The sequence below is a fragment of the Streptosporangium sp. NPDC020145 genome, assembly GCF_040631275.1.
Classification (GTDB): domain Bacteria; phylum Actinomycetota; class Actinomycetes; order Streptosporangiales; family Streptosporangiaceae; genus Streptosporangium.
On sequence record NZ_JBEXZT010000020.1, the window covers coordinates 1 to 112,652 of the forward strand.

Annotated in this window: 118 protein-coding genes and 2 riboswitches (1 of these 120 running past the window's edge); of the genes, 76 read left to right on the top strand and 42 right to left on the bottom strand. The window is 69.2% G+C overall.

Going from position 1 to position 112,652, the window contains the following annotated elements; genetic code table 11:
- Positions 1-36: 36 nt before the first annotated feature.
- On the bottom strand, positions 37-2,091 hold the full coding sequence (locus ABZ463_RS28845) for an NB-ARC domain-containing protein (RefSeq protein ID WP_362780846.1): 2,055 nt from the start codon (positions 2,089-2,091) through the stop codon (positions 37-39).
- 630 nt (positions 2,092-2,721) lie between these two features.
- Between ABZ463_RS28845 and ABZ463_RS28850 the strand changes: the two genes are divergently transcribed.
- Together ABZ463_RS28850 and ABZ463_RS28855 are read left to right on the top strand one after the other, a co-directional pair.
- Entirely contained in the window at positions 2,722-3,327 is a 606-nt protein-coding gene (locus ABZ463_RS28850; protein ID WP_362780848.1) for a hypothetical protein, read from the top strand.
- A 103-nt stretch (positions 3,328-3,430) separates the two neighbouring features.
- Positions 3,431-3,832: an ester cyclase gene (locus ABZ463_RS28855; protein WP_352014818.1), complete on the top strand. Its 402-nt coding sequence runs from the start codon at positions 3,431-3,433 to the stop codon at positions 3,830-3,832.
- Positions 3,833-3,850: 18 nt separating this feature from the next.
- Here ABZ463_RS28855 and ABZ463_RS28860 read toward each other — a convergent pair whose 3' ends face one another.
- The 3 genes from ABZ463_RS28860 to ABZ463_RS28870 form a co-directional block, all read right to left on the bottom strand.
- The gene (locus tag ABZ463_RS28860; RefSeq protein ID WP_362780852.1) at positions 3,851-5,197 is read right to left on the bottom strand and encodes an EamA family transporter; all 1,347 of its coding nucleotides are present in this window, start codon (positions 5,195-5,197) and stop codon (positions 3,851-3,853) included.
- Between the two features lie 414 nt (positions 5,198-5,611).
- Positions 5,612-6,187: a hypothetical protein gene (locus ABZ463_RS28865; RefSeq protein WP_352014816.1), complete on the bottom strand. Its 576-nt coding sequence runs from the start codon at positions 6,185-6,187 to the stop codon at positions 5,612-5,614.
- Positions 6,184-6,735, bottom strand: a complete 552-nt coding sequence (locus tag ABZ463_RS28870; RefSeq protein ID WP_352014815.1) for a sigma-70 family RNA polymerase sigma factor — start codon at positions 6,733-6,735, stop codon at positions 6,184-6,186. Before ABZ463_RS28870 ends, ABZ463_RS28865 begins: the two co-directional genes overlap by 4 nt.
- 124 nt (positions 6,736-6,859) lie before the next feature.
- Between ABZ463_RS28870 and ABZ463_RS28875 the strand changes: the two genes are divergently transcribed.
- The 4 genes from ABZ463_RS28875 (at position 6,860) to ABZ463_RS28890 (ending at position 12,458) form a co-directional block, all read left to right on the top strand.
- Positions 6,860-9,043: an NACHT domain-containing protein gene (locus ABZ463_RS28875; RefSeq protein WP_362780855.1), complete on the top strand. Its 2,184-nt coding sequence runs from the start codon at positions 6,860-6,862 to the stop codon at positions 9,041-9,043.
- A gap of 27 nt (positions 9,044-9,070) precedes the next feature.
- Positions 9,071-10,513: a hypothetical protein gene (locus ABZ463_RS28880; RefSeq protein WP_362780858.1), complete on the top strand. Its 1,443-nt coding sequence runs from the start codon at positions 9,071-9,073 to the stop codon at positions 10,511-10,513.
- Positions 10,514-10,820: 307 nt separating this feature from the next.
- Positions 10,821-11,309, top strand: a complete 489-nt coding sequence (locus ABZ463_RS28885) for a hypothetical protein (RefSeq protein WP_362780860.1) — start codon at positions 10,821-10,823, stop codon at positions 11,307-11,309.
- 153 nt (positions 11,310-11,462) lie between these two features.
- Positions 11,463-12,458, top strand: a complete 996-nt coding sequence (locus ABZ463_RS28890) for a helix-turn-helix domain-containing protein (RefSeq protein WP_362780862.1) — start codon at positions 11,463-11,465, stop codon at positions 12,456-12,458.
- A gap of 438 nt (positions 12,459-12,896) precedes the next feature.
- Here the strand turns inward: ABZ463_RS28890 and ABZ463_RS28895 are convergent, their stop codons facing one another.
- Positions 12,897-14,273 (bottom strand): MFS transporter, encoded by a 1,377-nt coding sequence (locus tag ABZ463_RS28895; protein WP_362780864.1) that lies wholly within the window; start codon positions 14,271-14,273, stop codon positions 12,897-12,899.
- 91 nt (positions 14,274-14,364) lie between these two features.
- On the opposite strand from ABZ463_RS28895, the gene ABZ463_RS28900 reads away from it, so the two are divergent.
- The 3 genes from ABZ463_RS28900 (at position 14,365) to ABZ463_RS28910 (ending at position 17,274) form a co-directional block, all read left to right on the top strand.
- Positions 14,365-15,321 carry an Lrp/AsnC family transcriptional regulator gene (locus ABZ463_RS28900; RefSeq protein WP_362780867.1) on the top strand — a complete coding sequence of 319 codons (957 nt, stop codon included), beginning with the start codon at positions 14,365-14,367 and terminating at the stop codon, positions 15,319-15,321.
- A gap of 588 nt (positions 15,322-15,909) precedes the next feature.
- Entirely contained in the window at positions 15,910-16,284 is a 375-nt protein-coding gene (locus ABZ463_RS28905) for an RDD family protein (RefSeq protein WP_362780869.1), read from the top strand.
- 48 nt (positions 16,285-16,332) lie between these two features.
- Positions 16,333-17,274: an NAD(P)/FAD-dependent oxidoreductase gene (locus tag ABZ463_RS28910; RefSeq protein ID WP_352014806.1), complete on the top strand. Its 942-nt coding sequence runs from the start codon at positions 16,333-16,335 to the stop codon at positions 17,272-17,274.
- Between the two features lie 118 nt (positions 17,275-17,392).
- On the opposite strand, the gene ABZ463_RS28915 is transcribed toward ABZ463_RS28910, so the two are convergent.
- Together ABZ463_RS28915 and ABZ463_RS28920 are read right to left on the bottom strand one after the other, a co-directional pair.
- Positions 17,393-17,767 carry a DUF1801 domain-containing protein gene (locus ABZ463_RS28915; RefSeq protein WP_362780872.1) on the bottom strand — a complete coding sequence of 125 codons (375 nt, stop codon included), beginning with the start codon at positions 17,765-17,767 and terminating at the stop codon, positions 17,393-17,395.
- Between the two features lie 32 nt (positions 17,768-17,799).
- Positions 17,800-18,183, bottom strand: coding sequence for a DUF1761 domain-containing protein (locus tag ABZ463_RS28920; RefSeq protein WP_362780875.1), 384 nt, complete (start codon positions 18,181-18,183; stop codon positions 17,800-17,802).
- 95 nt (positions 18,184-18,278) lie between these two features.
- On the opposite strand from ABZ463_RS28920, the gene ABZ463_RS28925 reads away from it, so the two are divergent.
- Positions 18,279-18,914 carry a TetR/AcrR family transcriptional regulator gene (locus ABZ463_RS28925; protein ID WP_362780877.1) on the top strand — a complete coding sequence of 212 codons (636 nt, stop codon included), beginning with the start codon at positions 18,279-18,281 and terminating at the stop codon, positions 18,912-18,914.
- Between the two features lie 74 nt (positions 18,915-18,988).
- Here ABZ463_RS28925 and ABZ463_RS28930 read toward each other — a convergent pair whose 3' ends face one another.
- The 3 genes from ABZ463_RS28930 to ABZ463_RS28940 form a co-directional block, all read right to left on the bottom strand.
- Positions 18,989-19,483: a GNAT family N-acetyltransferase gene (locus ABZ463_RS28930; RefSeq protein WP_362780880.1), complete on the bottom strand. Its 495-nt coding sequence runs from the start codon at positions 19,481-19,483 to the stop codon at positions 18,989-18,991.
- A 43-nt stretch (positions 19,484-19,526) separates the two neighbouring features.
- Entirely contained in the window at positions 19,527-20,657 is a 1,131-nt protein-coding gene (locus ABZ463_RS28935; RefSeq protein WP_362780882.1) for a serine hydrolase domain-containing protein, read from the bottom strand.
- Positions 20,658-20,720: 63 nt separating this feature from the next.
- Entirely contained in the window at positions 20,721-21,392 is a 672-nt protein-coding gene (locus ABZ463_RS28940; protein WP_362780885.1) for a DUF4097 family beta strand repeat-containing protein, read from the bottom strand.
- A gap of 221 nt (positions 21,393-21,613) precedes the next feature.
- On the opposite strand from ABZ463_RS28940, the gene ABZ463_RS28945 reads away from it, so the two are divergent.
- Complete coding sequence (locus ABZ463_RS28945; protein WP_362781095.1) at positions 21,614-22,345, top strand: helix-turn-helix domain-containing protein; 732 nt, start codon at positions 21,614-21,616, stop codon at positions 22,343-22,345.
- A gap of 113 nt (positions 22,346-22,458) precedes the next feature.
- Here ABZ463_RS28945 and ABZ463_RS28950 read toward each other — a convergent pair whose 3' ends face one another.
- Entirely contained in the window at positions 22,459-22,881 is a 423-nt protein-coding gene (locus ABZ463_RS28950) for a hypothetical protein (protein ID WP_362780887.1), read from the bottom strand.
- A 142-nt stretch (positions 22,882-23,023) separates the two neighbouring features.
- Here ABZ463_RS28950 and ABZ463_RS28955 point away from each other — a divergent pair, with 142 nt between their 5' ends.
- Positions 23,024-23,305: a hypothetical protein gene (locus ABZ463_RS28955; RefSeq protein WP_362780889.1), complete on the top strand. Its 282-nt coding sequence runs from the start codon at positions 23,024-23,026 to the stop codon at positions 23,303-23,305.
- A 154-nt stretch (positions 23,306-23,459) separates the two neighbouring features.
- Here ABZ463_RS28955 and ABZ463_RS28960 read toward each other — a convergent pair whose 3' ends face one another.
- The 3 genes from ABZ463_RS28960 to ABZ463_RS28970 form a co-directional block, all read right to left on the bottom strand.
- Entirely contained in the window at positions 23,460-23,684 is a 225-nt protein-coding gene (locus ABZ463_RS28960; protein WP_352014798.1) for a BldC family transcriptional regulator, read from the bottom strand.
- 19 nt (positions 23,685-23,703) lie between these two features.
- Entirely contained in the window at positions 23,704-23,937 is a 234-nt protein-coding gene (locus ABZ463_RS28965; protein WP_352014797.1) for a hypothetical protein, read from the bottom strand.
- 483 nt (positions 23,938-24,420) lie between these two features.
- Positions 24,421-25,524: an MFS transporter gene (locus ABZ463_RS28970; protein WP_362780893.1), complete on the bottom strand. Its 1,104-nt coding sequence runs from the start codon at positions 25,522-25,524 to the stop codon at positions 24,421-24,423.
- Positions 25,525-25,971: 447 nt separating this feature from the next.
- Between ABZ463_RS28970 and ABZ463_RS28975 the strand changes: the two genes are divergently transcribed.
- On the top strand, positions 25,972-26,715 hold the full coding sequence (locus ABZ463_RS28975) for a hypothetical protein (RefSeq protein WP_362780895.1): 744 nt from the start codon (positions 25,972-25,974) through the stop codon (positions 26,713-26,715).
- A 75-nt stretch (positions 26,716-26,790) separates the two neighbouring features.
- Here the strand turns inward: ABZ463_RS28975 and ABZ463_RS28980 are convergent, their stop codons facing one another.
- From ABZ463_RS28980 to ABZ463_RS28990, 3 genes are all read right to left on the bottom strand, one after another.
- Positions 26,791-27,480 (bottom strand): rhomboid family intramembrane serine protease, encoded by a 690-nt coding sequence (locus tag ABZ463_RS28980; RefSeq protein ID WP_362780897.1) that lies wholly within the window; start codon positions 27,478-27,480, stop codon positions 26,791-26,793.
- 90 nt (positions 27,481-27,570) lie between these two features.
- On the bottom strand, positions 27,571-28,083 hold the full coding sequence (locus ABZ463_RS28985; protein ID WP_362780899.1) for an NUDIX domain-containing protein: 513 nt from the start codon (positions 28,081-28,083) through the stop codon (positions 27,571-27,573).
- Positions 28,084-28,093: 10 nt separating this feature from the next.
- Positions 28,094-28,663: a CGNR zinc finger domain-containing protein gene (locus tag ABZ463_RS28990; protein WP_362780902.1), complete on the bottom strand. Its 570-nt coding sequence runs from the start codon at positions 28,661-28,663 to the stop codon at positions 28,094-28,096.
- Positions 28,664-28,746: 83 nt separating this feature from the next.
- Here ABZ463_RS28990 and ABZ463_RS28995 point away from each other — a divergent pair, with 83 nt between their 5' ends.
- The 5 genes from ABZ463_RS28995 to ABZ463_RS29015 all read left to right on the top strand — a co-directional run bounded on the left by ABZ463_RS28995 (position 28,747) and on the right by ABZ463_RS29015 (position 34,334).
- Positions 28,747-29,598, top strand: coding sequence for an alpha/beta hydrolase (locus tag ABZ463_RS28995; protein ID WP_362780904.1), 852 nt, complete (start codon positions 28,747-28,749; stop codon positions 29,596-29,598).
- On the top strand, positions 29,595-30,197 hold the full coding sequence (locus tag ABZ463_RS29000) for an NAD(P)H-binding protein (protein WP_352014790.1): 603 nt from the start codon (positions 29,595-29,597) through the stop codon (positions 30,195-30,197). Before ABZ463_RS28995 ends, ABZ463_RS29000 begins: the two co-directional genes overlap by 4 nt.
- A 166-nt stretch (positions 30,198-30,363) precedes the next feature.
- Entirely contained in the window at positions 30,364-31,974 is a 1,611-nt protein-coding gene (locus ABZ463_RS29005; protein WP_362780908.1) for an ATP-binding cassette domain-containing protein, read from the top strand.
- 117 nt (positions 31,975-32,091) lie between these two features.
- Positions 32,092-32,895, top strand: coding sequence for a hypothetical protein (locus tag ABZ463_RS29010; RefSeq protein ID WP_352014788.1), 804 nt, complete (start codon positions 32,092-32,094; stop codon positions 32,893-32,895).
- A 398-nt stretch (positions 32,896-33,293) separates the two neighbouring features.
- Positions 33,294-34,334 carry a C40 family peptidase gene (locus ABZ463_RS29015; protein ID WP_362780910.1) on the top strand — a complete coding sequence of 347 codons (1,041 nt, stop codon included), beginning with the start codon at positions 33,294-33,296 and terminating at the stop codon, positions 34,332-34,334.
- 34 nt (positions 34,335-34,368) lie between these two features.
- Here ABZ463_RS29015 and ABZ463_RS29020 read toward each other — a convergent pair whose 3' ends face one another.
- Entirely contained in the window at positions 34,369-34,863 is a 495-nt protein-coding gene (locus tag ABZ463_RS29020) for an inorganic diphosphatase (protein ID WP_352014786.1), read from the bottom strand.
- A 107-nt stretch (positions 34,864-34,970) separates the two neighbouring features.
- On the opposite strand from ABZ463_RS29020, the gene dacB reads away from it, so the two are divergent.
- From dacB to ABZ463_RS29055, 7 genes are all read left to right on the top strand, one after another.
- A complete protein-coding gene (gene dacB, locus ABZ463_RS29025; protein ID WP_352014785.1) occupies positions 34,971-36,335 on the top strand; it encodes a D-alanyl-D-alanine carboxypeptidase/D-alanyl-D-alanine-endopeptidase in 1,365 nt (454 codons plus the stop codon).
- A 51-nt stretch (positions 36,336-36,386) separates the two neighbouring features.
- A complete protein-coding gene (locus ABZ463_RS29030) occupies positions 36,387-37,505 on the top strand; it encodes a zinc-dependent metalloprotease (RefSeq protein WP_352014784.1) in 1,119 nt (372 codons plus the stop codon).
- A 116-nt stretch (positions 37,506-37,621) separates the two neighbouring features.
- On the top strand, positions 37,622-38,656 hold the full coding sequence (gene tilS, locus ABZ463_RS29035; RefSeq protein ID WP_362780914.1) for a tRNA lysidine(34) synthetase TilS: 1,035 nt from the start codon (positions 37,622-37,624) through the stop codon (positions 38,654-38,656).
- A 13-nt stretch (positions 38,657-38,669) separates the two neighbouring features.
- Positions 38,670-39,227, top strand: a complete 558-nt coding sequence (gene hpt, locus ABZ463_RS29040; protein ID WP_352014782.1) for a hypoxanthine phosphoribosyltransferase — start codon at positions 38,670-38,672, stop codon at positions 39,225-39,227.
- Between the two features lie 285 nt (positions 39,228-39,512).
- Positions 39,513-41,486 carry an ATP-dependent zinc metalloprotease FtsH gene (ftsH, locus tag ABZ463_RS29045; RefSeq protein WP_352014781.1) on the top strand — a complete coding sequence of 658 codons (1,974 nt, stop codon included), beginning with the start codon at positions 39,513-39,515 and terminating at the stop codon, positions 41,484-41,486.
- 2 nt (positions 41,487-41,488) lie between these two features.
- Positions 41,489-42,070 (top strand): GTP cyclohydrolase I FolE, encoded by a 582-nt coding sequence (gene folE / locus ABZ463_RS29050; protein WP_352014780.1) that lies wholly within the window; start codon positions 41,489-41,491, stop codon positions 42,068-42,070.
- A gap of 366 nt (positions 42,071-42,436) precedes the next feature.
- Positions 42,437-43,213 (top strand): SDR family oxidoreductase, encoded by a 777-nt coding sequence (locus tag ABZ463_RS29055; RefSeq protein ID WP_352014779.1) that lies wholly within the window; start codon positions 42,437-42,439, stop codon positions 43,211-43,213.
- A 144-nt stretch (positions 43,214-43,357) separates the two neighbouring features.
- On the opposite strand, the gene ABZ463_RS29060 is transcribed toward ABZ463_RS29055, so the two are convergent.
- Both ABZ463_RS29060 and ABZ463_RS29065 read right to left on the bottom strand, forming a co-directional pair.
- Entirely contained in the window at positions 43,358-43,993 is a 636-nt protein-coding gene (locus ABZ463_RS29060) for a class I SAM-dependent methyltransferase (RefSeq protein WP_352014922.1), read from the bottom strand.
- 3 nt (positions 43,994-43,996) lie between these two features.
- Complete coding sequence (locus ABZ463_RS29065) at positions 43,997-44,974, bottom strand: WYL domain-containing protein (RefSeq protein ID WP_362780918.1); 978 nt, start codon at positions 44,972-44,974, stop codon at positions 43,997-43,999.
- 95 nt (positions 44,975-45,069) lie between these two features.
- On the opposite strand from ABZ463_RS29065, the gene ABZ463_RS29070 reads away from it, so the two are divergent.
- Complete coding sequence (locus ABZ463_RS29070; RefSeq protein WP_362780920.1) at positions 45,070-45,678, top strand: TIGR03086 family metal-binding protein; 609 nt, start codon at positions 45,070-45,072, stop codon at positions 45,676-45,678.
- A 45-nt stretch (positions 45,679-45,723) separates the two neighbouring features.
- The gene (locus tag ABZ463_RS29075; RefSeq protein ID WP_362780922.1) at positions 45,724-46,836 is read left to right on the top strand and encodes a winged helix DNA-binding domain-containing protein; all 1,113 of its coding nucleotides are present in this window, start codon (positions 45,724-45,726) and stop codon (positions 46,834-46,836) included.
- A 7-nt stretch (positions 46,837-46,843) separates the two neighbouring features.
- Here ABZ463_RS29075 and ABZ463_RS29080 read toward each other — a convergent pair whose 3' ends face one another.
- Positions 46,844-47,227 carry a peptidase inhibitor family I36 protein gene (locus ABZ463_RS29080; protein ID WP_352014775.1) on the bottom strand — a complete coding sequence of 128 codons (384 nt, stop codon included), beginning with the start codon at positions 47,225-47,227 and terminating at the stop codon, positions 46,844-46,846.
- 124 nt (positions 47,228-47,351) lie between these two features.
- Entirely contained in the window at positions 47,352-48,122 is a 771-nt protein-coding gene (locus ABZ463_RS29085) for an aminoglycoside adenylyltransferase family protein (protein ID WP_362780925.1), read from the bottom strand.
- A 76-nt stretch (positions 48,123-48,198) separates the two neighbouring features.
- Here ABZ463_RS29085 and ABZ463_RS29090 point away from each other — a divergent pair, with 76 nt between their 5' ends.
- Positions 48,199-48,726 (top strand): RNA polymerase sigma factor, encoded by a 528-nt coding sequence (locus ABZ463_RS29090; protein WP_362780927.1) that lies wholly within the window; start codon positions 48,199-48,201, stop codon positions 48,724-48,726.
- A 38-nt stretch (positions 48,727-48,764) separates the two neighbouring features.
- Complete coding sequence (locus ABZ463_RS29095; protein WP_362780930.1) at positions 48,765-49,226, top strand: peroxiredoxin family protein; 462 nt, start codon at positions 48,765-48,767, stop codon at positions 49,224-49,226.
- Between the two features lie 94 nt (positions 49,227-49,320).
- Here ABZ463_RS29095 and ABZ463_RS29100 read toward each other — a convergent pair whose 3' ends face one another.
- The gene (locus ABZ463_RS29100) at positions 49,321-49,908 is read right to left on the bottom strand and encodes a DUF3995 domain-containing protein (RefSeq protein ID WP_362780932.1); all 588 of its coding nucleotides are present in this window, start codon (positions 49,906-49,908) and stop codon (positions 49,321-49,323) included.
- Positions 49,905-50,906 carry a WYL domain-containing protein gene (locus ABZ463_RS29105; protein WP_362780934.1) on the bottom strand — a complete coding sequence of 334 codons (1,002 nt, stop codon included), beginning with the start codon at positions 50,904-50,906 and terminating at the stop codon, positions 49,905-49,907. The genes ABZ463_RS29100 and ABZ463_RS29105 overlap by 4 nt, the downstream gene beginning before the upstream one ends.
- A gap of 52 nt (positions 50,907-50,958) precedes the next feature.
- Between ABZ463_RS29105 and ABZ463_RS29110 the strand changes: the two genes are divergently transcribed.
- From ABZ463_RS29110 to ABZ463_RS29120, 3 genes are all read left to right on the top strand, one after another.
- The gene (locus ABZ463_RS29110) at positions 50,959-52,104 is read left to right on the top strand and encodes an epoxide hydrolase family protein (RefSeq protein ID WP_362780936.1); all 1,146 of its coding nucleotides are present in this window, start codon (positions 50,959-50,961) and stop codon (positions 52,102-52,104) included.
- A 349-nt stretch (positions 52,105-52,453) separates the two neighbouring features.
- Positions 52,454-52,630, top strand: coding sequence for a hypothetical protein (locus tag ABZ463_RS29115; RefSeq protein WP_362780938.1), 177 nt, complete (start codon positions 52,454-52,456; stop codon positions 52,628-52,630).
- A 6-nt stretch (positions 52,631-52,636) separates the two neighbouring features.
- Positions 52,637-53,686 (top strand): hypothetical protein, encoded by a 1,050-nt coding sequence (locus ABZ463_RS29120; protein ID WP_362780940.1) that lies wholly within the window; start codon positions 52,637-52,639, stop codon positions 53,684-53,686.
- Here ABZ463_RS29120 and ABZ463_RS29125 read toward each other — a convergent pair.
- The 3 genes from ABZ463_RS29125 to ABZ463_RS29135 all read right to left on the bottom strand — a co-directional run bounded on the left by ABZ463_RS29125 (position 53,598) and on the right by ABZ463_RS29135 (position 55,507).
- Entirely contained in the window at positions 53,598-53,969 is a 372-nt protein-coding gene (locus tag ABZ463_RS29125; protein WP_352014766.1) for a hypothetical protein, read from the bottom strand. The two genes, ABZ463_RS29120 and ABZ463_RS29125, sit on opposite strands and share 89 nt — an antisense overlap.
- Positions 53,966-54,370, bottom strand: coding sequence for a YbaB/EbfC family DNA-binding protein (locus ABZ463_RS29130; protein ID WP_362780942.1), 405 nt, complete (start codon positions 54,368-54,370; stop codon positions 53,966-53,968). Before ABZ463_RS29130 ends, ABZ463_RS29125 begins: the two co-directional genes overlap by 4 nt.
- Before the next feature lie 159 nt (positions 54,371-54,529).
- On the bottom strand, positions 54,530-55,507 hold the full coding sequence (locus ABZ463_RS29135; RefSeq protein ID WP_352014764.1) for a helix-turn-helix domain-containing protein: 978 nt from the start codon (positions 55,505-55,507) through the stop codon (positions 54,530-54,532).
- 72 nt (positions 55,508-55,579) lie between these two features.
- Between ABZ463_RS29135 and ABZ463_RS29140 the strand changes: the two genes are divergently transcribed.
- The gene (locus ABZ463_RS29140) at positions 55,580-56,785 is read left to right on the top strand and encodes an MFS transporter (RefSeq protein ID WP_362780944.1); all 1,206 of its coding nucleotides are present in this window, start codon (positions 55,580-55,582) and stop codon (positions 56,783-56,785) included.
- 165 nt (positions 56,786-56,950) lie between these two features.
- Here ABZ463_RS29140 and ABZ463_RS29145 read toward each other — a convergent pair whose 3' ends face one another.
- Positions 56,951-57,154 (bottom strand): DUF397 domain-containing protein, encoded by a 204-nt coding sequence (locus tag ABZ463_RS29145; protein ID WP_352014762.1) that lies wholly within the window; start codon positions 57,152-57,154, stop codon positions 56,951-56,953.
- 223 nt (positions 57,155-57,377) lie between these two features.
- Between ABZ463_RS29145 and dnaE the strand changes: the two genes are divergently transcribed.
- On the top strand, positions 57,378-60,971 hold the full coding sequence (dnaE, locus tag ABZ463_RS29150; RefSeq protein WP_352014761.1) for a DNA polymerase III subunit alpha: 3,594 nt from the start codon (positions 57,378-57,380) through the stop codon (positions 60,969-60,971).
- 100 nt (positions 60,972-61,071) lie between these two features.
- Here dnaE and ABZ463_RS29155 read toward each other — a convergent pair whose 3' ends face one another.
- Positions 61,072-61,839: a TetR/AcrR family transcriptional regulator gene (locus tag ABZ463_RS29155; RefSeq protein WP_362780948.1), complete on the bottom strand. Its 768-nt coding sequence runs from the start codon at positions 61,837-61,839 to the stop codon at positions 61,072-61,074.
- Positions 61,840-61,948: 109 nt separating this feature from the next.
- Here ABZ463_RS29155 and ABZ463_RS29160 point away from each other — a divergent pair, with 109 nt between their 5' ends.
- Positions 61,949-62,623, top strand: coding sequence for a hypothetical protein (locus ABZ463_RS29160; RefSeq protein ID WP_362780950.1), 675 nt, complete (start codon positions 61,949-61,951; stop codon positions 62,621-62,623).
- A gap of 101 nt (positions 62,624-62,724) precedes the next feature.
- Positions 62,725-63,012, top strand: a complete 288-nt coding sequence (locus ABZ463_RS29165) for a DUF6461 domain-containing protein (protein ID WP_362780953.1) — start codon at positions 62,725-62,727, stop codon at positions 63,010-63,012.
- Positions 63,013-63,204: 192 nt separating this feature from the next.
- On the opposite strand, the gene ABZ463_RS29170 is transcribed toward ABZ463_RS29165, so the two are convergent.
- Positions 63,205-64,014, bottom strand: a complete 810-nt coding sequence (locus ABZ463_RS29170) for a UTRA domain-containing protein (protein ID WP_362780955.1) — start codon at positions 64,012-64,014, stop codon at positions 63,205-63,207.
- Between the two features lie 1,144 nt (positions 64,015-65,158).
- Here ABZ463_RS29170 and ABZ463_RS29175 point away from each other — a divergent pair.
- The 20 genes from ABZ463_RS29175 to ABZ463_RS29270 all read left to right on the top strand — a co-directional run bounded on the left by ABZ463_RS29175 (position 65,159) and on the right by ABZ463_RS29270 (position 76,318).
- Positions 65,159-65,347: a hypothetical protein gene (locus ABZ463_RS29175; protein WP_362780957.1), complete on the top strand. Its 189-nt coding sequence runs from the start codon at positions 65,159-65,161 to the stop codon at positions 65,345-65,347.
- 4 nt (positions 65,348-65,351) lie between these two features.
- Complete coding sequence (locus ABZ463_RS29180; RefSeq protein WP_362780959.1) at positions 65,352-65,729, top strand: hypothetical protein; 378 nt, start codon at positions 65,352-65,354, stop codon at positions 65,727-65,729.
- A complete protein-coding gene (locus ABZ463_RS29185; protein WP_362780961.1) occupies positions 65,726-66,079 on the top strand; it encodes a hypothetical protein in 354 nt (117 codons plus the stop codon). Before ABZ463_RS29180 ends, ABZ463_RS29185 begins: the two co-directional genes overlap by 4 nt.
- A 284-nt stretch (positions 66,080-66,363) precedes the next feature.
- A complete protein-coding gene (locus tag ABZ463_RS29190) occupies positions 66,364-66,627 on the top strand; it encodes a BldC family transcriptional regulator (protein WP_362780964.1) in 264 nt (87 codons plus the stop codon).
- Between the two features lie 275 nt (positions 66,628-66,902).
- Positions 66,903-67,511, top strand: a complete 609-nt coding sequence (locus tag ABZ463_RS29195) for a hypothetical protein (protein ID WP_362780966.1) — start codon at positions 66,903-66,905, stop codon at positions 67,509-67,511.
- Positions 67,508-68,656 (top strand): SRPBCC family protein, encoded by a 1,149-nt coding sequence (locus ABZ463_RS29200; RefSeq protein ID WP_362780969.1) that lies wholly within the window; start codon positions 67,508-67,510, stop codon positions 68,654-68,656. The genes ABZ463_RS29195 and ABZ463_RS29200 overlap by 4 nt, the downstream gene beginning before the upstream one ends.
- A 44-nt stretch (positions 68,657-68,700) precedes the next feature.
- Positions 68,701-69,114 (top strand): gas vesicle protein GvpJ, encoded by a 414-nt coding sequence (gene gvpJ, locus ABZ463_RS29205; protein ID WP_362780971.1) that lies wholly within the window; start codon positions 68,701-68,703, stop codon positions 69,112-69,114.
- Between the two features lies 1 nt (position 69,115).
- Positions 69,116-69,931 (top strand): GvpL/GvpF family gas vesicle protein, encoded by an 816-nt coding sequence (locus tag ABZ463_RS29210; protein WP_352014142.1) that lies wholly within the window; start codon positions 69,116-69,118, stop codon positions 69,929-69,931.
- A gap of 3 nt (positions 69,932-69,934) precedes the next feature.
- Complete coding sequence (locus ABZ463_RS29215; protein WP_352014141.1) at positions 69,935-70,204, top strand: gas vesicle protein G; 270 nt, start codon at positions 69,935-69,937, stop codon at positions 70,202-70,204.
- Between the two features lie 4 nt (positions 70,205-70,208).
- Positions 70,209-70,586, top strand: a complete 378-nt coding sequence (gene gvpO, locus ABZ463_RS29220; protein ID WP_362780974.1) for a gas vesicle protein GvpO — start codon at positions 70,209-70,211, stop codon at positions 70,584-70,586.
- A gap of 1 nt (position 70,587) precedes the next feature.
- Positions 70,588-71,004 (top strand): gas vesicle protein, encoded by a 417-nt coding sequence (locus ABZ463_RS29225; protein WP_362780977.1) that lies wholly within the window; start codon positions 70,588-70,590, stop codon positions 71,002-71,004.
- Positions 70,997-71,785, top strand: a complete 789-nt coding sequence (locus ABZ463_RS29230) for a GvpL/GvpF family gas vesicle protein (RefSeq protein ID WP_362780980.1) — start codon at positions 70,997-70,999, stop codon at positions 71,783-71,785. The genes ABZ463_RS29225 and ABZ463_RS29230 overlap by 8 nt, the downstream gene beginning before the upstream one ends.
- Positions 71,775-72,017, top strand: coding sequence for a gas vesicle protein (locus ABZ463_RS29235; protein WP_362780983.1), 243 nt, complete (start codon positions 71,775-71,777; stop codon positions 72,015-72,017). The genes ABZ463_RS29230 and ABZ463_RS29235 overlap by 11 nt, the downstream gene beginning before the upstream one ends.
- Positions 72,018-72,024: 7 nt before the next feature.
- A complete protein-coding gene (locus tag ABZ463_RS29240) occupies positions 72,025-72,438 on the top strand; it encodes a gas vesicle protein K (protein ID WP_362780985.1) in 414 nt (137 codons plus the stop codon).
- A gap of 300 nt (positions 72,439-72,738) precedes the next feature.
- Complete coding sequence (folP, locus tag ABZ463_RS29245) at positions 72,739-73,590, top strand: dihydropteroate synthase (RefSeq protein ID WP_352014135.1); 852 nt, start codon at positions 72,739-72,741, stop codon at positions 73,588-73,590.
- Positions 73,587-74,024, top strand: coding sequence for a nuclear transport factor 2 family protein (locus ABZ463_RS29250; protein ID WP_352014134.1), 438 nt, complete (start codon positions 73,587-73,589; stop codon positions 74,022-74,024). The genes folP and ABZ463_RS29250 overlap by 4 nt, the downstream gene beginning before the upstream one ends.
- Complete coding sequence (gene folB / locus ABZ463_RS29255) at positions 74,021-74,383, top strand: dihydroneopterin aldolase (RefSeq protein WP_362780988.1); 363 nt, start codon at positions 74,021-74,023, stop codon at positions 74,381-74,383. The genes ABZ463_RS29250 and folB overlap by 4 nt, the downstream gene beginning before the upstream one ends.
- Positions 74,380-74,877, top strand: coding sequence for a 2-amino-4-hydroxy-6-hydroxymethyldihydropteridine diphosphokinase (folK, locus tag ABZ463_RS29260; protein ID WP_362780990.1), 498 nt, complete (start codon positions 74,380-74,382; stop codon positions 74,875-74,877). Before folB ends, folK begins: the two co-directional genes overlap by 4 nt.
- On the top strand, positions 74,874-75,323 hold the full coding sequence (locus tag ABZ463_RS29265; RefSeq protein ID WP_352014131.1) for a DUF3180 domain-containing protein: 450 nt from the start codon (positions 74,874-74,876) through the stop codon (positions 75,321-75,323). Before folK ends, ABZ463_RS29265 begins: the two co-directional genes overlap by 4 nt.
- Positions 75,324-75,688: 365 nt before the next feature.
- Positions 75,689-76,318 (top strand): hypothetical protein, encoded by a 630-nt coding sequence (locus ABZ463_RS29270; protein ID WP_362780994.1) that lies wholly within the window; start codon positions 75,689-75,691, stop codon positions 76,316-76,318.
- Between the two features lie 73 nt (positions 76,319-76,391).
- Here ABZ463_RS29270 and ABZ463_RS29275 read toward each other — a convergent pair whose 3' ends face one another.
- The gene (locus ABZ463_RS29275; RefSeq protein WP_362780997.1) at positions 76,392-77,177 is read right to left on the bottom strand and encodes a hypothetical protein; all 786 of its coding nucleotides are present in this window, start codon (positions 77,175-77,177) and stop codon (positions 76,392-76,394) included.
- 391 nt (positions 77,178-77,568) lie between these two features.
- On the opposite strand from ABZ463_RS29275, the gene ABZ463_RS29280 reads away from it, so the two are divergent.
- Positions 77,569-78,003 (top strand): NUDIX domain-containing protein, encoded by a 435-nt coding sequence (locus ABZ463_RS29280; RefSeq protein WP_362781001.1) that lies wholly within the window; start codon positions 77,569-77,571, stop codon positions 78,001-78,003.
- Here ABZ463_RS29280 and ABZ463_RS29285 read toward each other — a convergent pair whose 3' ends face one another.
- From ABZ463_RS29285 to ABZ463_RS29300, 4 genes are all read right to left on the bottom strand, one after another.
- A complete protein-coding gene (locus ABZ463_RS29285; RefSeq protein WP_362781003.1) occupies positions 78,004-78,477 on the bottom strand; it encodes a diadenosine tetraphosphate hydrolase in 474 nt (157 codons plus the stop codon).
- A 152-nt stretch (positions 78,478-78,629) separates the two neighbouring features.
- Entirely contained in the window at positions 78,630-78,920 is a 291-nt protein-coding gene (locus ABZ463_RS29290) for an antibiotic biosynthesis monooxygenase (protein WP_362781006.1), read from the bottom strand.
- 148 nt (positions 78,921-79,068) lie between these two features.
- The gene (locus tag ABZ463_RS29295; protein WP_362781008.1) at positions 79,069-80,265 is read right to left on the bottom strand and encodes an MFS transporter; all 1,197 of its coding nucleotides are present in this window, start codon (positions 80,263-80,265) and stop codon (positions 79,069-79,071) included.
- Positions 80,266-80,915: 650 nt separating this feature from the next.
- Positions 80,916-81,500, bottom strand: a complete 585-nt coding sequence (locus ABZ463_RS29300; protein ID WP_352014124.1) for a TetR family transcriptional regulator — start codon at positions 81,498-81,500, stop codon at positions 80,916-80,918.
- A gap of 135 nt (positions 81,501-81,635) precedes the next feature.
- Between ABZ463_RS29300 and ABZ463_RS29305 the strand changes: the two genes are divergently transcribed.
- Together ABZ463_RS29305 and ABZ463_RS29310 are read left to right on the top strand one after the other, a co-directional pair.
- A complete protein-coding gene (locus tag ABZ463_RS29305; protein WP_362781011.1) occupies positions 81,636-83,177 on the top strand; it encodes an MDR family MFS transporter in 1,542 nt (513 codons plus the stop codon).
- 330 nt (positions 83,178-83,507) lie between these two features.
- On the top strand, positions 83,508-83,918 hold the full coding sequence (locus tag ABZ463_RS29310) for a DUF3592 domain-containing protein (protein WP_362781014.1): 411 nt from the start codon (positions 83,508-83,510) through the stop codon (positions 83,916-83,918).
- 4 nt (positions 83,919-83,922) lie between these two features.
- Here ABZ463_RS29310 and ABZ463_RS29315 read toward each other — a convergent pair whose 3' ends face one another.
- From ABZ463_RS29315 to ABZ463_RS29325, 3 genes are read right to left on the bottom strand one after another with little or no spacing between them, the layout of a single operon-like run.
- Positions 83,923-85,041 carry an acyltransferase gene (locus ABZ463_RS29315; RefSeq protein ID WP_352014121.1) on the bottom strand — a complete coding sequence of 373 codons (1,119 nt, stop codon included), beginning with the start codon at positions 85,039-85,041 and terminating at the stop codon, positions 83,923-83,925.
- A 22-nt stretch (positions 85,042-85,063) separates the two neighbouring features.
- Positions 85,064-86,248, bottom strand: a complete 1,185-nt coding sequence (locus tag ABZ463_RS29320) for an NADH-quinone oxidoreductase subunit D (protein ID WP_352014120.1) — start codon at positions 86,246-86,248, stop codon at positions 85,064-85,066.
- Positions 86,249-86,266: 18 nt separating this feature from the next.
- On the bottom strand, positions 86,267-87,523 hold the full coding sequence (locus ABZ463_RS29325; protein WP_362781098.1) for an aminotransferase class V-fold PLP-dependent enzyme: 1,257 nt from the start codon (positions 87,521-87,523) through the stop codon (positions 86,267-86,269).
- Positions 87,524-87,616: 93 nt separating this feature from the next.
- A riboswitch (SAM riboswitch) is annotated at positions 87,617-87,732 on the bottom strand.
- A gap of 194 nt (positions 87,733-87,926) precedes the next feature.
- On the opposite strand from ABZ463_RS29325, the gene ABZ463_RS29330 reads away from it, so the two are divergent.
- Complete coding sequence (locus tag ABZ463_RS29330) at positions 87,927-88,661, top strand: TerC family protein (RefSeq protein ID WP_352014155.1); 735 nt, start codon at positions 87,927-87,929, stop codon at positions 88,659-88,661.
- A gap of 9 nt (positions 88,662-88,670) precedes the next feature.
- The gene (locus tag ABZ463_RS29335) at positions 88,671-89,867 is read left to right on the top strand and encodes a cytochrome P450 (protein WP_352014119.1); all 1,197 of its coding nucleotides are present in this window, start codon (positions 88,671-88,673) and stop codon (positions 89,865-89,867) included.
- Positions 89,868-89,871: 4 nt separating this feature from the next.
- Here ABZ463_RS29335 and ABZ463_RS29340 read toward each other — a convergent pair whose 3' ends face one another.
- The 3 genes from ABZ463_RS29340 to ABZ463_RS29350 form a co-directional block, all read right to left on the bottom strand.
- Positions 89,872-90,951: an acyltransferase gene (locus tag ABZ463_RS29340; RefSeq protein WP_362781018.1), complete on the bottom strand. Its 1,080-nt coding sequence runs from the start codon at positions 90,949-90,951 to the stop codon at positions 89,872-89,874.
- Between the two features lie 277 nt (positions 90,952-91,228).
- On the bottom strand, positions 91,229-92,236 hold the full coding sequence (locus ABZ463_RS29345; protein ID WP_362781021.1) for an NAD-dependent epimerase/dehydratase family protein: 1,008 nt from the start codon (positions 92,234-92,236) through the stop codon (positions 91,229-91,231).
- 65 nt (positions 92,237-92,301) lie between these two features.
- Complete coding sequence (locus ABZ463_RS29350) at positions 92,302-93,282, bottom strand: SAM-dependent methyltransferase (RefSeq protein ID WP_352014117.1); 981 nt, start codon at positions 93,280-93,282, stop codon at positions 92,302-92,304.
- Between the two features lie 197 nt (positions 93,283-93,479).
- Between ABZ463_RS29350 and ABZ463_RS29355 the strand changes: the two genes are divergently transcribed.
- From ABZ463_RS29355 to ABZ463_RS29410, 12 genes are all read left to right on the top strand, one after another.
- The gene (locus ABZ463_RS29355; RefSeq protein WP_352014116.1) at positions 93,480-94,370 is read left to right on the top strand and encodes a DUF2520 domain-containing protein; all 891 of its coding nucleotides are present in this window, start codon (positions 93,480-93,482) and stop codon (positions 94,368-94,370) included.
- The gene (gene panC / locus ABZ463_RS29360) at positions 94,361-95,206 is read left to right on the top strand and encodes a pantoate--beta-alanine ligase (RefSeq protein ID WP_362781025.1); all 846 of its coding nucleotides are present in this window, start codon (positions 94,361-94,363) and stop codon (positions 95,204-95,206) included. The genes ABZ463_RS29355 and panC overlap by 10 nt, the downstream gene beginning before the upstream one ends.
- A 100-nt stretch (positions 95,207-95,306) precedes the next feature.
- The gene (gene panD / locus ABZ463_RS29365; protein ID WP_352014114.1) at positions 95,307-95,732 is read left to right on the top strand and encodes an aspartate 1-decarboxylase; all 426 of its coding nucleotides are present in this window, start codon (positions 95,307-95,309) and stop codon (positions 95,730-95,732) included.
- A 101-nt stretch (positions 95,733-95,833) separates the two neighbouring features.
- Positions 95,834-96,571: an ABC transporter ATP-binding protein gene (locus ABZ463_RS29370; protein WP_352014113.1), complete on the top strand. Its 738-nt coding sequence runs from the start codon at positions 95,834-95,836 to the stop codon at positions 96,569-96,571.
- The gene (locus ABZ463_RS29375; RefSeq protein ID WP_362781029.1) at positions 96,565-99,024 is read left to right on the top strand and encodes an FtsX-like permease family protein; all 2,460 of its coding nucleotides are present in this window, start codon (positions 96,565-96,567) and stop codon (positions 99,022-99,024) included. The genes ABZ463_RS29370 and ABZ463_RS29375 overlap by 7 nt, the downstream gene beginning before the upstream one ends.
- A 167-nt stretch (positions 99,025-99,191) precedes the next feature.
- Positions 99,192-99,995: an SRPBCC domain-containing protein gene (locus tag ABZ463_RS29380; protein WP_362781032.1), complete on the top strand. Its 804-nt coding sequence runs from the start codon at positions 99,192-99,194 to the stop codon at positions 99,993-99,995.
- Between the two features lie 34 nt (positions 99,996-100,029).
- On the top strand, positions 100,030-100,551 hold the full coding sequence (locus ABZ463_RS29385; protein ID WP_362781035.1) for a hypothetical protein: 522 nt from the start codon (positions 100,030-100,032) through the stop codon (positions 100,549-100,551).
- Positions 100,552-100,659: 108 nt separating this feature from the next.
- Entirely contained in the window at positions 100,660-101,451 is a 792-nt protein-coding gene (locus ABZ463_RS29390; protein ID WP_362781037.1) for an SDR family NAD(P)-dependent oxidoreductase, read from the top strand.
- A gap of 110 nt (positions 101,452-101,561) precedes the next feature.
- Positions 101,562-104,102 (top strand): L-aspartate oxidase, encoded by a 2,541-nt coding sequence (locus ABZ463_RS29395; protein WP_352014108.1) that lies wholly within the window; start codon positions 101,562-101,564, stop codon positions 104,100-104,102.
- Complete coding sequence (locus ABZ463_RS29400; protein WP_352014107.1) at positions 104,102-104,884, top strand: type III pantothenate kinase; 783 nt, start codon at positions 104,102-104,104, stop codon at positions 104,882-104,884. Before ABZ463_RS29395 ends, ABZ463_RS29400 begins: the two co-directional genes overlap by 1 nt.
- A 66-nt stretch (positions 104,885-104,950) precedes the next feature.
- Entirely contained in the window at positions 104,951-106,453 is a 1,503-nt protein-coding gene (gene lysX, locus ABZ463_RS29405; RefSeq protein ID WP_352014106.1) for a bifunctional lysylphosphatidylglycerol synthetase/lysine--tRNA ligase LysX, read from the top strand.
- Positions 106,454-107,123: 670 nt separating this feature from the next.
- Positions 107,124-107,324: a LuxR C-terminal-related transcriptional regulator gene (locus ABZ463_RS29410; RefSeq protein WP_352014153.1), complete on the top strand. Its 201-nt coding sequence runs from the start codon at positions 107,124-107,126 to the stop codon at positions 107,322-107,324.
- Between the two features lie 170 nt (positions 107,325-107,494).
- Here ABZ463_RS29410 and ABZ463_RS29415 read toward each other — a convergent pair whose 3' ends face one another.
- On the bottom strand, positions 107,495-108,544 hold the full coding sequence (locus ABZ463_RS29415; protein WP_362781041.1) for an NlpC/P60 family protein: 1,050 nt from the start codon (positions 108,542-108,544) through the stop codon (positions 107,495-107,497).
- A gap of 5 nt (positions 108,545-108,549) precedes the next feature.
- Positions 108,550-108,701: riboswitch (cyclic di-AMP (ydaO/yuaA leader) on the bottom strand.
- Between the two features lie 334 nt (positions 108,702-109,035).
- On the opposite strand from ABZ463_RS29415, the gene ABZ463_RS29420 reads away from it, so the two are divergent.
- The 3 genes from ABZ463_RS29420 to ABZ463_RS29430 all read left to right on the top strand — a co-directional run.
- Complete coding sequence (locus ABZ463_RS29420; RefSeq protein ID WP_362781044.1) at positions 109,036-109,671, top strand: amino-acid N-acetyltransferase; 636 nt, start codon at positions 109,036-109,038, stop codon at positions 109,669-109,671.
- Positions 109,672-109,917: 246 nt separating this feature from the next.
- Complete coding sequence (locus ABZ463_RS29425; RefSeq protein WP_362781046.1) at positions 109,918-111,096, top strand: RDD family protein; 1,179 nt, start codon at positions 109,918-109,920, stop codon at positions 111,094-111,096.
- Positions 111,097-112,458: 1,362 nt separating this feature from the next.
- A protein-coding gene (locus ABZ463_RS29430; RefSeq protein ID WP_184724583.1) for an Lsr2 family protein crosses the window boundary here: on the top strand, positions 112,459-112,652 show its 5' portion. Its footprint extends 139 nt past the window's final position; the window shows 194 of its 333 coding nt (coding positions 1-194); the start codon lies at positions 112,459-112,461; its stop codon lies beyond the right edge, outside the window.

Sequence of the window (112,652 nt, forward strand, 5' to 3'; positions counted from 1 at the left end):
CGCAATCACGAAGGATCACGCGATGGCCGTCCTCATTCACGGCGCCACGCCATCTAGCTGGGGAAACTCATACACCACGTCCGTGGACGCAACCCCGGTGAGGGTGGTTCGTGGGGTGCCGTCGGCTTCCCAGGTTCGTACGGTTCCGTCGTGGGAGGCGCTGGCCAGCCAGGAGCCGTCAGAGGAGATCGCCACCGCGTTCACTCCACCGATGTGGCCGGTCAGGGTGGCTCGCCAATGACCGTCGACTCCCCAGGTTCGCACCGCTCCGTCCTGGGAGGCGCTGGCCAGCCAGGAGCCGTCAGAGGAGATCGCCACCGCGTTCACTCCGCCGATGCGGCCGGTCAGATTCCGGCTCGGGACAGAGTCGCCATTTTCCAGCATGGGCGGCAGCGGAAAAAGCACAGGATCGGTAAGAGAATATCGATGCCTGATCTGGTCCCGTAGATGGGGAAGAACGCTGAGGTGGGCCAGCCGATTGCTCCTGCTCAGTTTCGGCGATTCGAATGTGCCCAGCAGATGCCCAACCCGAGCGATCAGACGATGTGTGTCCGCCGCCTCGGCCGATTCGCAGCGGGTCAGATCGGTTTCCAGAGCCAACGGGCCTGCCTGGTCGAGTCTGGCCAGAATCCACCGGACGTCACTCACCAGAAGACCCAACTCCGCCTTACACCGTCCCTCACCAAGGTGGTAGGCCAGGTGATCCCACAGGAAGTGTTCCGCCGGGAGCCGCCACCACGCCCAGCCCCCGTTGTTCTCTTCGCCGTCGGCACCATTGCGGATCAGTGAGCGTGCCTCGCCGATCAACAACTGGTTCGTCGCCATCTGACGATGAGGGCCCAGGCCATGTTCGGAGTGGGCAAATGCCCTCACAACGTCGTGCAGTGCTATGACCCGTTTGTTTCCGCCAACCCAGCGTAATGACAGCAGGGATAATCCGACCAGATCCTCACAGAGCCGATGTGACTGTTCGACGTTCAACCCCGCCGTCGCCTGCCACAACAGCGTCACCATCTCCAGGGGGATGTCGATGTCCTCGGCGAAGATCCCCAGCTCCAGGAACCGTTCCCGCTGATCGTTGTCCAGGGCCTCCAGGCTGTAGTCGATCGTGGCCTTGACCGCGGTCTCCCGCTGGCCGCTGTCGGTGATGTCCAGTGCCGCCGGACCGGCTCGGCGCAATCTGTCAACGACCTGCTCAGCGGCCACGTTCACCGCGGCGCCTCGCTCCACGTCCTCCAGCAGACGGGCGTTGACCAAGGTCAGCAGCAGCGGCCATCCGCCCGCCACCTCCAGCAGTCGCCACCGCAGTTTCGGATGCATGGCCGGCAGGTCGCGGCCCAGCAACTGCGCCGCCACGGCGGGCGTCATCGCGTTCACTTCGATCTTGACCGAGCCAGGCGGCAGCGTCCGCGGCCGGTGGGTGGTGACCAGCAACCGTGACTGTCCCGCCACCGACAGGAACGGCTCAAGCTGGGCGCGGGTCCAGACATCGTCGACCACCAGCAACGTCCGCCCCTGCTCGGCCAACAGATCCGCCAGGTGATGGGACAGCTGTCTGACATCGGTGATCTGCGGGCGTTTTCCGGACACCGTTTCGCAGATACTGCCGACCAGTTCGGCGCCCTCGGCGCCGGTGCAGTCCTGTCCGAGGGTCACCCACACGATTCCACCGGTGAAGTGCCTGCGCACCCGACGGTCGTGGCAGGCCGCCACCGCCAATGACGTCTTGCCGAACCCGCCGGCTCCCCACAGAGCGGTCGTCCCTCCCGCCGCACCGGTCAGCTCCCGTACCACCACGTCCAGTTCGTCGCGAGACACCCACCCAGGCGGCTTGGGCTGAACCTGGAACGGCGTCCCGTTGACACGCCGGTCGGCCAGCCGAGGAACCAGCCAGGTCAACAACACCGCCACGAAACTCGCCACGACCAGGCTGATGATCCAGATCGTATGGTGGTCGGTCACCATCGAGGGCAGGTAGTCACTGACCACATTGACCGGCAGGCCTACCGCGATAGTGAGAACGACAAGTGTCCCCGTGGCCGCCTCCGCGGCATGCTTGTTACGACTCTCACGACTGTTGCGACGAGCCATACTCCACCTCGACGATGGCGGCCCCCGTCCGGCCAGGCATCTGATTTCGGCTCCCAACATATCCAGCCGGAAGCTTCTGGAGGGAGCGATTCGCGAGAGCCGCAAAACAATGTCGACTGTTATCCATGAATCTGGAGCATGGCCGGAAGCTTTTCCGGCGTGGGTTTTCCAGCGGTGACGTGGCGCGGCCGCCTAACTGTGGCAGGCGATCGACGGACCGGGATTCCAGAGGTATTCAGAGCCGTTCCACTCTGTCCGATATTAGGCCGTCTGTGCCTTTAATCCCCAGGATCGCGAGAAGGTCGATCCCCGGCCTGGTAGTACCATTCCAAGAGATTCTTCGACCAGGCGAGACCGTTCGGAGTTCGAATTCCGCGTTTCGCGGCGATCCCTTTCCCGTACCGGTGTGGAACCGCGCTCAGATCGACGTACGGCCTGCGGACCCGGAGCGCCCCGCGGGAACTCTCACGTCCGATCACCCGACGCGCATTGACCCCCGCTGTCCCAACAGCCGAGTAATAGCATCCGGGCATGGACACGTCGTCTGATCTCGACCGCGCGTTGGAGAATCTCTACGCGGCCTTCTCCCCGTATCCGCTTCCAGCCAAGATCGACGTGTGCTACCACTGTGTGTCCGAGGAGCAGGTTCGCGCCACGCGCGAGGCACCCCTGCGGACGCTCACCGCGTCCGTGTTGGGACCGTACGCCAACAACGCCATGTCCACCTGGGGTGAGGAAGGCGAGTTCAAGCACTTTCTTCCTCGGCTCCTTGAGCTGCTCATCATGGAAGAACTCAACGGCTTCCTGTACGCGGACATCACGATGATGAGAATCGGCAACGCGTGGAAAAGCTGGAGGCGGCCGGAGCGGGAGGCGATCGTCGCCGTCTGCGACGCATGGTGGCGTCACACTCTGAACCACTATCCGCGCGGCGTCGACGTCATGATGATGATCGAGGCCCTCGCCGATGATCTGGGATTGGACCTGGCTCCGTACCTGGCCGAGTGGGAGTCGAACAGCACCGAGGCCGCGGCCCGCCACATGGCGTGGCTCATGAACGACTTCACCAGCAGCGTCGCCCACGACATCGAGTGGTACGCGCTCCTGACCGACTGGATCACCGGGCCGACACCTGCGACGATCATGGAACGCGCGTTCTTCGCCACCGGCTCGCCGAAAGTGCTCCAGGAACTCTTCGACGGACTCGAAAACCACCGCCTCTGGCGCGAGCACTGAGGCAGGCGCCTCGGACACGGATGCGAGCCACGATCGGGCATCGTCCACCCCTTGTCACGGACTGACCACCAAGGCCTGTTGGCCAGGAAGAAAGAGAGCACCTTTGAACGGCGACGTCACCATGCGGGCCCGGCGGGCCGTGAGCCGATACTTCGAGATGTGGAACACGGGTGACTCCTCGACGGCCGCCGAGATCCTGAGCCCCGACTGGATCGACCACGCCCATCCGGAGGTGGTCGGCGTCCAGGGAGTGCGCGAGGCGATCGAGCGGATCCGCACGGCACAGCCCGACCTGAGGTTCCAGATCGACGCCGTTCTCGGCGAGGGCGACCTCGTCGCCGCCGTTGGAGGCGTCGACGGGGCCGCACCCGGGCTGATCTGGCTTGTCCGGACGCACGACGGCAAGCTCGTCGAGATGTGGACCTACCGCGACAGCGGTGACCGCGGAAGGGCCGGAAATCCTGAACCTCTCGAAGAAGATTCGGCGTCCCGGCCCTCGCCGTGAGCCGGTTTCCGCCGGCGGTCAGCCGGAGGACGAACCGTTCGGCGCTTGACGGAAACGCCTCAGGTCCCGGCGGCTGTGGCGGTAGCGCAGGGTCGCCCGGTCGCCGTCAAGGATCAACGTCACATGCCTGATCAACGGGCCGCCGTGGCTGGGACGCAGGCGCAGGCGCAGTGTCTTCATGCGAAGGATCGGCCAGATCGGCCCGTTGTTCACGACCGCCTCCCACGCGGCCACCAGAACCGGCCGTATCTCCTCGAAACCTGGCAGGGGCCGTACCTCGCAATACGTGTGAGGAAAGTCGTCACCGGTCACCTCCAACTCCGCGACCGGCCTGCGTCCTCGTAACAGCACGAAAACCGTCATCGGGAATCCTCCAGACTCAAGCTCTCCCGCACGAGCGACGACCACCCGCCGGGGTCCTGCCTCGTCGGGACGATCGTGTCTCGTGACGGCCAGGACGACCACCGTCGAGAGCAGTACGGCCCCGCCGAGCAGGGCCAGGGCCGTGAGGCGCTCGCCGAGGAGGCACACCGCGATGACGGCCGCCGCCAGCGGCTCCACAAGCGTGACGATCGAGGCCGTGGTCGCGGGCACCGTCCGCAGCCCCGTGAAGAACAACCCGTACGCCAGGGCGCTGGGGAACAGCCCCAGGTAGGCCAGGAGGGCGCCGACCGTCATGGGGGCGCCCCGCTCGGGCAGGATCCCCAGGGCCAGCGCGAAGGGCAGCAGGCACACCGACCCGATGGCGAATCCGACCAGCGCGTTCCCGACAGGGTCGTCGCCGCCCTCCTCGGATCCGATCACCTGGCTGAGCAGTGTGGTGCCCGCGTATCCGACGGCGGACAGCAGTGCCAGCCCCACGCCGAGGAGAGGGGCGCGGGCCGCCGAGCCGGTGGCCGGGTCTCCTCCGAACACCAGCGCCGTCAGGCCGGCCAGCGCCACGACGATGACCAGGACCTTTCGGCCGCCGAGGCGCTCGGCCAGCCACAGCCGGGCGCCCAGGGCGACGAGAACCGGTCCGAATCCCAGGGTCACCACGGTGGCGACGGCGACACCGGCGAAGTTCACGGAGGCGAAGTAGGCCGTCTGGTAGACGGCCATTCCGGCGCCGGTCACGGTGAACCGCCACAGGCCTGACCTCAACCGGCCGACGAGGGAGGGGACACCCGGGGGGCGCGTCAGCGGCCAGGCCAAGGCGAGCGCGGCGGTGCCGCCGAAGAAGCGCCAGAACGACACCGTCAGCGGGTCGAGCCCGCTGGTCGAGTGGAGCACGGCGGCGACGACGCCGCCCGTTCCCCACGCGACGGCCGCCACGGCGATGTAGAACACGGCTCTGCCGATCGGCAGAGGACCTGAGTGAAGCACGATCATCTCCAGGGATCGCTGTCTCGACGGAATCCTCGGTCGCGGACAGCGAAGAGACACCCGGGTGTGATCAGCCGGGTGTGGAGACGCCGCCCGCTAGTGGGCGGGCGGCGGGGAGACGATCAAGTACATGACGGTGACTCTAACGCCTGCCGGTCAGCGGGCCGACGGGGTGGTCCGCATCCGATGACCACGGGCCGCCGACGCCGCACGGCTGACTGCTCGCGTCGTGGTGGGCCGGTGGTTCGTATTCGATGACCACGTGGCGCCGGGGTGGGTCAACGGTGGTCCGTACCCGAAGAACACGGATCGGATACGGACCACCGCGAAGCGTGAACCGGTCAGGGCATGGGACAGCCTCACGACCCGCCTCGCCGTACGAGGATCCGCGACGGCCTGACGATCGCGGGTGCGTCAGTTCGCGACGCGACCCTTCCAGGTGGGGTCGTCGACCGGGACGCACGGTCCGACCTGGCCGGTGATCAGGGACGCGGTCAGGCGCCACAGCATCTCGTACTTCTTCGTCTCGGCCGTCTCCTCCTGGTCGCCGGTGAACTCCAGCACCAGGGTCTGGTCCTGGCCGATGAGCAGGGGGTTGATGTCCAGGCCGCCCTTGACGATGCGGGCGGCCGCGTCGGCATCCGGCCCCATGGCCTTACCGTCGACCTTGCCCCTGCCCTTCTCGCACTGCTTGCCCGGGGGCAGGTAGCTGACGTCGGCCCGGACACCGGCCTCGTTCAGGTCCCGCTCCAGCTGGTCGACGTCCTTGAACTCGTGGATCTGCACGTTGACCGTGCCGTCGGCCTTCTTGTTCACGGCGTAGGCGGGTGTTCCCGTCCCGGTCAGCACGGGAATCGCGACCGCCGCCGCTCCGGCGACGAGAACCGCCGCGCCACCGGCGAACAACCGGCGGGTGAGGCGGCGGCGCCGTTCGGCGCGGTCCATGATCTCGGCCTTGAGGTCCATAAGCAGCTGCTCCTCGTATCTCATCCTGATGCTCCACTCATGACGAAGGGCAGGTTCCGCAGTGTCCGGCGGGCTCGGTGCAGGCGCACCTTGGCGGTGCTCTGCCGGATGCCGAGGGCGAGCGCGGCCTCCGTGACCGTGAGCTGGTCGACGACGACCAGTTCCAGTACCGCGCGCTCCCCCTTCGGCAACTCGGCCATGGCCGTGAACATCCGCCTGGCCTCCCGCTCGGCGTCTATGCGCTCCTCCAACGCGGCGACGTCGTCGGTGTCCAGATGACGACGTCCGCCGACCCGGTCCGTCAGCTGGTGCTGCCTGTACGCCCGGCGTCGTTCGGCTGAGATCGTCTTGCGGGCCACCCCGTACAGCCAGGCGATCTCGGAACCCAGGTCGGCCCGGTAGGTGTGGGCCGAGTCGAGGACGGCCACGAACACCTCGGCCACGAGATCGGCCACGGTGTGCGGGTCGTCGACGCGACGGGCGAGGAAGCGGGTGACCGCATCGACATGTCGCCGATAGAAGGCGTCGAACGCCACAGGATCTGTGGCGATCTTCGCCTGTTTGCGAAGCACCGGTCATGCTCCCTTCGTCGATTCGTCCCTGCTTGGTGAGAATCGAGAAGAAGGGTTACATCCGCAGGTCACAGACTCGCCGAACTTCCTCTCGTCGATCCTGCCGGGGCATGACGATGAGGGCATGCGGAGACGCGTCCTCACCCAGGCGGGCCTCGCCCTGTTCGTCGGCGCCATGGCGGGCATGCTCCTCTACTTCTGGCGGACCGACCTGGAGACGGCCGACCAGCGGGCCAGCGTGCTCGGTCTGTTCGTCGCCGTGGCCGGTCTCGCCCTGACGGTCCACGGAACGCTCCGCGACCGCCGTACCCCGGCGTCCTCGCTGGTCACCGGGGAGACCGTCCGGGCGGCCAGGGAGGCGCTCGGGCTGCTGGTCGCCGAGCAGTGGCGCGAGGAGTCACGGGTCCGCTCGCTGAGCGACCCGCACCCGATCCCCGTCCGCTGGCGGCTGACCGACGACGCCGGGTTGATGGACCATCCGCACCTGGTCGGGCCGGAGCCGCTGAGGTTCACCGTCTCCAGCGGTCAGGGGGCCGATCTGGCCCAGGCCTTCAGGAAACTGCACCGGCGGCGGCTGGTCATCACCGGCGGGCCGGGCAGTGGCAAGACCACCCTGGCCGTGCGGCTGCTGCTGGAGTTGCTCGACTCCGCCGCTCCCGGGGAGCCGGTGCCGGTGCTGGTGACCCTCACCGGCTGGGACCCCGCCGAGCGTCCCCGGCTGCATGACTGGCTCGCCGTACGGCTGGCACGGGACTACCCCGCGCTGACCTCGGCGTTCGGCGGCGGCGTCACCGGGGCGCTGGCCGGACAGGGACACGTGCTGCCCGTCCTGGACGGTCTGGACGAGCTGACCGGGGAGCACCGGGGCGCGGTGATCAGGGCGTTGAACGCCTCACTGGCCGACCGGGACGGGTTCGTGCTGACCAGCCGGGCCGACGAGCTGGCCGAGGCCGTGGCGGAGGCCGGGGACGTGCTCACCGCCGCGGCCGTCATCGCTCCCCTGCCGCTCTCCCCCTCCGTTGTCGCCGGGTACCTACGCGCCTGTCTGCCGCCGCGTCCCCGGCACAGCTGGTCCCCGGTCTTCACCGCGCTGGCCGAGGGCACGGCGCCGGGCCTGACGGAGGTCGCCTCGACCGCGCTCGGCCTGTGGCTGGTCCGCGCGGGCTACGTCGCCCCCGCCGCCGACCCCGCTCCGCTCACCGGCGCCCTCGCCCAGGACCCCGACCGCCTGCGGGCGCACCTGCTGGACCGGCTGATCCCCGCCGCCGTCGCCTCCCGGCTGACCAGCCGCGACCCGGCCGAGCACTTCCGTCCCCGCAGGGCCTGGGAAGCCGAACGGATGCGCGCCCACCTGGCCTACCTGGCCCGGTTGATGACCGCCGCCGACACCCGTGACCTGGCCTGGTGGCAGCTCGCCCGGCACACCGGCGCCGGACGGCTCCGTACGGGTTTCCTGGCCGGGGTCGTGACCTCGACGGTCGCCTGGGTGGTGATCGGGTTCCTCGGCCGGTTGGTGTACGGCGTCGCGTCCGGGGAGCCGAACTGGCTGACCTACAACGGCCGGGGGTGGTTCCTGTCCGGCGTCTGGTTCGGGCTGTTGTTCGGGATCGTGTGCGCGTTCAAGATCAAAAAATGGTGTCGGGAGACACCGGGCTCCCTGTCCGGCGGGACCCGGCCTCGCGGCGGGCGCCGCAGGGGCGGAACGTTCAGAGGAGCCGCGGTCGGATTCGTGCTCGGGGTGGCCGTCGGGCTCGGATACGGCTCCGCCTCCGGTGCCCCGATCCTGGCCACGGCGCTGTTCGGGCTCGTCATCGGCCTTCTGTTCGGCCTCACGTCCGGACTGGTGTACGGGCTCTCGTCCGCGATCGCCGTACGGCTTGAGGCGCCGACGGCCGGTACGGCGGGCACTCCGTTGTCGAGTCTGCGGGACGACCGCGCTCTCAATCTCGTCCGCCTCGTCGTGCTCGACGTCGTGTTCACCGTGCTGTTCGGGCTCGCCTACGGGCTCCTGCCCGGGGCCGTCCCCGTGGCGGAGCACAGGGTCGTGGTCGGGGTCGTGAGCACGGTGGGGGTGGCGCTCATGTTCGGGCCGCTGTTCGCGGCCTCGGTGGGGGAGCACCACGGGTGGCCGGCCTATCTGGTCGCCACCCACCGGCTCGCCCGCCGTCGTCTACTGCCCCGCGACCTGATGTCCTTCCTCGACGACGCGCACCGGCTCGGTCTGCTACGCACGGTGGGCCCGATCTACCAGTTCCGTCACGCGGCCCTCCAGGACCACCTCGCTTTATCGGCTGATAATCGGAAATAATGTTTTTGTCGCCATTACCATTTTCTGGTGCTTGAGCTGATCCTGGTGATGCTGATGGCGTTGGCGCTCGGCTCTGTGAGATTCGCCGTACGGTCCACTTCGAACGGCCGTCACACCCGTGTGTCCCGTTTTTACCTGCTCCGGGGTCTGGCTCTGTCGGCTTGCGCCTTCACGGTGCTGATGTACACCGTGTGGTCGACTCACGAGGACCAGCACTACGACGACTTCGGGTCGGCGATGATGGCGCTGCTGGCCGCGACGAGCGCCGCGGTGTTCTTCGCGGGTCTCGGCCCGCTCATCCCATGGCTGCTGGGATCCCTGGTACGGCACACGGTACGGCTGCCATCGCTGATGCGTCTGGCGGTCCGTGACCTGGCCGACAACCGGGTCAGGTCGGCCTCCGTCGTCACGATGACGATGGTGCTGACGGCCACCGCGGCCATCTTCATGACCGTCGCGGCTGCGGAGACGGCGCAGGAAAGGGTGAGGTATTTCCCGCAGGGGCGCCCCGGTGCCCTCCTGGTCGAGGTTTCCTCCGCGGAGGATGTGGCCGCCGTGCACGCGGCCGTCCAGCGGGAACTGCCCGGGGTGCCCATGGTGCGGAGCTTCCGCGCGGGCGCCTGGCACTTCATCCCGGACGTCGAGGATCTGGAACTGCCGGACTTCGAAGCCGTCACCCCGGTCGGCGTCTTCGGGGAGGGGGAACTGCTCCACTATCTGACCGGTGACCCGGCGACGCCGTACGACGAGAACACGGCCGTGGTGGTCACGTCCGACGACGTGAAGGCCGACACGGTGACGATCTCCTACGGTCCCCTTGAGGGGGCCGATGCGCTCTCGTCCAGGAACGTGCCCGCGATCGTCGTCAGGCCGACCGACCCCGAGGTGAAGGAGTTGTTCGTCCCGGCGAAGGTCATCAGGGATCTCGGCCATCAGCCGCAGCTGGACAGGCTGATCATCGACCCCTCCGCTCACCGTACTTCGCGGGCCGAGCAGGAGCGGATCGACCGTCGTCTGGGTGACACCGCGACCACCTACGTCGAGCGTGGGTTCGAGCCCTCCACCGGCTGGCGTCCCATCGTCGCGGTGGCGGTCGTCCTCGCCCTCGGCGCCGCGTTGTTCGTGGGCAGGGGCGGCCCTCGGACGACGCGGGTGTTGTCCCGGCTCGGCGGTGGTTCCCCACGGCTGTTCGCCACCTGCAGGGTGGGGATCGGTACGGCGTGCGGCACGGCGGTCGGCACGGTCACCGGATGCGTGGTCGGCCTGCTCCTGGCCTGGCCGTTCACCGCCCCGATCGAATGGGAGCCGGTACCGCGGGTCTCCTTCGAGACGCCATGGTTGTTGATCGCCGCCCTGCCCCTGGTCCTGTCCCTCCTGGCCGCGCTCATCGCCGCTCTCGCGCCGGTTCCTTCGAAGGAAGGGCCGTCTGGACGTCGCCTTTTCGGAAACCGGAACGTCACGGCTGGTTAGAAAAATAGCGTTTTTATGGCGAGTGAGATGTATTATCCGCTATATGGATTTCAGCCAGAGTAAATCCATCTATGTGCGTCACAATGGGAAAATTCGTATTGGTGGTGCCCTGGTTGACTACTGCGCCCAGCTCGTTAAGACGGATGCCGCCGCCAGGGCGCGAGCCCTCCGAGAGTCCATGGCGGCCATGGTCTCCGAGGTGCCGCAGATCGAAGGACCCCGTGACCCACGGGGGCGGGCGCCGAGAACGGGTCCGCTTTCTCGGGCCGTTCGGTTTCTTCCTCCCGGCGCTCGTGGGGCGGCCGAGGTGTCGGAGCTGTTGGAGCAGGACGACTGGGAGGCCGCTCTGCTCCTTCTTGAGGAGTCGGCCGAGGTGTCTCCCCAGCCGTCCGAGTTCTGGGACCTGCTGGCGGACGCGGCGCGCCTGCTGTGGCTTCACGACGATGCCCGGTGGTACGGCTGGCGGAGCGTCGAGGCCCGTGGCGGAGTCGTTCTCGCCGAGCTCCGTCTCGGGCCCAGGAGATCCCCCGTGCCTTCTTGCGGGCTGCTCCGTCCCATGTGGGATGTCGGTCGGACCACGCCCGACGGCGATCCCCTGCTCGGCATCGCGGGCCTCTGGATCGACGGGGTGAGGTTCCTGGAGCCGGGTGGCCGCGGGGCGGCGAGGCTGATTCCCCTGACCTTCGGGTTCTGGAGACATCTCAGGCCGGGTGATGTCGTCACCATGCACGAGACCCGGGACCCCGTCGGAGTGGCGAGGGTGACCGAGATTCGCCTGCCCGTGAATCCCGGCTGAGGGTGGCCGTTTATTGAAGGCGCGGGCCGTCGGTGGCCGGGGGTTATACCGTGAAAAGGCCAGAATTGTTTCGCGCCGTGGGGGAGGTTTTTTCATGTGTGGCAATGGATTTTCAGCGGGCGAAAAAGAACCGCGAGTTCTGGGGAACGGGCGATGAGCGAGGTCGTTTTCCGCATCCATGATCTGCCCGCCGCCGACCGCTTCTCCCGGCGCCGGGAGACGACCGACGGTCCCCTGATGCCGATGGCCATCCGCAGTGACCACGAAGGGACGTTCCATGCCGTCCTGCGTCGGATCAGCCTCGGGGCGCTGTACCTGTCGCGGCTTTCGTCCCCGCCGTTGCGGGCCTGGCGCACCGACGTGCTGATCCGCCGTTCCGACGCCGAGACGTACTGTCTCTCGCTGCCCCTGCGCGGCGGCAAGGTGCTGGACCAGGGCGACCGCCGGGTGACCGCGGGCCCGAGGGACCTGCTCCTCTACGACGCGGCCCGGCCCTTCCACACCCGGCTGCTGGCCGACGCGACCGGCAGCAACGAGAGCATGATCCTGCACATCCCCAAGGCGTTGATGCCGCTGCCCGCCGACTCTCTGGTACGGCTCACCGGCCGGAGTCTTCCCTGCTCATCCGGGGTCGGTGCCCTGCTGCGCCGCCACATCATCGAGCTGGCCCGGCACACCCCCGGCTACAGCGTCGCCGACGCCGCCCGGCTGTCCACGATCACTCTGGACCTGGTCGCCGCGACCTGCGCCCATGTCCTCGAAGCGGGATCCTCCCCGCAGGCCGGGTCGTCCGGCCAGGCGTTGCGGGCGCGCATCCACGCCTTCATCCAACGGCACCTGAGTGATCCGGCCCTCAACGTCGAGACCATCGCGAACGCCCACCAGATCTCCACCCGCTACCTGCACCGGCTGTTCCAGGCCCAGGGAATCAGCGTGGCCGCCTGGATCCGGCGTTGCCGGCTGGACCGCTGTCGCCGCGACCTGTCCGACCCGGCCCTGTGCACCGTGCCGGTCCACGCCGTCGCCACCCGTTGGGGGTTCACCGACGGCGTGCAGTTCAGCCGGGTCTTCCGAGCCGCGCAGGGTGTTCCGCCGGGGGAGTTCCGGCGCCGGGCGCTCGAAGAGCCGGACACCTACGCCGTGGAGTAGTGCGCTCCTGGCAAACGATTGAGCGCTCACAGTCAATGACGCCCCTGCTCCTTCGCTGCGAGCATATGTACAGGTGCACCTGATCGTCTCAGGCGGAAACAGGGGCTGTACGGCCTCCACCACGGAACGAAACGCGAAACGAAACGCGAAACGAAACGCGGAGGAACGCGCGGGCAATGGGGGTGGAAACCCGATCGGCGGAGGCCGTACGAAAAACGCCTGACATTTTGGGCGGCGTGGTCCGGCGTTTCTCGTGATTCGCCGGGCCGGTCGTTCACATGGCTCTCGGGAGGAGAGATGACAGTCACGCGGTCCGGCACGGCGGGGGCGGATCCGGGCCTGGCCGCCGGGGGTTCATGGAGGTCCTGCGACGGGATCGGCGGTCCGAAGCCGCCCGGTTCGTTGGAGCAGGAGGGGTAGGAGCGGGGAGGCTCCGCATCACCCGGGCGCACAGTCACATGGGGCGTGGCTGTGCGCCGTCCCGCCGGCTCGGGCCCCGAGCATGAGGGCGACGCTCAGGGTCAGGGCGGCGCCCAGGGCCAGGGAGACGACGAAGGGCGCCGTGAGGGACCGGGTGCCGAGATAGGCACCCCCGAGTACGGCCACGCCGAAAGTGCCGCCGAGTTGCTGGACCGCGTTCAGGAGACCGGCCGCCGAACCCGTCTCATGGGGCCGTACCCGGGACAGCGCGACGGCGAAGAAGGGGACGGTGACCAGCCCGCCACCGAGACCGGAGACCCCCAGCGCGGCGGGCAGCCATGAGGGAACGGCGACACCCCAGACCAGTCCGGCCGCGAGCAGGACGATCCCGGCGAACATCAGCCCCGGACCCGTCCTGGGCAGCAACAGTTGCCCGGCCAGCAGCGACGAGACCGCCAGACCGGCAGAGAACGGCAGGACGGTGAGGCTGGAGGCGAGCACCGAGCGGTGCAGGCCGTCCTCGACGTGGAGGACCACGGTGAAGACGACGCCGGTCGACACGGCGAAGTACAGGACGCTTGAGACCAGCGCGGCGGGGAACCCACGGTCGTGGAACAGGCTCGGCTCGAAGACCGGGTCCCGGCCGCTCGCACCGCGTCGCCGTACGTGGGCGGCCAGTACGGCGGCGCCGAGGAAACCGGCGGCGAGCAGGACCCAGGACGTCCCGCCGTTGATCGTCGGGATGACGAAGGCCGCGGCGACGGCGCCGCTGAGCAGGAACCCCGGCACGTCGAGCCCGGGGCGGCGCGCGGGACGGTCCTCGTCGAGGAACCGGGCGCAGACCAGCGTGAGCAGTCCCAGCGGGACGTTGACCAGGAACACCGCCCGCCAGGAGAGTCCGGCGAGGTCGGCGTGGGTGATGAGCCCGCCCAGGACGGGACCCGCGACCGCGGTCAGCCCCATGACCGGCCCGATGAGGCTCAGCGCCCTGCCGAGCGCGGGGCCGTCGAAGGCCGCCCTGATCAGCCCGATGGTCTGCGGGACGACCAGACCGGCGAAACAGCCCTGGACGACCCGCGCGACGAGCAACGCCGTCATGGTCGGCGCCGCCGTACAGGCCGTGGAGGCGAGCAGGAAGCCGCACACGCCGATGACGAACAGACGCCGTCTGCCGTGGATGTCGCCGAGGCGACCGCCGGGGACCAGTGCGACGGCGAACGGGAGCGTGTAGGCGGCGGCGATCCACTGGGTGTCGGAGGCGGTGCCGTACAGGCCGGCCCTGATCACGGGGGCGGCGACGGTGGTGATCGTCGAGTCGAGCAGGTTCATGGCCTCGGCGACCAGGAGCCCGGTCAGGGCGATCCAGCGCCGCGTCGGGGTGGGGGAGGGACTCACCCGCACAGCATGAGAGGCGCCGTACGGTTCCAGACATGAGACGGGCCGGGAGTGAGCGAAACCAGCACGAGACCGCGCTATAAGAGTGGTCGTGGACAGACTCGACCACCAGATCCTGCACGCCCTCGGAATCAACGGGAGGGTGTCGTTCCGTCGGCTCGCCGTGGCGCTCGGGGCGACCGAGCACACGGTCGCGCGGAGATACCGGGCGCTGGTCGAGCGCGGCGTCGTTCGTGTGGTGGCGGTGCCCACGCCGCGCGAGGAGGACATGGGGCAGATGCTCAGGCTCCACGTCCACCCGGGGTCGGCGGCCCGGCTGGCCGACGCGCTCGTCCGCCGCGACGACGTCTCCTGGGTCAGGACCGCGGGGGTCGGCTCGGAGATCATGTGCGGCGTCCGCGCGGCCTCCGCGGAACAACGCGACCACCTGATTCTCGACCAGTTGCCCAGGACGGGACGGGTCACCCGGGTCACCGCGTACGAACTGCTGCACCACTACCGGACTCCCGGTCACGCCGACTGGGAGGGCTTTCCCGACCCGCTCACCGAGCGGCAGCGTGAGCTGGTCGGGCCCGTCCCGGTGCCGGAGAACGTCCCCGGCCTGACCGCCCAGGACCGGGTCCTGCTGGACGCGCTGCGGCACGACGCCCGGCGCCCGGCCGCCGCCCTCGCCGCCGAGACCCACCAGCCCGAGTCGACCGTACGGCGCAGGCTCGACGTCCTGCTGCGTTCCGGGGCGATCCACATCGACCGGGACCTCGACCCGGCTCCCCTCGGCTGTCCGGTCAGCGCGACCCTCCACATCGACGTCGATCCCCGCCACCTGCGCACCGTGGGCGCCGCCCTCGCCCGGCACGCGCCGACGACCTTCGTGGCCGCGGTCACCGGGCCGGTCAACCTGTTCGCGGCCGTGGTGACCGCGACCGTTCGCGACCTCTACGAGTACGTCAGCACGACCCTGGCCGGCATCGACGGCGTGACCCACATCGAGACCGGCATCACCGGCCCCTACCTCAAACACACCCACCTGACCCGAAGGCCACGATGATGAACCACCGATTACCGAGAACGGCACTGCTGACCTGGGCGGCGGCCGTGGCCGTCGCGGCCTTCCCGACCTGGCAGGAGTGGCGTTTCCTGGCCCAGCTCGGCAGCGGCGAGTTCCGGGTCTGCCTGAGCGATCTCTCATGGGACGCCTCCCCGTTGACCTCGTTGCGCGGTGATCTCGATCGGATCATGACGAACGTGTTGACGTGGGCGGTTCCGGCGGGACTGGTGCTGGTGGGGCTTCTCGCCTGCCTCGGCGGCCGGGACGCGCGAAGTGTCGGACGGCGGACGGCGGTGCTCCTCGTCCTGGTCGGGGTGGTCCAGCCGCTCACTCCCGACTATGCCTCCATTGACGGATGCGGCTCGATCCCCCTGTTCAGCGCCGAGTGGTTCGGCACGGTGCTGGGTGTTCTGGGGGAGGACCAGATCTGCCTGCTGGGCGCCGCCGTACTCGTCCTGTGGGCGAGCGCCGCCATGGAACGCCCTGCGGCCCCGTCCCCGGCCGGGGTGGCCTGGCGGCGGGCGGTGGCGCTCCTGGCCGACTACGCGATCATCCTCGTGGTCCTGACCCTCGTCCCCCTGTTCGCCGGTGAGGACTTCCATCTGGACCCACGGGTTGCTGAACCGGGCTTCCCTCTCACTGGACGACGTGGATCTCGAACAGCTGGTCATCCTGCCCACGGTCTTCCTGTACTTCTGGGGACAGCACGCCCTGTGGGGCAGGACGCCGGGCAAACGGCTGATGGGCATACACCTCGTCCACGCGGGTACGGCGAGGACGGCGCTGCGCGCGCTGCTCTTCCCGCTCCTGGTCTTCGTGCCGGTCCACGGGCCGCTCGTCCTCATCGTGGACGGGGCGTGGGCACTCCTCGACCCCGAAGGCCGGATGCTGCACGACCGGCTGATGGGCACCGAGGTTGCCTTGCTGTTTCAGCAAAGAGCTTTGCCAAAACTGGATGGATGATGCATCGTCGTAGGTGACGTTCTCTTCGTACACGTGAGGTGATCTCCCATGCAGAGCAAGCAGGACGGCTACGAGGTCGTGGTGGTCGGCGGCGGGATCGCGGGGCTGACCGCGGCGATGATCCTCGGGCGGTCGCGCCGCTCGGTCCTGGTGGTCGACGCGGGCGAGCAACGCAACACCCCGGCCGCGCACATGCAGGGATACCCCTCACGCGACGGCACGCCACCGGGGGAGTTCCTGGCCGAGGTGCGCAGGGAGGTCGCCGCCTACGGCGTCGAGCTCGTCCGTGACCGGGTGACGGCGGCCGAACCCGACGGGGACGGCGAGTTCGAGGTGACGCTCGGAGACGGCGGCCGGGTGCACGCCCGCCGCCTGGTCGTCGCCACCGGCCTCGTCGACGAGCTTCCCGACCTCCCCGGCGTCGCCGAACGGTGGGGCAGGGACGTGATCCACTGCCCCTACTGCCACGGCTGGGAGGTGCGCGACGAACCGATCGGCGTGCTGTACGGCAGGGCCACGGGCATCCACCAGGCACTGCTGTTCGGTCAGCTCTCGAATGACGTGGTCCTGTTCTCCGGCGCCCACGAGCTCGCCGACTCCGACCTGCGGCTCCTCAGGGCGGCCGGGGTGCGCGTGGCCGACGGTGAGGTCGAGGAGGTCGTGGTCGAGGACGACCGCCTCACCGGAGTACGGCTCGCGGGCGGACAGGTGTTCCCGCGCTCGGTCGTGGTCGTGCCGACGCGCATGGTGCCCCGTGACGAACTCCTCACCAAGCTCGGCGCCCGGACGAAGGACACCCCGGCGGGGCCGTTCGTCGAGGTGGACCCCGTGGGACTGACCAGCGTGCCGGGCGTGTGGGCCGTGGGCAACGCCACCGGACCGGCCGAGCAGGTGGTGAACTCCGCCAGCGCCGGATACCGCGCCGGTGCCGCCGTCAACGCCGACCTGATCCACACCGACCTGGAACGCGCGGCCGCCCTGCTCGGCTGACGGCCGTCCACGACGGGTTCCGGTCGAGGGCGAGGACGGGCAGGAGGGGCAGGCCGGACGGGCGACGTGTCTGTCCTGGGTCCCGGTGGAGTCATCGCCCCCGCGGAGACCCCGCCGCCTACCTGGGCCGATCCTTCAACCTGCGCCATCCGCCGGCGCGGTTGTCGGCGATGATCTGCCGGAACATGGCGGTGAGGGCGGGGGCGTTGATCGCCTCCCCTTCGCGGAAGGCCACCGTACGGGCGGTCTTGTTGTGGTGGCCGGCCGTGATGATGCCTTCGGGGTCGGGGACGATGCCGCCGTCGTACAGGAACACGTTGACATGGTCCTTGGCGGCGAGCAGCGCGCATACGTTGCCCTTGAGCACGAAATAGGGCCGGACCGTCCGCTTGACGGTCTCGGTGACCTCGGGGTCGGCGGCGTGGATCAGGTCTCGGACCTGCCGGCAGATGTCCTGCTGCCACCGGGGCAGGGCCTCGATGTAGTCGTCCACGCGCGGGTCTGTCTCATAGGGCCGTACGTCGTTCACAACCAGGCCCCCACGATCGCCGAGATGACGAGGATTTTGACCAGCCAGTCACCGGCGTGCAGCGCCGCGGTGACGGCGGGTGTCCTCTCCCACATCATGGAGCCGGTGAGCAGCACCGCCGGGAACCCGGCCCAGAGCACCAGGCCGAGTACCACCGTCGACCACACGTCGGTGAGTCCGGCGTACCGGGCCAGGCCCGCGATCACCGCGGCGACCACGAGGCCGCGCACCAGCTCCAGAAGGATCTTCAGCGGCGGCGGCCGGTCGCCCCGATCCGGGGCTCGCTCACCCAGCAGACGTTTCTCGGTCGGGGTGAGTAAGGCGTAGTAGGTCGAACTGAGCACGAACGCCACGATCGACGCGGCGATGACGGAGATCACGCTACCCACGGTCCACCTCTAAGTAAACTAAACGGTACCGTTTATGCTGGCTGTAAACTAAACCGGGTAGTGTTCTCTGTCAAGGAGGTAGTTCGTTGACCGCTTCGACACGGGCCGAGGCCCGCTCGGCGCGCAAGCGCCAGGAGATCCTCACGGCCGCGCGGGCGGTGTTCACCGCCCACGGCTACGTCGGCACGAGCATGGACGCGGTGGCCGCCGCGGCGGGCGCCTCGAAGCGCACGGTGTACCAGTACTTCGCCGACAAGGAGGAACTGTTCACCGGCGTCGTGCTGGACACCGTCGATCGTGGTTACGAGTACTTCAAGCCCGCGATCCGCACGCTCGCGGAGACCGACGACCTTGAGACCGCCTTGCGGGACCACGCCCGGATGACGCTCACCGGGTTGGTGGACCGGGAGATCCTGCAGATGCGACGCCTCGTCATCGCCGAGGCGGAGCGCTTCCCGGCCGTTGGACGTGAGTACTTCGAGCGGAGCTGGGGCCGCACCCTGAAGCTCCTGGCGGAGACCTTCGCGAAGCTCGCCGAGCGCGGCCTGCTGAACGTCCCCGACCCCGAGCGTGCCGCCTACATGTTCACCTGGCTGGTCGTCTCGATCCCCACCAACCGGGCCGCCTTCCTGGGCGACGAGGCCGTCGGCTCTCCTGAGGAGCTGACCGACCTGGCCGACGAGGGCGTCCGCGTCTTCCTCGCCGCCTTCGCCCCCCGGTAGCGCGGGGGAGCGGCTCCCCGCCGGTTGGCCTCGTTCACCGCTCAGAAACGGTCACCGACCGCGATCGTCACGTCTCAGAGCGGTTTGGCGAAGACGATGGCGTAGCGGTCGTAGCCCATTCCGTTCTCGTAGAACGGCACGGAGACGGGGCTGTCCGCGAACGCCTCCAGGGTGAGCAGCCGGGCCCCGCGCTCCCGCCCCCACCGTTCGACCGCCCGCATCAGCCCGGTGCCCGCCCCGCCCCGCCAGTGCGCACGCCGTACGGCCAGGGCGTTGACGAACACCCTGGGCAGGCCGACGTCCCGGGTCATCTGCCGCTCGGCCTCCGCGTGCGGCGGCAGGAAGGTGGCGTGGACGAACCCCACGGCCTGTCCGGCGTGGTCGGCGACGAGGGCGAGCGTGCTCTCGTCGTGGTCGACCAGCTTGTTCTCCAGCCATTCGGAGAGGCCGTCCTCGGACGGAACCTGGAACTCCTTCGGCGCCACCTCCCGGTAGTACTCGGCCGAGTCCCGCCAAGCCCCCGCGACCCCGTCCCCGCCCCGTGCGGGCCGAATCTCGAAAGCACTCATTCCCGCATCCTTCACCACGACGCCTCCCGGAGTACGGCGACGCTCAGTTCGCGGGCTGTGCCGGGTCGGCCGTCTCGTCAGGCGATCCGGACCGCCCGCCGCAGAAGACCTCCGAGACGAGCATCCGGATCACCTTCTGGAACGCCCCGGCCAGGGACATCGCGGAGTCGTCCACGTAGTTCAGCGAGGCGGTCAGGATCGTGCCGCCGTCGGGCGTGCTGTACATCAGCGCCGCATGGCCCGTGATGCCGCCGTTGTGGGTGATGACGGTGCCGCCGCACTCCGTGTCCTGCACGAACACGCCCAGGCCGTAGCCGGCCTTGGGGTGCGGCGTGCACATCTCGGCCAGCAGTGGAGCCGGCAGGAGCCTGCCGCCCACGAGCGCGGAGACGAACGTGTGCAGATCCCGGGCGGTCGAGATCATGTCACCGCCGCTGGAGATCCAGGAGGGGTCGTGGCGGGTGACGTCGATCGTCCTCTGCAGGTCGCCGTCCTGGTAGCGGTAGTAGGCGTGGGCGTGTGGCCCGGGGATCTCCGGGCCGTCGGGCACCACGGTGTCCGACAGCCCGAGCGGTTCCAGGATCAGCCGCCGCATCTCCTCGGCGAGTGAGCGGCCGGTGACCTTCTCGACCAGCAGCCTGGCCAGCACGTAGTTGGTGTTGGAGTAGCTCCAGTCCGTCCCCGGCTCGAACCGCGCGGGCTTGGACAGCGCCAGCCGTACCAACTCCTCCGGCCGGTAGGTCCTGAACCGGCCGTCCACCCACTCCTTGCCCTGGCAGGGGATTCCCGGCGCGAACGTCGCGTCGTCGTAGTACTCGCCGGTGAAGTTGAACACCCCGCTGGTGTGCTGCAACAGCATCCGTACGGTGATCCGCCGGTCAAGCCCGAACCCGGTCAGGTGGTCGTCCGCCAGGGTGTCCAGCTCGATCCTGCCCTCGGCCACGAGCAGCAGGACCAAAGCCGCGACGAAGGTCTTGGTGTTGCTGCCGATCCGGACGTGTCCGTTGGCCGGTGGCTCGTCGGGCCCGCCCAGCTCGCTCACCCCGGCGCTACCGGTCCACTCGCCCCGGTCGTCGTGCACGCGCAGGTGCACCCCGGTGAAACCCGAATCGACGATCTCCTGGACGGCCTTCCGCAGCTCCGGACGATCCTGGCTGGTGTGGGTGACGGACATGGTGGTGCGCTCCTTCTGCTGTGAACCGTGGTGAACGTCGAGCGGACGGACGAAGGTCGCGGGTCAGAGACCGCGGGCGACGATGTCGCCGTGGGCGGTGGTCGCGTGGATGACGAGCTGGGCGGCGGCGCCCTCGGTGTTGTTGAGCGAGTTGTGGACCCGGCCGTAGGAGGTGCCGGCGTCCAGGGAGGCCGAGACTCCGGGGGCGGCGCCGATCGACACCCCTCCGGCCTCGGTGCGCAGCACGACCGTGCCGCGTACGGCCTCGGTGACGCGGATGTCGCCCTTGCTGACGTTGATCTCCGCGGGACCGTTGAGCCGACCGACCGAGATGTCGCCTGCGGCGGTGGTGATGCGGGCACTCGCGGCCTCGTCGATCACGACCGGGCCGTGCGCGCCCTCGAAGGCGACGTCGCCGAACTGTCCGACGCCCCGGAACTCGGCGTCGGCCACCTTCGCCTCGACGTGGGAGCCTGCGGGCAGCCGTACGGTCACCTCGACGGATCCCGAGGGGCCGAGGAACTGGTTCCTCCCCGCCGGGGCCGTGACCCGCAGGACGCCATCGCCGTATTCGACCCTGGTCTGCTCCGCCGCCGTCACGTCGCGGCCCTTCGAGGGGTCCGTGGGCAGGATCTCGACCGTGGTGTCGGCCCGGTCGGCGGCGATGAGCTGGACGCGTCCCGCGGGGACGTCCAGGACGACGGAGATGGGGGCGGGGGTGTTGAAGGTCTTCATGTGCTCTCCTGCGGGCTGTCGTTTCGAACAATGGAAACGCTACGTTGCCTTTTGAGATTGAGCAACATCACTGTTGCGTGCATGAGACAAACAAGCAGGTAGAAGCATGTAAATCGTTGCGATGGGTCCACTTTCAACGCAACGGGCATCGGCTGGTGCGTTGCAATGGATCGAGATTGAACGCTATGCTGGACAGGTCGCAGACCACGAAGGAGACCCTGATGCCAGGAGGCAGGCTCACCCAGCAGGACCGCCAGCAGATCGCGCTGGGACTGGCCGACGGCCTGGCCTACGCGGAGATCGCCAGGAGCCTTGACCGTCCCACCTCGACGATCACACGCGAGGTGATGCGCAACGGCGGTCCCACCGCCTACCGCGCCGACCTGGCCCACCGCGCCACCGAACGCCGTGTCCGCCGCAGGAGGGCCGCGCCCCGGAGCCTCGACACGGCCCCGCAGGCCCACGGACGCGATGCCGAGGCGGTGCGTGAGTACGAAGAGGAGTTCGCCACCGTCTTCATGCGGTCGGGCCTGCCCAAGATGACGGCCAAGGCGCTGGCCAGCCTCTACGCCACCGACGCGGGCAGCCTCACCGCCTCCGAACTCGCCGGGCGCCTCCAGGCCAGCCCCGCGTCCGTCTCCAAGGCGATCGCGTTCCTTGAGGACCAGGGTCTTGTCCGTCGTGAACGCGACGAACGCCGCCGTGAACGCTATGTGGTCGACGACGACGTCCTGTACCAGTCGATGATGGCCAGCGCCCGCGCCACCGCCCATCTCGGCGAGGTCGCGCGGCAGGGCGTCCGCGTTCTCGGCCCCGGCACCCCGGCCGCCGCCCGCCTGGAGAACATCGCTCGCTTCGTCACCTTTGTCTCCGAGAGCATCGTCCGCGCCGCGGACCAGGCCCGCGAGATCCTCCACACGAAGCCCGAGGAGACCTCGGACGGCGCTCCCTGAACCGAACGCGGGTCGCGGCGGACGGCCTTCGCGACCCGCGCGTTCGTGGTTCGGACGTCCACCGTCGAGTCCTCCGGTCGCGGGTTCCCGACGGGAGGACGGGACGCGTGCGGTCAGTCGACCTTGGCCACCTGGTTCGCGGGAGGAACGCTGACGGAGACCCGGCTTCCCCAGCCGCTGTAGGAGGTGTCGGCCTCGGTATTGCTGCTGATCGGGTTCTTGGCGGTCTTCGCAAGAACCCACTTCGCGAACAGCCGCACCACCTGGCCCTTTTCGTTGGTCCAGAGCTGCCAGGAGATATCGGCGTTGACCTTCTTGCCGTACTCCGACCTGCATGAGGGTGAGACCGCGCACAGCGCTTTCACGGTGATGGAACCGGAATAGCGTGTCGTGGTGGTTCCCCTGTCGGACCGGGCGGATTTCAGAAGTTCACGCAGGGTCGTGGGTTCGAAGATGTTGATGTCCTGCTCGGTGAACTCGTACGGCTGGTAATCGAGAATCGAGCTGCGGGCCCACGTCTTTCCCTGGGGCAGCATGTCCGACCAGGCTCCCCCCGAGGCGTAGGTCCTCCCTCCGACGACGCGGAACCTGACCTTCCTGCCGCCGCTGCTGAGGCGGGTGGCGTCCGCTGCCACCGCCCGGCCCTTTCCGAAGGCCAGGACCCCCGTGGTGTGGAAGGTGATCGTCGATGTGGCCGGTTTGTCACTCAGCCAGAACTTCCATTTCGCCGAGGTGGTCACCCCGTTTCCCGGGGTCATGAGCTTTTCCATGACCGTCACCGGATCCGGTGACGCGAGGGCCGTCTGGTGTGGGGCGAGCAGGGTCAGCGACGTCGTCGCGACCAGAAAAGAACACGACAGTGCCATCTCGACGCCTTTCGAGGAGAGGGGGACAGGGAAAATCCTGCGGTTCTCCCGGCGGCTTAGGCAACTCATATTCTGGATTCGTGAGGATGTCTGACGGACGATGATTGCGCGGGGCGCGACTCGTGGGCTCCCCCCTTGGTCACCCGAGCGGGCCCCGCTCAATTCTCCGGCGTCAGCGCATTCTTTCGACGCTCATGAATATCGATTTTTGTGTCAGCCGCGATCCGGTTCTGCGGCCGTTCCTGCGGTCATCCCTGACGGTCGGGGTGGAGCAGGGCGCGGATGTCGCCTTCGCGGTAGCGGCGTTGGCCGCTGGGGGTGCGGACGGAGGGGATCTTTCCTGTCAGGGCCCATCGGTTGACGGTCTTGGGGTCGACGCCGAAGACGCGGGCGACCTCGGCGGGGGTGAGAAGCCGTTCTGTGGCGCCGGTTTCGGTGGTGAAGGTTCCGTCGGGGCTGACGATGCTGGTCATGAAGGGTTCCTGTACGGGGTCAGTTGCGGATGAGGTGGATGATCTCGTCCTGGTGGCCGAGGGCCCGGGCGAGACGGTGGATGGTGGTGCGAGCGACGGAGTCACGCGCCCCCGCGGCGTGCTGGGTGGGGGTGACCGGCTGGTAGCGGTGCGCCCACCACCGGGGCAGGCCGGGCAGGTCGCGTGCCTCGTAGCGCCAGCCGCGATGAATGCTGCCGAGCAGGTCGATCAGCCGCCGCTCATGGTCGGTCATGGTCGTCTCCGTTCGCGGGGCATGGGGCAGGGGCGGGCAGGGGCCAGAAGACGGACGGTTGACACCCGGGTGAGGGTTGCCGGATATGGCGTGTGTAATGGGACACATATGGATTTATCCGATGGCCAAGTCATGCGAACACGGCAGACACCAGGCAAAAGTGTGAGAATCCGCTGAACCTTCCCGAACAGCCACTAAAGAAACGATGGGGCGGTTTCCTTCCCTGGACGCACCGAAAACCCCAGTTTCGGCGCACAGAAATCGCCGTGGCGGAGTGTGGTTCTCACGAGGTACGGCGTGCGTTCCCGGGGTGGGGCGCTCTCCGCCGTCTACGGGTGAGCGCACGGGCGTCCGGGGCCGATGAGAAAGATCGACGGCGCGGCGGCAGGCCAGGCCGTGCCGTGCCCGTCGAACGGTGGGAGGGTCTCCTCAGCCCCGCGCGGCAGGCTTGACGGGCTCGTCCGGCGCGGGGGGGTCTCCGGCTCAGCCGTTGGCTGCGCGATCGGTGAGGGCGGGTAGAAGGGCGGTCATGGTGAGGACGGCGGTCAGAGCGAAGGCGAGGGGATAGCCGGTCCGCTGGGCGACCATGCCGAAGGCGACGGCGCCGATCCCCATGCCCGCGTCGTAGGCGAAGTTCCACAGGGCGGTGACCGTGCCGTACCCGGAGGCCGTGACCCGGGCGTACATCAACGTCAGGGTGGCGTTCTGGGCGATCCCGAAGCCCGCGCTGAACAGCACGACCCCGGTGACGACGGCGACGGCGTCGTTGGTCAGCGCGGTCAGGAGCATCCCGGCGGCCGAGGCCAGCAGGGCGGGCACCACGAGCCCGGCGGAGCCGTACCGGTCGCCGTGACGGCCGGCGAGCCAGCGGGCGACGGTGGCGGCGGCAGGGTGTACGAACAGGGCCGTGGCCACCAGACCGTCAAGCTCGTCCGGTACGGCAAGCGGCAGGAACGTGACGGCGATCCCCGAGCCGAGGGCGGTGGTGGCCAGGACGGTCGCGGGCCTGACCAGGGCGCCGGTGCGGAAGCCCGCGGCCACCCCGATCGTCGGCCCCGGCAGGTCCCGGCCCTCGGGAAGGCCGGGCACCGCCAGGAGCGCGACCAGCGCGACGAGGGCCGCCAGGACGAACACGGTCTCGTAGTTCACGCGGTTGGCCAGCCAGATCCCGAGCGGCAGTCCCACCAGGGACGGCACGCCGGACACGACGCCGACGAGCCCCAGCCCTTCGGCGCGGCGCTCCGGCGGGATCAGCGCGGCGGTCAGCGTGCCGCCCGCGACGATCGTGAGCGCGAACCCCAGGCCGCGCAGCAGGCAGATCACCACGGTCCACGTGAGGTCGTCGGAGACGGTCAGCAGCAGGGCGGGCACGCCGAGCAGGACGAGTCCCGCGGCCAGGGGGAGGCGGTGGCCGTACCGGGTGACGACGCGCGGGGCGGCCAGTTCGCCGACCACCGTGGCCAGCATCAGCGCTCCCGTGGTCAGCCCGGCGGCGTCCTGCCCGCCGGAGGCCGTCGCGCGCAGCGGCACGACCGACATCAGGAGGAACAGACTTCCCAGAGCGCCGACCACGGTTACAAAGCGCAACAAAAGCGCTCTGGACAGTAATGGCGGCCGCCCATCAAGGAGCAGGGCGGTTTCTTCGCGTGGAGGCATGGGGTGCAAGTTAGAACCTGACCAAGTACTGGCGCGTTCTTTTCCGTGTCTTTGGAGAGACCGCTTTGTTGACGGCCTTAGTGAGGCCGGGACAACTCGACCAGTTCGATGGGGTTGGCGGTGGTTTGCACCCCGGCTCGTCCCGCCGGGCCGGGGGTGTTCGGGCGTCGATCGCCGGTCTCGTCGGACCCGTTCGAGCGACCGTGGCCCGGGTCGCGAACCCCTGCCCCGGCTTGGCCCAGGGCGTCGGCCGGGCGCGCCGTCACCGGGCGCGACCGGTCCGCACCGCAGACGAGATCGCATCTGCGGTGTCCCGGCGCCCGCGGCCGTCCGGCGCGCGCCGGGAGCGGTGACTCGATCAGCGCCCACCGCTCATCCGTGAGATCAGGGGGATGGAAAAGGACGTCGTGTCGTTTCCGTTTTCTGCCCGCTGCGGGGCGGCTTCACGGCCGGCCCTCAGAAACGCTTTCGGTCATTGCCCGCTCTCTCAGAACAATGAGCGGCCGCCGTTCGTCTCAACAGGAAGGTCCCGACTCTCTTGAGAGGTGCGGCGTGAAGAAGGAACGGGTTTACATCGGCCTTTCACTTTTCGGGCTGGCCGGAATATGTGCCCTGGCGGGCTGGCTCTGGTGGCTGGACCTGTTCGGAAAGCTCGTGTTGTGGTTCGGTGCCGCGTCCTTCACCTGGAAGGGCTTCCAGGCCCTTCTGGGAAAGACCGGCTCTCCGCAGGCGCAGGTCACCGCCCAGCCAGCCCCGCCCACTCTCCCTGACTCCGCGCTTCGGGCGCCGACGAACGCCCCGTCGCCGCCCGGGAACCCTTCACCGCTTTCCGCCTCCCCGGACGGTCTGTCCGAGCGAACGGATCACGGGGAGGTCTGGGCGGCGGTGAAATCCACGACCAGCGACACCGTGCGCGGTATGCGGCGGTTCTGGGTCGTGATCGCTCTCCTTCTCCTGGTGCCGATGACGCTGGGCCTGGCCATCGGTGGGATCGTCACGCTTTTCAGCGGCGACGTGCCGACGGCCGGTCTCATGTGCGCGGCGGCCGGTTTCCTGGTGTGGTACTGCTGCGGCCCGCTGCGGCGCTTCTGGAAGACGGGGGAAATCGAGGTGACCGAATGACCGGCCGACCCCTGATCTTCGTGGCAATGGGAACTTCTTGACCACCATGCGCACGACGACGCCCGGCGGGGTGTCTCAGAGGTCGAGGTCGTCCAGTTCCTTCAGCAGGGCGGCTCGGGAGTCCTCAGGGGAGGAGGGCTTGGCGGCGCCCGCCCTGGAGGCGGGGGCGGGGGCGGAGGCGGCGGCACGGTTCCGGAACAGCCAGCCGCCGAGCAGACCGCCCAGGAAGCCGAACACGTGGCCCTGCCAGGCGACGCCCTCCTGGGGCAGCAGTCCCCCGGTGATCTGGTAGGCGAAGCACAGCGCCATGACGACGCCGACCACGATGTCGATCAGGTGCCGGTCGAAGGCGCCGCGCACCAGCACGTAACCGAAGTAGCCGAAGACGACGCCGCTCGCGCCCACGGCGACGCTCGTCGAGCCGGCGGTGAGCCATTCGCCCAGGCCGCTGACCAGGATGATGAGGCCGGTCACGCCGAGGAACCTGACGACTCCCCGGTAGGCGGACAGGAAGCCGAAGACGAACAGCGGTCCCGAGTTGGCCTCGATGTGCTCCCAGCTCCAGTGCAGGAACGGCGACGTCGCGATGCCGGGCAGGGTGGAGGGGGTCCAGCCGCGCACGCCGTACTGGTAACTCAGGGCGTAACCGGAGATCCAGTTGACGACCTGGACCGCCCAGATGAGGGCCAGGAAGCCGACCATCGTCCAGAAGGCCTTGCGGGCCTCGGCGACCATGATTTCGGCTGACTGCCCCTTGGCTTGCATCTGACGTCTCCCCGAGGCGATCACCCGACAAGGATCAACACTGTAATAGCCAGGTACGTCAGTTTTCGCCTGGATGATCCGGGGCGAGGATCAGAGCGGCGGCTCCGGGTGGTGCCAGGGGAAGACGACGGGCTCGGCGGGTACGGCGCCGGAGAGCAGGTCCCCGAGCAGGGCCGCCAGACCGAGGGGGATGACCGATTCCCGGGTCGCGCGCAGGTCGGGCAGCGACCACCAGCGGGACCGGTCGATCATCGAGCGTTCGAGGTCCTCCATGCCGGAGTCGTCGATCTCGCCCCCGCCGGTCCGCAGAAAGAAGAAGGAGTCCTGGGAGAGGAACAGCCTGCCGTCCTTGTGGACCCAGTGCCCTGAGCTGGTGGCCACGACGGGGCCGAAGTCCTCGGGCGAGGCCCGCCGCCCGGTCTCCTCGAACAGCTCGCGGGCCGCGGCCTGTGGCGCGGTCTCACCGTCCGCGAGGCCTCCGCCGGGGGTGAACCAGGCGTGGCTGGAGTCCTTCCCCATGCCGGGTCCGTGGAAGAGCAGGACGCGGTCGCGGTCGTCGACCAGCAGGATCCGTGCGGACGGCCGGACGATCACCTCGGGCATGCCGGTGATCCTACGCCTGGGGCTCCCGGCCCGCGTGGCGGCGATAGTAGCGCGCGACCCGCACCCGGTTGCCGCACAGCTCGGGCGAACACCAGCGGCGCCGGGGGTGCGCGGGCAGGAACAGCATGCAGCAGCCCGGCCCGTCGCAGTCACGCACGGTCCCGATCGGCCCGGCGAGCAGGTCGATCGTGGCGCCCGCCAGCAGCGAAAGCAGCGTCGAGCGGTAGTCGCCCTCCCGCTCGGCCCCCACGACCACCCGCCCCTCGCGCCAGTCCAACGTCCGGTACGGCGAGGCCAGCCGGTCGGCGTCGCTCAGCGCCCGCAGCGCCCGCTCCGGCGGTTCGAGGCCCCGGCGCGCCAGATCCACCACGGTCGTGACGGCCTCGCGCAGTTCGACGACGGCCGCGCGGTCGGCCTCGGTCAGGGCGGCGGTGGGCTGGGGCAGGCGGTGCTCCTGCGAGGCCAGCCACCGGCGCAGGCCGTCGAGGGTCGCGAGGTGGTCGACGGGCCCTTCGGGGGAGCCGCCCTTGGTGTTGATCAGGTCCAGGGCGAGGGGCTCGCCGGTCAGCGGAAGGTCCATGGCTCTAATGGTACTTCTTCGCGTTGACGCATTAGATGATCGAGCGCTATAACTAATGCGTCTTCGAGCGAAAGAAGCATGTGATGAACATCGCCCACCGGTTCGTCGACGTGGACGGGGTGCGGGTCTTCTACCGTGAGGCCGGTCCCGCCGACGCTCAGACGCTGCTCCTGCTGCACGGTTTCCCGTCGGCGTCACACCAGTTCGGAAGGCTGATCGACGCCCTGGGAGACCGGTTCCACCTCGTGGCTCCCGACTACCCCGGCTTCGGGCACACCCAGGCCCCCGACGGGTTCGTCTACTCCTTCGACCGACTCGCCGACGTGGTCGAGGGCTTCGTCGACCGGCTCGGGCTCGGGCGGTTCGCGGTCTACATGTTCGACTTCGGCGCGCCGGTCGGCTTCCGGCTGGCCGTACGGCGGCCCGAACTGGTCGCGGGCCTGGTGGTGCAGAACGGCAACGCCTACGAGGAGGGGCTGAGCGAGCAGGCGCGCGGGTTCATCGCGCTCGGCCCGGGTCAGGAGGACCAGGTCCGGGGGCTGCTGACCCTGGAGGCGACCAGGGGGCAGTACGAGGGCGGGACGTCGGACCCGGAGACGATCTCTCCTGACGGCTGGACCCTCGACCAGCACTTCCTCGATCTGCCCGGTCGCAAGGAGGCGCAGGTCGCGCTGGCCTTCGACTACCGGAGCAACGTGGCGCGCTACCCCGAGTGGCAGGAGTGGCTGCGCGCCAACCGGCCGCCGACGCTGGTCGTCTGGGGGAGCAACGACCCCTTCTTCGTCGCGGAGGGGGCCAGGGCGTACCTGCGGGACGTGCCCGAGGCCGAGCTGCACCTTTTCGATACCGGCCATTTCGCTCTCGAAGAGAAACTTCCGGAAATAACCCCTCTTATCGCCGACTTCCTTGAGCGTGTCGGAAAGGACAACGGATGAAGATCGCAGTCGTCGGAGCGACCGGCCACATCGGCTCGGCCGTACTGAAGGAGGCCGGTGACCGTGGCCACGAGGCCGTGGGTCTGGCCAGGAACGTCTCCGGGCTGGAGAACGGCGTCGCGATCGACGTGCTCGACCCCGCCTCGGTCGCCGAGAAACTGTCCGGCTACGACGCGGTGATCCTCGCCGTGAAGGGGGACGTGCCGGGGGCCGTACGGAACCTGATCGACGTGCTGCCCGGAGCCGGTGTGACGCGGGTGCTGGTCGTGGGCGGCGGCGGCAGCCTTGAGGCCGCCCCGGGACAGCGCTTCGTCGACGGCCCCGACTTCCCCAAGGAGTATCTGGAGGAGGCCACGTCCCAGGCGAAGGCGCTCGACCTGCTGCGGGCCGAGGGCGACGCGCTCGACTGGTCCTATGGCAGCCCGCCCCCGGCCTACCTGGTCGACGGCGAGCGGACCGGCGTCTACCAGGTGAGGGGCGGCGACACCCCGATCGACGGCATCGCCACCCGCATCACCGTTCCCGACTACGCCGCGGCCCTGATCGACGTCCTGGAGAACGGCTCCTTCGTCAGGGAGCGCTTCAGCACCGGTTACTAGGGCCTGTTCTCCGGCCTGCGGGGGCGCCGGGAGACGGTCCCCGAGGTCATCAGGGACGAGGATCTCCGACCGCCGCCGGGTACGGGCGCCGTACCCGGCGGATTAATGATGTGCGAACCTCTCACATCGGCGGATACCCTGCGCGAGGACCTGAGGAGGGGTTTGCGTGGGGCACGTTGAGGTTGGCCATCTGACCTATGTTCTCCCGGACGGACGGCCGTTGCTCGACGACGTGTCGTTCCGCGTCGGCGAGGGGGTCAAGGCCGCGCTCGTCGGCCCCAACGGGGCGGGCAAGACGACGCTGATGCGCCTGATCTCCGGCGACCTCCAGCCCGTCGAGGGCAGCGTCGCCAGCTCGGGCGGCCTGGGGGTGATGCGCCAGTTCATCGGCAGCATCCGCGACGGACGCACCGTGCACGACCTGCTCCTCGGCGTCTCCCCCCTGCGCGTACGGCAGGCCGCGGAGAAGCTTGAGGCCGCCGAACTGGTGATGATGGAACGCGAGGACGAGAAGGCCCAGATGCGCTACGCGCAGGCCATCTCCGACTACGGGGACGCCGGCGGCTACGACATCGAGGTGCTCTGGGACACCTGCACCATGGCCGCGCTCGGCGTGCCGTACGACCGGTGCAAGTACCGCGAGGTCAACACGCTCTCTGGCGGTGAGCAGAAGCGGCTGGTCCTTGAGGCGCTGCTGCGCGGGCCCGACCAGACGCTGCTGCTGGACGAGCCGGACAACTACCTCGACGTGCCGGGCAAGATCTGGCTGGAGCAGGCGCTGCGCGAGACGCCCAAGACGGTCCTGCTGGTCAGCCACGACCGGCAGCTCCTGGCCAACGCCGCCGACCGCATCGTCACCGTCGAGTCCGGAAACATCTGGATCCACGGTGGCGGTTTCGCCACCTACGCCCAGGCCAGGAAGGACCGCAACGAGCGCCTCGGCGAGCTGCGGCGCCGCTGGGACGAGGAGCACGCCAAGCTCAAGCGCCTGGTCGTCATGCTCGGCCAGAAGGCGAAGTACATGGACACCATGGCCGCCGCCTACCACTCCGCCCAGACGCGGCTGCGCAGGTTCGAGGAGGCCGGGCCGCCCGAGGTCGCGCCGAGGGACCAGAACATCAGCATGCGCCTGCGCGGCGGCCGTACCGCCAAACGCGCGGTGATCTGCGAGAGCCTCGAACTGACCGGCCTGATGAAGCCGTTCGACCTGGAGGTCTGGTACGGCGAGCGGGTCGCGGTGCTCGGTTCGAACGGCTCGGGCAAGTCGCACTTCCTGCGCCTGCTGGCCGGGGAGGAGATCCGGCACACCGGGCTGTCCAGGCTCGGTGCCCGGGTCGTGCCCGGTCACTTCGCGCAGACCCACGCCCGTCCCGAACTGCTCGGCAAGACGCCCTGCGAGATCGTCATGACCGAGCACGCGAAGCTGCGCAACGAGGCCATGAAGGCGCTCTCGCGCTACGAGCTGGCCGGTGACGTGGGCGACCAGCGGTTCGAGACGCTGTCCGGCGGACAGCAGGCCAGGCTGCAGATCCTGCTGCTCGAACTGTCCGGGACCACCCTGCTGCTGCTCGACGAGCCGACCGACAACCTCGACCTGGCCAGTGCCGAGGCCCTCCAGGAGGGGCTCAACGCCTTCGACGGGACGGTGCTCTCCGTCACCCACGACCGTTGGTTCGCCGAGGACTTCGACCGCTATCTGGTCTTCGGCTCCGACGGCAGGGTCTACGAGTCGTCGGAGCCCGTCTGGGACGAGACCCGGGTGGTCAGGAAGCGCTGAAACATGCCTTTGGGGATTCTGTACAAATAATCCGGCATAGGGAATCTCAGTTAAAGAATTCCCCCGAGGCGTGCGTGTCCGGTGTGAGCCCGAATAACCACGGGTTATCACGGCTATGTGACGCACAGTACCCGAATCGTCGGCGCCATCGCCCTGCTGCTCCTGGCCGGATGCTCCACCGGTCCCGAACAGCGGGAGGCGGCTCCGCTCAAGCCGCTCACGGTCAAGGAGCAGGTCTCGTCCGTCGTCAAGAAGGACGGGGGGTACGTGGTGAACTGGGCCGGCGTGCTCGCCAACAGCAATCCCTGGCATTTCGGGGAGAACGTGGTGGCCACGGTGATCGCCAAGGACGCCGCGGGCAAGGAGATCATCCGGTTGCAGCAGCCCCTGGACGCCGTGCCGCCCGCCGGGCTGTTGCCGTTCAGCGGTGAGGTGGTAGCCACCGAGCAGCCGACCCGGGTCGACATCGACTACCGGCCCGCCGAGTGGCGGCTCGCCGGGCGGATCGTCTCGGCCTTCCAGCCGTTCCCGGTCACCGACGTGATGACCGTGCGCAGGGAGAACGGCTACGTGGTCGTCGGCTACGTCGGCACGCCGTACCGGCTGCCCGCGGGCAGCCTGGAGGTCACCGCGCTGCTGCGGGACAAGGACGGCAAGCTGCTCGGCGGCGGGAGCGCGTTCGTCGACGACGTCCGCTCGGACAGTACGCGGCGTTTCGTCATGCACATCGAGAGCGTCCCGAACACCAAGCAGATTGCGAAGGCCGAGGTCGAGGCGCACACCTGGGGGTCGAGCAGCCGTCCCTACGAGCAGCTCGCGCTGGGCGGCAGCGTGCCGGTACACACGGTCAAGCCGACGACGGCCGCCTTCGCCAGGGATCGGGGCAGGCAGGGAATGGCCGCGGGGGACGCCAGACCGTGACATTGGGCTTTTCGGGCGTTTAGTGTGTTTCACCTTTTTGGTGGGGCTCCGGGTCTTCCGAGACCCGGAGCCCTTTTTTGTGCACGCTTTTTGATGTGATTTTTCCTGCTTTTCCGGCATTTTTAAAAGGCGGGGGAAATTTCGGGGAATGTGGGAGTAATGAAGGCTGGGGGAGAACCGGGGAGTCTGTGTGGGAAAGGTCCTTCTTCGGGCGTTGTTCCCGGCATTTTCCATGCCTGATGCGCCTGAGAGGAAATCCCACTGAACGACGCCGATCGCGTTATGTGTGTTACATGTGTGCGAAGAGTGACTATGGGGAATCTGGAGTCAAGCGAGCTGTCATGCAGTGACACATAGCGATATGCGCTGATTCGTTGGCGTCATGGGAGAGGTGAAATATGCACTCCGTACGCGGAAGGCGTTGTCACGTCGTCGCGGTGGTCTCCGGACTGGCATGCTGCCTGGTCGCGGGCGTGGAAGCCGGTTCAGGAGCCACGGCCTGGTCCCAGACCCGAACCGGCCCCACGGCCGAGGAGGTCGCCGAGGCGCGCTCCGCGGCCGTCGAGCGAAGTAAACAGTTGGACGACGCCACGGCCAGGCTGGACGAGGCCAGACGGCGTCTGGAGGAACTGGTCGCCCTGGAACGCGCGGGAGGGCCGGCCTCTGCGCCCTCGGTCCTCCCCGACGCCCCTGGCGTCTCCGCCGCAACGGCCGTGGGGCCGGACCCCGAGGTGGACGAGGACGAGATCCTGGTCCAGGCGCGGAACGTCGGCCCGGACGGCGAGAGCGGGACGACCGTCTCCGGATTCGGCCCTGACGTGGTCGGGCAGGCGGCCGAGGTACGCAGGTTCAGCCTGGAACGCGCCCGGCTCAGGACGGAGGCCGAGACGGCGCTGACCACCGCGCAGCGACTGGTCGCCGAGCGGGAGGCGGCCAGGAAGAGGCGAAGGGCGGCCAGGGGGCGCTCCAGGGCGCGCGCGGCGGCCCAGAAGGCCCAGCAGGCTCAGACGACCCAGACGGCCCAGGCCGTTCAGCCGGTCCAGACGACCCAGGTCGCCGCGCTCACGGAGCAGACACGCGGGAACGTCGTCGCGGACTGGGCGCTGACCCAGATCGACAAGCCCTACGTGTGGGCGAGCGCTGGACCGTCCGGCTACGACTGCTCAGGGCTCACCATGCAGGCCTGGGCCAGGGTCGGGGTCAAGATGGACCACTGGACGGGCACCCAGTGGACCGCGGGCAGGCACGTGCCGTACGACCGGCTGCAGCGTGGGGACCTGCTCTTCTTCGGCCGCGGTACCCGTAGACCCGCCGACATCCGGCACGTGGGCATCTACATCGGAAACGGCATGATGGTGCACGCCCCGCAGACCGGGGACGTGGTCCGGGTCGCGCCGATGTGGCGCAAGGACCTCATCGGCGCGACCCGCCCCGCCTGAGGGCGCGGATCCGCAGTGTCAGACAGGCGGCGGATCAGTGCTGGTGGCCGGCCTCCTCGGCGCGCTTGATCGACCGCGCGATCTCCTCCTCGGCCTCGACGCGGCCGACCCAGTTGGCGCCCTCGACCGACTTGCCGGGCTCCAGGTCCTTGTAGACCTCGAAGAAGTGCTGGATCTCCAGGCGGTCGAACTCGGGGACGTGGTGGATGTCGCGGATGTGCTCCATCCTCGGGTCGGTCGCCGGGACGCACAGCACCTTGTCGTCACCGCCCTTCTCGTCCGTCATGCGGAACATCCCGACCGCGCGGCACTTGATCAGGCACCCCGGGAAGGTCGGCTCCTGAAGCAGCACCAGAGCGTCGAGGGGGTCTCCGTCCTCGCCGAGGGTGTCCTCGATGAAGCCGTAGTCGGCGGGGTACTGCGTGGAGGTGAACAGCATCCGGTCGAGCCTGATGCGGCCGGACTCGTGGTCCACCTCGTACTTGTTCCGTTGCCCCTTGGGAATCTCAACGAGAACGTCGAACTCCACCGCGTGTTCCTCCGCTCAAGCCCCCGGGCACCCCCGGATGGGCGTTAATGTCTCGTAGAAGTATCGAATGATGAGAGGTCGGCGACATAATGCGGCGCGAGCGGGGGGTGGCCTTGGTCACTCTCGTCTTGCTGCAACTGTTCGTCGTCGCGGCCGGCGCTCACCTGCTCACCAGCGACGAGCTGACTGAGAAGGCGCCCGAACCGGTCGCTTCGGCAGAGCCGCCTCCACCCGTCCCGGTCATCACCGCGGGTCCGGTGCTGGCCGCGCGGGGGAACGGACCTCTCCCTGCCAAGGGTACTTTGGCGGCGAAGCTCACCGAGGCGTTGGGGGACCCCGCACTGGGCGACAGCGTCGGCGCCGCGGTCGTCGACGTCGAGACCGGCGCCCTGCTCTTCGGCAGCGGAGCCGAGACGGGCGTGACCCCGGCCTCGACGACCAAGGTCGCGACCTCCGTCGCGGCGCTGGCCTCCCTGGGCCCCGACGCCACGATCAGCACCCGCGTCGTGCGCGGCCCGACGTCGAAGTCGATCACCCTGGTCGGCGGGGGCGATCCCACGCTGAGCGCCAGGAAGGCTCCCGGCGTCTACCCCCAGCCCGCCTCGCTGGCCGCCCTGGCCATGCGTACGGCCAGGGCGCTCAAGGCGACCGGGATCACCGCGGTGAACGTCACCTACGACGACAGCCTCTACACCGGCCCGAGAACCGCCCCGACCTGGAAGCCCGGCTACGTGCCCGAGGGCAGCGTCGCCCCCGTGACGGCGCTCGCGATCGACGAGGGCAAGGTCGCGCCGGGCAGCCACCAACGGGTCTCCGACCCCTCCCGTACGGCATACGCCACGTTCGTCTCGCTGCTGACGAAGTACGGCGTGAAGGCCGCCAAGGTCACCAAGGCCAGGGTCAGGGCGCCCAAGGAGGCCCAGGAGATCGCCAGGGTCGACTCGGCTCCGGTCTACGCCCTGGTCGAACGGGCCCTGACGCTCAGCGACAACGACCTCACCGAGGCCCTCGCCAGGCAGGTGGCCCTCAAGGAGGGCAGGCCCGCCTCCTTCGAGGGGGCGGCGCAGGCCGTGCTCGGGGTGCTCGGCAGGCTGAAGCTGGCCCAGGGGGTGCGGGTCTTCGACGGCTGCGGCCTGTCCCCGAGGAACCGCATCGCCCCGGCCGCCCTGGCCAGGCTCGTCGCCGCGGCCACCTCCCCGGCCAACCCCCACCTGCACTCGGTGATCAGCGGCATGCCCGTCGCCGGGTTCACCGGCACGCTGGGGCACCGCTTCGTCAAGGACGACGCGGTCCACGGCCTCATCCGCGCCAAGACCGGCACCCTGGACGGGGTCAACGCGCTGGCCGGGACGACCGTGACACGCGGCGGACGCCTGGTGACCTTCGCCTTCATGGCCGACAAGGTCCCGCCCGGCTGGGGCAAGGCGGAGGCGGCCCTCGACAGGCTCGCCGCCATCGTCGCCGCAGGCTGATTGACGACACTGACCGCGCGGGCGGTACGGATACCACGTACGGTGGACGGTATGCAGGTGATCGACTGGGACCTTGCCGTCGCGACCGGAACGCGCCTGGTGCGCCCCGGGCCGCAAGTGAGCCGAGAGGAGGCCCGCAGGGCGGTCGCCGAGCTGCGGCAACTCTCCAGAATCGCCGAGGGACACGTCCGCGAGTTCACCCGGATCGACACCGAGACCGCGCCCGTGGCCGCGACCGTCGTCGACCGGCCGGGCTGGATCAAGGCCAACGTCGAGGGCTTCCGGGTGGTGCTCGAACCGCTGACCCAGCGGATGGCCGCCCGCAAGGAGCAGACGCCCGCGATCGTGACCGCGGTCGGCTCCCGCATCACCGGGGTCGAGGTCGGCGCGGTGCTGGCCTTCCTGGCCTCCCGCGTCCTGGGGCAGTACGAGCTGTTCCTGCCCCCCGACCCCTCGGGCAGGCAGCCCGCGGGCCGTCTGACGCTGGTGGCGCCCAACATCGTCCACGCCGAGCAGGAGCTCGACGTCAACCCGCGTGACTTCCGGCTGTGGGTCTGCCTGCACGAGGAGACCCACCGGGTGCAGTTCACCGGTGTGCCCTGGCTCAGGGAGTACGTCCGCTCCCAGATGACGGACTTCCTGCTCGCCTCCGACATGGACCTGAGCACGCTCCTCGACCGGCTCCGCTCGGCGGCCGACGCGGTCGCCGACGCCGTCAGGGGCGGCGAGGGCAACCTGATCGACGCGATCCAGACCCCCGAGCAGAAGGAGATCCTCGACCGGCTCACCGCGGTGATGACCCTGGTCGAGGGGCACGGCGACTACGTGATGGACGCGGTCGGCCCCGCCGTCGTGCCGACCGTCGCCGACATCCGCGCCAAGTTCCAGCACCGCCGCGAGGGCGGCTCCCGGCTCGACCGCACGGTCCGCAAGCTGCTCGGCGTCGACCTCAAGATGAAGCAGTACGCCGAGGGCTCGACCTTCGTCCGCACGGTCGTCGAGCGGGTCGGGATGGACGACTTCAACAAGATCTGGACCTCCCCGCAGACGCTTCCGACCCAGGACGAGATCGGCGACCCCGGCCGCTGGATCGCCAGGGTCGTCGGCACCCGGGCCCTGCCCGGCGCCAACGGCACCGCCGTCGCCCCGGAGGAGGGCCCGGCGGCCTGACGGGCCCTTCCTGAGCCCTCCCCGGGCCCCGCCTGGAGTGCTCCCGGGCCCCGCCTGGAGTGCTCCCGGGCCCGGCCTGGCGTGGGAGAGGCGTCACAGGGCGGACAATGGCGGGCATGGGTCCGCCTCCCGCCGTCGCCGACGTCCGCCGGGCCGTACGGCTCGCGCTGGACGGCACGGCGCCGGGCTCTCTCGTGCTGGTCGCGTGCAGCGGCGGCGCCGACTCCCTGGCGCTGGCCGCGGCGACCGGTTTCGTCGCCCCCCGCGCGGGGCTGCGCGCCGGACTGCTCACCGTCGACCACGACCTGCAGCCCGGCTCCGACGACCGCGCCCGTGACCTCGTACGGCTCGCCCCCTCGCTGTGCCTCGACCCGGCGGAGGCGGTGCGCGTCCGCGTCGGGACGGAAGGGGGGCCGGAGGCGGCGGCCAGGCAGGCGAGATACGCCGCGCTGTCCGAGGCCGCAGAGCGCCTCGGGGCGGCGGCCGTGCTTCTCGGACACACCAGGGACGACCAGGCGGAGACCGTCCTGCTCGGCCTGGCCAGGGGGAGCGGCACCCGCTCACTGGCCGGGATGCCGGCGCGGGCGGGGCTGTACCTGAGGCCGCTGCTCGGGCTGGGCAGGCGGACGACCGCGGCCGCCTGCGCGGGGATGGGGCTGTGCCCCTGGGAGGACCCGCACAACCGCGATCCCCGCTACACCCGGGTCAGGGTCAGGACCCGGCTGCTGCCCGCCCTTGAGGACGAACTGGGGCCCGGCGTCGCCGAGGCGCTCGCCAGGACCGCCGACCTGTGCCGGGACGACGCCGACGCCCTTGACGGCTGGGCCGGACGGGCGTACGCGGAGGCGGTCGCCCGGGGCGCGGGTGATTCAGCTCTTAGCGATATCGCGGACGAACCCGGGGCGGTGGTGCTGGCCGTACGGGAGGTGGTGGATCTGCCCTCCGCGGTGCGGCGCCGGGTGCTGCGCAGGGCGGCGATCGAGGCCGGATCGCCGCCGGGGACGCTCGCCGCCGCCCACGTCCTCCAGGTGGACCGCCTGGTCACCGCGTGGCGGGGGCAGCGCCGCGTAGAGGTCCCCGGAGGGATTGGGGTGGTGCGCCGGTATGGCACCCTGGTGTTCGCCAGACACCCAGCAAGCCCCATCTCGTAAGGAAAAATCCCAGGTGGACGCAGCCGACATGGGCAAGGACCTCGAAAGGGTCCTCATCACCGAAGAAGAGCTCCAGGCAAAGATCAAGGAGCTGGCGGGCCGCATCGACGAGGACTACGCGGGAGGGGACCTGCTGATCGTGGGCGTGCTCAAGGGCGCGGTCATGGTCATGGCCGACCTGGCGAGAGCACTCCACCTGCCGGTCCAGATGGACTGGATGGCGGTCTCCTCCTACGGCGCGGGCACCAAGACCTCGGGCGTGGTCCGGGTTCTCAAGGACCTGGACACCGACATCGCCGGGCGGCACGTGCTGGTCGTCGAGGACATCATCGACTCCGGCCTGACCCTTTCGTGGCTGGTGCACAACCTGAAGTCCCGAAACCCCGCCTCGGTGGAGATCTGCGCGGCTCTGCGCAAGCCGGACGCGGTCAAGGTGCCGCTCGACGTGAAATACATCGGATTCGACATTCCGAACGAGTTCGTGATCGGTTACGGCCTCGACTACGCAGAGCGATACCGCAATCTTCCCTTCATTGGGACCCTCGCGCCCCATGTGTATGGGGCCAGCTGAAAAAGTACGCCCTGGGCGAAGTCTGCCCCTCCTGCGTACGACATTCGCCATAGGGGAGGGGAACACACGCCCACCTGACGTACGTTGGTAGGGCAAAGCCGGTGCTGTCCGGGCGGTTACTCCGTGCGGCACACCGGTGTACCTTCGGACGATCAAGAGGGCGGCTTCGCCCGCCAACTCTTGGTCGTCAGTTGGAGCGGTTAGGGAGACCGCGAGCCCCGGGCTCCGTCCGGGGTTGCCAGGCCATGGTCAGGAAGGGACGGGCCCGCCGGGGTTCCGCATCGGATGGATCTCAAGCGATTTACACGTGGGCCACTGCTGTGGATCCTGGGCATCGTCGTGCTGCTCCTGCTCGTCACCACGATGTGGAACAGCGACGGCAGCATCGACAAGGCCGACACCTCACAGATCGTCAGCTGGATCAACGAGGGCAAGATCTCCAATGCGAAGGTCATCGACAAGGACCAGCGCATCGAGGTCACTCTGACCGACGGTAAGCGCTACTACTCCTCGTGGGTGACCGGCCAGGGTGTCCAGCTCACCGGCCAGCTCCAGGCCGCCAAGGACGCCGGGAAGCTCGCAAAGGGCTACACCGTCGACGTGCCGAGGGACAACTTCCTTCTCGGCCTGCTGATGAGCTTCCTGCCGATCGTCTTCGTCGTGCTGTTCTTCCTGTTCATCATGAACCAGATGCAGGGCGGCGGCTCCCGGGTGATGAACTTCGGCAAGTCGAAGGCCAAGCTCATCACCAAGGACACCCCCAAGACCACCTTCGCCGACGTCGCGGGCGCGGACGAGGCCATCGAGGAGCTCCAGGAGATCAAGGAGTTCCTCCAGGCCCCCGCCAAGTTCCAGGCCATCGGCGCCAAGATCCCCAAGGGCGTCCTGCTTTACGGCCCGCCCGGAACCGGTAAGACCCTGCTCGCCAGGGCGGTCGCCGGTGAGGCCGGGGTCCCGTTCTACTCGATCTCCGGTTCCGACTTCGTCGAGATGTTCGTCGGTGTCGGCGCCTCCCGGGTGCGCGACCTGTTCGAGCAGGCCAAGGCGAACGCCCCGGCCATCATCTTCATCGACGAGATCGACGCGGTCGGTCGTCACCGTGGCGCCGGTCTCGGCGGCGGTCACGACGAGCGCGAGCAGACGCTGAACCAGCTCCTCGTCGAGATGGACGGCTTCGACGTCAAGGGCGGCGTCATCCTGATCGCCGCGACCAACCGGCCCGACATCCTTGACCCGGCGCTGCTGCGCCCGGGGCGTTTCGACCGCCAGGTCACCGTCGACCGCCCCGACCTTGAGGGCCGCAAGGGCATCCTCAAGGTGCACGGCAGGGGCAAGCCGTTCGCCGAGGGCGTCGACCTCGACGTCATCGCCCGCCGGACGCCCGGCTTCACCGGTGCCGACCTGGCCAACGTGATCAACGAGGCCGCGCTGCTCACCGCCCGCGCCGACCAGAAGCTCATCACGATGGAGACCCTTGAGGAGTCCATCGACCGCGTGATGGCCGGTCCCGAGCGCAAGTCGCGCGTCATGTCGGACCAGGAGAAGAAGATCATCGCGTACCACGAGGGTGGACACGCCCTGGTCGCGCACGCGCTGCCCAACTCCGACCCGGTTCACAAGATCACGATCCTGTCCCGTGGACGCGCCCTCGGTTACACGATGACGCTGCCCATGGAGGACAAGTTCCTGGCGACCCGCTCCGAGATGATGGACCAGCTCGCGATGCTGCTCGGTGGCCGCACGGCTGAGGAGCTCGTCTTCCACGAGCCCACCACCGGCGCCTCCAACGACATCGAGAAGGCCACCTCCATCGCCCGCCGCATGGTCACCGAGTACGGCATGAGCGAGCAGCTCGGCGCCCGTAAGTTCGGCGCGGGCAACGCCGAGGTCTTCCTCGGACGTGAGATGGGTCACGAGCGCGACTACTCCGAGAAGATCGCCTCCGCGATCGACGAGGAGGTCCGCCGCCTCATCGAGTCCGCGCACGACCAGGCGTGGGAGATCCTCGTCGAGTACCGTGACGTGCTCGACAACCTGGTGCTCGAACTCATGGAGAAGGAGACCCTCTCCCGCGAGCAGGTGCTGCAGATCTTCGCGCCCGTCGTGGTCAAGGAGAAGCGCCCCTCCTATTCGGGGTACGGCAAGCGGCTGCCCTCCAACCGGCCGCCTATCCTGACCCCGAAGGAGCAGTCGGGTAACGGAGCGCTCCCCGCGGGCGCCGGGCACACCGACTCTGTGGTCCCCAGGGACGGGAACTGAGTGTGAGCGTCAATCCCCTCAAGGTCGACTCCGAAAGGCTGGAGAAGGCCGTCCGCGAGATCCTCTACGCCATCGGAGAGGACCCCGACCGTGACGGCCTCCGGGACACCCCGGCACGGGTCGCGCGAGCCTACGCGGAGCAGTTCGCCGGGCTCGGGCAGACCCCCGAGGACGTCCTGACCACGGTCTTCGACGTCGACCACGACGAGATGGTGCTCGTCAGGGACATCGAGGTCTACTCGACCTGCGAGCACCACCTGGTCCCGTTCCACGGTGTCGCCCACATCGGCTACATCCCCAACGAGAAGGGGCAGGTCACCGGCCTGTCCAAGCTCGCCCGCCTCGTCGACGTCTACGCCCGGCGCCCCCAGGTGCAGGAGCGGATGACCTCCCAGATCGCCGACGCGCTCATGAACGTGCTGGAGCCCAGGGGCGTCATCGTCGTCATCGAGTGCGAACACCTGTGCATGACCATGCGCGGTGTCCGCAAGCCCGGGGCGAAGACGATCACCTCGGCGGTCCGCGGCGACTTCCGCAGCAGCGACAAGACCCGCGCGGAAGCGATGGCCCTCATCCTCCGCTGATCTTTCCGCACCGAAGCCCCCGCCTTCCTGGCGGGGGCTTCGGCGTTTCTCGGAGGCTTCAGCGTTTCTCGGAGGCTTCGGCTTTTTTCGGGGGCGGAGGCCGTCGATGTCAGGAGTCGTTGTCGGGACGCGGGCCGGCCGGTGTCTCGAAAGGCCTGGCCCGGGGTCCCGGCTTTCCCGGGTGATCGCCCATGTCGTTCCTTTGGCCGAGGCGCCTGACCCCCGGGTGTGGTTTTTGAATAAGCGGCGTGAGTCCTTTTCGCGATGGCCGTGACCGGGCGGGGTTTCCGGTTTCACGAAGGCGGCCACGGAGCCTCGGCCGTTCTAGTTGCTCCGACAACGTGAATATGTGTTTACCGTGATCACGTGAAGAACGAACCGCGTACCTACGTAGTCACAGGCGCCGCCTCCGGCATCGGCGCCGTCACAGCCGACCTCCTCGCCGCCGGAGGCGATCGGGTGATCCGCTGTGACCTGAACGACGCCGACGTGCTCGCCGACCTGAGCACGCGGGAAGGCCGGGAGCGGCTGGCCGAAGGCGTCGCCGCCGCCTCCGGTGGCACCGTGCACGGCCTGGTGGCCGTGGCCGGGGTCGGCGACCTGAGCCCGGCCCCCGTACGGGTGAACTTCTTCGGCACCCTCGCCACACTCGACGCGGTCCGGCCGTTCCTGGCCCGCTCGGAACGGCCCCGCGCCGTCGTCGTCTCCTCGCTGGGCGCCATCGTCGCGGCGGACGAGGGCCTGGTCGAGGCCTGCCTGTCGCTGGACGAGGAGGCCGCGGCCGAGGAGGCGGCCAAGATCGTCGAGGCCGGGAACGGCCAGACCGTCTACACGTCGAGCAAGCTGGCGCTCAACCGATGGTTGCGCCGCGCCGCGGTCGGCCCCGACTGGGCGGGCGCCGGTATCCCGCTCAACGCCGTCGCCCCGGGCGTCGTGGACACCGAGACCGCCAGGAGGTTCGTCATCGACGACCCGGCCGCCAGGGAGCTGATAGAGGCCCTGATGCCGCAGCCACTGGGCTTCCCCGGCCCCGTCGAGGCCGTCGCCTCGCTGCTCGCCTGGACGGTGAGTCCCGGCAACGCGTTCATGACCGGGCAGATCCTCTACGCCGACGGCGGCGCCGAGGCCGTGCTGCGCCCCTAGAGTTCGCGGATACGGTTCTGACCCGGTAGGAACCGTGTCCGCGCCGGGCGTATCTCGGCCGTGGCGGTGTGAACGACCTGGGCTGAGCCGGCAGCCCCATGCCTCGAATCCCGAAATATGGCCTTAAGTCTTTTTCTAAGGTGACTAGTGCATCAACAGATGGCCCCGGCGGAATCGTTCGCCTTCGAGGGGTTCACGGAGCATTCGGCCTATTTCGAGGAATCCGGCGTCGGTGGCAAGTTTCGCGAGGTCGTCGATCGGCCATCGGTAGGCCGTCGTCACCTTATGGTCGAACGGTGTGACCGGATCGCCCTCCGACTCGAAGAAGCCGAGCAGCAGGTGCCCGCCGGGCGCGAGCACCCGCCGGAACTCGGCGAAGTACGCGGGCACCTCCCTGGGCGGGACGTGGATGATCGAGTACCACGACAGGACGCCCCGCAGCTCGTCGTCGGCCAGGGCCAGGGCGTCCATGGAACCGACCTCGAACCGCATGTCCGGATACGCCTCACGGGCGATGTCGATCATCACCGGTGACAGGTCGACGCCGAAGACGTCCACCCCCAGGTCTCTGAGGTGCGCGGACGTCCGCCCCGGACCGCATCCCAGCTCGGCGACGGGGCCGGCGTCCCGTACGAGCTCGGCGAACACGGCGAGCACCGCGCGGTCGAGCGGAAGGGGGTCGAGGTAGTTCCTGGTGAGTTCGGTGTAGAGGACGGCGACGGCGTCGTAGGCGTTCGCCGTCGTGTCGAGGTATGAGGAGGATTCGGCCACGGGCACCAGAGCCTATGAGGCTTCGCCGTCGCCTGGTAGGGCTTCGGCGTAGCGGCGGGCGAGGGTGCGGATGTGGGTGACGAGTTCGGGTGGCCCGTCGACGCGGAAGTCCATCATCAGCATGCTGAGGTAGACGGCGATGGTCTCCAGGGCGTCGGCACCGGTGACGAGGACGCTGGTGTGGGCGTCGACGGCCTCGACGATGCCGACGGCCGGGTTGATGCGGGCGATCACGGTCTCGGCGGGGGCCAGGACGGTGACACGGGCGTGGACCTTCCAGCCGGTCCGCGCGACCTCGCGCAGGACGAAGGCGACGAGGTCGTCGTCGGGCAGGGAACGGGCGGCGAAGTGGCGGGACGCGGACCGGACACGGGCCAGGCCGGCGACGGGCAACGCCCGCCAGGCGTGCGCGCCGAGGTCGTAGGCGACCAGGAACCAGCGGCGGCGCCAGCTGATCAGGCGGTAGGACTCCACCTCGGTCTCGGTGCCGTCGCGGGTCACCAGCAGGGTCACGCCGTCACGGATCGCGGCCGCGACGACGGTGAGGATGGCGGCGGGCACCGGGGCGTCCGGCTCGCGGGAGCCGACCGTGGCGGGCCCGACCGCGGTGGCGGAACGCAGGGCGGTCACCTTGCGCTGCAGGTGTCTCGGCAGGATCTGCTGGAGCTTGGCGAGCGCCCGGGTGAGGCTGGCGTCGATGTCCTCGATCCCGGTCGATCCGTCCTCGGCCAGGCCGACGGCCAGCGCGACGGCCACCGCCTCGTCGTCGTCGAGCAGCAACGGAGGCATCTTCGCGCCCTGCCCGAGCCGGTATCCGCCGACCGCCCCGCGTGTGGCGTGCACCGGGTAGCCGAGTTCGCGAAGGCGCTGGACGTCCTGCCGCAGCGTGCGTTCGGCGACACCGAGGCGCTCGGCGAGTTCACGGCCCGTGTGGGACCGGTCCTGCAGCAGGGACAGCAGGCGCAGCACCCGGGCCGTCGTCGAAGCCATTGATCCCTCACCCCCGGCAGTAATTAGGCATAAAACTAGCCTAATGGGCCCATAGGCTGATGTCACAGGCAAGGAAGAGACCGAAGGGCAAGATCATGAACGTCACCGTCACCTCCCTGCGGCCCGTCTGGCGTGAGGTGCTGGCCGCCTCGTACCGGGCGCTGGAGAACAGCGTCGCGGGTGTGCGGGACGGCGAATGGGACAACGCGACCCCGTGCGCGGAGTGGACGGTCACCCAGGTGATCCAGCACGCCGCGGGCGACCAGCTCGCCTACGCGAAGATGCTCGGCGTCGGAGACGGTCCGGCCTACGACCCCTTCACGCCCTCAGGAGCCGTCGACGGCACCGCGGCGGAGCTGGTGGGGGACGCCGTCGAGAGGACCGGCGCGGCGTGGGCGGCGGTGCCCGATGACAGCGAGAGCGTCCCGACGCCGCTGCCGCACGGTGAGCTGCCCACCCCGGTCGCCGCGGTGATGTGCGCGCTCGACGCCGCCGTGCACGCGTGGGACATCGCGATCGCCACGGGCAGGCCGTCCCCGCTCGACGACGAGCTCGCGGGCCACCTTCTCGCCGCCGCGCGGGAGATCGTCGAACCGCTGCGCCAGTGGGGGGCCTACGGCCCCGTGGTCGAGGCCGTAGGCGGACCCTCCGCCACCCCGGTCGTCGACGACCTGCTCCGCTACCTCGGCCGTGTCCCGCGCTGACGGTGTGGTGGCGGGATTGTCGGTGGCGAAGGCTACGGTGATCGGGTGGAACTCACCCCTCGGCAGGCGCTCGGCCTGCGGCTGTCCAGCCTGTTGCTCCGCGCGTCGTCCGGCGGCGCGGCGCGGGCGACGACCGTGGCCGAGGTGGTGACCTGGCTCGGAGCGATGCAGGCTCAAGACCTGGCCAGCGGGCTGTGGTCGTTCGGCGCGCGGCTGCCCGAGCACACCGTCACCGACGTCACCGCCGCGCTGGAGCGGCGTGAGGCGCTGCGCACGTGGCCGATGCGCGGCACCATCCACTTCGTCCCGCCCCGCGACGCCCGCTGGATGGTCGAGCTGATGGGCGTCCGGGTGCTGAACGGCGCGGCGAGGCGGCGCGAGCAACTCGGCCTCTCGGAGGAGACCGCCGTCCAGGCCATGGAGGTGCTGGGTTCGGCCCTGGCCGGGGGCGGGCGGTTGAGCCGGTCGGAGTGCCTGGCCGTGCTGGAGGACCAGGGCATCGACACCGGTGGCCAGCGTGGCTACCACCTGCTGTGGTACGCCAGCCAGCGGGGCGTGCTGTGCATCGCCCCCAACATCGGCAACGAGCAGAGCTTCGTGCTGCTCGACGAGTGGGTTCCCGACCCGCACCGGCCCGAGCGCGACGAGGCGCTGGGCACCGTCGCCCTGCGTTACTTCCGTGGCCGGGGGCCGACCACCAGGCAGGACTTCGCGGGCTGGACCGGCCTGACCGCGGCCGACGCCAAACGCGGCATCGCCGTGGCCGGTGACGCGCTGGCCAGGGTGACCGTCGACGGGGTGGAGACATATGCCGACGCCGCGCTCCTCGACACGGCCCCCACCCCGGCCGGTGACGACGAGGTGCTCGTGCTGCCGGGCTTCGACGAATACCTCCTGGGCTACAAGGACCGTTCGCTCATGGTCGCCGACGAGCACAAGGCGGCCATCATCCCCGGTAACAACGGGGTCTTCCAGGCCACCGTGGTCCGCGCAGGCCGGGTCGTGGCCACCTGGAAACGCACCCTCGTGAAGAACCAGGTGCGGGTCGCCGTCCTGCCGCTCACCCCACTCCACCGAAGCGACCGGGCGGAGGTCGAGCGGGCGTTCGAGCGGTACGCGCGGTTCGTGGAACGCACCCCCGAAGTGCGTTGGCCGTGAGTCGCCGTCACCAGCTGCACCACACATTTCCGCGATATGAGGAGATCTTGTCGTTGGCGGCGGCCCCGACGTTGTCCACCCATTCTCCCGGCCCGACGCCTATCAGGGTCCTACCGCCCCAGTTCGTGTGCTCGTAGAAACACACAGCGTCATTGGTGCGGTTCCAGATGGAACTCGTCAGGTCGTTGATGAATGCGCCGACATTGGCTTTGTCGGTTCCCGGCGTGTTGCTGTAACGGCCTCTGCCGTAGGTGTCGCCGTAAAGGCATACATAACCCTCCGGGCAGTTGTCCCAGTCCATCGCCTTGGCCTGCGCCGGTGTCGCGGTGACCACGGTGGTCATCGTGGACACCGCCATCACCGTGGCGGCCAGAACCCTTCGCTTTCTCACCCGTGTCACTCCCTTTTTTCACCCATGTCGCATGCCGTACGGAGAATCATTCTTCCGATAAGCGACCGGGATGTCGTTGACGCCTCCGGTAGTCGTTGTTGACGATTTCTGCACGGCCCGGCCCTCACGGTGAGTTCGGGCGGGGAGAAAGCCGGTCGATCTCGGCGAGCACTTCTTCCGCGTACGGCCCCGCCTGGGTTCTCAGGCCCTCCGGCCAGGTCTCCTCGGAGTAGCGGTGGCCGAGATAGAGGTTCCTGGCGTGTTCCAGGACGCGACGGTGAGACGGCGGGAGGCGGGGCAGAGCCCAGTCCGCGGCGGTGTCCTTCGGCCTGATCTCACCGGTGGTGAGCGTGCTCCAGACCCGGGCGAGGGTCAGCACGACGTTGCGGGTGTCGGTTTCCAGCTCCGCCAGCAGACCGGGCAGGCCCGCCAGGCTCGCCCTGACCAGGTCCGCGTGGGGGACGGGGTCGAGGACCCGCGCCGGTGGCGGGCCGGTCAGCGGGCGGTCACCGGCCAGGACCATGGTGACCAACAGGGCCAGGTCCGGCATCGGCTCCGGCCGGGGAACCGTACCGGCCGTGAACTCCGCACGCAGCCACTCGCCGTACAGGAAGTCGCCGGTCGGCGGGAAACGCCACGGGCGGACCTCTGACTGGACGACGACGGTGAGTTCGACCGGCCGGAGCCCGGCGGTGAAACCCGAGAGGCCGAGCAGCCCCCGCAGGAGCGCGCCACGCTCCCGGTCGTCCATGCTCCGCCGGGAGACGACGAGAACGTCGAGGTCACTGGCCGGTCTGAGGCCGCCGAGCACCGCGGAGCCGTGGAGGTAGCCGCCGACGACCCCGGAGCCCAGCACGTCGCCGACCAGACCCACGATCTCCCGAAGTTGGTTCATCCCATCAGTTTCGCGAATCCTTTTCGGACGTCGGAGCCTCTTATGGGGGACGGCCTTTTCCGGAAGGGGGTTCCAGGTGGACGGTGGTTGGGCGAGCGAGCAGCTCATCGAGGCCGCCCAGGGCGGTGACGTGGAGTCGATCGCCGCGGTGGTCTACGGCGCCCACCCGCATGTACGGCGGTTCGCCGAGCACCTGTGCGCGTCCCCGCAGGACGCCGAGGACGCGGCGCAGGAGGCGTTGATCGTCCTGTTCCGCAAGATCGGCTCGTTGCGGGCCTCGGCGGCGCTGGCGTCCTGGATGTTCAGGATCGTCAGGAACGAGTGCGTGCGCCGCGCCCGGCGGCTGCTCGACCACCACGGCGAGGAGGCCGGGACGGGTCTGGCCGCGTCCGCCGAGGAGGAGGTCCTCCGGCGGCTGGAGGCCGGCCTGCTCGCGCAGGCGATCCAGGAGCTGCCCGACGTCCAGCGCCGTGTCCTGATCATGCGGGACGTGCTGGGCTACCCGGGGCGTACGGTCGCCACCTCGCTCGGCCTGAGCACCCCGGCGATGAAGTCCCACCTGCACCGAGCCCGTACCGCCCTCCGGGCCGGCCTGAGGCCGTGACTCCTGAAGACCCCGAACGTTCGAAGGGAAGTTCCACCATGCTCGAAACCGGATCGCCCGCCCCGGAGATGGCGCTCGAAGACACCGTGGGCGACACCGTCCGCCTGTCCGACTACCGGGGCGAGCACGCCGTGCTGCTCTACTTCGTGCGCTCCACCTCGTGCCCCGTCTGCAACAGGAACGTCCAGGACCTCGTCAGGAGCGGCGACGACCTGGAGGCCGAGAACGTCCGCGTCCTCATCGCGGTCCCCGAGAGCAGGCAGCGGGCGGCCACCTGGAAGGCCAGGCAGCGTGTTCCGTTCCCCGTGCTCACCGCCCGCGGCGGCACCCCCCACGAGATGGTCGGCCTCGACAGGAGGGTCTTCGGCGCGATGCAGCGGTCGGGCAGCCTGCTCGTCGACGTCCACGGCGTCATCCGGCACGTCCACAGCGCCACCCTCCCCACCGGCGGCTACGACAGAAAGGGTGTCATGCGGGCCGTACGGTCCCTCGGGGTGTGAGGGTCGGTCGCCCGCGAGGGCGCGGTCGTTGAATCGTTGCCCGGTGACGGTCATCGCCATTGCCGGGCCGGGCATGTTCGTCAAGGGAACGGGACTATCCCAGGCCCCATATCAGGAGCATGACGGAGATCGCCAGCGCGCCGAGGCCGCCGATGATCCCCGCGATCACGGCGTTCCGGCGTTCGGCGACTCCGCGCAGGTGGGCCCGTGCGGCGAAGAGGAAGGCGACCCCTCCGGCCACGAACCACGGTCCCCACAGGTAGGTGTACCAGCGGCTGACCGACCGCAGCTCGGGATCGATGCCGACGACGTTCGTCTCGACGAGAATTCCGTTCACGACGAATCCCGCGCCATGGCAGATGAGCAGGACCCCCGCGCCCCACGCCATCAGTTGCAGGAGAAGGTTCATGCCGTGCCCCCAGGGACGACGGCGGATGAGCGCCAGGCCCAGCACCGCGCCGACGACCTTGAGCACACCCGTCACCCACAACGCCGTGATGAAGCCGGAGTCCTGCCTCGCGGCCAATTCGACCAGCTGGGGTGAGAGCGTGGTCGAGGCCCCCGCCAGGCCGATACCGAGCGCCCAGCAGAAACTCGGGACGGCGAAGGCGAATCCCCAGAAGGCGGTGGCATATCCCGGCCATCGTGCCGGATGGCCTGTTGCGTCAAGGCTCAGACTCATGACGGCGATTCTGCTTGATCCTTTGACACCGCCGGCGGCCGGGGGCCGTACCGGGTCGCCTCACTGAGGCGGGCGGCGAGGGCGTGGATGTGCCGGACGAGTTCGGGAGGGTCGTGCACCTCGAAGGGGACACCGAGCCCCGCGACCCACATGGCCAGCTCGTCCAGGGAGTTCGACCCGGTGCTGAGGACACACGTGTCGTCACCGGTCGGCTCGACCACCGCGATCGTCGGCGGCATCCGGGCGGCGATGACGTCGGCCGGGGCGTGCACCGTGAACCGGCCGCGGTAGCGGTACGGATTGACGGAGATCCGTTCCGCGACGTACTGGACGAGGTCGGTGCCGGGCGGCTCGCGGGGCGTGAAACGCGGCCCGTTCGGGGTGCGCAGCCGCAGCCGGTCGATGCGGAACGTGCGCCAGTCGCCCCGGCCGGTGTCCCACGCCACCAGATACCACCGGCGCCCCGAGTTGACCAGGCGGTACGGCTCGGCCGCACGACGGTCCTCGGTGCCGTCGTGGGAGCGGTAGTCGAATCGCAGGCTCTCCCGGGCACGGACGGCGGCGGCGATCGCGGTGAGCGTGGCCGGGTCCACGGCGGAGGCCCGGTCCGTCAGCGGGACCGTGACCGACCGCAGGTCGCCGACGCGGTTCCTCAGCCGGGCGGGAAGAACCTGTTCCAGTTTGGCCAGGGCGCGGACGGAGGTCTCCTCGATGCCCGTCACCCCGGAGACGGCGGCGGTGCCGAGCCCGATGGCGACCGCGACCGCCTCCTCGTCGTCGAGCAGCAGCGGCGGAAGCCCGGCCCCCGCCCCGAGCCGGTAGCCGGGGGCGCCCGCGGTGGCGTGCACGACGTATCCGAGGTCGCGGAGGCGTTCGACATCGCGGCGGACCGTGCGGGATGAGACGCCGAGCCGTACGGCCAGTTCGGTGCCCGACCAGTCCCTGGGGGTCTGCAACAACGAAAGCAACCGCAACAGCCGTGCCGATGTCTCCAACATGGCGTCCAGCCTAGGACCGAAGCTGTCCTAGCCGCTGCCTACGGTGAGGGACATGAACAACGACCTGCGGATCCACCCGTTCCGGATCGACATCCCGCAGACCCGGCTGGACGACCTGCGCGGTCGGCTCGCGGCGACCCGCTGGCCGGACGAACTGCCCGGTGTGGGCTGGTCGTACGGGGTTCCCGTCGCCTATGCGCGCAAGCTGGCCGACTACTGGCGCACCGGTTTCGACTGGCGTGCCGCCGAGGCGCGGCTGAACGCGTTCCCGCAGTTCACGACGGAGATCGACGGGCAGAACATCCACTTCCTGCACGCCCGCTCACCCGAACCCGACGCTCTTCCGCTGATCATCACGCACGGCTGGCCGGGCTCGGTCGCCGAGTTCATGAAGATCATCGGCCCGCTGACCGACCCGGTGTCGTACGGCGGAGCCCGGTCCGACGCCTTCCACGTCGTGGCCCCGTCCATCCCCGGCTTCGGCTTCTCCGGCCCGACCACCGAGACCGGCTGGGACCTGCGACGCGTCGCGCGGGCCTGGGCGGAGCTGATGGACCGGCTCGGCTACCGGCGCTACGGCGCGCAGGGCGGCGACAGCGGCGCGGTCATCTCGCCGATGCTGGGCCGTACCGCACCGGAGAACGTCGTCGGCGTGCACGTCAACGGCGCGCTCGGCTTCCCGACCGGCGACCCGGCCGAGTTCGTGGGCCTCACCCCTGAGGAACTCGCCCGTCTCGGCCAGTACCAGAACCAGGACCAGGCCGGTTACGCGATCATCCAGGCGACCCGGCCGCAGACCCTCGCCTTCGGGCTGCACGACTCACCCGCGGCGCAGCTGACGTGGATCGTGGAGAAGTTCAAGGAGTGGACCGACCCGGCCCACGAACTCCCCGAGGACGCGGTGGACGTCGACCAGTTGCTCACCGACGTGAGCGTCTACTGGTTCACCGGGACCGCGGCCTCGGCCGCCCGCCTCTACAAGGAGGAGCAGAAGAGCTGGGGCGCGGCGGCCGAGCACTCGGCGCTGCCCCACGGGGTGGCGGTCTTCCCAGGCGACGCGGGGGTCAGGCGGATCGCGGAACGCGAGCACAACGTCGTGCACTGGTCGGAGTTCTCCAGAGGCGGCCACTTCGCCGCCATGGAGGCCCCCGACCTTCTGACGGAGGACATCAGGACCTTCTTCCGCCCCCTGCGCTGACCCGGCCCTTCCCTTCTCAGGCAGGGAGGGAGCCTTCCAACCGCCCGAGGAGCCGCCGTCACCGTGACCGGTGTCCGGCTGCGGGGCGACGCCGGAGTGAACGTTTCCCATCGAGACGACCGGTCTCGGGTGGCCTTCCCTCTCCGGATTCGGCTCGTCCACCGCATCGCTCACCGGCCGGCCCGGCCGCGTGCCGTCAGGGTGAAAGGCCCGTTCAGGAAGGGTCGAACGGGCCGGTTCGGTGGTGGTGGCGGTCCGTACGGGCGGGGCGGCGGGCGTCGTCGCACCGGTGTTCCGGTGGTCTCCGGTGGCGTGGATCATGGACGGCCGATCCAGTAGGCTCCACGCGATGTCCGAGAGGCCCGAATCATCCCTGATCGCTGACCGTGTGCGTGCCGAGGCGCGTTCGGAGGCCAGAAGGTCGGTCGTCGCGATCGACGCGTCCTTCGACCCGGACGGGGCGGTCGGCTCCCGGCGGAACGGCGCGGAGGACCCGTCGGGCGTCCGCAACCCGAACGACCGCTGAGCGTCGATGTCCCTCCAGTTACCGCAGGCGCTGGCGGCCCCGCTCGCCTGGACCGGTGTGGCGGCGTGGCCGGAGGGGCTCGACGAGGACCTCCTGCACGCGGAGGGCACGCGGTACACGGCGATGGCCGCCCGGTTGCGGGGCTCGGTCCGCGACACCGACGCGTACGCGAGCCAGGTGTGGCGGGACAACACCGGCGACGGGGTGGACGCCTACCGCTCGTGGATGGCGGAGAACGCGCCCGCCGACCGGGCGAACCGGCTGGCCGACGCCGCCGAGCTGGTGGGCCTGGCCCTCCTGACGGCGGCCGTGGCCACGCTGCTGTGGAAGCTGGGGGTGATCGCCCAGCTCGTCGCGCTGGTGGTCGTCGCGGCCCGAGCCATGGCCTCGCCGGCGACGCTGCCCGCGGCCGTCGCCAGGACCCGCCGAGCCCTGCGCACGCTGCTGGACGACATCGTCCGCTTCCTCTCGCGCGGCGTGGTCGAACCGATGAGGCGCGCCATGGCGCTGCTGCGCACCGGCGCGGGCCGGCTGCGTGGCCGGCCCGCGGACTGGGACCCGCTCAGGGCGGCGGCCAACCGCGAGGTGAACATCTCGGCGATCCGGCCGCGTCCCGGCTTCCGAGGCTCGCCCTTCCGTAACAGCACCCGGCCGGTGTGGCGGCGGGACAGCGAACCCGTCTACCGGTCGGACACCCGGCATCCCGACGAGATCTTCTCCGAGGGCTTCCGGCCGAAGAACCCGCACAACACCGACCTGAACGGATACGTCGAGCACCTGGACCCGAGTTCACGCCAGACCGCCTACGTCAGCACCAGCTACTCCGACAGGATCCATCTCCAGTGGCACGAGTACGGTCGCCAGGGCTGGGTGTACGACATCCGAACCCCCGGCGGCACCGGTCTCCGCCTGCCGAACTCCAGCTACGACGAGGTCGTCTTCCCCGGTGGGGTCTCCCCGGAGTACGTCATGCGGGCCAGGCCGTACCAGGTGTCCCGTAAGGGCGATGTGACGGTGGGGGACTGGCTGGAGAACCCCCACGCGAAGCCTGGCTGACGGCCTCCTCGCTGAGGCTCTCCGCCCGCCGGTAGCCGGCGTCCATCCGGCCGAGCGCCTGCCCGGCGTCGCCCAGGTCGGCCACGACCGACTCCAGCGACTCGGTGATCGCGCCGAGCGTCCGGCCCAGGAGGTCGCCCAGCAGCCCGCCGACGGGCCCGGAACCGAACGCGGCCGTCGAGGACCCGAGGTCGCGCCCCTGGACGGCCAGATCTCCGCCCACGCCGCCGAGTCCGCCGGACGCCGTACGGAGGCTGGGTGAGCGGACCTCAAGGGGCTTCATCCGCGTCCTTCGATCCGGCGGGCCAGCTCGCCGATCTCCTCCACGAAGAGGTTCATCCTCCGCATCGACTCCTCCTGGACGGTGCCCAGCGTCTCCGTCAGCCCCGTCACGTCCACCGCCCCGTGACGGGCGTCGAGGTTCGAGCGCAGGTCGTTGAGCGCGGCGTTGACGGCGTGCACGACCTGGTCGCACAGCTCCTGCAGGCCCATCCGCATGACCCGGGGGTCGGCCCTCAGCGAGCTGAGCAGGCCGTCCGGCGAGACCTCGGCGACGATCCGCCCGTCCGCGGCCGTTCCCCTCCCACCCGGGGGCTCGTCCTCGGACGGCGGCCGGTCGGCCGCGTCGAGCGCCCGGCGGGCCTCCTCCAGGAACCGGTCGAAGTCCTCGAAACCCGCTGTCATGAACCATCACCATAAGGACGGCGCCCTACGGCAAGCCGTCGCCCGGATGAACGACCTCCAACGTGCCGCTTACCGGCCCGCTGCCGCCGAGGGCTTCTTGGACGACGCTCTCCCGTTGTCGCACCGGCCACCGCGCGTCCTGGTCCGCGCCGTACGGCGTCAGCGGAAGGAACGGCGGTAGGCGGCCGGGGTGGTTCGCAGGGCGGTGTGGAAACGACGGCGGAGGTTGACCGCCGAGGAGAGGCCGACGCGGGTGGCGATGGTCTCGACGGGCAGGTCGGTCTCCTCAAGCAGGGCGCGGGTTGCGGCCAGGCGGCGTTCCAGCAGCCAGCGGGCCGGGGGGACGCCGAGCTGGTCGGCGAACTGCCGGGTGAGGGTCCGGGGGGAGACGCCCGAGTAGGCGGCCATGTCCTCGACGGTGATCGGGTCGTGCAGGCGCGAGAGCAGCCATTCGAGCAGGGGCGCCAGGGGAGCCGGCATGGGGCCGGTGGTCGGCAGGGGAGGGTACTGCCGCTGGCAGCCCTCGCGGTGCGGACCGGCGGCGAGCTGACGGCCGATGCGCATGGCGTGGGCGGCGCCGTACTCCTGGAGGACCTGGTGGAGACAGAGGTCGAGGGTGGCGGCCGAGGCTCCGGCGGTGGCGACGTCGCCGTGGTCGACGTAGATGATGGTGTCGTCGAGGATGATGCGGGGGTGGCGGGCGGCGAGTTCGCGGGAGAGTTCCCAGTGGACGGAGGCCCGGCGGCCGTCCAGGAGCCCCAGGGTGGCGGGGACGAAGATCCCGGAGCCGACGGCGACGATGCGGGCGCCTCGTGCGTGGGCCTGGGACACCGCGCCGAGTACGGCGGGCGAGGGGGTGAGAGCCCAGCTCCAGCCCGCGATGATCACGGTCTTGGCGTCGTCGACGGCCTCCAGCCCGCTGTCGACCTGGATGGGGACGCCGAGGGTGGTGGGCAGGGAGCCGGGGTGCTCGGCGCACAGGCTGAAGCTGTAGTGCTGGGGGATCGCCGAGCCGTGGTAGCCGAAGACGGCCGAGGCGGAGGTGACCGGGTAGAGCTCCTGCTTCGGAGCGACCAGGGCGACCACACGATGCGGGCTGAGAGAGGCCGGGGGTGGTTCCGGGCAGTCCAGGGACATGGCTCAAATGTACCCAATGATGTCATTCAGGACACCGGCGCCCTGGGTTGGAGAAACTCAGAATGAGGATTTATGTGGACGAGGAACTTCAGCCTCTACTTCGGAGCCCGTACGATCTCACTGCTCGGCGACGCGATGATGCCCGTCGCCTCGGCGCTGGCGGTCGGAGAAGTCTACGGGATCGCGGGTGTCGGCTACACGCTCGCGATCTGGACCACGTCAGCCGTGCTGGTCATGCTGTTCGGCGGGGTCTTCGCCGACCGGATCGGCGCCCGGCGCCTGATGATCGGCGCGGACGCGCTCAGGGTCGTCACCCAGGGATGCGTGGCCGTCGCCTTCCTGGACGGCGCCCCGCCGCTCGCCCTGCTGCTGACGATGGCGTTCTTCTCGGGCATCGGCGCCGGGACGTTCGAACCGTGCATCAACGGCATGGTCCCCCTGGTCGCGAAGGACCCGCAACGGGCCAACGCGACACTGAAGATCGCCGAGGCGATCACCCAGCTGGCGGGTCCCGCGCTGGCCGGAGTCCTCATCGTCGCCACCGGCCCGGTCTTCGTCTACACGGTCGACGCCGCGACCTTCCTCGTCAGCGGGGTGGCCCTGCTGATGATCCGGGTCACCGTACCCAAGCCGGGCCCCTCCAACGTGCTGGGCGACCTGCGCAGGGGCTGGGAGGAGTTCAGGGCCATGAACTGGATGTGGTCGACCATCCTGGTCTGGGTCTTCTGGGGCGTCCTGGTGATCGGGCCGTACGTGCCGCTGTCGTCGCAGGTCATCGGGGCCGACTACGGCTGGGTGATGGCGGCGCTCGGCCTCGGCACCGTACTGGGCGGGCTGGTGGCGATCAGGCTCAGACCGGCCAAGCCGCTGGCCGCCGGGGCGACGGCACTGAGCGGCTACATGGCCGCGCCCCTGTCGGTCGCGCTCGGACTGCCGCTGCCGATGCTGATGGCCGGGCACCTGATCGGCGGGGTCGCGATGGCGTTCTGGTCGGTGATGTGGTCGACCAGCGTCCAGACGAAGGTCGCACCGGACGTGATGAACCGGGTCAACGCCTACCAGGTGGCCGGGTCGGTCTCGGGCATGGCGGTCGGGCAGGCGATCGCCGGTCCGGTCACCACGCTGATCGAACCGCGCACCTTCATCATGGGGTCCGCCCTGGTGACGCTGGGCGTGGCGGCGGCGCTCCTGCTGATCAGGCCGATCAGGCAGCTCGGCCGGGCCCCCGAGGAGACCGGCGGCCCGTCGATCGTGGCCCCGGCCGAGTCGCTGACGTAGCCGGTGCCCGGGAGGGCCGGGCCATCGTGGTACGCGGGGGCGCCCACGGTGGTCCGCAGTGGTCCGCAGTGGTCCGCGGTGGCCCACTGTGGTTCACAGCGGTCCACGGTGGCCCGGGGTACGGCCCGCTGTTCGGCCGGAACCCGGCGAAGACGTTGTCGCCGATCAGAAATCGAACGTTCCAATTTTCACGTGGCCTATGAAGGCGTCCCATCCGGAGACACCGAAGGCCAGGGCCGGGCCGGAGGGATCTTTGCTGTCGCGGACGGCCACCAGGCCGGGGAGGTTCACGGCGACCTCGACACAGTCGTCGTGGGTGCCGCTGAGACTGCTCTTGTGGAACTCGGCGCCGGTCAGATCGGGAATCATGGGGGCTCCTTGCCTTAGGGCGGGCGGTCTGGTCCTCACTCTGCGAGGTGGTCCCAACACGCGCAAGACCTCCATGTCGTATGGGCATACCGGGGCTCATGGAAGGGCGGGGCCGGACATACAAGTCGATCATGCGCTTCCGGGAGTAACAAGGGTCACCCACTGAGCCGCGTCGATAAGGTTGGGGCACCGACCGCTCGACCCCGAAAGGCCAAGATCAACCGTGGCTGATTCGTTCGTGCACCTGCATGTTCACACTGAGTACTCCATGCTGGACGGCGCGGCGAAGATCGGGAAGATGGCCGATCGGGTCAGTCAGCTCGGCATGCCCGCCATCGCGATGAGCGACCACGGCAACCTGTTCGGCAGCTACGAGTTCAACAAGAAGGTCACCGGCGCCGGGATCAAGCCGATCATCGGGATCGAGGGCTACGTGAGCCCCGAGTCCCGCTTCCACAAGAAGCCCGTCTTCTGGGGAGAGCCGCACCAGCGCAAGTTCGACGAACAGCGCGGGGTCGGCGGTGACGTGTCGGCGTCAGGCACCTACCTGCACAAGACGATGTGGGCCTACAACGCCCAGGGCCTGAAGAACCTCTTCAAGATCTCTTCGCTGGCCTCGCTCGAAGGCCACATGAAGAAGTACCCCCGCATGGACGACGAGCTGTTCGACCAGTACCACGAGGGGATCATCGCGACGACCGGCTGCCCGTCCGGCGCGGTCCAGACACGGCTGCGGCTGGGCCAGTTCGACAAGGCGCTGGAGCACGCGGCGAAGTACCAGGAGATCTTCGGCAAGGAGAACTACTTCCTGGAGCTGATGGACCACGGGAAGATCCTCATCGAGACCTGCGTCCGCGACCAGCTTCTGGAGATCGGCAGGATACTCAACATCCCGCCGCTGGTCACCAACGACTCCCACTACGTCACCGAGGACCAGGCGACCGCCCACGACGCGCTGCTGTGCGTCGGCACCAACTCCCAGATCGACGCGCCCGACCGTTTCCGCTTCTCCGGAGCCGGTTACTACATCCGCTCCGCCGAGGAGATGCGCGGTCTCGACCACGACGAGCTGTGGAGGCAGGGCTGCGACAACACCCTGCTGATCGCCGAACGGGTCGAGTCCTACGAAGAGGTGTTCGCCCACCGGGACCTCGCCGCCAAGTTCCCCGTCCCCGAAGGGGAGACGGAGATGAGCTGGCTGCGCAAGGAGTGCGCCCGCGGCGCCGTGCGCCGGTTCGGGGACCCGGTCCCCGCCGAGGTCCTCGAACGCATCGAGTACGAGCTCGGCGTGATCGAGACGATGGGCTTCCCCGGCTACTTCCTCGTCGTCGCCGACATCTGCCAGTACGCCCGCGACAACGGCATCTGGGTCGGCCCCGGACGAGGTTCGGCCACCGGGTCGATGGTCGCCTACGTCACCGGCATCACCGAACTCGACCCCATCGAGCACCAGCTGCTGTTCGAGCGGTTCCTCAACCCCGAACGAATCTCGATGCCCGACGTCGACCTGGACTTCGACGAGCGTCGGCGCGGTGACATGATCCGCTATGTCACGGAGCGGTACGGCGAGGACAACGTCTCGCTGATCATCACCTACATGACGATCAAGTCGAAGGCGGCCGTGAAGGACGCGGGGCGCGTCCTGGGCTACCCCTTCGCCGTCGGCGAGAAGATCACCAAGGCGTTCCCGCCCGCCGTCATGGGCAAGGAGATCCCGCTCAGCGGCATCTTCGACAAGGACCACCCTCGATACGCCGAGGCCAGCGAACTCCGCAAGCTGTACGAGGAGGACGCCGACGTCAAGAAGGTCATCGAGACCGCGCTCGGCCTTGAGGGGCTGACCCGGGGCACCGGTGTCCACGCCGCCGGCGTCATCCTGTCGTCCCAGCCGCTGGTCGACGTCATGCCGATCTTCATGCGGCAGGACGACGGCGCCCGTATCACCGGCTTCGACGGGCCGTCCAGCGAGAGCATGGGCGCGCTCAAGATGGACTTCCTGGGCCTGCGCAACCTCACCGTGCTCGGGGACGCGGTCGAGAACATCAAGGCCAACCGCGGTATCGAACTCGACATGCTCAAGGTGCCGCTGGACGACAAGAAGGCCTACGAGCTGCTGGCCGCCGGGTGGACGCTGGGCGTGTTCCAGCTCGACTCGTCCATGATGCGCGACCTCACCAAGCTGATCGCCCCCACGGAGTTCGAGGACGTCTCGTCGATCCTCGCGCTGGGACGTCCCGGACCCATGGGCGCGAACGCGCACGTCAACTACGCGCTGCGCAAGGCGGGGACGCAGAAGGTCGAGCCGATCCACCCCGACCTCAAGGACGCCCTGGAGCCGATCCTCGGCAACACCTACCACCTGGTGGTCTACCAGGAGCAGGTCATGGCCATCGCCCAGCAGCTCGCCGGCTACACCCTCGGCGGCGCCGACATCCTCCGGCGCGCGATGGGCAAGAAGAAGAAGGAGGAGATGGACAAACAGTGGGCCACGTTCTCCTCCGGCATGATCAGTAAGGGTTTCACCGAGGAACACGCCAAGGCCGTCTGGGACGTCCTCGAACCCTTCAGCTCCTACGGCTTCAACAAGTCCCACACCGCCGGGTACGGACTCGTCTCCTACTGGACCGCCTACCTGAAGGCCAACTACCCCGCCGAGTACATGGCGGCGCTCCTGACCTCGGTCGGCACGAACAAGGACCGCATGGCCATCTACCTGGCCGAATGCCGCCGGATGAAGGTCAGGGTCCTGCCGCCGTCGGTCAACGAGTCCAACCTCCGGTTCTCCGCCGTCGGCGAGGACGTCCGGTTCGGCCTCGGCGCGATCCAGAACGTCGGCGACGGCCCCATCCAGGGGATCATCTCGGCCCGCAAGGAGCACGGGAAGTACACCGACTTCAATGACTTCCTGACCAAGGTCCCCGTCCAGGTCTGCAACAAGCGCACGATCGAATCACTGATCAAGGCCGGAGCCTTCGACGACCTCGACCACCCGCGATTCGGGCTCGTCATGGTGCACGAACAGGCCATCGACTCCGTCATCGACGTCAAGAAGAAGGAGGCGATGGGACAGGACTCCCTGTTCGGCGCCTTCGAGGACTCCGGTGACGGTGACGCGGCCTTCGCCGTCGTCGTCCCGCCGAACGAGTGGGACAAGAAGACCAAGCTCGCCTTCGAGCGCGAAATGCTCGGCCTCTACGTCTCCGACCACCCTCTCAACGGCGCGGAACGCGTTCTGGAGAAGAACCGCACCCACTCGATCGCGCAGGTCCTCAACGGCGACGCCGACCGGGAACGCGGTGAGATCAAGATCTCCGGCATCATCTCCGGCGTCGAGAAGAAGGTCACCAAGCAGGGCAACGTCTGGGCCATCCTCAAGATCGAGGATCACGACGGCAGCCTTGAGGTCCCCTGTTTCCCGACCACCTACCAGCTCTACGGCGACAACCTCGCCCCCGACCTCGTCGTCGCGTGCACCGGCAAGATCCGCATCCGGGAGAACGGCGAGGACGCCAGCGTCAGCTTCAACGCCGTCGCCTTCGAGTTCCTCGACATCTCCAAGGTCCCCCAGCCCGGCGACAAGGACCCGATCGTCATCTCCCTCCAGGAGAGCAAGATCGACCGGAAGCTCGTCGACGAGCTGAAGCAGATGTTCCGGACCCACAAGGGCGACACCCCGGTCCAGTTCATGGTCGAACGTCTCAACCGGCGCAAGGTCCTCGTCGGCCTCGCCCCGGAGTACAAGGTCAACCTCGCCAACGGCGCCTTCGCCGGAGACCTCAAGGTCCTCCTGGGCCCCAACGCTCTGGCCGACTACTGACCCTTGACCGGCCTGGCCTCCTCGGTTCGCTGGGGAGGCCGTACGGCCTGCGCGCTTCGGCGACGGCGTCCCATCCGGCAGGCCGGCCGTGACGGCATTCTCACCGCCGCACATATGCCTCGATGCCGTCGAGAATCCTCGCGAGACCGAACTCGAAGCCGTCGAGCGGGGGTTCGTCGGAGAGGAACATCGGGTCCTCCATCGCGTCCGCGACGGCGTTCAGGTTGTGGGAGCGGAGCTGGCCGTCCAGGAAGACGCGGACCGCGCGCACCGCCCGTTGCTGGTCGGGATTCGCCCGGCGCAACGCGGCCGGTGTCGGGGTGTTGCGCCGCAGGTTGGCACCGTACCGGGCGTGGCTGTCGAGGAGATACGCGCAGTTCAGCGTCTGCTGCGCCGCCATGCCGGTCGATCCGAGCACGGTGATCAGCGCGTTCAGCCAGGCCGCGTTGTGCGGGGTCAGGGAGACGGTCGTCGGCACGTCCAGCAGCCATGGGCGGGAGATGAAGCGTTCGAACAGCCGACGTGACCACAGCGCCGCCGCCTCCCGCCAGTCGCCGTCCGGCAGCGCGGGCGGGTCGCCCCAGGCGCGGTCGGCCAGGAGCACGATGAGCTCCTCCTTGGAGCTGACGTAGCGGTACAGGGCGTTGGTGGTCACGCCGATCCGGGCGGCCACCTTCGGCAGCGAGGCGGCGGCGATGCCCTCCTCGTCGGCCAGCTCCGTCGCCACCGCGATGATCTTCTCGACGCTGTGCGCCGGTTTGGGGCCGCGCCGCCCCCCGGTGTCGACCACGCCCCAGGCCGCGGCCAGACCCGGCGGCAGCGCCTCAAGGTCGGCGGGTACGGGGTCGTGACTCTTGCGTGGGGTCATGGCCTGCGTCCTCTCGAAGATCCAAGAGAAATAGTAGACGGCTTACACAGTTGTTGCTACTGTGCACGCCATGAACACTTCATGGCATGCACAGATTCAGTTCCCGTCTGTGGCGCGCCGCTGGATCGGCCTGGCCGCGGTCCTCGGCGCCGTTTTCGCGATGGCCGAACTCCCCCTGTACTTCGTGGTCCCCACCTGTGACCCCCCGGCCTGCGGTGTCGAGACCGGCAGCCTCATGCCGGACTGGCTGATCCTCACTCGTACGCTCTTCAACTTCCTCGCCCTCACGCTGTTCCTGGTGTTCATGGCCGGCGTCCGGCCTCTGATCGCGCAGGCCGACGCCCGGTTCGAATGGTTCGGCGCGGTCGCCGGTACGGCGGGCGTGGCGTGGACGATCGTCGACATGGTCGCCAAGGGGATCGAGGGCAGCAGCGCCATCAAGGCCGCCGAGGAGATCGACCCGACCCGCACCGTGCCCACCTACCTGCTCTACGGCTCCATCACCCATCTGATGCTGGTCGTCTTCGGCGTCGCCTTCGGATACGCGGTGCTGCGTTCCCGCGCCCTTCCCGGCTGGGTCGGCTGGTCGTCGTTCGCCATCGCCGCCCTGCACCTGGCCGGGGTGCCGTCGATGTTCTTCGGCTTCAACTCCGACGAGTTCTACGCCTCCAACGGCTGGGGCGCGGTCGCGATGTTCAACGGCATCGCCGCCACCTGGCTGGCGGCCGTGGGCGTCGCGACGCTGAGGAGGAGGACTCCGCGGAGACTGGCCGCCCACGCCTAGGCACCACACGAGTGGCGAGCCCACGGGGGCCTCGCCACTCGTTCTGCCATCTCAGGAACGATCGACCACGTTGTGTCGGCGGGTGCTGCGAGTCTGACGGGGTGATCGCAACTCCTGACGACCACTCCTGGTTCTCCCAGCGCTTCCCCGACCTGGCGGACGCCTACTGCTTCACCTACGTCCACGGCCTGACGCCCGAGGAACTGATGGCCCGGCTCGGTGCCCGGGTTGAGAACTGTTCTCACACAACGCTCGATGAACTGATCCGGTGGCGAAGCTTCGGAGCCGCCTCCGTTGGAGACTGGGTGCTCCTCGTCGAGGCCAACAGTGGGCTTGGCGTCCGAAGCGGGCGTGTTTGCCGGACAGCGACAGGAAAGCGCCAAGGGTGAGGGCTGTCACCGCATTTTCACCTCGTATCGGAACTCGTGACTGTCTGCGGCTGGACTTCCAGAGACCCATAGGTGTGACCGTTTGGCGGTGTTGAGAGGCCCCTCCGCATTGCGGCGAACACGGAGGAGCGGTTTTGGTGCCTGTTTATGGTGTTGTTCGGCCGCCGTAATGGTCTGGCGATGGATGGATGCTCAGAAGTGGTCGAATCCGGCTACTTGTCCGATGGCGAACACGTGTCTGCTGGCCGCGCAGACAGTTTCCAATGCGTGGATGGGGATGTCGTCGGTGCTGATGCTGATCCGGAGTACCTGTACCACCCATTCGCCGGGTACTTCCAGCAGGTCGGCTTCGTACGGTGTAGGTGGCCGGGAGGTCAGTGTCTCGGTGGCGTGGCTGAAGCGGTGACCGAGGTCTTCGATCGCGGCCTGGAGGGTGGGCAGCACGAATTCCTGCTTGTCCAGCCTGGTGTCCTGGGCGACGTCGAGGCGGAAGTAGCTGGTGGAGATCCGTACGGGCACGTCGTTGGCCCAGAACATCTTGCGGCGGGCGATCACGGTGTCGCCGGGTTCGACGCGTAGGGCGACGGCCACGTGTTCGCTGGCCGGCTCGGGACCGATGAAGAGCATCTTGCGCTCTGGTTTGAGCCCCTGGCTGGCGGCTTCGGTGAGATAGAGGGATTTCGAGCCGCGTACCGCCGGTGGCGTGGGGATCGCCCGCTCCACGATGACGCGTGGGCGTGGCTCGATGGGTCCTGTCGGGGCCTGGTGGGATGGGGCTCCGGCTTTCTTCATCTGGCTCACCCTTCCTGGGGTCACTCCCAGGTGGCGGGCGATGTCGTCCTGTTTCATGCCGGACTCCTGGGCCTCGATGATCGCGGCGCGGCGGATTCGGGAAAGTTCTACGGATTGGCCTTGCAGCGTTGCCATAGCGGCGGATGCGGCGCGCGCACGGTCAAGTGGGTCGGAAATGGCTGCGATGTCATGCAGCGTCCTGGCATCCAAGGTATCGGTCCTTCACATCGCGTCCACTCGAAATTTAGCCCCCCTATTGCGTCGTTGTCGACGGCGGGCTATCGTCCGAGCACAGGGACTTTAGCCCCCATAAACAAGAGGGCATTAAGACCATAACGGACAAATGCGAGTGGATTGGTGGCGGTCACGTCGTCCAGTCTGTCGCACGCGCGAGTGATACGCCGCGCGGCCGAGGACTTGGCGGTCACCGGCCGCGCGGTCACAGCTTCGACATGAGATCGGCCCCGGAATCGCGGTGAGGCAACACCGGCCGGGGCCTTGATCAGGAAGGCGTGAGCAAGAGTAGTGCTCCGAGCTTCGGCCCGGACACGTCGATCCGGGACGGCTGCGGTTGCTTCGCCGGTGCCGTACCCCTGCCGATGGGATGCGCCCGCTGCGGCCATTCCCCCTACGCCCACGGATGCCCGCACCAGGACGAGCACGAGTATGTGCAGCCGTCCGGGCTGCTGATGAACGCCCGTCTTCAGGCCCGTCGTGCGTACGGCCCGCAGGTTCTTCCCTCGCCTCGGCCTCCGGTGGAGGTCGCGCCCGCCGAGGTGATTCCGCTGGTACCTGCTCAGCGTCGTCCCGATCCTGAGCCGGTGGCGCCTGCGATGGCTCCGGCCGCGAACGCCGTGCCGAATGGTCCTGTGGGGGCGGTCGTGCCTGGTCAGGGTCGGTCTGCTCCTGGAGTGGAAGCGCCCGCGCCGGTCCCGGCCGCTGTACCGGATGGTGTCGTGGAGCCGGCTCCTGCGGATGACCCGGTTCCGGCTCTGGAGCCCACGCCTGTCGCGTCGGTACGGCCTGTCCGGCCGCCGTTGCCCAGGTGGGTTCGGCGTCCGTTCCCCCGGGTTCCTCGATCCGGGATCACCTGGACGAGGGCGCGCCAGCCCAACCGCCATGGTGTACGGCCTGCGAGCGGCGGGCCATACCGGCGTGGAGACCGATGTCGCGTTCCCCGTGCTCAGGCGGTCTGTCGGCCTGGTGCTCGTGGTCCTCGGTCTTCGGCTGTGCCGTACGGCGCGCGGCTTCTTTCTTGTCCCGCAGGGCAGGCCCGTCTGGCGAACACCCGTGCCAGGCATGCCTCTGGTCGGATCGTGGAGGTCCAGATCATGCACGACATCCCACGGCCCCGGTGATCCCGGGCTGGCGGTTGATCATCAGTGATGCGGGCCGGTTCTGGGCCTTTCGTACTCACGTCTTCTCCCGTGTCGCCGTGCGGGCCGGAGCGCAGTCGGCGGTGGACGCCGACACTTTCGATGAGGTTCAGGTGGCTGTGGCCGAGCAGGAGAAGACCGCCCGCGACGCCGTCGCGGGGGTGTGACCCCGTGACCGGCCGGCACCGGGACGGCCTGCCGTACGCGCCGGTGTACAAGCGGGTGTGGAACGGCCCAGCTCGCGCGGAGGCCGAGCGGATCGACCAGGCCTGGGCGGACTGGACGGTGCTCTACAGCTTGGGCCGACGCGCCTTCTACGCCGTCGCCGCCTGGGACGGTCCCCGGCCGGTGATCGTCGAGGATCCCACCTCCGAGGGGTTGGAGGAGCGGATGCGGGAGGCCGAGATGATCAGAGCGATCCGGCTCTCGTCGCGGTCCTCCCCGGCGCCGGTTCGGCGTAGGAGGGGTGGGGCCGGCCGTCCGCCTTCTGGGGCACGGAACGGGGAGGTCGGCGAGAAGCGGGGTTCGCCGGGTGGGAGGGCGGCATGACGTCGGGTGTCGCACGGCGGAGTTGCGACGCCGTACAGCATGTCCACTCCGACTGGCTCGTCTTCCACAACTCGGCGACCGGCCTGTGGAGCGCCTACCGTCGCGTTCTTCCCGGCAGGCCGGATCTCGGGGACACGCCGCTGGTGCGGGCCGGGTCGGCTGAGGAACTGGACCGCAAGCTGGCCGCCCAGGTGTCCCCGGCGGTGCCGCCGAGCATCCGGGCCGTCGCCGTCGCCCGCGCTCTCCAGACTCGGACCGCTCGGACCCCCCGGGTCGCCCAGGCCGTATGTCCTGGTCAGGCCGTCGTGCCGGGCCGGTCCACGACGTTGCGCGAGTTGCTGCGCTCCTAGAAGCCGGTACGGCGGGCGGTGGAACGTCGTCTCGCCGTACCCCATGAACGTGCGGCTCAGGTGGGAGGGACCTGGGCCGCACACCTCCGCAAGGCGGCTCCCATACACGCCGGGACAAAGGGGTGTGCCGGGGAAGAGGGAGTCGTCTGGCGCACCGGCCCCGTATTCGTGGGCCGGTCCTCCTCCAGGGTGCCCGGCCACCTGCTCCCCGGCTCGGGGCCGGGCGCCCGCCCCCGAAAGGCGCCGCTCCACCGAAGCCGCTACCGACCCCCTATGGAGTCCCCATGTCCCCACTCAAGGCCGTCACCCCTGACGGCACCTTCTCCACCGGACCGGACACCACCGAACGACTCCTCACCCCCGGCGAGGTCGCCAGGATCTTCGGCGTGGACCCCAAGACCGTCAACCGCTGGGCTCTCACCGGCCGTATCCCCTCGGTGCGAACCCCCAGCGGCCACCGCCGCTACCGCGAAACCGACATCACCGTCCTCCTCGACGGAGGCCGTCCCCAGGGCGGTCCCACCGACCGCCGAACCTCCCGGGGATGAGGGTTCGGCCAGCCCTTCGCGATCACCGGTGCCCCCGGCCGCCACGAAAAACCAGGAGAAATACGTTCTTTCAGGTTACAAACGAGGTATGTCTACTTTTTACCTATATGTGTTTTTCTGTCGGCTTTTCGGGTAGGGGGACAGCCTGTTCGGAAACCAGATGCTTCCGACACGTTTAAAGCGGCAGACGTTTGTCCTGGACAACGTCTCCTTCCCGCCGGTGGCCCGTCGAGGCTTCGGGCGGACGGATTCCACGACGGAGTGATCGTTTAGGGGTGGCGATCGTGAAATGCGGAGTGCAGATGGCCCTGGCGGTCGGCGCGGGTTACTTCCTTGGCCGGCGTCACAAACTACGGACGGCGCTGGCGCTGGCGGCGGCGGGCGCGACCGGTCGGCTGGGCATGGGCGGAGGCGGCCTGCTGCAACAGGGCCTGAAGCAGCTCGGGGCCTCTCCCGAGCTGGAAAAGCTCACACAGAACGTGCGAGGCGAACTGCTCGACGTGGGTAAGGCCGCGGCCAGGGCGGCGGCGAGCAGGCAGATCGACTCACTGACCTCCAAGCTTCACGAACGCGCCGAGTCGCTGCGCGTCCCCGGTGGTCTCGCGAGTGAGGAGGAGGAAGAAGAGGAGGAGACGCGTCCGAGGAGGCGTCGTCCTACCGAGAGCCGGGGCCGTACGGCACGCAGGTCCCGTGAGGAACCGGAGGACGAGGAGGACGAGTTCGAGGAAGAGGACGAGGAGGAACCGGAGGACGAGTTCGAGGAAGAGGAAGAAGAGGAGCCTCCGCGGGGCCGGGGCCGGGCCGTACGGGTCCGGAGTCCGCAGCGGGAGAGAGCCTCCCGACGTGACCGTCCCGTCCGCCGCGTCCGGGATGAGGCGCGATGACCGAGCAGACGAGGACGAAGGGGAACACACAGGCTCTTCCCGTCGACCAGCTCACGGAGGAACTCCGCAATCTCGCCGAGGCGCTCGGAGAACGGCTCCTGTCGTCCGCGACCGAGAAACTCGGCGGACTGACCGGCCGGCTGACCGACTACGTCGACAAGGGCGACGGCGGGGTGGTCGGCCTCGTCGGATCGGTGATCGGCTCGAAGCACCCCGTGGCCAGCGGGCTCAAGGAGGTGGCGAAGACAGCGGCCGGAGGCCTGCTCCAGAAGGTCACCGGTGGCGGCAAGGGCGGCAGGGGGAAGAAGCTCAAGGTCACCAACATCGTCGAGACACTCGACGTGGGAGCCCCGCTACGGCTCGTCTACGACCAGTGGACCCAGTTCGAGGACTTTCCCAGCTTCACGAAGAAGGTCGAGGGGGTTCAGCAGGAGGCCGAGGAGAAACTCTCCTGGAAGGCACAGGTCTTCTGGTCCCACCGGACCTGGGAGTCGACCATCGTCGAGCAGATCCCCGACCGGCACATCATCTGGCGTTCCAAGGGAGCCAAGGGCCATGTCGACGGCGCCGTGAGCTTCCACTCGCTCGGCCCCGACCTGACCCGTGTCCTGCTCGTCCTGGAGTACCACCCACAGGGACTGTTCGAACGCACCGGCAACCTGTGGCGGGCGCAGGGCAGGCGGGCACGCCTGGAGTTCAAGCACTTCCGGCGGCACGTCATGACGCAGGCGCTGCTCCATCCGGACGACATCGAGGGCTGGCGTGGCGAGATCCGCGACAGCAAGGTCGTCAAGGACCACGAGACCGCCCTGCGGGAGGAGGAGTCGAGGGAGTCCGAGACCGAGGAGACAGAAGAGGACCAGAGAGAACCGACGCCCGTGAACGGCGAACACGCCGCCGGGGCCGAGGAGGAACCAGAGGCGTCCGCGCAGGCGAGGCGTCCGGTACGGCGCCGCCGCGCCGAAGCCGAGAAGCCGGAAGAGCCCGAGGAGCCCGAAGAGTCGGAGGAACCGGAGGAGCAGGACGAGGCCGATGAGGCCGAGGCTGCCACTCCGAGGCGTCCGGTCCGGCGTCGCGCCGCGGACACGAAGACAAGGGAGGCTCCGCGCCCGGCCCGCCGCCGGGCAGCCGCCCGGAGCACGTGACGTGGGATCCGGGAGGACATCGCGGAGCCGGGGAGAGGCGGCTGATGACCATCGTGCAACCTTCGGGGGCGGGAGGGGGTGGCGGATCCTCCTCAGGACTGGCCGACGTCATCGACACGATCCTTGACAAGGGCCTCGTGATCGACGCCTTCGTCAGGGTCTCGCTCGTCGGCATAGAGATTCTGACGGTCGACGCCCGCATCGTCGTGGCCAGCGTCGACACCTACCTGCGTTTCGCGGAGGCCGCGAACCGGCTCGACCTCACGCAGACAGGAGGAAAGGGACTGCCGGAAGTGGTGCAGGACATGACACAGGGCGTGGGCAGGGCGAAGACCAAGGGCATCACGCAGGGGGCGCTGGACGCGGCGGGAGACAAGCTGCGTGACTTCCTGGGTGCCGAGGAGTCCGAGGAGGAACCCGAACCGGCGCCTCGCAGACGGCGAAGGCGGGAGGACTGAGATGCCCCGCTCCACGAAAGAGACCGAGACCGCAGGGACCGGCGAAGCCGTACGGCAGGCGGGAGGCGGCGCCTCCTACGTCTACGGCATCGTGCCGGGCGACACCGAGGTGGACCCTGACGCCAGGGGAGTCGGTGACCCGCCCGGACGGATCCGGCTGGTACGGCACGGCGAGATCGCCGCCCTGACGAGCGAGATCGCGCTGGACCGCCCGCTCGGCAGGCCGGAGGACCTCTTCGCCCATCAACGGCTGTTGGACGAGGCCGCCGCCGAGGTACCGGTGCTGCCGCTCCGCTTCGGAGCGGTGCTGACCGATGACGGGGCGGTCGTCGACGAACTGCTCGCCCCCAACCACGACGCGTTCCGCGACGCACTGGACGACCTGGAAGGGCGGACGGAGTACATCGTCAGGGGCCGCTACGTCGAACCGGTGGTGATCGGTGAGGTCCTGGCGGAGAACGCCGAGGCCTCCCGGCTGCTCGACGGGATTCGCGGCAAGCCAGAGGACGCGACATGGGACGCGCGAATCCGGCTCGGCGAACTGCTCGGCGAGGGTGTGGCGGCCAGACGTGACGCCGACACCGAGGAGATCGTCGGTGCCCTCGCCCCGCTGAGCGTCGCCGTCGCCGTACGGGAGCCGACCCACGAACAGGACGCCGTGCACGCGGCGTTCCTCATCGAGACCGACCGGTCGGAGGAGTTCGAGCGGGCCGTCGAGGAGTTCGGCGACCGGTGGGCGGACCGGGTGACCGTACGGCTGCTCGGACCGCTGGCACCGTACGACTTCGTCACGACCTCACAGGCGGGGGAGGGATGACGGATGGACCTGTTCGGCCTGACCCTGGGCCTGCCGTTCGCTCCGATCCGTGGGCTGATCCGGCTCGCGGAGCTGATCGAGGAGCAGGTCGAGCTGGAGACACGGAGCCCGGCCGGGGTCCGGCGGAGGCTGGAGGAGATAGCGGAGGCGAGGCGTGCCGGTCTGATGACCGAGGAGGAGGAGACCGAGGCGGTGACGCGGGTCCTCGGGCGGTTGACGGGCCGCCCCGGCACAGACGGCACCGCCCTGCCGGGCGACGGGGAGAGGGGGTGATCCCGTGCCGGCCAGGCGCAGAACCCGCGGTGAGCGGATCGCCGAAGTGGACGTCTCCGACGACCTCTACGACGAGGAACCCCTTGAGGAGGAGGAGCCTCCGCGGACCAGAGGGCGGCGTCTCACCGCGGGGACCGTGGGCCGGGTCGCCGTACGGGAGATCACCGAGCTGACCGCGAAGGTGGTCGAGGGCGTCACGTTCGTGCAGCCGAAGGAGGACGGCTGGCTCGTCGGGGTCGAGGTCGTCGAGGACCGTCGCGTTCCTTCCTCCGGGGACGTCCTGGCGCTCTACGAGGTCGAACTGGACCGGGAGGGAGACCTGCTGTCCTACCGCAGGACACGGCGCTACAGGCGCGGCAGGGGAGACAGTGAGGGGCCGTGAGATGACCAATCCGGTACGACCCGCTTCCACGGTGCCCCAGGGATACGGCAGCAGGTCGCTCGCCGGACGGGAGACGACCAGCCTGGGCGACATCCTGGAACGTGTGCTCGACAGAGGCGTGGTGATCGTGGGAGACATCCGCGTGAACCTGCTGGACATCGAGCTGCTCACGATCAAGTTGCGCCTGCTGATCGCCTCGGTGGACACGGCTCGCGAGCTGGGCATCGACTGGTGGGAGCACGATCCGTGGCTGACCTCGAAGGACCGCGACCTGGTTGAGGAGAACCGCAGGCTCCGCAGGCGGCTCACCGCGCTTGAGGAGGACGGGCTCGTCGAGGCGCGGGAGGACCTCAGGGGCGTGACGCGCGGCGGGGCCACCGGAGAGCGGTCACGCGTGCCGAGGGAGGGCCGTGACTGAGACCGGCACATACGTGTACGCGATCGCACACGGCGCGGGCGGCCCCGACCCGTCCGGTCTGGAGGGGGTGGCCGGCGCGCCGGTGAGGACGATCGAGCACGCCGGTCTGGTCGCGTACGTCAGCGCCGTACCGCTCGACCGGTTCGGGGAGGAGCCGCTCCGGCGCTCGCTGGAGGACCTGGACTGGGTGGAGGCCACCGCCCGCGCCCACCACCGTGTCGTCGAGGCCGTCTCGGAGGCGGTCGCGACGGCCCCGGTGCGGCTCGTCACGGTCTACACCGGCGAGGAGCAGGTGAGCGCCCTGCTGGAACGGCGGCACGACGACTTCGCCGAGGTGCTCTCCCACGTCGCCGGGCGCAGGGAGTGGGGGGTGAAGGCGTACGCGGGGCGGCCCGCGGGGACCCCGTCGTCCGGCGGGCGGGAGCAGGAGGGCGAGAGCCCGGGAACGGCCTACCTGAAACGGCGCCAGGCGAGCCTGCACGACCGGGACACCGCGTGGCGCCACGCGGTGACCGAGGCCGAGCGGGTCGACGCCGCGTTGTCCGCCGTCGCCGTGGCGAGCAGACGTCACCGCCCCCAGGACCCCGAACTCTCGGGACGTGAGGAGTGGATGGTGCTCAACGGTGCCTATCTGGTCGACGACGACCTCGCCGACGAGTTCGTCGCGACTCTCGACACCCTCCGTGGGCGGGGTCTCGACCTGGAGCTCACCGGCCCGTGGGCCCCCTACTCCTTCACCGACATCGATCTTGGTACGGCGGAGGCGCCGGATGACGTCTGAGGTCTCCCGGGGAGCCGAGCCGACCCGGCGGGGACGGTTGCCACCGGAGCGGGTGGCGCTCGTCGATCTCCTGGACCGGCTGCTGGCGGGTGGCGTCGTGGTGACCGGCGACCTCGTCCTGTCCATCGCCGACGTCGATCTCGTACGGATCTCCCTCCGCGTGCTGATCACGTCCATCACGGAGGCGACCATGATCGATCCGGAGGGCCTCGGTGAACCGGTCAGGAGATGAGCCGCCCGTGTCCGGCGGCCCGAGGCAGGGGACGGCACGGTCCAGGACGACATGGTCGGCCGGGGTGCTGTCGGGGGCGGCCCGATCAAGGGTGACCTGGCCGCGCGGGACGCGGCCGGAGAAGAGGCGCTCCGCCGTACGGCGGGACGGCTGGCGCCTCGACACCGACCCCGAGCGGGTCGAGCGCGACCTGACGTGCCTCGTCCTCACCCTCGTCGAACTGGTGCGTCAGCTGATGGAGCGGCAGTGCGTGCGACGGATGGAACAGGGGGACCTGTCCGACGAGCAGATCGAGACACTGGGCCTGACGTTGATGCGCCTCGAAGGCGCGATGAAGGAACTGTGTGAGCACTTCGACCTGTCCCCCGCCGATCTCAACCTCGACCTCGGCCCTCTCGGGACGCTGCTCCCCATGGACTGACGGTGGGCCTTAGGAGGATTTGTGGAGGTTTTCAGTGATTTATGGGGATGAACGGCATCTGTTTCGGAGCCCAAGGAAGGGGTGCGGGAAAGGGGGACGAGGCGGGGGAGGGAAGGCTAGTCTCTGATCGTGCTCGGGCTGATATCGCCAGACTTGCCAAGGTCCAGCCTGCTCCAGCCCCTCCAGTCCGGACACTTCGCACCTTGTGCCACCCGTCGCACACCGGGCGGGATCCCTTGGTATGACACAAGCCGGACCCGCGATATGGGCGAAGGGCGGACAACGCCTAGGCTTGTCCGCATGACTACGTGGAGTGTGCCGGGGCTGCCCAGCGAGGGCCGCTGCCTGGTGATGGGCGTGGTCAACGTCACCCCTGATTCCTTCTCCGACGGAGGACAGTGGTTCGACGTGGCGACGGCCGTACGGCATGGGCTTGAGCTGGTCGAACAGGGTGCGGACATCGTCGATGTCGGCGGCGAGTCCACCAGGCCCGGTGCGGCCAGGGTCTCGCTCGCCGAGGAGCTGGCCAGGGTCGAACCGGTCATCAGGGCGTTGAGCCGAGAAGGCGTCACCGTCAGTGTCGACACCATGCGGGCCGAGGTCGCGCAGGCGGCGGTCAACGCGGGTGCGAAGCTCGTCAACGACGTCAGCGGCGGCCTGGCCGACCCGGAGATGCCGAGAGTGGTGGCCGCCGCCGGCGTGCCGTACGTGGTGATGCACTGGCGCGGCCACAGCCACTCGATGGACAGCCGGGCGATCTACGGTGATGTTGTGACCGAGGTTCGCGAGGAGTTGTCGAAGCGGGTCGCCTCCGTGCTCGCCGAAGGGGTCGCGGAGAGTCAGATCGTGCTCGACCCCGGGATCGGCTTCTCGAAGAACTCCGACCACAACTGGGCCGTGCTCGCGGGCATCGACCACCTCGCCGAGCTGGGATACCCCCTGCTCATCGGAGCATCACGCAAGCGTTTTCTCGGCCGTCTGCTGGCCGACCAGGACGGTACCCCCCGACCCTTCGGCCAGAGCGACGACGCCACGATCGCCGTGACCGCCCTCGCCGCGCAGGCGGGGGCCTGGTGCGTTCGAGTGCACGACGTACGCCCGAACGCGGACGCCGTCCGCGTGGCCGCAGCAGTTCAGAGAGCGAGATCATGAGCGTCGACACCACCGCCGTCGAGACGGTCAACCAGGCGTTCTACACCGCGATCGAGAACGCCGACCTCGACCGCATGACCGAGATCTGGGCCGAGGACCTCGAAGGTGACCAGGTGAGCTGCGTGCACCCGGGGTGGCCGATCATCAACGGCCGCCAGGAGGTGCTGCGCTCCTGGGCGCTCATCATGGCCAACACGCCCTACATCCAGTTCGTGCTGACCGACGTCCGCGTCATGGTGCTCGGGGACGTGGCGATCCTCACCTGTGAGGAGAACATCCTCACCGCGGGCGACGAGGGTGATTCCAGCTTCGCGGCGGGAAAGGTCGTGGCGAGCAACACCTTCGTCAGGACCTCCGGTGGATGGCGGCTCTGGCTGCACCACGGATCTCCCGTTCTGCAAACCGACGACGACGAGGAGGAGGAAGCCGCGTGACGGACCGGATCAGCGTCAGGGGCCTGAGGGCGCGGGGGCGCCACGGCGTGCTGGCCGCCGAGCGGGAGCTCGGCCAGGAGTTCGTGGTGGACGTCACGCTCCTCCTCGACACCGCCCCGGCCGCCGAGGGCGACGACCTCGACAAGACCGTCGACTACGGAGAGCTCGCCCAGGACCTGGTCAAGGTCGTCGAGGGTGAGCCGGTGAACCTGATCGAGACGCTGGCCCAGCGCCTGGCGGACGTCTGCCTGGCCCGTGAGGCGGTTCGGTCGGCCGAGGTGAGCGTGCACAAACCCGCCGCACCCATCCCGCTGCCGTTCGACGACGTGGTCGTGACGATCATCAGGAGCAGATCATGAAGATCGTGCTGGCCCTCGGCAGTAACCTGGGCGACCGGTTCGACACGCTGCAGGGCGCGCTCGACTCGCTGTTCGACTCCTCGGAGCTGGAGTTCGTCGCGGTCTCCCCGGTCTACGAGACGGACCCGGTCGGGGGGCCCGAGCAGGGGCCGTACCTCAACGTGGTGGTCATCGCCTCCAGCACCCTGGAACCCAGGGCACTCCTCGAACGTGCTCTGAACGTGGAGAACGTCTTCGGCAGGGTCCGCGCCGAACGCTGGGGCCCGCGCACCCTGGACGTCGATCTGATCGCGGTCGGCGACCTGACCTCCGACACCCCCGAGCTGACGCTGCCGCACCCCAGGGCGCACGAGCGCGCCTTCGTGCTGGTCCCCTGGGCCCAGATTGACTCGGACGCCGTACTCGGCGGGCGTGGGATCACGGAGTTGCTCGCCGACCTGGATCAGACCTCTGTACGGCTTCGCCCAGACCTGACCCTCCAGAGGCCGGAGTGAGGCCGAGCCGTCCCGGGGTGCTCGTCGGTGTTCTCGTCGTGTGCGCCATCGTGTCGTGGGCGTTGCTGAGGCCGTTCTACTCGATCCTGCCGAGGGTGCCGTGGACGGCGATCCCCACGGTGTTGCTGCTGGCGATCGGTGAGGCCTACAGCGGGTGGATGACCCGGGCGAGGATCGAGCGGAAGCCGGACACCAAGCCCGTCGAACCGCTCGCGGTCGCCCGCCTCGCGGCACTGGCCAAGGCGTCGGCGTACGCGGGGGCGGTCTTCGGGGGCATGTTCGCCGGATTCACCCTCTACACCGCCGAACTCCTTGAGCAGGAGATCCCCCGCCAGGACTTCATGATCGCGGGCGGCTCGTTCGTCTCGTGCGTCCTCCTGATCGGCGCCGCCCTCTACCTCGAACACTGCTGCAAGGTACCCAAGGACTCCGAAGAGGAACGGTGACTCTTTGCGCCGCCTGCGGCGTCGCGGGTTGTGTCCTTTTGCGACGCCTGGCGGCGTCGCGGGTTGTGTTTCTTTGCTCCGCCTGGCGGCGTCGCGGGCTTGGGCGCTTTCGGGTCGGTGTCTTCCCTCGTCGTTCGTCCGCTGCGCTCCCTCACTCCTCAGTCCAGACACCGACGCGCCCAAGCCGACACTCCTCACACTTGGGGCCGGGAAAGCACAAGGCATGTCTCTTTGCTTCGCCTGGTAGCGCGCAAAGGGGCAAGCGCAGGGGGGTAGTCCCTACCCGTGATCTTCATGCTGGCCGCAGGGACACGGCGGCGCCCGGATGATCCACTGTTGCCCTCCGGCGAGAAGGGAAACGGGAGATGGAGCAGTGTGATCGGCGGGCTGCGATCGGAGCGGCGGCCGCGCTGTTGGTGGGTGGCACGACCGTGATGGCGGGCAGCGGAACCGCCCAGGCGGAGACCTCCGGGGAGCAGGCCAGGAAGTCGTTCCGGGTGGTGGACCGCCGGGGCCGGCAGCGTTTCCTGGCGAGTTCGAGTAAACCCCCGATCATCAGCGGAGGTAGGACGTATCCCGCCGACCAGCGCCAGGGACCAGAAGGCACCTACCTGATCTTCAATGACGGCGACGGCAACGAGAAAGGAGGAATCGTCTCCTCCTCTGTCGGGGCCAGCATCTCGCTCGACTACACCAACGCGCAGGCGATCACGTTGGCCACCCGCTGGGAGGGCGTTCACGGCGCGGCGATGCTGGAGATGAAGCACATGCCCGATCCGGCGCTCCCGATCGACCGGGTGCCCGCCATGCCGCCCCGCGTCCAGCTCGGCTACAGCACCCCAGAAGGGGCTTTCCTGGTGCTCAGCGACTCACGAGGACGCCCGAGGATCGTGCTGGAGATCGACGTCGACGACAACCCGATGATCAAGGTGCTGGACTCCGAGGGCAAGGTGGTCGGCCGGCTTCCCGAAACGCCGGACGGGCAGGGCTCGTAGCCGTCGTCCAAGATCGCTGATCCAAGCCGGACGTCCGGCTGGGCGTCTCGCCATGCGGCGGCCGTGTGTTGTCTCACCAGGGGCTCTTGCCGGTGGGAGGCGGGTTGACGGTGTCGCTGCCCCAGGACAGGCGTTGGTCGACGGGGATTTCCATGATCTCCAGTTCCTCGTCGGCCAGCAGGGCCGCGACGCACTCCGGACTGCCGCCGATGTAGGTGGTCATCAGGTCAACGTCGGTGGCGACGCACCAGGCCCGGTCCTGCGGCCACCACAGGCTGGCGTACCGACCCGACCATGGGATGTCGGAGAGCGAGGTGGTCGCCGCCCCCAGTGGCCCTTCCAGAAGGAGCATCGACCGCGCGGGCATCTCGACTCTGGGGATCTCCTCGTCATCCACGGGGAGGTTGAGGTCGCCGAAGCCATCCCAGACGGCGAACCAGCACCGCTCGGGGGTGGTGGTGTGCGGGGCGAGCAGGTGGACCAGCCGGGCGACCTGCCGCAGCGGCAGTGTTCCCTCCTCGGGCGGATAGCTCCAGATGCCCGGCTGCTCGTCGTTGAAGAAGCTCCATGCACCGGTGATGTACGGCCACTGCATCCCGGGATGAGGGACGCGCCCGTTGGCGAGGGCCACCTCCCTCCAGGAGGTCTCCTGCTCGACGTCACCCACGGTTATGCGCGGCGGATGGAACAGCCGGGCGTAGGCCCCGAAGACCGGCGGCAGCATGCACGCCACGATGTTCCAGTCGAAGGGGAGCGTGGCGGAGACGGCCCAGTCGGCGGGCCGTACGTCGGTGCACAGGGTCAGCTCACCAAGGGTGAAGGGCTCGTCCTGCCTGTTGGCGACGACAGGAGGCCTCACGGGCTTGGGCGCGAGCCCAGGCCGGGGTTCGGGGTGTGCCTCTACGTAGCCGTAATGCCCGGTGGCGTCGATGGGTTTCACCCTGCGTAAGTACTTTCCTTTGTCCCTCATCCGCTTTGTTCCTGTGTCTCTCTGTGTTGCGTCTCTTTGCTCCGCCTTCGGCGTCGCGGGCTTGGGCGCCTCGGGTCGGTGCTTTCCCTCGTCGTTCGTCCGCTGCGCTCCCTCACTCCTCAGTCCAGACACCGACGCGCCCAAGCCGACACTTCTCACACATGGGGCCGGGGCGTTCGGTTGGAACTCTTCATGTTTGGCGTCGGGGTGTTCAAGTTCTTTTTGCCGGTGTCCTTAATCTGGACGTCCCCAATGGTCCTCATTAATGGAGGGGAAATCGGTGACGGACAAGGTCGTGAAGGACAAGGTCCTGTGCTACGTCGTTCGTGACGGGCGGTTGCTGGTCTTCCGGCACATCGGCTGCAGCTATGAGGAGGTCGGAATTCAGGTTCCCGCAGGAAGCGTCAGGCCGGGGGAGGCTCCGGAGGAGGCCGCGCTTCGCGAGGCGCGGGAGGAGACGGGCTTCACCGGGTTCGGGATCGTCAGGAAGCTGGGCGAGGTCGTCTACGACATCAGCCCCTACCGGTTCGAGATCCAACACCGCCACGTCTTCCAGCTGGAGCTCGCCGAGCCCACACCGGAGCGGTGGGCCGGCCAGGAGCTTCACGACGGCGAGCGGGAGCCCACCGATTTCGAGTGCTTCTGGATTCCACTGGAAGACGCCCACGTCCTCCAGTCCGGCCAGGGCGCCCTGATCGGGGCGCTCTTCGACTGACTAGAGGCGTAGTCGGTCGAGTTCTTCGCTGATCGTTTCTCGCAGGGCATCGTGTTGCGGGCCGAGGGCGAAGCGGTTGTCGTGCCAGTTGCCGTGGGGGTAGAGCCAGACGGGTTTGCTCACAAGGTCGGCCGGCTCCCAGTCGAACCTTGGCCATACATGAGCGTGCAGGAAGGCGTCGGTATTGCCAAGGATCTCCAGGTTGACCCGGCGAAAGGCTGGGTCGAGACGTCGGCAGGCCCGCTCGACGGCCTCCCCCAGGTCATCCATGTCGGACAGGAAAGCCTGCCGTCTGCCTTTCGGCAGGTCCGACAACCTCTCCACGGTTGGGTCGTCCGCCAGGAGCACCGAGTATCCCGGCAGGAACTGAACATCCCCGATCACTGCGAATCCGGCGTCCAGCCGCCGCAGCACGGTGGGGTTCTCGTCCCGCAACGCGCTTCCGATCCTGTCCGTCTGCCAGTTCTCAGCCATGCCCCGGACCCTATGCGGTCACGATCATGCGTTTCCCGAACGCCTCGAATCGCGTTGGTCCGGGATATCTGGGGGCTTTCCCGAAGCCAACGAGTGCGTCGGCCATGGCATGGTGCGGCCTGCCATCCTGTACGGGCACCGGCGCCGAGAAGTCATGTCTCCTGGCGGCCCTCCTCCATGCTGACCAGTTCGTCGATCGCCGCGAAGAAGGCGGCGATTCCCGGCAGGTTCGCGCCCTTGGCACGTGAGGCCGCGAAGTCCTCGGGGGAGCGCCAGTCCACGATGTCCAGCCACTCGTCGTCGGGCAGGCGGATCAGCCTGGCGCCGAGGAATCCGGCGCGGTCGGCGGCGAAGTCGGTCAGCATCGCGGGTCGCGCGTCGAGCAGCGCCTGGGCGCGGTCGGCGGCGACGCGGAAGCGGGTGAGTTCCACGGTGATCGTCATTGTCGTCTTCTCCCCTGGTGAAGCACGTCCGGTGATGACGATCACGATATAGTAAGGATCATTGATAGTCAAAATCATTGACTAAATTTCGGCGGCGAGGTGACCACACGCCGGGTCCAGGTGCTCCCTCCGGCGGGGTGACCGGGCTTCAGCGAGTCGGCTGAAGAGAGGCCGAAGGGGTTCGCGGGATCAGGAAGGCGCAACAGGCCGTCGCCAGGGCCACCGCGGGAGGGACGAGGAAACCGGCGTGGAAGTTGTCGATCACCATGGCCGTGAGCGCGCCGCCGAGGGCGTAGCCGCCCAGGAGGAACGAGGTGGTCCAGGCGATCCCCTCGGAGAGCCGTGAGGCGGGCACGAGCTGTTCGACCAGGGTGAAACTCGCGATCGTGGCGGGCGCGGCGGCGAACGCCAGCAGCGTCACGGCCACGCCGACCAGGACGACCGCCCCCGAGGGGACGGCCGCCGCGAGGGGCAGGGTGGCGCTGAGGGCGGCCGTCGCCAGGGCGGCGAGCCGTACGAGGCGGCGGGGCGGGAGACCTACGGCGCCGACGAACAGCGCGGCCAGGACCGAGGCGCCCGCGACGGCCCCGAGCACCAGGCCGCTCAGCCCGCGCACGCCCTGTTCCGAGCAGAACGCGACGACCGTGAAGTTGACGCTCCCGGAGAGGAGACCGAGCCCGGCCGTGGTGAGGCAGACCGGGCCGAGCCGCACCACACCCAGCGGCTCGCGAGTCCTCTGACCCGGGGGCCTGCGCGGTGGTTCCGTACGGCGTTGCGCCGCGAACAGCACCGTCCCGGCGAAGCCGCAGCCGATCGCCAGGACGAGCCCGGCCAGCGGGGAGAAGGCGTCGGCCAGGAGGGCGGCCAGTGGCGGGCCGACGACCGCGCAGAGATCCTCGACCAGCGACTCCAGGGCGTAGGCGGCACGAAGCTCGGGCCGGTCCCTGAGCAACGCGCTCCACCTGGCCCGCGCGTAGGCGCCGACCAGCGGGGAGGTGGCGCCGCCCGCCGCCGCGCACAGTTGCGGGAACGGAGAGGGCAGATCCGAGGTGATCGAGAGCACCATCGCGCCCTTGGCGACCAGGTTGACCAGGGTGAGCGACAGCAGTACGGCCCGCTGCCCGAGCCGGTCGACCAGCCGCGCCTGGAAGGGGCTGACGACGGCGGCGAGGAAGACGTAGGCGGCGGTGACCTGCCCGGCCAGCGTGTACGACCCCCGCTCGGCGGACAGCAGCAGGAGCAGGCTCAGCCCCATCATCGAGGCCGGCATCCTGGCCAGCAGCCCCGCCCCGCAGAAGGCGAGCGCTCCGGGCAGGGCCAGGATCGAACGGTACGGCGCCGGCAAAGGCCCTCCCGTTTCATATGGATCTTCGATCCTACGTAGGAACGGGCCTTCCGGTCCGAAGCCGGATCACGGATTCGGGGCGGGGTGACGGTCTAGGGAGTGGGGGTCAGGTCCTGTTTCGACGTCCGGTGTCGTGGTCGCTGAGCGGGTGAGGTCTCCAGCAGCCGTTGACCAACCAAGGGCGATCAGCACCGAAGCCCGCGCCATCCGAGGAAAGCCGGCCCGAACCGGTTGAGGTTATCGGCCCCAGGCGTGAAGAGCGTCGGCTTGGACGCCTGAGGACCGAAGACCGCGTCATCCGAAGAAGTCGGCCCGACCTCATCGTCGGTGAAGGGGTTGGGGTTACCGGCCCCAAGTGTGAGGAGTGTCGGCTTGGGCGCGTCGGTGCTTGGACTGAGGAACGCAGGAGCGAAGCGACGGAGTGACGAGGGAAAGCGCCGACGCGGGGCGCCCAAGCCCGCGACGCCGCCAGGCGGAGCAAAGAGGTACGCCTTGTGCTTTCCCGGCGCCAAGTGTGAGGAGTGTCGGCTTGGGCGCGTCGGTGTCTGGACTGAGGAACGCAGGAGCGAAGCGACGGAGTGACGAGGGAAGACACCGACTCGAAGGCGCCCAAGCCCGCGACGCCGAAGGCGTCGCAAAAGAGACACTGCTTAGAAAGGCGCCGACATCTGGTCCAGAACCTGTTCCATGACCTCCTGGAGGGGGCGGGGTTCCTGTTCGTCGGTCCACAGGTGGGTGGCGATGCGCAGGGCGACGAGGAACCCGGCCGCCAGGACGCGGGGCCGTACGGTGTCGGTCGAGCCGTCGCGGTCGGTGATGGCCTGGACCAGGTCACGTTCCAGGGCGGCGTGGTTGGCCAACTGCCTGGCCAGCAGGGACGGGTGCTGTTTGGCGAGCCGGGCGCGCACCGCCCAGGCGACGTCGGGGTCGCCGAGTTCGCCGTAGAGGTCCCGTACGGCTCCGCGCAGCGCCTGCCAGGCGGGCTCCTCGGGGGGCCGGGAGCGGATCCGTTCGACGAGCAGCCTGATGCGCCGCTCGTCGCCGTACAGGAGGGCGTCCTCCTTGCCGGCGAAGTAGTTGGAGAAGGTCCGCCGGGAGATGTTGGCGGCGTCGGCGATGGCCTCGACGGTGACGTTGTCCAGGCCGTGTTCTGCGCACAGCCGGAGCGCGGCCTCGTGGACGGCCTGCCTGGTCTCGGCCTTCTTGCGTTCGCGCAGTCCCGCTGTGCTCTCCATGGCGCCAGTATCTCACCCTCCGGGAAAAGATGCCCAGTGCGCAAACTTTCCCAATGGGCATGTAAGGTGTCACGGTCATCCTGTTTCCACCGCTTTGGAGGTGTGTGCGTGGGCGCCCACACAGAGACCGCTCGCATGAGCCATCGTCAGATCCTGGAGGCGTTGAGCGGTCTGCTGCTCGTCCTGTTCGTGGCGATGATCAGCAGCACGATCGTGTCCGTGGCGCTTCCGCAGATCATCGGCGCGCTCAACGGCACCCAGTCGCAGTACACGTGGGTGGTCACCGCCTCGCTGCTCGCCTCGACGGCCTCGACACCGATCTGGGGCAAGCTCGCCGACCTGTTCAGCAAGAAGCTGCTGTTGCAGGTCTCCATCGTCATCTTCATGGTCAGCTCGCTGGCCTGCGGTTTCGCGCAGAACACCGCCCAGCTCATCGCCTTCCGCGCCGTCCAGGGCCTGGGCATGGGTGCCCTGCAGGTCCTGGTGCAGGTCATCATCGCCGCGATGATCAGCCCCAAGGAGCGTGGACGCTACAACGGCTACCTCGGCGGTGTCATGGCCGTCGCGACCGTCGCCGGACCGCTGCTCGGCGGCCTGATCGCCGACACCTCCTGGCTCGGCTGGCGCTGGTGCTTCTTCGTGGCGGTGCCGTTCACCGTGGTCGCCTTCGCGCTGCTGCACAAGACGCTGCGGGTGGTCACCGTGCGCCGTACGGACGTCAGGATCGACTATGTGGGCGCCACACTGATCGCCGCCGGGGTCAGTGTCCTGCTCATCTGGGTCACCTTCGTCGGAAACTCCTTCGAGTGGCTGTCCTGGCAGACCGCGGCCATGGCCGGGGGCGGTGCGCTGCTCCTGGTGCTGGCCACCTGGGTCGAGTCGCGGGTCGCCGAACCGGTCGTCCCGCTGCGGATCATCCGCCGCCGTACCCCGGCCCTGGCCATCCTGGCCAGCCTCGCGGTCGGCATGGCCATGTTCGGCGGCTCGGTCTTCCTCGGCCAGTACTTCCAGATCGGCCGTGGCTACAGCCCCACCGAGGCGGGTCTGCTCACGATCCCCATGATGCTCGGCGTGCTGGTCTCCTCGACCGTCTCCGGGCGCATGATCTCCAGGAGCGGCCGGGTGAAGCCGTACATCGTGACCGGCGCGATCGTGCTCACGGGCGGGTTCCTCGTGCTGTCCACGATGGACCACCAGACCTCGCTGCTGCTCATCGCCGGGGCCATGGTGCTGGTCGGCGCCGGGGTCGGCATGTCGATGCAGAACCTCGTGCTGGCCATCCAGAACACCGTCCCGCTGAGCGAACTCGGCGCGGCCAGCGGTGCGGTCACCTTCTTCCGTTCCCTCGGCGGCACCATCGGTGTCTCGGTCCTCGGCGCCGTCCTGGCCAACCAGGTCGCGACCGGCATCGCCGAGGGCCTGGCCAAGGCCGGGATCGGGGCCTCGGGTGCCGGGGGTGGGCGCAGCACCCTCAACATCCAGGCCCTGCCCGAGCCGATCAAGGAGGTCGTGCGGGCCGCGTACGGCGACGCCACCGGGCACATCTTCCTCATCTCGGCCGCCGTGGCCATGGTCGGCGTGGTCGCCGCGCTGTTCCTCAAGCCCATCAGGCTGCGGGACAGTGTGGACCTGCCCACGGACGTGAAGACGGGGGAGAAGGCCGCCACGGTCGGCTGAACGCGTGGGAGCCCGGCGGACGAACGAGTTCGCCGGGCTTTCGCGTGAAAACGGTTTCGGACACGGTCCGAATTAACGCGTGGAATACACGACGCCGACGGGCGATGAACATTTCTTCTCGGCACTCGGAATCATTGCGTGTCGTTTTATCGTGGTCACATACTGATGTTCGTTCTGGCGGAAAATCGCCCCTTGCGAGCGCGTCGTACGTGAACTGTCTCCACCCGCCGTCGTTCGATGTGGGAGGCAAGGTCGATGGCCAGACGATTACGTTGGGACCTCGGACCGGGCGAGGACGAGGAGCCGGTGGACGACGGGTCCGTCAACGGGGTGTACGTGATCGCCTGCGTCCTGCTGTGCGTCGGATGGGCTTTCACGACCATCCTGGGGGTGCGGGTGGGCGCGTCGAACCTCGACATGTATCTTCACGGCGGTCGGACCACCGCGACGGCGATGTCCACCAGAACCGTGAAGGCAGGGGAGAGCTACCAACTCACCAAGGTCAACTTCTTTGTGAAGGACGTCCGGCGTTTCGCCGAGATCCGGGGGAGTTACGCCGAGGGTGAGAAGGTCTCGATCGTCTATGACGCAGACGATCCGAGTGTGGTCAACAGGGAGTTCAGGCTCGTTTTCGACCTGCTGCTGCTCGGCGCGTTTTTCGTCATGACCCTCTACGCGGTTTTCGCGGGCCTTCGCCGGCTGTGGAAGAAGCGACGTCGGCCCGGGCTCGCGAAAAGCTGACCCGTCACCGGGTGGCGGTCGCCGAGTTCCTGCGGCCGAAGATCAACAGGAACGGGATCGTGCACAGCAGCGGCCCGGCGATCGCCAGGGGCCGCTCCAGCCACCAGATCAGCGTCGGCGGGATCTGACTGCCGGGCGGTGAGCCGGTCAGCCCCCAGAACACCCCGTTCAGGATCGCCATGCCGGTGGTGTGGAACAGGAACAGCTGCAGCGCGAACCGGTTGATCGTGGTGTTGACCCACCCCCAGCGAGGCCGTTCGAGCAGCCGTTCCATCGCGGGCCGCAGCACCTCGACCAGGCCGATCTGGAAGATCAGCAGGGCCACGATGACGAAGGTCGGCGGAGCCATGTTCGACAGCTTGTCGCCGGGAACCCCGACCATCGACCCCGGGTAGATGCCCGAGTAGACCAGGCCGACCAGGGCGAACAGCCCGGTCCACAGGGTCGCGACGTCCAGTCTGCGGGGCATCGCGACCATCCGGTCGTAGAAGAAGCCCGCCTGGTGGGCCAGACCCCACACGATCACCATGTTGAGCCAGCCGATGGCCTCAAGGCCGTACCGCAGCCGCAGCACGTCGACCACCAGCGCCGCGCCGCCGAGCCAGATGAGCACCAGTACGTCGAAGCGCCGGTGCAGCCACAGCATCACGGGCAGCAGGGCGACCAGCATCAGGTAGACGCCGATGAACCACAGCGGGCTCAGCACCAGGAGCACGGCCCGGCCGATCCACGGCACGTCGAAGATCAACCAGATGACCCCGCCGAAGGCGAGCCACGCGAAGGACAGCGCCAGCGCCGGGATCGCCAGGGCCCGGATGCGCCGCCACACGAAGGCGCCGATGCCGACCCCGCGTTCACAGGCGCGGTTCCACGACATCAGGTGGACGTATCCGCCCACGTAGAAGAAGAGCGGCAGCACCTGGAAGAGCCAGGTGAGGATCCACAACCCCGAGGTGAAACCGAGCGGGCTGGTCGGGGAGGGGCCGGCCGGCCCCCACTGCAGGATCGTGAACGCCCAGTGCCAGACCACGACGACGATCAGGCTGACCGCGCGGAGCCAGTCGATGTACTTGTCCCGCTTCGGGCCTCCGATGCGGGAAGCGGCGTCCACGCGCTCGCTCATGTCCCCCCTTCCGCGCTCCGGGTCACTTGTCGATGTCACCGACCACGAAGAACATCGACCCCAGGATGGCCACCATGTCGGAAACCAGATGTCCAGGCAACATCTCTCTCAGCACCTGGACGTTGTTGTAGGAGGCGGACCGGAGCTTCAGCCGCCAGGGGGTCTTCTCGCCACGAGAGACCAGATAGTAGCCGTTGATGCCGAGTGGATTCTCCGTCCAGGCGTAGACATGGCCCTCGGGGACCTTCAGCACCTTGGGCAGACGCTGGTTGATCGGCCCCCTCGGCAGGGACCGCAGCCGCTCCACACAGACGTCGGCCAGGTCGAGGGAGACGCGGACCTGTTCGAGCAGCACCTCGAAGCGGGCGTTGCAGTCTCCCGCGGAACGGGTCACGACCTTGACCGGCAGTTCGCCGTAGGCGAGGTAGGGGTCGTCCCTGCGCAGGTCGAGGCCGACGCCGGAGGCACGGGCGATGGGGCCGCTGACGCCGTACTGCATGATCGTCTCGCGGTCGAGCACCCCGACGCCGACCGTGCGGGCCAGGAAGATCTCGTTCCCGCTGATCAGGGCCTCGATGTCGGGCAGGCGGCGCCGTACGTCGGCGACGGCCAGGGTCACCCGGTCGAGCCAGCCGTACGGCAGGTCCTCCTTGAGGCCGCCGACCCGGTTGAACATGTAGTGCATCCGGCCGCCGGAGATCTCCTCCATCACGGCCTGGAGGGTCTCGCGCTCGCGGAAGGCGTAGAAGACGGGGGTGATCGCGCCCAGTTCGAGGGGGTAGGAGCCGAGGAACATCAGGTGGCTGAGCACCCGGTTCAGCTCGGCCATCAGGGTGCGCGCCCACACGGCCCTGACGGGGACCTCCATGCCGAGCATCCGCTCGACCGCGAGCACGACGCCCAGCTCGTTGGCGAACGCCGACAGCCAGTCGTGCCGGTTGGCCAGCACGATGATCTGCCGGTAGTCCCTGACCTCGAACAGCTTCTCCGCGCCCCGGTGCATGTAGCCGACGATCGGCTCGGCGGCGCTGATCCGTTCGCCGTCCAGCGTCAGGCGCAGGCGTAGCACGCCGTGGGTCGAGGGGTGCTGCGGGCCGATGTTCAGGACCATGTCCTCGGTGGCCAGCTCCTTGCCGGCCGCCGCCGCTCCCGCGACGGCGTCGGCTCCGGCCCCGATCCCCACGTTCACTTCCCGGGGCTCAGTCATAGGCCCCATGCTGTCACGTCAGCGGCGCGTGACGAGATCCCGCAGGGCCTCGACGAGACGGTCGACGTGCTCGGTGGTGCTGCCGACGCCGATGGAGGCGCGCACCGCGGAGGCGGTGACGTCGTCGCAGCCGCCGTCCTTGGCGCCGAGCAGGTGCCTGACGAAGGGGTGGGCGCAGAACTTGCCGTCCCGCACGCCGATGCCGTACTCGCCGGACAGCGTCTCGGCCACCTCACGGGCGGTGAAGCCGTCCACGACGAAGGAGACGATGCCGACGCGGGCGTGGTCGGGGCCCCACAGGGACAGCTCGTGCACACCCTCGATCCCGGCCAGACCGGTGCGCAGGCGGGCCAGCAGACGCTCCTCCTCGCGCACCAGCACGTCCCAGCCGGTCGCGCTCAGCGCGTCGCAGGCGGCGGCCAGCGCGATGGCGCCCAGCACGTTCGGCGTGCCCGCCTCGTGACGGGCCTCGGGGTCGTCGTGCCAGTCGGTCGTCTCGTCCTCGACGGCCCTGACGGCCCCGCCGCCCCGGAGGTACGGCTCGGCGACCGAGAGCCAGTCGGAGCGGCCGATCAGCGCGCCGGTGCCGAACGGGGCGTAGAGCTTGTGACCGGAGAAGACCACGTAGTCCAGGTCGAGCGCGGTCAGGTTGAGGCGGCGGTGCGGGACGAGCTGGGCGGCGTCGACCAGGACGCGGGCGCCGTGGCGGTGGGCGATGTGGGCCAGCGCGGCGATCGGCCACAGCTCGCCGGTCACGTTGGAGGCGGCGGTGACGACCAGCAGCTTGGGGCCGTCGATCGCGGCCAGCGCGTCGTCGGCGGCGCGGACGGCCTCACCGGGGAAGGCCGGGGCGGGCAGCCGTACGACGTCGGCCCAGGGCAGGAGCGAGGCGTGGTGCTCGGTCTCGAAGACCACCACGGTGGTCCCGGCGGGCAGGCTGCGGGCCAGCAGGTTGGTGGCGTCGGTGGTGTTCCTCGTGAAGATCACCGCGTCGTCGGGGCGGGCCCCGACGAAGGCCCGCACGGTGTGCCTGGCCTGCTCGTAGCGGGCGGTGGTCAGCTGGGAGGCGTATCCGGCGCCGCGGTGGACGCTGGAGTAGGCCGGGAGCGCGGCGGCGACGGCGGCGCTCACCGGCTCAAGACAGGGGGCGCTGGCGGCGTAGTCGAGGTTGGCGTACGGCACCAGCCTGCCGCCCTTGACGGGCACCTCAAGGTCGGCGCCGAGGACCGCGGGGATCGGCCGGTCGTCGGGGACACGGGTCGCCGGGACGGTCACGGTCTCGGCGGCGGCGGAGGTGAAGATCGTCAGTGTGGACACGCCAAAGCTCCTTGGAGGTCATCGGACCCCAAGCCATGGCCTTGGTGCTGGAGCCCGCGCTTGCCCGGCACACCTCGTGCCGGACCAGGTCCTCACCCGGGGCACCCCGCCGCGGACGCGAGGGTTGCCGGCCAGCTAGCCGGGGCTTGTCGCTGGCACTCATGACCTACGAACCGGACTATACCCACACAGAGGCGGTGCTTGGCAAGTCTGCGGGAAGGGGTCCGGAGGGCTGGAGTTTCGGCGGTGATCCTGAGGAACTTCCGGTTCTGTCCGATCGTCTGGAGCTGTGACCGTGAACGCCCGTCAGGTCACGCGCCGCGCGCGGGCGGCGCTCTCCCCACCGAAACTGGAGGACCCGATGGACTGGGTGGCCGACCCGGCGAGCTGGATAGGTCTGCTCACGCTGATCGCTCTGGAGATCGTGCTGGGCATCGACAACATCATCTTCATCTCGATCCTGGCGGGGAAACTCCCGCCGGAACAGCGTGACAACGCCCGCAGACTGGGCCTGCTCGCCGCCCTGGTCAGCCGCCTGGCGTTGCTGCTCGCCCTGTCCTGGGTGGTACGGCTCACCGCCCCGCTCTTTGAGATCTTCGGGCACGAGATATCAGGACGCGACCTGATCCTGATCCTCGGCGGGCTGTTCCTGCTGGTCAAGAGCGTTCACGAGATCCACGGCCACACCGAGAACGGCGAGGACCACTCCGGCGGCCGGAAGGCGGCGGCCTCCTTCGGCATGGTGATCCTGCAGATCATGGTGCTGGACATCGTCTTCTCCCTCGACTCGGTGATCACCGCGGTCGGCATGGTCGACGAGCTGGCCATCATGGTCATCGCGGTCATCGTCGCGGTCGTGGTGATGCTCTTCGCCTCGGGGCCGATCAGCCGTTTCGTGGACAAGCACCCGACGATCAAGATGCTGGCGCTGTCGTTCCTGGTGCTGATCGGCGTCGTGCTGCTCGCGGAGGGTTTCGGACAGCACATCTCCAAGGGCTACATCTACTTCGCGATGGCGTTCTCGCTGGTGGTCGAGCTGCTCAACATCCGGGCCCGCCGTCGTTCCCGGGCCGTCGAGAAGACTCCGGAGCCCTAGCATGGGTTTGTGCGTTTTGACCCATGGAGTCCGGAATTCGTCGCCTACCCCTATGACGCCTACGCCGAGCTGAGACAGCGGCCGGTCACCTTCTTCGAGCCGACCGGCCAGTGGCTGGTCGCCCGGCACGCCGACGTCAACGCGTTGCTGCGCGACCGGAGACTCGGCCGGTCCTACCTGCACGTGGCCACGCACGCCGAGTTCGGCAGACCGGAGGAGCCGCCCTTCCTCGACCCGTTCTGGCGGGTGGTCAGGGCCGGGATGCTCGACGTCGAGCCGCCCGTCCACACCCGCCTGCGCCGCCTGGTCTCCCGGGCGTTCACCCCGCGGATGGTCGAGGCGCTGCGGCCCAAGGTCGCCTCGATCGCCACGGGGCTGGTCGAGGACTTCGTGGCACGTGGCGGCGGCGACCTCATCGCGGAGGTCGCCGAACCGCTCCCGGTGACCGTGATCGCTGAGATGCTCGGCGTCCCCGAGGCGGACCGGCACCTGCTGCGGCCCTGGTCGGCCGACATCTGCGGGATGTACGAGCTCAACCCGTCGCCCGAGACGCAGCGCACCGCCGTACGGGCGGCGGAGGAGTTCTCCGGCTACCTGTCGGAGCTGGCCCGCGCCCGCCGGGCGAACCCCGGCGACGACCTGATCAGCGCCCTGGCCCTGGTCGCCGACGGCGGTGACACCCTGACCGAGGAGGAGCTGGTCGGCACCTGCGTGCTGCTGCTCAACGCGGGTCACGAGGCGACCGTCAACGTCACCGGAATCGGCTGGTGGTCGCTGTTCCGCAACCCGGCCGAGCTGGAACGGCTGCGCGCCGACCACGGCCTGCTGCCCACGGCGATCGAGGAGCTGATGCGCTGGGACACCCCGCTGCAGATGTTCGAGCGCTGGGTCCTTGAGGACATCTCGGTCGGCGGGGTGGACATCCCACGTGGCGCGGAGGTGGCGCTGCTGTTCGGATCGGCCAACCGGGACCCCGAGGTGTTCGCCGACCCCGACCGCCTCGACCTCGGCCGTACGGAGAACCCGCACATCTCCTTCGGCGCGGGCATCCACTTCTGTCTGGGCGCCCCGCTGGCCAGGATCGAGCTGGCCGAGTCGTTCGGCGCCCTGCTGCGCCTGGCTCCCCGGATGGAACTCGCCACCGAGCCCACCTGGAACCCCGGCTACGTCATCCGGGGCCTGACGGCTCTGGAGGCACGGGTCTGAGGTCTCACGCGGCCCCCGGGCGCCCGCCTGACAGCAGGCGCTCGGCGGGCCGCTCGACGAGGCGGTGCAGCGCCCAGGCCAGCAGTACGGCCAGCGGCAGCGCCGTCAGCGTCACCAGGAGCGCGTGCGCCGGGGTGCGCCCGAGCACCCGGTTGACCAGGCTGATCGTCGGCTGGTGCACCAGGTAGAAGGCAAAGGAGATCTCCCCGAGCCAGACCAGGACGGGCAGGCGCAGCGGCGAACGCTTCTCGCGCACGTCGGCCGTCGCGGCGGCGGCGATCAGCACGGCGAACGGTCCCGCCATCCACGCCACCCAGCCCGCGCGCTGCCAGACCAGCGGGACGGTCGCGTAGGCGACCAGGACCAGGACGACGGCCACGGGCAGGCCGGGTCCCCGCCAGCGGCCTTCCTTGACCATCAGCGCCACGGTCATGCCGAGTGCGAACTCCAGTGCCCTGGTCACCGGGAAGATCCAGACGAACCAGTAACCGATGCTTTCCGGCATCGAGAAGCTGACAAACGGGACCACCCATGTTCCGGCCCACAACCCCGCCGAGGTCAGCAGGAGCCGGTTTCCTGGAATACGTCGAAGAAGCGGCAGCAGAAGCGGGAAAACCGCATAAAACGCCATTTCGCAGGAGAGTGACCAGGAAGGGGTGTTGCCGCCGAAGTAATAGGTTTCGTCCGGTACCCAGGCCTGAAGGAGGAAAAATCCGCTCATGGCCGGTCCCGGCGCCACGACGCGTCCCGCCACGGTCAACAGGGCCAGGACGGCGATCCAGGTGACCATGTGACTCGGGACGATCCTGGCGGCCCGTCGCCGCCAGAACGCCCACGCCCGGTCTCCCGGCCTGGACGACCAGGTCAGCACCATGCCGGACAGCACGAAGAAGAACGGCACCCCGGAGGAGCCCGCGGAGAAGACCGCCCCGAGAAAGCGCTGTGTTCCGGGGTCATCCGTTATGCCGCCGGTGAACAGATGAAAACCGAAAACAGCAAATGCCGCGAACCACCTCAAACCCGTCAGGGAGGGGAGGCGGGGGGCTTTTTCCCTGGCCGCGGGAGGAGCCATGGTCTCTTTCACGCGAACCTCGTCACGGTCGCTGTCGGCCGACGCCGTGGACCGGCATGGCGGGATCACACCAAGTAGAACGATCCAGACAATAGCGAACAGCCGCGACCTCCACGATCCCCGTTTTCCGGGAACAGGGGTGACCGCTTGTTTCCGAAGCTCATGGAGTTGTGTTTCAGGCCCGATCATTTGTTTCGGGCCTGCGACGACCGGCCTCCGGCCGCCGAGGAAACACCGCCAGGGCCGGGAGCCGCCCGCCGTACGGCCCCGGCCGCCGGGAAACCGCGTGTCAGGTCAGGCCGTCGAGGACCTTGGCCTCCTTGGCCGGGTCGAGGCCGACCGAGGGGCGGTCGGCCCTGAGCGCCGGGTCGCCCTCCACCTTGAGCCACTCCCAGGTGTCGGCGACCGTCTCCCGCAGCGGACGGCAGACGAGCCCCGCCTCGTGGGCGGCCGAGACGTCCCCGTCGTGCAGGCCGTCGTCCTCGCCGCCCTCGGGCAGCCAGACCGGCAGCTCGGTCCACGCGGCGATGCCCGCCTCCTCGATCACCTCGGCGGGGGTCCAGACCAGCTCGGCGTCGGAGCCGGTCACCCTGATGATCTCGTCGAGCAGCTCGCCCATGGTGGCGTGCCCGGGGTGGCTGACCGTGTTGAAGGCGCCGCCGACACCCCGTTGCGCCGCCCCGAGCATCCAGATCGCGATGTCCCTGGCGTCGATGTACTGCAGCGGACGGCCCGGCCTGCCCGGCGCCAGCACCCGGCCGCCCCGCTCGACGCGGCGCAGCCACCAGGGCAGCCGCCCGATGTTCTCGTAGGGGCCGATCACCAGCCCGGCGCGGGCGAGCAGGGCGCGCTCGCCGAAGACCCGCAGAACGGCCATCTCGCCGCCGCGCTTGGCCTCCGCGTAGTCGTCGGCAGCCTCGGAGTCGGGGTCGCTCTCGACCACCTGGGCGCTCTCATCGGCCCCCGGTGGGATCGGCCAACTGTGGACCGACCTGCTGGACACGTATCCGTAGTGGCCGACCCGCCCGTCCAGCAGCCCGCACGCCTCGGCGACGACCTTCGGCGCCCTGCTCCAGGTGTCGACGACCGCGTCCCACTCACGACCGTCAAGGGCCGCACGCAGCGCCTCGCGGTCGGTCCTGTCCGCGACGAGCGTCTCGACGCCCGCCCCCGCCGTCCCTGGTGGGAGGGGATTTCTGCCCCGGTTGACGATGGTGACCTCGTCGCCCCGTCGCACCGCCTCCTCAACGACGGCCCGGCCGACGAAGTGCGTGCCACCCAATACAAGAAGCCTCATGCCGACCATCCTCATCGCGCCGGCCCCGCCACCCCAGCGAATTCACCACGGGCGTATCCGTACGGTCAGGGCCGTGACTGGCGCAGCCAGCCGAAGGCGCCGAGGCCGTGGGGGTCGATCAGCTCCGCCTCAAGGGAGGCCCGTGACAGGGCGCGCAGATACCCCACCGGGTCCCAGCCCGCCAGGTCGAGGGGCGGGCGGGCGCCGGTGACGCCCAGGGCGCGCAGGGCCTCCCGCTGGGTGGTCAACGTCGTCGTGACCGCCCCGACCCGCTCGCCCGCCGCCGCGCAGGCGTCCAGCGCGACGTGCGCGGTGATGTCGCACGACCCGTCGGGGACCGGCGCCACGGCCGCGCCGCCACGGTAACCGGCGAGCGAGCCGTACGGCGGGCGGGCGCCCAGCCGGTGCGCGTAGTCGACGGCGACGGCCCGGCCGCGCGCCAGCCGTACGATCACCGAGGCCCAGGCCTCGTCGCGGGGCCTGCCGATCTCGGCGCGCTCGCCGACGGGGCCGAGCGGCCACCAGCGGTCGAGCCAGGCAAGGTCGGCCTCCTCCGGGGCGTCGCCGAGCCGCTCCGCGCCGTCCGAGGGATCGACCATGACCAGCCGGGGGCCGTCGGGCGTCTGTTCGACCACGTCGAGGGGAACGTTGTCGAGCCACTCGTTGGCGATCACCAGCCCCTCGACCCCCTCGGGCACCACCGGTTCCCAGCCGATCTCCTCGGGCAGGTCCGGGGGCCGGGGGGCGACGTCCACGCAGGTCACCCGTAGCCGGGAACGGAGTTCCTGCGGCGCCAGGGCCAGCACCCCGGCCGCCAGGGCGCCCTCACCCGCGCCGACGTCCACCAGGTCGATCATCCCGGCGGGCCCGGCCAGTTCGGCCAGTTCGCGCAGTACGGCCCCCGCCAGAACGGCCGAGGTGCCGACTGTGGCACTGGCTGCGGCGCTGACCGAGGTCCGGAAGTGGGCGGAAGGTCGTTCGCGCAGATAGAAGCCGTTTTCGCCGTAGAGCGCCCGCTGTGTCGCGGCGCGCCAGGTGAGCCACACGATCCCCGACGCTACAGGGACGCCCCCCTCGGTGAGAAAGCATGCGACGAGAGGGGAAAAGCGGCCCGGCCCGGGGCAGACCTGGGACAGGACCGCCGCCGCTTTCGGACACGTGCCTTCGCGCAGCCGGGTGGGGCAGGCCCGTTACGCTGGTCAACTGGGCATGGAGCCCCAATCTTGTCGAAGGACGGGACGTCATGGACGCAGTCGATCGCCCGGCGCGGCTGGCCGTCGGAGTGATTGGAGCAGGCCGGGTCGGCTCGGCGCTCGGCGCCGCGCTGGCACGCGCCGGACACCGGGTCGTCGCCGCCAGTGGCGTCTCCGACTCCTCCAGGGAACGGGCCGCGGAGCGGCTGGGCGTCACACCGTCCCGGCCTGAGGACGTGGTGGCCACGTCGGACCTCATTCTCATGACGGTCCCCGACGACGTCCTGCCCGACCTGGTCTCCGGGCTGGCGGGCACCGGCGCCGCCTTCCAGGGCAAGCTCGTTGCCCACACCAGCGGCGCGTACGGCCTGGCCGTGCTGAACCCCGCGATCAGGGCGGGGGCCCTCCCGCTGGCCCTGCACCCGGTGATGACCTTCACCGGCAGGGAGGACGACCTACGCCGCCTGACCGGCATCTCGTACGGCGTGACCGCCCCCGACATGCTCAGGCCCGTGGCGGAGGCGCTGGTCATCGAGATGGAGGGCGAGCCGGTCTGGATCGCCGACGACGACAGGCCGCTCTACCACGCGGCCCTGGCGGGCGCCGCCAACCACATGGTCACGCTCGTCGCCGAGTCCTCCGAGCTGCTCGAACGCGTCGGTGTCGAACAGCCGGGCCGGATGCTCGGGCCACTGCTTGGGGCGGCGCTGGAGAACGTGCTGCGGCTGGGCATCTCCGGGCTGACCGGTCCCGTGGTGCGCGGCGACGCCGGGACGGTCCGCAAGCACGTCGACGCCCTGATCCTCGCGGCACCCGAGGCGGCGGACGCCTACGTCGCCCTCGCTAGGCTCACCGCGGACCGCGCGCTGGCGGCCGGGCTGCTCAAGCCCGAGGCCGCCGAGCGCCTCCTCGACGCCCTGGGAGGGAACATATGGACGTGATCGTGGCCGGTGACCGCGCCGGGCTGGTCAAGGCGAAGCACAGCCTGGGGATCGGCGCGTCCGGGGCGACGCTGGCGCTGGTGCCGACCATGGGCGCGCTGCACGAGGGCCATCGTTCACTGATCCGGCTGGCCCGTGAGCAGGCCGACCACGTCGCGGTGAGCGTCTTCGTCAACCCCCTCCAGTTCGGGCCGAACGAAGATTTCTCCCGCTATCCCCGGACATTTGACGCCGACCTGGAGACCTGCGCCGACGAGGGCGTGAGCATCGTCTTCGCCCCCTCGGCCGACGACATGTACGCCGCGGACCGGCAGGTCTCGGTGTCCTCAGGGCGGATGGGCACGATCGTCGAGGGGGCGTTCAGACCCGGTCACTTCGACGGTGTGCTGACCGTGGTGCTCAAGCTGTTCAACCTGGTCCAGCCGGACATCGCGGTCTTCGGGCGCAAGGACGCCCAGCAGCTGGCCATGATCCGCCGGATGGTCGCCGACCTCGACGTGCCCGTCTCCGTCATGGGCGCGCCGACCGTCCGTGAGGCGGACGGCCTGGCGCTGTCCAGCAGGAACCGCTATCTGTCCACGCACGAACGGCACACCGCGCTCTCCCTGTCCCGCGCCCTGTTCATCGGGGCCCGCGGCCGTACGCCCGCCGAGGTCCTGGCCGAGTCGCGGGCGGTGCTCGACGCCGAGCCCGGGGTCGAGCTCGACTATCTGGTGCTGGTCGACCCGGCGACCTTCACCGAGGTCGGCGACGACCACCGGGGTGAGGCCGTCCTCGCCGTGGCCGCCAGGGTCGGCGCGACCAGGCTCATCGACAACGTCACCGTCACCCTCTGACACCCGCTGACTCTCTTGGGGGTGTGTCCGGCGTCGGATATATTCCGCGCAGGCGCGCACGCCGACCGGTGGCGCGACCGAGCGAGAGGTGATCCGACGCATGCTCCGCACCATGCTCACATCCAAGATCCACCGGGCCACCGTCACCCAGGCCGATCTGCACTATGTGGGGTCGGTGACCATCGACGAGGACCTCCTCGACGCGGCCGGGCTGCTCTCCGGGGAGCAGGTCCACATCGTGGACATCGACAACGGCGCCAGGCTGGTGACCTACACGATCGCGGGCCCCAGGGGTTCGGGGGTCATCGGCATCAACGGCGCCGCCGCCCATCTCGTCCATCCGGGCGACCTGGTGATCATCATCGGGTACGGCCAGCTCGACGACGCCGAGGCCAGGGTCTTCCAGCCCAGGATCGTGCACGTCGACCGGGAGAACCGGGTCGTCGACCTCGGTCACGACCCCGCCGGGGCCCCCGACGGCCTGCTGCGCGGGGACGAGATCCACGGGGCGGCCGTAGGGGGGTAATCCCTACCATCGGTTGGGTAGCTCGCTGGCTCGTTTCCGTATTGTCCGAATTCGTAGCGTTGCTCCTGCAAGGCAGTGAATTCGAAGACGGGGGACGACAGGTGTCGACGCACGCGGTGCGCCTCAACGCGGTGACCAAGACATACGGCAGGAAGGTGCACGCGCTACGCGGCGTCACGGTCGACCTGCCCCGGGGCGGCTTCACCGCCGTCATGGGGCCGTCGGGCTCGGGCAAGAGCACCTTCCTGCACTGCGCGGCCGGACTGGACACGCCCACCTCGGGCACGGTCCACATCGGCGACGTCGAACTGTCGCGGATGAACGAGACCCAGCTCACCGAACTGCGCCGGGACAGGGCGGGCTTCGTCTTCCAGGCGTTCAACCTGATCCCCTCGCTCACCGTGACCGACAACGTCCTGCTGCCGTTCCGGCTCGCGGGCACCAGGCCGGACCACGCCTGGGTGGCCGAGGTGCTCGGCAGGGTCGGGCTCGGCGACCGCGCCGGGCACCGCCCCTCCCAGCTCTCCGGCGGCCAGCAGCAGCGGGTGGCCATCGCCCGCGCCCTGGTCACCAGGCCCGAGGTCGTCTTCGCCGACGAGCCGACGGGCGCGCTGGACACCCAGACCGCCGCCGAGGTGCTCACGCTGCTCCGCCAGGTGGTGAACACCACCGGCCAGACCATGGTGATGGTCACCCACGACCCGGTCGCCGCCTCCTACGCCGACCGGGTGCTGTTCCTCGCCGACGGCACGCTCGTTGACGAGATGTACGCCGCGGGACCCGACGCCATCGCGGGCCGCATGGCCTCGCTCGGCCGCCTGAGGGCCGTGCCGTGCTGAAACTCGCCTTCGCCACCTCGCGTGGCCGCGCGATCTCCCTCGTCGGGTCGTTCCTCGCGCTGTTCTTCGCGGTCGTCCTGGTCGTCTCGTGCGGGCTGCTCCTGGAGAGCGGTGTACGCGCCAGGATCCCCACCGAACGCTACGGCGCCGCCCCGGTCGTGGTCGCCGGCCAGCAGAAGATCACCTTCGTGAAGGGCGAGGCCGACATGGGCCTGCCGCTCTCCGAGCCGGTCGCGATCCCCGCGACCCTCGCCGAGAAGATCGGCAAGGTGCCCGGTGTCACCGGGGTCGTGCCCGAGACCGCCTTCCCTGTCGGCCTGACGGGCACCGAGGGCCGGGTGGTCGGCCGTTCCTGGGGGTCGGCGGGGCTCACGCCGTACCGGCTGGTCAAGGGGCGCGCGCCTGCCACGGCCGGAGAGGTCGTCACCGACGTCACGCTCGGCAGGAAGGTGGGCGAGAAGGTCGGCGTCGCCGGCAGGGACGGCCTCCGCGAGTACGTCGTGACCGGTGTCGCCGGACCCGGCCTCACCCGGCAGCCGTCGGTCTTCTTCACCGGGGAACGCGCCGGGGAACTGTTCGCCAGGCCGGGGAAGGTGTCGGCCTTCGGGGTGTTCGGCACCGGTGACGGGCTGGCCGACCGGGTCGAACAGGCGCTCGGCGACTCCGTGGCCGTCTACTCCGGCGACCAGCGGGGCCTGGCCGAGACCCCCTCGGCGCACGAGGGCAGGGAGATGCTCATCGGGCTCGGCGGCAGCCTCATCGGCATCGTCGTCATGGTGGCGGTGCTGGTGGTCTCCGGCGCCTTCGGCCTTGCCGTACGGCAGCGCGACCGGGAGATCGCCCTGCTGCGGGCGGTCGGCGCCACCCCCAGGCAGGTCCGCGCCATGATCGGCAGGCAGGCGCTGGTCGTCGCCGCGGCGGCCATTCTGCCCGCGCTGCCGCTCGGGGTCGTGCTGGGGAGGTGGATGTTCGGCCAGTTCCTGGCCCGGGGCATGGTGCCCGAGGGGTTCGCCCCGGTCGTCGGCCCCATCCCGCTGCTCGCGGCCACGGCCCTCGGCCTGCTCACCGCCTGGCTGGCCGCCCGCGGAGCCGTACGGCGGGCCGCGAGCATCAAGCCGACCGAGGCCCTGGGCGAGGCCATGGCCGAGCGCAGGGAGCTCGGCAGGGGCCGCATGATCACCGGGCTGGTCTTCCTCGGCATGGGCGTGGCCGCCTCCGGCCTGTCCATGGTCGCCGCGGGGGAGACGGCCGCGATGAGCGCGAGCGCGATCGTGCTCCTGCTGATCACCGCGGCCTCCCTCCTCGGCCCCTGGCTGGTACGGCTCGCCGCGACCCTGGCGGGCGGCCTGGTCAGGCGGACCTCACCGGTCGGCGGCTACCTGGCCGTCGCCAACACCAGGACCGCGGCCAAGCGGCTGGCCTCGGTCGCCAGCCCGCTCATCCTGATGTTCGCCTTCACCTCGACCACCCTGTTCGCCCAGTCGACCGTGGGACACGCGACCACCACGCAGGCGATCGAGGGCAACCGCGCCGACTACGTCCTTGAGGCGAGCCCCGGGCTGTCCCCCGAGGTCGCCGGGGCCGCCCGTGCCCTGCCCGGCGTCACGGGCGTCACCGAGACGATCAGGACCCAGGTGCTCGCCGACACGGTCGAGCTGGGCGAGCGCACGTTCAAGCCGATGGGGGCCGTCGGCCTGACCGTCCCCGCGCACGGCATCGACCTCGGCGTCACCTCCGGCTCCCTCGACCGGCTGCGCGGCGACGGCGTCGCGCTGAGCAGGCTGGCCGCCGACGGCTTCGGCGCCACGGTCGGGCAGGAGGTCCGGCTGCTGCTCGGCGACGGCACTCGCCTGACCCGCACCGTCGTGGCCGTCTACGAACGCGGCCTGGGGTACGGCGAGGTCGCCCTGCCGTACCAGGTGGTCCGTGACCACTCGGAGACCGGGATGGCCGAGCGCCTCTACGTCACCGGTGGCTCGAAGGAGCGGCTCGCCGCGCTGGCCCCCGGCCTGACCGTCCTCGACCGGGACGGCGCGGGCGCCGCGGTCAACGCCGTCCAGGAGTTCAGCGACTGGGCCAACCTCCTGGTGGTCGGGATGATCATCGTGTTCATCGCGATCTCGGTGGTCAACACGCTGGTGACGGCCACCGGCGCCCGGGTGCGGGAGTTCGCGCTGCTGCGCCTGGTCGGGGGGACCCGGCGGCAGGTGCGCGGGATGGTCCGCTGGGAGGCGCTGCTGGTCGGCGGTCTCGCGGTGGTCGCGGGAACCCTGATCACGGCGCCGACCCTGATGGCGCTCAGCTACGGGATCACGGGGTCGCCGCTGCCGCACGTGCCGTACCTGACGTACGGGGCCATAGCGGCCATCACCCTGGGGCTCGCCTACGCCGCCACCCTCGCCCCGACCCGGACCGCCCTGCAGGGCCACCCCGCCACCCAGATCCGCGCCTGATCCTCCTCCGGGCTCCGACATATGTAGCGACGAGGTGCCCGGCCGTCCCTCTCACGGGACGGCCGGGCACCCGGCTTCACCGGCGGTTCAAGCCCATGAGACCCGGCTGAACGGGTGTTCGAGGCCGTGCTTGACGTTATGCAGGCAAATGCCTGCATAATTGGGCCGTGAAGCCCGAAGTGACAGAGATGGACCTGGCGTTCAAGGCGCTGGCCGACTCCACCCGGCGGCTCCTGCTCGACAGGCTGCGTGAGCACAACGGCCAGACGCTGCGTGAGCTGTGTGAGTGTCTGGACATGGCACGCCAGTCGGCGACCCAGCACCTCGACATCCTCCAGCGGGCCAACCTCGTCACGGTCGTACGGCGCGGCAGGGAGCGGCTTCACTACCTCAACCCGGTGCCGATCCACGAGATCGAGCAGCGGTGGATCTCGGGATTCGACCAACCGCGCCTATGGGCGTTGACCGCCATCAAGGACAGGGCAGAGGAGTACGCCATGACCGACGAATCCACATCCATGCCGAGCTATGTCTACGTCACCTACATCCGCGCGACGGCGGAGCAGGTGTGGCGGGCGCTGACGGACGCGGATCTGACGGCGCGTTACTGGTACCACGCCAACGTCTCGGACTGGCTGCCCGGCTCGACCTGGGAGCACCGGCGCCTCGACGGATCGGACACCGTCGCGGTCGTCGGCGAGGTGCTTGAGGCCGAACCCCCGAGACGCCTGGTCATCACCTTCGAGGACGAACCCGGTGCCGACCGGGAGGCGTCGGTCGTCACCTTCGTCATCGAACCGCACCAGGACATCGTCCGTCTGGCCGTGACCCACGAGAAGCTCCCCGACCGGGAGATGTACCGCGGCATCGCGCACGGCTGGCCCGCCGTGCTGGCCGGCCTCAAGACCCTGCTCGAAACCGGCGAGGCCCTCCCGCAGGCTCCGTGGGACATGCCCCGGCTGGAGGTCTGACCCCTGTACGTTCCGGACCCATCAGGAGGAAGAGATGCTCGACACGACCCCGCTCAGAGACGCCTGCCGTGACCTGCTCGAAGCCGCGGCCACGGTCGCGGACTCCGGCATGAGACCCGTTCCGCCACCTGACGAATGGGGCGCCGAACAGATCCTGGCGCACGTCGTCATCGTCAACGCCGTCACCCTCGCCACCGTCTCCGACGTCGCGGCGGGGGTGGACGCGACCTACGACAACCGCGCGGCGCTCTACGCCTGGAACCTCGACCGCGTCATCGCGCTCTCCGGCGGCGACGCCGGGCTCCGGGAGCGGATCCGGCTCCAGGGGGAGGCCCTGTGCGCGCTCGCCGGGTCCACGCTGAGCGACGCCGAACTCGACACGGAGGTGCCCACCCTGCTGCTGTCCAACGGCACGGTCCTCGTCGACCAGCCCATGCCGCTGAGGGTCCTCCTCAAGGGCCTCGCGGAGGTGGAGATCCCCGGCCACACCCGGCAACTCCTGGCCCTGCTGCCCGACCACGCCCTCCGTACGGCGGAGACGGCCCTGAGCGCCTGATCTCCAACGACAGGCGACCCGTCGGGGGCGGGTCGCCCACACGCGGTCGATAAAGCCGACAAATGCCCCTTTAGTCTCATAAATAGGACTAGTTGATCGGGGGAGCGAATGGACCGCCTCAAGGAGAAGGTCGCGCTGGTCACCGGGGCGGGCAGCGGCATCGGCCGCGCCGCCGCGCTGCTGATGGGCGCGCAGGGCGCCCGGGTCGCCGTGGCGGACCGTGACGGACAGGCCGCCAGGGAGACGGCCGACATGATCGACGGCGGCCTCGCGGTGTCGGTCGACGTCATGGACGAGGGCTCCGTGGCCGCCATGGTCGGCGCCACGGTCGCCAAGTTCGGCCGCCTGGACGTGCTCTGCAACCACGTCGGCGGCACGGACCCGCGCACCGACCTGGACCTGCTGCGGCTGGACATGGCCGAGTTCGACCGGGCCGTCGCCCTCAACGTGCGCAGCACCCTGCTGGGCTGCCGGTACGCCCTTCCCCACATGATCGAGGCCGGTGGCGGCTCGATCGTCAACACCGCCTCGGTGGCCGGACTGGTCGGGGACGTCCTGCAGATCTCCTACGGCGCGGTGAAGGCCGCCGTCATCAACCTCACCAAGTCGATCGCCGTGCAGTACGGCCCGCACCGCGTGCGCTGCAACGCCGTGGCGCCGGGGGCGGTGGTCACCCCGGCGCTGCTGGACAACCTCCCGCGGAACGTCGTGGACGACCTCCTGCGCCTCAACGCCCTGCCCTACCTCGGCACCCCCGAGGACATCGGCCACGTCATGGTCTTCCTGGCCTCCGACGAGTCGCGCTACCTGACGGGGCAGGTCCTCGTCGTCGACGGCGGCATGACCACCCAGTCCCCGGCCGCCCCCGGCCGCCGCTCCATGCTTCCCCCGGCCCCCTGAGAACGGGACGACCGAAAAGGGGGACCCGGGGAACAAGGGTTTTCGGGAGGGCGTTATCGTCACATTGACGAAATAGAGGTGCCTCTAGCGATCCCCACAAGGAGGCGGCAGTGACGATCCCGGCCATTCCCCTGAAGTTGACCGCGCCCCCACCGGGCTGGACGGTCGAGGCCGACGTCGTCGTGGTCGGTTCAGGCGTAGCGGGGCTGACCCTCGCGTTGCGCGCCGCCGCCCTCGACCCCGGCGCGAAGGTCCTGGTCGTCACCAAGGACGTGCTCTCGGCGGGCTCGACGCGCTGGGCCCAGGGCGGCATCGCCGCCGTGCTCGACCCGGCCGACACCCCCGAGGAGCACCTGTCGGACACCCTCGTCGCCGGCGTCGGCCTGTGCGACGAGGAGGCCGTACGCGTCCTGGTCACCGAGGGGCCGGACGCGCTGCGCGAGCTGATCGCGACCGGCGCCAGGTTCGACACCGACGAAACGGGTGAGCTGCAGCTCACCAGGGAGGGCGGCCACCGCCGCGACCGCATCGTGCACGCGGGCGGCGACGCGACCGGGGCCGAGGTGCAGCGGGCGCTGGTCAAGGCCGTCGGCGAGTCGTCCATCCAGGTCATCGAGCACGCCCTGGTGCTCGACCTGCTCAAGGACGCCGACGGCCGGGCCACCGGGGTGACCCTGCACGTCATGGGAGAGGGCGAACGCGACGGCGTCGGCGCCGTCAGGGCCCGCGCCGTCGTGCTGGCCACCGGAGGCATGGGCCAGGTCTACGCCGCGACCACCAACCCCGTCGTCTCGACCGGGGACGGCGTCGCGCTCGCGCTGCGGGCCGGGGCCGTGGTCAGGGACGTGGAGTTCGTCCAGTTCCACCCGACCGTGCTCTGGCTCGGCGAGGACTCAACCGGCCAGCAGCCGCTGATCTCCGAGGCGGTCAGGGGCGAGGGCGCCGTCCTGATCGACGCCGAGGGCGACCGCTTCATGAAGGGCGTCCACGAACTGGCCGACCTGGCTCCCCGCGACGTCGTGGCCAAGGCGATCACGCGGCGAATGCGTGAGACCGGCGCCGCCCACATGTATCTCGACGCCAGGCACTTCGGCGCGGAGAAGTGGCGCACCCGCTTCCCGACGATCCTCGCGGTCTGCCTCGAACACGGGATCGACCCGGTCACCCAGCCCATCCCCGTCGCCCCGGCCGCCCACTACGCCAGCGGAGGCGTCAGGACCGACCTGCGGGGCCGTACCAGCGTGCCCGGTCTGTACGCCTGCGGCGAGGTCGCCTGCACCGGGGTGCACGGCGCCAACCGGCTGGCCTCGAACTCCCTGCTCGAAGGCCTGGTTTTCGCCCGCCGCATCGCCGACGACATCCACGCCGAGCGCGCCGTACGGCCCGCGCCCGGTGAGCCCGTCGACGACGGACGCCAGGCCGGGCTGATCGACCCCAGGGCCAGGCCCAGGATCCAGGGGCACATGAGCATGGGCGCGGGGGTGCTGCGCAGCGGCGCCTCCCTGGGCGAGACCGCCAAGGCGCTGCTGAACGTCCGGTGGACCCCGGTCGCGGTCGAGCCGTGCACGGAGTCGTGGGAGACCACGAACCTGCTGACGGTCGCCTCCGCGCTGGTCGCCGCGGCCCGCGACCGGGAGGAGACCCGCGGGTCGCACTGGCGTGATGACTTCGCCGGACGGAACGATGAATGGTGGCTCGGGCACCTCGACGTGACCCTGACAGCGGAGGGAACGACCATGACATATGTGCCGCACGGACGAGGCTCCGACGCGCTGCCGCCGCGGGTCGAGGCGGCCCTGACCGAGGTGGGCGTCGAACCGGCCGAGGTCGCGGCGCTGATCGAGGTCGCCGTGGCCGAGGACCTCCAGGAGGCCGGTGATGTCACCAGCCTCGCCACGATCCCCGAGGGGCTGACCGCCACCGCCGACGTGGTCGCCAGGGCCGACGGCGTCGTGGCCGGACTGGCCGTGGCCGAAGGGGTGTTCGCCCGTGTGGGCGGGAGCCGCATGACGGTCGAACGCGTGGCCAAGGACGGCGAACGGGTGGCGCGGGGTGACGTGCTGATGACCGTCTCCGGCCCGGCCCGCGACCTGCTCACGGCCGAGCGCACGGCGCTCAACCTGCTCACCCACCTGTCCGGCGTGGCCACCCTGACCGACCGGTGGGTGCGGGCCGTCGAGGGCACGGGCGCACGGATCAGGGACAGCCGCAAGACGCTTCCCGGGCTGCGGGCGCTGGAGAAGTACGCGGTGCGCTGCGGCGGCGGCGTCAACCACCGCATGTCCCTTTCGGACGCCGCGTTGATCAAGGACAACCACGTGGTGGCCGCGGGCGGGGTGGCCGAGGCCTTCCGCGCGGTCAGGGACGCCTACCCGGGGTTGCCGATCGAGGTCGAGGTGGACAGGATCGACCAGATCGAGCCGGTCCTCACCGAGGGGGCGGAGGAGGTCCTGCTGGACAACTTCACCGTCGAGGAGATGTCGCGGGCCGTACGGCTGGTCGCGGGCAGGGCCCGGCTTGAGGCCAGCGGCGGGTTGACCTTGGAATCGGCTCGTGACGTAGCCGAAACAGGGGTTGACTATCTTGCCGTTGGCGCGCTCACCCACTCGGCGCCGGCCCTTGACATCGCCTTGGACCTTCGGGGGAACTGATGCTGCTCGCCATCGATGTCGGTAACACCCATACCGTCCTCGGCCTGTTCGAGGGCGAGGAGGTCATCGAGCACTGGCGGATCGCCACCGACGCCCGGCGCACCGCCGACGAGATCGCGGTCGTGCTGCAGGGGCTGCTCGGGCAGTCGCCGCTGCTCAAGGGCACCGACGTCGACGGCATCGTGCTCTGCTCGACCGTGCCGTCCGTGCTCAACGAGATGCGGGAGATGTGCCGCCGCTACTACGGCGACGTCACCGCCGTGATCGTCGAGCCGGGCATCCGCACCGGGGTCCCGGTCAGGATGGACAACCCGAAGGAGGTCGGCAGCGACCGGATCGTCAACGCCCTGGCCGCCATCCAGCTGTACGGCGGGCCGTGCGTCATCGTCGACTTCGGCACCGCCACCTCCTTCGACGCGGTCTCGGCCAAGGGCGAGTACGTCGGGGCGGTCACGGCCCCCGGCATCGAGATCTCGGTGGACGCGCTGGCCGCGGCCGGGGCGCAGTTGCACAAGGTCGAGCTGATCCGGCCGCGCTCGGTGATCGCCAAGAACACGGTCGAGGCGCTGCAGGCGGGCATCATCTACGGCTTCGCCGGGCAGGTGGACGGCATCGTCGAGCGGATGGCGGCCGAACTGGCCGACGACCCCGACGAGGTCACCGTCGTCGCCACCGGCAGCGCGGCGCCCCTGGTGGTCAGCGAGGCGCGCTCGGTCGACGTGCACGAACCGTGGCTCACGCTGATCGGCCTGCGGCTCATCTACCACCGCAACACCACCTGAGGCCCGGTCTCCTTCGCGGAGAAAAAGCGGGAAACACCCTCTGGCGGACATCGGTAACCTTGTCCTGTGACCGATGAAGTGACCACCCCAGCCGACGATCTGCCGGAGCAGATGCGCGTGCGCCGGGAGAAGCTCGACCGTCTCCGTTCGGAGGGCGTCGAGCCGTACCCGGTGAACTTCCCGCGCACCGCGACCAACGGCGACGTCCGCGAGAAATACGCCGGCCTCGACGCCGACACCGCGACCGGCGACAGGGTGGGCGTCACCGGTCGGGTCATGCTGTCGCGCACGGGCGGCAAGCTCTGCTTCGCCACGATCCGCGACGGCTCGGCCGACCTCCAGGTCATGATCTCCCTGGACCGGGTCGGCGAGGAGTCCCTGGCGGCGTGGAAGCGCGACGTCGACCTCGGCGACCAGATCGGCGTCGTGGGCGAGGTCATCACCTCCCGCAGGGGCGAGCTGTCGATCCTGGCCGACAGCTGGACGATCACCTCCAAGTGCCTGCGTCCGCTGCCGGACAAGCACGCCGGGCTCACCGACCCCGAGGCGCGGGTCCGCCAGCGCTACGTGGACCTCATCGTCAACGACGAGGCGCGCAAGATGGCCTACACCCGCAGCGCGGTCGTGCGGTCCATCCGTGACTTCTGGCACGAGGAGGGGTTCCTGGAGGTCGAGACGCCGATGCTCCAGCCGATCCACGGCGGGGCGGCGGCCAGGCCGTTCAGGACCCACATCAACGCCTACGACATGGAGCTCTACCTTCGCATCGCGATCGAGCTCTACCTCAAGCGGCTCGTGGTGGGCGGCATCGAGAAGGTCTTCGAGATCAACCGCAACTTCCGCAACGAGGGCGCGGACGCCACCCACAACCCCGAGTTCACGATGATGGAGGCCTACGGCACCTATCTCGACTACAACGGGATCGCCGACCTGACCCAGCGGATGATCCAGCGGGCGGTCGTGGCCGCCCTCGGGCACTCCGTGGTGGTCCACGACGGCCAGGAGATCGACCTGGGGCTGCCGGTGTGGCCGAGGGTCACCGTTTACGGCTCGGTCTCCGAGGCGCTCGGCGAGGAGGTCACGACCGAGACCCCGCTCGACCAGGTCCGCAAGCTCGCCGACGCGCGCGACATCCACTGGGACGCCAAGTGGGGCCAGGGCAAGCTCGTGCAGGAGCTGTTCGAGGAGCTCGTCGAGCACACCCTCGTCCAGCCGACGTTCGTCATGGACTACCCGCTGGAGACCTCCCCACTGGCCAGGACGCACCGGGACAACCCGCTGCTGACCGAGAAGTGGGACCTGATCGGGTTCGGCACCGAGCTCGGCACCGGTTACTCGGAGCTGAGCGACCCGATCGAGCAGCGCCGCCGCCTCACCGAGCAGTCCCTGCTCGCCGCGGGCGGCGACCCGGAGGCCATGCAGCTCGACGAGGACTTCCTCACCGCCCTTGAGTACGCCATGCCGCCGACGGGTGGCGTGGGGGTCGGCGTGGACCGTCTGATCATGGCCTTCACCGGTAAGAACATCCGCGAGACCATCCTGTTCCCGCTGGTCAAGCCCACGGGCTGACCCTTCCTTCCCTGCACCGGGCCCGTTGCCCGGCTCCCCTCACGGCGGGCCGGGCGGCGGGCCCGGTCTCATGTGGGGCCCGGAGCCCGGTGATTTGATTGGGGCCAAACGGAGGACGGAAACTCTATTTCCAGTGTGTTCGATACCGTACGGTAAACGGCATGTTACGCCAGATTTGCGCCGAATGCCGTAAATCTGGGGCATGGCATCCTCCCATTGCGGAGGGTTTCCAACCGCCACGTCAAGGGGTAGTGAGGCGCTCGGCGAAGCGCGCGGAAGGGCTCCACTTTTTCCGGCGAAATTCACATATAGGTCATAACCATACGGCCGGCCGGCGCCGGGGCCGTGGTCGGCGGGGCTCCGGCGAAACCTTGGTCTGCGAGGACGTGGCGCGCGGCGGGCGCCCCCGGCCACGGACCCTGACTTGTCCGTGACTTAACCATAAAGGCGCCGACATATCATGAGTACTTCACGTAGCGACCACTATGTCAACAGCGCGTGCTACCTCTATGAAGTGTGGAACTTGACGACCTTTGAACAAGCCGTTTACCGTTCCTGACGGGCGACACTGATTCCAGACAACTCACGCCTCGATTAGCAGGTGCGGGGGGAGCGACTCCAGATGGCATATCCCGAAGTGGATTCCCGTCGCGGCGACAGCCTCCTGGGCATGGGCGAGGTCGGCCTCACAGATGAGGACCTCGTGCTGCTGGCGGAGCTGGCCAAGGGCGTCACGGTCGACCGGGTCGGACGCCGCCTCGACATCAGCGGAAGAACGGTCCGCCGTAGACTCCGCGGAATCTGCGACCGCATCGGCGTGGCGACGGCCATCGAGGCCGTCGCCTGGGCGGCCCGCAGACGCCTCATCTGAGGCGAGCCCTTACCCGATGCCGTCCCGGACCCCCGCGTACGGCAGGGGCCCCCTGAGGGGCCGCTGCGGCCGTACGCGACCCGGGTGCGTCCTTCCCCGAACCGCCGTCGGCGGTTCGGGGCGGTCCAGCCGGCCCAGCCGGTCCGGGCGGTCCGGCCGGTTCAGGCGGCTCAGTCGGCGATGCGCACCCCGCCCGCGAAGGGACGGTTGTCGATCGGGGCGATGTGAATGACGTCGCCGGTCTGCGGCGCGTGGACCATGAGGCCCGCGCCGATGTAGATCCCGACGTGGTGCAGGTCGCTGTAGAAGAAGACGAGGTCTCCCGGGCGCAGGTCGCTCCTTGAGGAGATGTGGGTGCCCGCGGTCCACTGGTCGCCCGTGTAGTGCGGCAGGCTGATGCCGACCTTCTGGTAGGCCCACATCACCAGGCCGGAGCAGTCGAAGGAGTTGGGGCCCTCGGCCCCCCACACGTACGGCTTGAGCTGCTGGGTGAGGGCCCAGCGGGCGGCCTCGGCGGCCTTGCCCGAGCCGATGATCGGCACGTTGACCTTGACCCGGCTGCCCCGGTTGCGCCCGGCCTGCGAACGCACCTCGCTGAACAGGTCGCTCTCGACCCGCTTCACCAGCCGTTCGATCTTGGTCCGCCGGTCGCCGAGGTCGGACAGGAGGTCCTTGACCTCGTCGGTGCGGGCCTTGGCGCTGGCCTGCGCGCGCTGGGCGGTCTCGATCGCCTTGCTGACCTGCGCGACCTCCTCGCTCTGCTGCTGCTGGAGCGCGTAGTTCGTGGTGGCCTGGTCGAGGAAGGTGTCCGGGTTGGACGACTGGGTGAAGGCCAGCGCCGAGGCGAGCCCACCCGCCATGTAGGTGCTCTGGGCGAGCAGGGTGGCCTTCGTGCGCCGCTCGGCCAGCTGCGACTCGCTGGCGGCGAGGGTCTTCTTCGCGCTCTCCGCGGCGCGCTGCGCCTGCTTGAGCTTGACCCGCCCGCCGTTGTACTGCTCGGTGAGCGTCTCGATCTCGGTGTGCAGCTTCTCGGCCTGCTTGGCGAGCTCCTGCAGACTCGGTTTCGGCTCCGCGGTCGCGGCGAAGGGGGCGCCGAGGAGCAGGGAGGCGAAGGCGAGCCCGGCGATCACCACCTTGTGCCGCGGCCTGCGCACCCGGTGTTCTCGATGGCGGGCGTTCCCGCCCGCGCTCTCTCTCCCACGGTTGCGCGTGCGCTTCACCAACAGGCTCCTCTCTCGGCCGCCTACCGGGTTAGCTGACGGGTTCGGGCCGGAGGCAGCCCTACCGAGGCGCCGGTGGCACATCGGATTCACCCCGGGGGACGGCTGGAGGGTGGGTCCCCGGTTCCCCGAGTCGGGGATTCGGCGGCGCAGCACTTTACGGGTGCTGACATCGAGGACGGACATTAGTGCAATTGGCGGTTCATGCTCAACCAGAACTGTGAAGCCGGTGGAGCTTTCGCAACTGAAATGTCACGGTCGGGTCACGTAATTTCATGATCGACATATGTGCCACGCCGGGCATCCGCCTCCCCCGGCGCGGGGGTGGAGATTCTCGCAGGTCCGGGCCTTCGGACAAGGCCGGTCGAGGCGCGCTCGCCGGGCGGCCTCCCGGGGCGCGAAGAAGACGGCGAGATTCATCCGGCGGACCCCGCGACCGAGATAAGGGCAGGCCGTAAACAAGCGGTGACGAGGACGTACTCTGATCAGTCATGGAGCAGGTTGCGCAACAGTCCCCGGTGCGGGCCGTACCCGGCCGGGACGCGGTTTCCCCGGAGGCCCCGGAAGGGGAGTCGGTGGCGGTCTCCGGCGACGTCCCGGAAGGATCGTCGGCGGAGATCACGGTGCGCAGGGCCAGGACGCCGGACGTCCGCGCCATCCGCCGCCTGGTCGACACCTACGCCGGAGCGGGGCCGCGCCTGCTGGAGAAGGCGACCGTCACCCTTTATGAGGACATCCAGGAGTTCTGGGTGGCCGACGTGGCGGGAAAGGTCGTCGGCTGCGGAGCACTGCACGTCCTGTGGGAGGACCTGGCCGAGATTCGCACGGTCGCCGTCGATCCCGACTGCCGGGGTATGGGAATCGGCCACCGGATCGTCTCCCGTCTCATCGGCGTCGCCGGAGACCTCGGACTGCGCAGGGTCTTCTGTCTCACCTTCGAGATCGATTTCTTCGCGAGACACGGATTCAGGCAGATCCAGGGCACACCCGTCGCGCCGGAGGTCTACGCGGAACTTCTCGCCTCCTATGACGAAGGTGTGGCAGAGTTCCTTGATCTGGAGCACGTCAAGCCGAACACCTTGGGAAACACCCGGATGCTGCTCCATCTGACACCGCGGGGCCACTAGCTTGACCGTGGTGCTGACTGATCGGAAAGGTGACTGTTGTTACCTATGTCGATACGTTGTGCACCAGCAAGCATGTGAGTCTGACATGTGCCACATGCGCAGTCGAAGTGAGGTGACGCGGTGAGCACCGGACAGCCACCGTATCCGCAGGATGATCCCGAGCGCGACCGCACACCGTCGGGGCATCCGCAATACGGACAGAACGCGGGTCGAGCCCCCGGAGAACTCGATCCCGATGTGACAGTCGTGGGATATCGATCGGAGGCCTCACAGCCGAACACCGGACCTGGGCAGACCCAGCCCGGGTACGGCCAGCAGCAGGGCTACGGCCAGCAGGCCGCCCAGCCCGGTTACGGTCAGCAGGCCGCCCAGCCCTCCTACGGCCAGGACTACGGCCAGCAGCAGGGGTACGGCCAGCAGGCCGCCCAGCCCGGTTATGGTCAGCAGGGTGGGACGGGTGCCTACGGGCAGCCCGACTACGGCCAGCAGCAGGGCTACGGCCAGCAGGCCGCCCAGCCCGGTTACGGTCAGCAGGCCGCCCAGCCCTCCTACGGCCAGGACTACGGCCAGCAGCAGGGGTACGGCCAGCAGGCCGCCCAGCCGGGTTACGGTCAGCAGGGTGGGACGGGTGCCTACGGGCAGCCCGACTACGGCCAGCAGCAGGGCTACGGCCAGCAGGCCGCCCAGCCCTCCTACGGCCAGGACTACGGCCAGCAGCAGGGGTACGGCCAGCAGGCCGCTCAGCCCTCCTACGGCCAGGACTACGGTCAGCAGGCGGCCCAGCCGTCCTACGGTCAGCAGCCCTCCTACGGGCAGCCCGACTACGGTCAGCAGGGCTACGGCCAGCAACCCGGTTACGGCGCCCAGGCGTCCATGTACGGCCAGGGGTACGGTCCCCAGGGGGTCACGCCCCCCGGTGCGCCGGCTCCGCTGGCCGAATGGTGGCAGCGTCTGGTGGCGAGGATGATCGACGGCATCATTCTGGCGATCCCCACGGTGATCCTCAGTCTTGTGCTCGCGGCGATCCTTATCACCAACGGCGGTTTCGACCTTGAGAGCGGTGTGATCACCCAGCCCTCGGGGTACGCCCTGTCGACTTTCCTGACCACCATCATCGCCGGTCTGATCTATGTCGCCTATGAGTTCCTGATGTTGCGGCAGAACGGTCAGACCGTCGGCAAGATGGTCATGGGTATCAAGGTCGTCCGGGTGGGAGGCGCTCTGCAGGGCGGTCTCTCCCCCGATGTCGCCATCAAGCGGGCGGGCGTCTCCTACGGCCCCTACGCGCTGAGCGGCATTCCGCTGGTCGGATTCGTGCTCAACATCTTCACTCTGGTGAACGTGCTCTGGCAGCTGTGGGACAAGCCCCTGAAGCAGTGCCTGCACGACAAGGTCGCCGCGACGGTGGTCGTCAAGACCAAGTAGTCGCGGGAAAAGGGACCGGCGGGTTGAACCGCCGGTCCCTTTTCGTGTCCGCGTCCCGGTGCGCCGGGTTTCGTGTCCGCGTTCGCGTGTGACGGGAAACACGCCGGAGGGCGTGCCCGGTAACGAGGGCCCCTCAGGACGCGATGGAAGCGCAAACCCATTCGAGGCGGCACGAGGAGCGTTATGGCCGTCCACCCCCCTCCCTCGCCGACAAACGCCGTGCGCCACGGACGTCACGGCGCCCCCACCCCCAAGGGCCGCGGGATGAACAACTACGCGGTGCGGCCTTTGGACAGCCGTCCACACGGTCTTATGGGGCCCCAAAGGGAGAACGCGTGCCGCGGGGAGTTCGCGGACAGACGGCCGAATGGATCGCGGCCGGGGGAGGGCATCCTCCCGGGCGGCGCCGACTTCGCGTCCCCCAAGGGATTGTCCCGCCACCCGACTTCCCCTTCCCGAGGCTTCTTAGCGATGGCTCAGGAGGCGTCCTGGTGTCACATGGTTGTTACGGAGTCCGCTCCTGTTTGGTGGTTATAAGGTCTACGACTATGTCCTAGATGCCAGACAAGGACGTACTCTTGGTAAGAAAACAAGGAAGATCCGTCTTCTTCTGTCGGCGGAGTCGCACCACGGCCCCCCGCAACATGAAGAGGGCAACTATCCATACGGGTGTTCTTCGCACCGGGGGCATTGTCGGCGGTGAACCCGCCCGAGGTGATCTCCGGCTTCGTGGACGGCCCGTTTGATCTTCCCTTCCAGACCCCTCACCAGGGGCTACGTGAGCAGGAGGCCGTACGGCTCCGCAGTCGCCGAGCCGGGACCGCAATGGTTTTCCGGTGGAGTGATCATCACAAGATCGCCCTGCCGGTTTTTCCCTCCGGCTTTACGGAGCGCAACCGGTAAGACGGCTGGAGAGAAGCATTAAGGTAGTGAGCGGCAGGTCTGTCTGCCCCAGTGACACCCACCGACCGCAGGTGACGCTATGGTCATCCGTGGACGGAACCGGACCGATCGAGCGCGTCCTCCCAGCGTGGCCCGGGTTGTCGCAGGCAAAATTTCCATGGTCTCCGAAAGTTACCCACGGTGCGGAGCGAGGACGAATGAACGAGGTATTGTCCGCGTTGATACCCCCGGTGGTCGTCGGCGGGGCCTTCATCTACGGAGTTGTCAAGCTTCTTCGGAGTGAAGCCGCCGGCCGTCGCCCGGCAAAACGACGGGATCAGGTCGAGTCGCAGAACGGTTGATCACTCCCCGGGCTCGCGGGGCGACGAGAATCGCCGGGCTCCTGGAATTGCCGCTCTCCGATTGCGGGTATATGTTTAGCTAGCGAATGAAACAATACTCCGCGAAAGGATTGCGTAGATGGCCAAGCAGATCCAGGAGATACTCATCGACGACCTCGATGGGGGCGAGGCCAATGAGACCGTCGCCTTCGCGATTGACGGCACCAGCTATGAGATTGACCTCAGCGACGTAAACGCGAAGAAGCTCCGCGACTCCCTGTCGCCTTTCGTGCAGAGCGCCCGTCGTTCCGGTGCTCTGGCTCCTCGCCGTCG

Coding starts and splice junctions, on each gene's coding strand:
- ABZ463_RS28845 (WP_362780846.1), bottom strand. CDS start 2,091: ATGGCTCGTCGCAACAGTCGTGAGAGTCGTAACAAGCATGCCGCGGAG.
- ABZ463_RS28865 (WP_352014816.1), bottom strand. CDS start 6,187: ATGAGATACGAGGAGCAGCTGCTTATGGACCTCAAGGCCGAGATCATG.
- ABZ463_RS28875 (WP_362780855.1), top strand. CDS start 6,860: ATGCGGAGACGCGTCCTCACCCAGGCGGGCCTCGCCCTGTTCGTCGGC.
- ABZ463_RS28890 (WP_362780862.1), top strand. CDS start 11,463: ATGAGCGAGGTCGTTTTCCGCATCCATGATCTGCCCGCCGCCGACCGC.
- ABZ463_RS28910 (WP_352014806.1), top strand. CDS start 16,333: ATGCAGAGCAAGCAGGACGGCTACGAGGTCGTGGTGGTCGGCGGCGGG.
- ABZ463_RS28930 (WP_362780880.1), bottom strand. CDS start 19,483: ATGAGTGCTTTCGAGATTCGGCCCGCACGGGGCGGGGACGGGGTCGCG.
- ABZ463_RS28935 (WP_362780882.1), bottom strand. CDS start 20,657: ATGTCCGTCACCCACACCAGCCAGGATCGTCCGGAGCTGCGGAAGGCC.
- ABZ463_RS28940 (WP_362780885.1), bottom strand. CDS start 21,392: ATGAAGACCTTCAACACCCCCGCCCCCATCTCCGTCGTCCTGGACGTC.
- ABZ463_RS28945 (WP_362781095.1), top strand. CDS start 21,614: ATGCCAGGAGGCAGGCTCACCCAGCAGGACCGCCAGCAGATCGCGCTG.
- ABZ463_RS28950 (WP_362780887.1), bottom strand. CDS start 22,881: ATGCTGCCCCAGGGAAAGACGTGGGCCCGCAGCTCGATTCTCGATTAC.
- ABZ463_RS28960 (WP_352014798.1), bottom strand. CDS start 23,684: ATGACCAGCATCGTCAGCCCCGACGGAACCTTCACCACCGAAACCGGC.
- ABZ463_RS28965 (WP_352014797.1), bottom strand. CDS start 23,937: ATGACCGACCATGAGCGGCGGCTGATCGACCTGCTCGGCAGCATTCAT.
- ABZ463_RS28980 (WP_362780897.1), bottom strand. CDS start 27,480: ATGCAAGCCAAGGGGCAGTCAGCCGAAATCATGGTCGCCGAGGCCCGC.
- ABZ463_RS28985 (WP_362780899.1), bottom strand. CDS start 28,083: ATGCCCGAGGTGATCGTCCGGCCGTCCGCACGGATCCTGCTGGTCGAC.
- ABZ463_RS28990 (WP_362780902.1), bottom strand. CDS start 28,663: ATGGACCTTCCGCTGACCGGCGAGCCCCTCGCCCTGGACCTGATCAAC.
- ABZ463_RS28995 (WP_362780904.1), top strand. CDS start 28,747: ATGAACATCGCCCACCGGTTCGTCGACGTGGACGGGGTGCGGGTCTTC.
- ABZ463_RS29000 (WP_352014790.1), top strand. CDS start 29,595: ATGAAGATCGCAGTCGTCGGAGCGACCGGCCACATCGGCTCGGCCGTA.
- ABZ463_RS29015 (WP_362780910.1), top strand. CDS start 33,294: ATGCACTCCGTACGCGGAAGGCGTTGTCACGTCGTCGCGGTGGTCTCC.
- ABZ463_RS29030 (WP_352014784.1), top strand. CDS start 36,387: ATGCAGGTGATCGACTGGGACCTTGCCGTCGCGACCGGAACGCGCCTG.
- tilS (WP_362780914.1), top strand. CDS start 37,622: ATGGGTCCGCCTCCCGCCGTCGCCGACGTCCGCCGGGCCGTACGGCTC.
- ftsH (WP_352014781.1), top strand. CDS start 39,513: ATGGATCTCAAGCGATTTACACGTGGGCCACTGCTGTGGATCCTGGGC.
- ABZ463_RS29065 (WP_362780918.1), bottom strand. CDS start 44,974: ATGGCTTCGACGACGGCCCGGGTGCTGCGCCTGCTGTCCCTGCTGCAG.
- ABZ463_RS29070 (WP_362780920.1), top strand. CDS start 45,070: ATGAACGTCACCGTCACCTCCCTGCGGCCCGTCTGGCGTGAGGTGCTG.
- ABZ463_RS29085 (WP_362780925.1), bottom strand. CDS start 48,122: ATGAACCAACTTCGGGAGATCGTGGGTCTGGTCGGCGACGTGCTGGGC.
- ABZ463_RS29095 (WP_362780930.1), top strand. CDS start 48,765: ATGCTCGAAACCGGATCGCCCGCCCCGGAGATGGCGCTCGAAGACACC.
- ABZ463_RS29100 (WP_362780932.1), bottom strand. CDS start 49,908: ATGAGTCTGAGCCTTGACGCAACAGGCCATCCGGCACGATGGCCGGGA.
- ABZ463_RS29105 (WP_362780934.1), bottom strand. CDS start 50,906: ATGTTGGAGACATCGGCACGGCTGTTGCGGTTGCTTTCGTTGTTGCAG.
- ABZ463_RS29110 (WP_362780936.1), top strand. CDS start 50,959: ATGAACAACGACCTGCGGATCCACCCGTTCCGGATCGACATCCCGCAG.
- ABZ463_RS29115 (WP_362780938.1), top strand. CDS start 52,454: ATGTCCGAGAGGCCCGAATCATCCCTGATCGCTGACCGTGTGCGTGCC.
- ABZ463_RS29120 (WP_362780940.1), top strand. CDS start 52,637: ATGTCCCTCCAGTTACCGCAGGCGCTGGCGGCCCCGCTCGCCTGGACC.
- ABZ463_RS29125 (WP_352014766.1), bottom strand. CDS start 53,969: ATGAAGCCCCTTGAGGTCCGCTCACCCAGCCTCCGTACGGCGTCCGGC.
- ABZ463_RS29130 (WP_362780942.1), bottom strand. CDS start 54,370: ATGACAGCGGGTTTCGAGGACTTCGACCGGTTCCTGGAGGAGGCCCGC.
- ABZ463_RS29135 (WP_352014764.1), bottom strand. CDS start 55,507: ATGTCCCTGGACTGCCCGGAACCACCCCCGGCCTCTCTCAGCCCGCAT.
- ABZ463_RS29140 (WP_362780944.1), top strand. CDS start 55,580: ATGTGGACGAGGAACTTCAGCCTCTACTTCGGAGCCCGTACGATCTCA.
- ABZ463_RS29145 (WP_352014762.1), bottom strand. CDS start 57,154: ATGATTCCCGATCTGACCGGCGCCGAGTTCCACAAGAGCAGTCTCAGC.
- ABZ463_RS29155 (WP_362780948.1), bottom strand. CDS start 61,839: ATGACCCCACGCAAGAGTCACGACCCCGTACCCGCCGACCTTGAGGCG.
- ABZ463_RS29185 (WP_362780961.1), top strand. CDS start 65,726: ATGACGTCGGGTGTCGCACGGCGGAGTTGCGACGCCGTACAGCATGTC.
- ABZ463_RS29190 (WP_362780964.1), top strand. CDS start 66,364: ATGTCCCCACTCAAGGCCGTCACCCCTGACGGCACCTTCTCCACCGGA.
- ABZ463_RS29200 (WP_362780969.1), top strand. CDS start 67,508: ATGACCGAGCAGACGAGGACGAAGGGGAACACACAGGCTCTTCCCGTC.
- gvpJ (WP_362780971.1), top strand. CDS start 68,701: ATGACCATCGTGCAACCTTCGGGGGCGGGAGGGGGTGGCGGATCCTCC.
- ABZ463_RS29210 (WP_352014142.1), top strand. CDS start 69,116: ATGCCCCGCTCCACGAAAGAGACCGAGACCGCAGGGACCGGCGAAGCC.
- ABZ463_RS29215 (WP_352014141.1), top strand. CDS start 69,935: ATGGACCTGTTCGGCCTGACCCTGGGCCTGCCGTTCGCTCCGATCCGT.
- ABZ463_RS29225 (WP_362780977.1), top strand. CDS start 70,588: ATGACCAATCCGGTACGACCCGCTTCCACGGTGCCCCAGGGATACGGC.
- ABZ463_RS29235 (WP_362780983.1), top strand. CDS start 71,775: ATGACGTCTGAGGTCTCCCGGGGAGCCGAGCCGACCCGGCGGGGACGG.
- folP (WP_352014135.1), top strand. CDS start 72,739: ATGACTACGTGGAGTGTGCCGGGGCTGCCCAGCGAGGGCCGCTGCCTG.
- ABZ463_RS29250 (WP_352014134.1), top strand. CDS start 73,587: ATGAGCGTCGACACCACCGCCGTCGAGACGGTCAACCAGGCGTTCTAC.
- folK (WP_362780990.1), top strand. CDS start 74,380: ATGAAGATCGTGCTGGCCCTCGGCAGTAACCTGGGCGACCGGTTCGAC.
- ABZ463_RS29270 (WP_362780994.1), top strand. CDS start 75,689: ATGGAGCAGTGTGATCGGCGGGCTGCGATCGGAGCGGCGGCCGCGCTG.
- ABZ463_RS29285 (WP_362781003.1), bottom strand. CDS start 78,477: ATGGCTGAGAACTGGCAGACGGACAGGATCGGAAGCGCGTTGCGGGAC.
- ABZ463_RS29290 (WP_362781006.1), bottom strand. CDS start 78,920: ATGACGATCACCGTGGAACTCACCCGCTTCCGCGTCGCCGCCGACCGC.
- ABZ463_RS29300 (WP_352014124.1), bottom strand. CDS start 81,500: ATGGAGAGCACAGCGGGACTGCGCGAACGCAAGAAGGCCGAGACCAGG.
- ABZ463_RS29305 (WP_362781011.1), top strand. CDS start 81,636: ATGAGCCATCGTCAGATCCTGGAGGCGTTGAGCGGTCTGCTGCTCGTC.
- ABZ463_RS29315 (WP_352014121.1), bottom strand. CDS start 85,041: ATGAGCGAGCGCGTGGACGCCGCTTCCCGCATCGGAGGCCCGAAGCGG.
- ABZ463_RS29320 (WP_352014120.1), bottom strand. CDS start 86,248: ATGACTGAGCCCCGGGAAGTGAACGTGGGGATCGGGGCCGGAGCCGAC.
- ABZ463_RS29330 (WP_352014155.1), top strand. CDS start 87,927: ATGGACTGGGTGGCCGACCCGGCGAGCTGGATAGGTCTGCTCACGCTG.
- ABZ463_RS29345 (WP_362781021.1), bottom strand. CDS start 92,236: ATGAGGCTTCTTGTATTGGGTGGCACGCACTTCGTCGGCCGGGCCGTC.
- ABZ463_RS29355 (WP_352014116.1), top strand. CDS start 93,480: ATGGACGCAGTCGATCGCCCGGCGCGGCTGGCCGTCGGAGTGATTGGA.
- panC (WP_362781025.1), top strand. CDS start 94,361: ATGGACGTGATCGTGGCCGGTGACCGCGCCGGGCTGGTCAAGGCGAAG.
- panD (WP_352014114.1), top strand. CDS start 95,307: ATGCTCCGCACCATGCTCACATCCAAGATCCACCGGGCCACCGTCACC.
- ABZ463_RS29385 (WP_362781035.1), top strand. CDS start 100,030: ATGCTCGACACGACCCCGCTCAGAGACGCCTGCCGTGACCTGCTCGAA.
- ABZ463_RS29390 (WP_362781037.1), top strand. CDS start 100,660: ATGGACCGCCTCAAGGAGAAGGTCGCGCTGGTCACCGGGGCGGGCAGC.
- ABZ463_RS29400 (WP_352014107.1), top strand. CDS start 104,102: ATGCTGCTCGCCATCGATGTCGGTAACACCCATACCGTCCTCGGCCTG.
- ABZ463_RS29410 (WP_352014153.1), top strand. CDS start 107,124: ATGGGCGAGGTCGGCCTCACAGATGAGGACCTCGTGCTGCTGGCGGAG.
- ABZ463_RS29420 (WP_362781044.1), top strand. CDS start 109,036: ATGGAGCAGGTTGCGCAACAGTCCCCGGTGCGGGCCGTACCCGGCCGG.